General features: G+C 55.5%; 114 protein-coding genes, 2 tRNA genes and 1 other RNA gene (2 of these 117 cut by a window edge). 63 read left to right on the top strand and 54 right to left on the bottom strand.

Annotated features, from left to right (window positions below):
- On the top strand, positions 1 to 149 hold the 3' portion of the coding sequence (add, locus tag PYW49_RS01465; protein ID WP_320385417.1) for an adenosine deaminase. 853 nt of this gene lie to the left of the window's left edge; 149 of the gene's 1,002 nt are visible here — the last part of the coding sequence; its start codon lies off the left edge, out of view; its stop codon occupies positions 147 to 149.
- A gap of 53 nt (positions 150 to 202) precedes the next feature.
- Here add and PYW49_RS01460 read toward each other — a convergent pair whose 3' ends face one another.
- Positions 203 to 1,243, bottom strand: a complete 1,041-nt coding sequence (locus PYW49_RS01460) for an oxidoreductase (RefSeq protein WP_320385416.1) — start codon at positions 1,241 to 1,243, stop codon at positions 203 to 205.
- A 243-nt stretch (positions 1,244 to 1,486) separates the two neighbouring features.
- Between PYW49_RS01460 and blr the strand changes: the two genes are divergently transcribed.
- The 12 genes from blr to gstA all read left to right on the top strand — a co-directional run bounded on the left by blr (position 1,487) and on the right by gstA (position 11,548).
- The gene (gene blr / locus PYW49_RS01455; RefSeq protein WP_168112406.1) at positions 1,487 to 1,612 is read left to right on the top strand and encodes a division septum protein Blr; all 126 of its coding nucleotides are present in this window, start codon (positions 1,487 to 1,489) and stop codon (positions 1,610 to 1,612) included.
- A gap of 231 nt (positions 1,613 to 1,843) precedes the next feature.
- A complete protein-coding gene (gene ydgT, locus PYW49_RS01450) occupies positions 1,844 to 2,059 on the top strand; it encodes a transcription modulator YdgT (protein WP_013096896.1) in 216 nt (71 codons plus the stop codon).
- A gap of 86 nt (positions 2,060 to 2,145) precedes the next feature.
- A complete protein-coding gene (locus tag PYW49_RS01445; RefSeq protein WP_320385415.1) occupies positions 2,146 to 2,586 on the top strand; it encodes a DUF2569 domain-containing protein in 441 nt (146 codons plus the stop codon).
- 76 nt (positions 2,587 to 2,662) lie between these two features.
- The gene (gene rsxA / locus PYW49_RS01440; protein WP_008500564.1) at positions 2,663 to 3,244 is read left to right on the top strand and encodes an electron transport complex subunit RsxA; all 582 of its coding nucleotides are present in this window, start codon (positions 2,663 to 2,665) and stop codon (positions 3,242 to 3,244) included.
- Complete coding sequence (gene rsxB / locus PYW49_RS01435; RefSeq protein ID WP_008500565.1) at positions 3,244 to 3,822, top strand: electron transport complex subunit RsxB; 579 nt, start codon at positions 3,244 to 3,246, stop codon at positions 3,820 to 3,822. The genes rsxA and rsxB overlap by 1 nt, the downstream gene beginning before the upstream one ends.
- Positions 3,815 to 5,740 carry an electron transport complex subunit RsxC gene (gene rsxC / locus PYW49_RS01430; RefSeq protein ID WP_320385414.1) on the top strand — a complete coding sequence of 642 codons (1,926 nt, stop codon included), beginning with the start codon at positions 3,815 to 3,817 and terminating at the stop codon, positions 5,738 to 5,740. The genes rsxB and rsxC overlap by 8 nt, the downstream gene beginning before the upstream one ends.
- Positions 5,741 to 6,793, top strand: a complete 1,053-nt coding sequence (gene rsxD, locus PYW49_RS01425; RefSeq protein WP_320385413.1) for an electron transport complex subunit RsxD — start codon at positions 5,741 to 5,743, stop codon at positions 6,791 to 6,793.
- Positions 6,794 to 6,803: 10 nt separating this feature from the next.
- Positions 6,804 to 7,424 carry an electron transport complex subunit RsxG gene (rsxG, locus tag PYW49_RS01420; RefSeq protein ID WP_320385412.1) on the top strand — a complete coding sequence of 207 codons (621 nt, stop codon included), beginning with the start codon at positions 6,804 to 6,806 and terminating at the stop codon, positions 7,422 to 7,424.
- Between the two features lie 2 nt (positions 7,425 to 7,426).
- Positions 7,427 to 8,113 (top strand): electron transport complex subunit E, encoded by a 687-nt coding sequence (locus PYW49_RS01415; protein WP_264438850.1) that lies wholly within the window; start codon positions 7,427 to 7,429, stop codon positions 8,111 to 8,113.
- A complete protein-coding gene (nth, locus tag PYW49_RS01410; RefSeq protein WP_320385411.1) occupies positions 8,110 to 8,745 on the top strand; it encodes an endonuclease III in 636 nt (211 codons plus the stop codon). Before PYW49_RS01415 ends, nth begins: the two co-directional genes overlap by 4 nt.
- 590 nt (positions 8,746 to 9,335) lie before the next feature.
- Positions 9,336 to 10,844, top strand: coding sequence for a dipeptide/tripeptide permease DtpA (dtpA, locus tag PYW49_RS01405; RefSeq protein ID WP_134350031.1), 1,509 nt, complete (start codon positions 9,336 to 9,338; stop codon positions 10,842 to 10,844).
- Positions 10,845 to 10,942: 98 nt separating this feature from the next.
- On the top strand, positions 10,943 to 11,548 hold the full coding sequence (gene gstA, locus PYW49_RS01400; protein ID WP_134350030.1) for a glutathione transferase GstA: 606 nt from the start codon (positions 10,943 to 10,945) through the stop codon (positions 11,546 to 11,548).
- 90 nt (positions 11,549 to 11,638) lie between these two features.
- On the opposite strand, the gene pdxY is transcribed toward gstA, so the two are convergent.
- The 5 genes from pdxY to anmK form a co-directional block, all read right to left on the bottom strand.
- Complete coding sequence (gene pdxY / locus PYW49_RS01395) at positions 11,639 to 12,499, bottom strand: pyridoxal kinase PdxY (RefSeq protein WP_320385410.1); 861 nt, start codon at positions 12,497 to 12,499, stop codon at positions 11,639 to 11,641.
- A gap of 67 nt (positions 12,500 to 12,566) precedes the next feature.
- Positions 12,567 to 13,841, bottom strand: coding sequence for a tyrosine--tRNA ligase (gene tyrS / locus PYW49_RS01390; RefSeq protein ID WP_134350028.1), 1,275 nt, complete (start codon positions 13,839 to 13,841; stop codon positions 12,567 to 12,569).
- A gap of 125 nt (positions 13,842 to 13,966) precedes the next feature.
- Positions 13,967 to 14,623 carry a pyridoxamine 5'-phosphate oxidase gene (gene pdxH / locus PYW49_RS01385; RefSeq protein WP_166790962.1) on the bottom strand — a complete coding sequence of 219 codons (657 nt, stop codon included), beginning with the start codon at positions 14,621 to 14,623 and terminating at the stop codon, positions 13,967 to 13,969.
- 57 nt (positions 14,624 to 14,680) lie between these two features.
- Entirely contained in the window at positions 14,681 to 15,004 is a 324-nt protein-coding gene (gene mliC, locus PYW49_RS01380) for a C-type lysozyme inhibitor (protein WP_134350026.1), read from the bottom strand.
- Positions 15,005 to 15,097: 93 nt separating this feature from the next.
- The gene (gene anmK / locus PYW49_RS01375) at positions 15,098 to 16,222 is read right to left on the bottom strand and encodes an anhydro-N-acetylmuramic acid kinase (RefSeq protein ID WP_320385409.1); all 1,125 of its coding nucleotides are present in this window, start codon (positions 16,220 to 16,222) and stop codon (positions 15,098 to 15,100) included.
- 255 nt (positions 16,223 to 16,477) lie between these two features.
- Between anmK and slyB the strand changes: the two genes are divergently transcribed.
- The gene (gene slyB / locus PYW49_RS01370; protein ID WP_047348789.1) at positions 16,478 to 16,945 is read left to right on the top strand and encodes an outer membrane lipoprotein SlyB; all 468 of its coding nucleotides are present in this window, start codon (positions 16,478 to 16,480) and stop codon (positions 16,943 to 16,945) included.
- Positions 16,946 to 17,144: 199 nt separating this feature from the next.
- Complete coding sequence (locus tag PYW49_RS01365; protein ID WP_320385408.1) at positions 17,145 to 18,506, top strand: GGDEF domain-containing protein; 1,362 nt, start codon at positions 17,145 to 17,147, stop codon at positions 18,504 to 18,506.
- Positions 18,507 to 18,540: 34 nt separating this feature from the next.
- On the opposite strand, the gene slyA is transcribed toward PYW49_RS01365, so the two are convergent.
- Positions 18,541 to 18,981, bottom strand: a complete 441-nt coding sequence (slyA, locus tag PYW49_RS01360) for a transcriptional regulator SlyA (RefSeq protein ID WP_024909359.1) — start codon at positions 18,979 to 18,981, stop codon at positions 18,541 to 18,543.
- A 186-nt stretch (positions 18,982 to 19,167) separates the two neighbouring features.
- Here slyA and PYW49_RS01355 point away from each other — a divergent pair, with 186 nt between their 5' ends.
- Genes PYW49_RS01355 through PYW49_RS01345 form a run of 3 tightly spaced genes read left to right on the top strand, consistent with a single transcriptional unit; the run spans position 19,168 to position 22,300 of the window.
- The gene (locus PYW49_RS01355; RefSeq protein ID WP_320385407.1) at positions 19,168 to 19,404 is read left to right on the top strand and encodes a DUF1656 domain-containing protein; all 237 of its coding nucleotides are present in this window, start codon (positions 19,168 to 19,170) and stop codon (positions 19,402 to 19,404) included.
- Positions 19,405 to 19,406: 2 nt separating this feature from the next.
- On the top strand, positions 19,407 to 20,267 hold the full coding sequence (locus PYW49_RS01350) for an HlyD family secretion protein (protein WP_320385406.1): 861 nt from the start codon (positions 19,407 to 19,409) through the stop codon (positions 20,265 to 20,267).
- Positions 20,267 to 22,300 carry an FUSC family protein gene (locus PYW49_RS01345; protein WP_320385405.1) on the top strand — a complete coding sequence of 678 codons (2,034 nt, stop codon included), beginning with the start codon at positions 20,267 to 20,269 and terminating at the stop codon, positions 22,298 to 22,300. Before PYW49_RS01350 ends, PYW49_RS01345 begins: the two co-directional genes overlap by 1 nt.
- Here PYW49_RS01345 and sodC read toward each other — a convergent pair.
- From sodC to PYW49_RS01330, 3 genes are all read right to left on the bottom strand, one after another.
- Entirely contained in the window at positions 22,279 to 22,797 is a 519-nt protein-coding gene (sodC, locus tag PYW49_RS01340) for a superoxide dismutase [Cu-Zn] SodC (protein WP_094917650.1), read from the bottom strand. The two genes, PYW49_RS01345 and sodC, sit on opposite strands and share 22 nt — an antisense overlap.
- Positions 22,798 to 22,877: 80 nt before the next feature.
- A complete protein-coding gene (locus tag PYW49_RS01335; protein ID WP_134350021.1) occupies positions 22,878 to 23,774 on the bottom strand; it encodes an aldo/keto reductase in 897 nt (298 codons plus the stop codon).
- Between the two features lie 48 nt (positions 23,775 to 23,822).
- The gene (locus PYW49_RS01330) at positions 23,823 to 24,062 is read right to left on the bottom strand and encodes a DUF1289 domain-containing protein (protein ID WP_134350020.1); all 240 of its coding nucleotides are present in this window, start codon (positions 24,060 to 24,062) and stop codon (positions 23,823 to 23,825) included.
- Positions 24,063 to 24,211: 149 nt separating this feature from the next.
- Here PYW49_RS01330 and eptA point away from each other — a divergent pair, with 149 nt between their 5' ends.
- The 5 genes from eptA to rnt all read left to right on the top strand — a co-directional run bounded on the left by eptA (position 24,212) and on the right by rnt (position 28,885).
- Positions 24,212 to 25,837 (top strand): phosphoethanolamine transferase EptA, encoded by a 1,626-nt coding sequence (eptA, locus tag PYW49_RS01325; protein ID WP_320385404.1) that lies wholly within the window; start codon positions 24,212 to 24,214, stop codon positions 25,835 to 25,837.
- A gap of 41 nt (positions 25,838 to 25,878) precedes the next feature.
- Positions 25,879 to 26,478 (top strand): TetR/AcrR family transcriptional regulator, encoded by a 600-nt coding sequence (locus tag PYW49_RS01320; RefSeq protein WP_320385403.1) that lies wholly within the window; start codon positions 25,879 to 25,881, stop codon positions 26,476 to 26,478.
- A 52-nt stretch (positions 26,479 to 26,530) separates the two neighbouring features.
- Positions 26,531 to 27,628: an alkene reductase gene (gene nemA, locus PYW49_RS01315; protein WP_134350017.1), complete on the top strand. Its 1,098-nt coding sequence runs from the start codon at positions 26,531 to 26,533 to the stop codon at positions 27,626 to 27,628.
- A gap of 103 nt (positions 27,629 to 27,731) precedes the next feature.
- On the top strand, positions 27,732 to 28,139 hold the full coding sequence (gene gloA / locus PYW49_RS01310) for a lactoylglutathione lyase (protein ID WP_013096923.1): 408 nt from the start codon (positions 27,732 to 27,734) through the stop codon (positions 28,137 to 28,139).
- A gap of 95 nt (positions 28,140 to 28,234) precedes the next feature.
- Positions 28,235 to 28,885, top strand: a complete 651-nt coding sequence (gene rnt / locus PYW49_RS01305; protein WP_134350016.1) for a ribonuclease T — start codon at positions 28,235 to 28,237, stop codon at positions 28,883 to 28,885.
- A gap of 44 nt (positions 28,886 to 28,929) precedes the next feature.
- Here the strand turns inward: rnt and grxD are convergent, their stop codons facing one another.
- The gene (grxD, locus tag PYW49_RS01300) at positions 28,930 to 29,277 is read right to left on the bottom strand and encodes a monothiol glutaredoxin 4 (RefSeq protein ID WP_003832760.1); all 348 of its coding nucleotides are present in this window, start codon (positions 29,275 to 29,277) and stop codon (positions 28,930 to 28,932) included.
- Between the two features lie 338 nt (positions 29,278 to 29,615).
- On the opposite strand from grxD, the gene PYW49_RS01295 reads away from it, so the two are divergent.
- A complete protein-coding gene (locus PYW49_RS01295; RefSeq protein ID WP_134350015.1) occupies positions 29,616 to 30,389 on the top strand; it encodes a C40 family peptidase in 774 nt (257 codons plus the stop codon).
- Positions 30,390 to 30,511: 122 nt separating this feature from the next.
- Positions 30,512 to 31,093: a superoxide dismutase [Fe] gene (gene sodB, locus PYW49_RS01290; RefSeq protein ID WP_023311353.1), complete on the top strand. Its 582-nt coding sequence runs from the start codon at positions 30,512 to 30,514 to the stop codon at positions 31,091 to 31,093.
- Positions 31,094 to 31,131: 38 nt separating this feature from the next.
- Here the strand turns inward: sodB and PYW49_RS01285 are convergent, their stop codons facing one another.
- Both PYW49_RS01285 and cydH read right to left on the bottom strand, forming a co-directional pair.
- Positions 31,132 to 32,298, bottom strand: a complete 1,167-nt coding sequence (locus tag PYW49_RS01285) for an MFS transporter (RefSeq protein WP_320385402.1) — start codon at positions 32,296 to 32,298, stop codon at positions 31,132 to 31,134.
- Positions 32,299 to 32,461: 163 nt separating this feature from the next.
- The gene (cydH, locus tag PYW49_RS01280; protein ID WP_014831618.1) at positions 32,462 to 32,551 is read right to left on the bottom strand and encodes a cytochrome bd-I oxidase subunit CydH; all 90 of its coding nucleotides are present in this window, start codon (positions 32,549 to 32,551) and stop codon (positions 32,462 to 32,464) included.
- 297 nt (positions 32,552 to 32,848) lie between these two features.
- On the opposite strand from cydH, the gene purR reads away from it, so the two are divergent.
- Positions 32,849 to 33,874, top strand: a complete 1,026-nt coding sequence (gene purR / locus PYW49_RS01275) for an HTH-type transcriptional repressor PurR (protein ID WP_047348803.1) — start codon at positions 32,849 to 32,851, stop codon at positions 33,872 to 33,874.
- Positions 33,875 to 33,891: 17 nt separating this feature from the next.
- Here the strand turns inward: purR and punR are convergent, their stop codons facing one another.
- The gene (gene punR / locus PYW49_RS01270) at positions 33,892 to 34,803 is read right to left on the bottom strand and encodes a DNA-binding transcriptional activator PunR (protein ID WP_320385401.1); all 912 of its coding nucleotides are present in this window, start codon (positions 34,801 to 34,803) and stop codon (positions 33,892 to 33,894) included.
- Positions 34,804 to 34,918: 115 nt separating this feature from the next.
- Between punR and punC the strand changes: the two genes are divergently transcribed.
- A complete protein-coding gene (punC, locus tag PYW49_RS01265; RefSeq protein ID WP_320385400.1) occupies positions 34,919 to 36,118 on the top strand; it encodes a purine nucleoside transporter PunC in 1,200 nt (399 codons plus the stop codon).
- A 298-nt stretch (positions 36,119 to 36,416) separates the two neighbouring features.
- Positions 36,417 to 37,565, top strand: a complete 1,149-nt coding sequence (cfa, locus tag PYW49_RS01260) for a cyclopropane fatty acyl phospholipid synthase (RefSeq protein WP_059312064.1) — start codon at positions 36,417 to 36,419, stop codon at positions 37,563 to 37,565.
- Between the two features lie 30 nt (positions 37,566 to 37,595).
- Here cfa and PYW49_RS01255 read toward each other — a convergent pair whose 3' ends face one another.
- Positions 37,596 to 38,237 (bottom strand): riboflavin synthase, encoded by a 642-nt coding sequence (locus PYW49_RS01255; RefSeq protein WP_047348807.1) that lies wholly within the window; start codon positions 38,235 to 38,237, stop codon positions 37,596 to 37,598.
- Between the two features lie 225 nt (positions 38,238 to 38,462).
- Here PYW49_RS01255 and mdtK point away from each other — a divergent pair, with 225 nt between their 5' ends.
- The 4 genes from mdtK to PYW49_RS01235 all read left to right on the top strand — a co-directional run bounded on the left by mdtK (position 38,463) and on the right by PYW49_RS01235 (position 41,861).
- Positions 38,463 to 39,836 (top strand): MdtK family multidrug efflux MATE transporter, encoded by a 1,374-nt coding sequence (gene mdtK / locus PYW49_RS01250; protein WP_320385399.1) that lies wholly within the window; start codon positions 38,463 to 38,465, stop codon positions 39,834 to 39,836.
- Between the two features lie 153 nt (positions 39,837 to 39,989).
- Positions 39,990 to 40,066 (top strand) — tRNA-Val (locus tag PYW49_RS01245).
- A 4-nt stretch (positions 40,067 to 40,070) separates the two neighbouring features.
- Positions 40,071 to 40,147, top strand: a tRNA-Val gene (locus PYW49_RS01240).
- 118 nt (positions 40,148 to 40,265) lie between these two features.
- Positions 40,266 to 41,861: an FAD-NAD(P)-binding protein gene (locus PYW49_RS01235; protein ID WP_320385398.1), complete on the top strand. Its 1,596-nt coding sequence runs from the start codon at positions 40,266 to 40,268 to the stop codon at positions 41,859 to 41,861.
- Positions 41,862 to 41,889: 28 nt separating this feature from the next.
- Here PYW49_RS01235 and PYW49_RS01230 read toward each other — a convergent pair whose 3' ends face one another.
- Together PYW49_RS01230 and PYW49_RS01225 are read right to left on the bottom strand one after the other, a co-directional pair.
- Positions 41,890 to 42,525, bottom strand: coding sequence for a carbonic anhydrase (locus PYW49_RS01230; protein ID WP_047348810.1), 636 nt, complete (start codon positions 42,523 to 42,525; stop codon positions 41,890 to 41,892).
- Positions 42,526 to 42,597: 72 nt separating this feature from the next.
- Positions 42,598 to 43,380 (bottom strand): MBL fold metallo-hydrolase, encoded by a 783-nt coding sequence (locus PYW49_RS01225; RefSeq protein ID WP_320385397.1) that lies wholly within the window; start codon positions 43,378 to 43,380, stop codon positions 42,598 to 42,600.
- 125 nt (positions 43,381 to 43,505) lie between these two features.
- Here PYW49_RS01225 and PYW49_RS01220 point away from each other — a divergent pair, with 125 nt between their 5' ends.
- Entirely contained in the window at positions 43,506 to 43,646 is a 141-nt protein-coding gene (locus PYW49_RS01220; protein ID WP_003857665.1) for a hypothetical protein, read from the top strand.
- 36 nt (positions 43,647 to 43,682) lie between these two features.
- On the opposite strand, the gene PYW49_RS01215 is transcribed toward PYW49_RS01220, so the two are convergent.
- The 4 genes from PYW49_RS01215 to PYW49_RS01200 form a co-directional block, all read right to left on the bottom strand.
- Entirely contained in the window at positions 43,683 to 44,162 is a 480-nt protein-coding gene (locus PYW49_RS01215) for a GlcG/HbpS family heme-binding protein (RefSeq protein ID WP_320385396.1), read from the bottom strand.
- A 90-nt stretch (positions 44,163 to 44,252) separates the two neighbouring features.
- On the bottom strand, positions 44,253 to 44,864 hold the full coding sequence (locus PYW49_RS01210) for a response regulator transcription factor (RefSeq protein ID WP_134350008.1): 612 nt from the start codon (positions 44,862 to 44,864) through the stop codon (positions 44,253 to 44,255).
- Positions 44,857 to 46,182, bottom strand: a complete 1,326-nt coding sequence (locus tag PYW49_RS01205) for a sensor histidine kinase (protein WP_320385395.1) — start codon at positions 46,180 to 46,182, stop codon at positions 44,857 to 44,859. Before PYW49_RS01205 ends, PYW49_RS01210 begins: the two co-directional genes overlap by 8 nt.
- A gap of 107 nt (positions 46,183 to 46,289) precedes the next feature.
- Positions 46,290 to 46,457 carry a hypothetical protein gene (locus PYW49_RS01200; protein ID WP_165383588.1) on the bottom strand — a complete coding sequence of 56 codons (168 nt, stop codon included), beginning with the start codon at positions 46,455 to 46,457 and terminating at the stop codon, positions 46,290 to 46,292.
- Between the two features lie 245 nt (positions 46,458 to 46,702).
- On the opposite strand from PYW49_RS01200, the gene PYW49_RS01195 reads away from it, so the two are divergent.
- Genes PYW49_RS01195 through PYW49_RS01180 form a run of 4 tightly spaced genes read left to right on the top strand, consistent with a single transcriptional unit; the run spans position 46,703 to position 49,796 of the window.
- On the top strand, positions 46,703 to 47,533 hold the full coding sequence (locus PYW49_RS01195; RefSeq protein ID WP_166790978.1) for an ABC transporter substrate-binding protein: 831 nt from the start codon (positions 46,703 to 46,705) through the stop codon (positions 47,531 to 47,533).
- Between the two features lies 1 nt (position 47,534).
- A complete protein-coding gene (locus tag PYW49_RS01190; RefSeq protein WP_320385394.1) occupies positions 47,535 to 48,350 on the top strand; it encodes an amino acid ABC transporter ATP-binding protein in 816 nt (271 codons plus the stop codon).
- Positions 48,350 to 49,126, top strand: coding sequence for an amino acid ABC transporter permease (locus PYW49_RS01185; RefSeq protein WP_320385393.1), 777 nt, complete (start codon positions 48,350 to 48,352; stop codon positions 49,124 to 49,126). Before PYW49_RS01190 ends, PYW49_RS01185 begins: the two co-directional genes overlap by 1 nt.
- Positions 49,110 to 49,796 (top strand): amino acid ABC transporter permease, encoded by a 687-nt coding sequence (locus tag PYW49_RS01180; protein ID WP_320385392.1) that lies wholly within the window; start codon positions 49,110 to 49,112, stop codon positions 49,794 to 49,796. The genes PYW49_RS01185 and PYW49_RS01180 overlap by 17 nt, the downstream gene beginning before the upstream one ends.
- Here the strand turns inward: PYW49_RS01180 and fumD are convergent.
- The 4 genes from fumD to PYW49_RS01160 all read right to left on the bottom strand — a co-directional run bounded on the left by fumD (position 49,777) and on the right by PYW49_RS01160 (position 52,616).
- On the bottom strand, positions 49,777 to 49,986 hold the full coding sequence (gene fumD / locus PYW49_RS01175; RefSeq protein ID WP_134350003.1) for a fumarate hydratase FumD: 210 nt from the start codon (positions 49,984 to 49,986) through the stop codon (positions 49,777 to 49,779). The two genes, PYW49_RS01180 and fumD, sit on opposite strands and share 20 nt — an antisense overlap.
- 110 nt (positions 49,987 to 50,096) lie before the next feature.
- On the bottom strand, positions 50,097 to 50,909 hold the full coding sequence (locus tag PYW49_RS01170; protein ID WP_134350002.1) for a MetQ/NlpA family ABC transporter substrate-binding protein: 813 nt from the start codon (positions 50,907 to 50,909) through the stop codon (positions 50,097 to 50,099).
- 23 nt (positions 50,910 to 50,932) lie between these two features.
- Positions 50,933 to 51,601 (bottom strand): methionine ABC transporter permease, encoded by a 669-nt coding sequence (locus tag PYW49_RS01165; RefSeq protein WP_047348818.1) that lies wholly within the window; start codon positions 51,599 to 51,601, stop codon positions 50,933 to 50,935.
- Positions 51,594 to 52,616, bottom strand: a complete 1,023-nt coding sequence (locus tag PYW49_RS01160; RefSeq protein ID WP_320385391.1) for a methionine ABC transporter ATP-binding protein — start codon at positions 52,614 to 52,616, stop codon at positions 51,594 to 51,596. The genes PYW49_RS01165 and PYW49_RS01160 overlap by 8 nt, the downstream gene beginning before the upstream one ends.
- Positions 52,617 to 53,016: 400 nt before the next feature.
- On the opposite strand from PYW49_RS01160, the gene PYW49_RS01155 reads away from it, so the two are divergent.
- The 5 genes from PYW49_RS01155 (at position 53,017) to lpp (ending at position 57,889) form a co-directional block, all read left to right on the top strand.
- Entirely contained in the window at positions 53,017 to 54,387 is a 1,371-nt protein-coding gene (locus PYW49_RS01155) for a cystathionine beta-synthase (RefSeq protein ID WP_320385390.1), read from the top strand.
- A gap of 11 nt (positions 54,388 to 54,398) precedes the next feature.
- Entirely contained in the window at positions 54,399 to 55,544 is a 1,146-nt protein-coding gene (locus PYW49_RS01150; protein WP_320385835.1) for a trans-sulfuration enzyme family protein, read from the top strand.
- Positions 55,545 to 55,617: 73 nt separating this feature from the next.
- Positions 55,618 to 55,914: a protein YnhH gene (gene ynhH / locus PYW49_RS23415; RefSeq protein ID WP_455350752.1), complete on the top strand. Its 297-nt coding sequence runs from the start codon at positions 55,618 to 55,620 to the stop codon at positions 55,912 to 55,914.
- Between the two features lie 7 nt (positions 55,915 to 55,921).
- The gene (gene pykF / locus PYW49_RS01145) at positions 55,922 to 57,343 is read left to right on the top strand and encodes a pyruvate kinase PykF (RefSeq protein ID WP_047348822.1); all 1,422 of its coding nucleotides are present in this window, start codon (positions 55,922 to 55,924) and stop codon (positions 57,341 to 57,343) included.
- 309 nt (positions 57,344 to 57,652) lie between these two features.
- Complete coding sequence (gene lpp, locus PYW49_RS01140) at positions 57,653 to 57,889, top strand: murein lipoprotein Lpp (protein WP_001082307.1); 237 nt, start codon at positions 57,653 to 57,655, stop codon at positions 57,887 to 57,889.
- Between the two features lie 60 nt (positions 57,890 to 57,949).
- Here the strand turns inward: lpp and ldtE are convergent, their stop codons facing one another.
- From ldtE to PYW49_RS01095, 9 genes are all read right to left on the bottom strand, one after another.
- Positions 57,950 to 58,963, bottom strand: coding sequence for a L,D-transpeptidase LdtE (gene ldtE, locus PYW49_RS01135; RefSeq protein ID WP_320385389.1), 1,014 nt, complete (start codon positions 58,961 to 58,963; stop codon positions 57,950 to 57,952).
- A 97-nt stretch (positions 58,964 to 59,060) separates the two neighbouring features.
- Entirely contained in the window at positions 59,061 to 59,477 is a 417-nt protein-coding gene (gene sufE / locus PYW49_RS01130) for a cysteine desulfuration protein SufE (RefSeq protein WP_320385388.1), read from the bottom strand.
- A gap of 14 nt (positions 59,478 to 59,491) precedes the next feature.
- The gene (sufS, locus tag PYW49_RS01125) at positions 59,492 to 60,712 is read right to left on the bottom strand and encodes a cysteine desulfurase SufS (protein ID WP_320385387.1); all 1,221 of its coding nucleotides are present in this window, start codon (positions 60,710 to 60,712) and stop codon (positions 59,492 to 59,494) included.
- Entirely contained in the window at positions 60,709 to 61,980 is a 1,272-nt protein-coding gene (sufD, locus tag PYW49_RS01120) for a Fe-S cluster assembly protein SufD (protein ID WP_320385386.1), read from the bottom strand. Before sufD ends, sufS begins: the two co-directional genes overlap by 4 nt.
- On the bottom strand, positions 61,955 to 62,701 hold the full coding sequence (gene sufC / locus PYW49_RS01115; RefSeq protein ID WP_014831592.1) for a Fe-S cluster assembly ATPase SufC: 747 nt from the start codon (positions 62,699 to 62,701) through the stop codon (positions 61,955 to 61,957). Before sufC ends, sufD begins: the two co-directional genes overlap by 26 nt.
- Before the next feature lie 9 nt (positions 62,702 to 62,710).
- The gene (gene sufB / locus PYW49_RS01110) at positions 62,711 to 64,201 is read right to left on the bottom strand and encodes a Fe-S cluster assembly protein SufB (RefSeq protein WP_032657798.1); all 1,491 of its coding nucleotides are present in this window, start codon (positions 64,199 to 64,201) and stop codon (positions 62,711 to 62,713) included.
- 8 nt (positions 64,202 to 64,209) lie between these two features.
- A complete protein-coding gene (gene sufA, locus PYW49_RS01105; RefSeq protein ID WP_008500631.1) occupies positions 64,210 to 64,578 on the bottom strand; it encodes a Fe-S cluster assembly scaffold SufA in 369 nt (122 codons plus the stop codon).
- A 307-nt stretch (positions 64,579 to 64,885) separates the two neighbouring features.
- Complete coding sequence (locus tag PYW49_RS01100) at positions 64,886 to 65,620, bottom strand: MerR family transcriptional regulator (protein WP_320385385.1); 735 nt, start codon at positions 65,618 to 65,620, stop codon at positions 64,886 to 64,888.
- A 188-nt stretch (positions 65,621 to 65,808) separates the two neighbouring features.
- Positions 65,809 to 67,029, bottom strand: a complete 1,221-nt coding sequence (locus PYW49_RS01095; RefSeq protein ID WP_320385384.1) for a diguanylate phosphodiesterase — start codon at positions 67,027 to 67,029, stop codon at positions 65,809 to 65,811.
- 338 nt (positions 67,030 to 67,367) lie between these two features.
- Here PYW49_RS01095 and ycgZ point away from each other — a divergent pair, with 338 nt between their 5' ends.
- The 4 genes from ycgZ to fdhF all read left to right on the top strand — a co-directional run bounded on the left by ycgZ (position 67,368) and on the right by fdhF (position 70,581).
- Positions 67,368 to 67,607 (top strand): regulatory protein YcgZ, encoded by a 240-nt coding sequence (gene ycgZ, locus PYW49_RS01090; protein WP_029739771.1) that lies wholly within the window; start codon positions 67,368 to 67,370, stop codon positions 67,605 to 67,607.
- A 4-nt stretch (positions 67,608 to 67,611) separates the two neighbouring features.
- A complete protein-coding gene (locus PYW49_RS01085; protein WP_134349991.1) occupies positions 67,612 to 67,932 on the top strand; it encodes a hypothetical protein in 321 nt (106 codons plus the stop codon).
- A 29-nt stretch (positions 67,933 to 67,961) separates the two neighbouring features.
- A complete protein-coding gene (locus PYW49_RS01080) occupies positions 67,962 to 68,240 on the top strand; it encodes a biofilm development regulator YmgB/AriR family protein (RefSeq protein WP_134349990.1) in 279 nt (92 codons plus the stop codon).
- 190 nt (positions 68,241 to 68,430) lie between these two features.
- Entirely contained in the window at positions 68,431 to 70,581 is a 2,151-nt protein-coding gene (gene fdhF / locus PYW49_RS01075; RefSeq protein WP_320385383.1) for a formate dehydrogenase subunit alpha, read from the top strand.
- Positions 70,582 to 70,625: 44 nt separating this feature from the next.
- Here the strand turns inward: fdhF and fliB are convergent, their stop codons facing one another.
- The 7 genes from fliB to PYW49_RS01040 form a co-directional block, all read right to left on the bottom strand.
- Positions 70,626 to 71,843 carry a flagellin lysine-N-methylase gene (gene fliB / locus PYW49_RS01070; RefSeq protein ID WP_320385382.1) on the bottom strand — a complete coding sequence of 406 codons (1,218 nt, stop codon included), beginning with the start codon at positions 71,841 to 71,843 and terminating at the stop codon, positions 70,626 to 70,628.
- Positions 71,844 to 71,952: 109 nt separating this feature from the next.
- Positions 71,953 to 72,594 (bottom strand): helix-turn-helix transcriptional regulator, encoded by a 642-nt coding sequence (locus PYW49_RS01065; protein WP_320385381.1) that lies wholly within the window; start codon positions 72,592 to 72,594, stop codon positions 71,953 to 71,955.
- A gap of 176 nt (positions 72,595 to 72,770) precedes the next feature.
- Positions 72,771 to 73,283, bottom strand: a complete 513-nt coding sequence (locus PYW49_RS01060) for a fimbrial protein (protein WP_320385380.1) — start codon at positions 73,281 to 73,283, stop codon at positions 72,771 to 72,773.
- 11 nt (positions 73,284 to 73,294) lie between these two features.
- The gene (locus PYW49_RS01055) at positions 73,295 to 74,242 is read right to left on the bottom strand and encodes a fimbrial protein (protein ID WP_320385379.1); all 948 of its coding nucleotides are present in this window, start codon (positions 74,240 to 74,242) and stop codon (positions 73,295 to 73,297) included.
- Between the two features lies 1 nt (position 74,243).
- Positions 74,244 to 76,787, bottom strand: coding sequence for a fimbria/pilus outer membrane usher protein (locus PYW49_RS01050; RefSeq protein WP_320385378.1), 2,544 nt, complete (start codon positions 76,785 to 76,787; stop codon positions 74,244 to 74,246).
- Between the two features lie 44 nt (positions 76,788 to 76,831).
- Complete coding sequence (locus PYW49_RS01045) at positions 76,832 to 77,509, bottom strand: fimbrial biogenesis chaperone (RefSeq protein WP_320385377.1); 678 nt, start codon at positions 77,507 to 77,509, stop codon at positions 76,832 to 76,834.
- A gap of 57 nt (positions 77,510 to 77,566) precedes the next feature.
- A complete protein-coding gene (locus PYW49_RS01040) occupies positions 77,567 to 78,097 on the bottom strand; it encodes a fimbrial protein (protein WP_320385376.1) in 531 nt (176 codons plus the stop codon).
- Positions 78,098 to 78,545: 448 nt separating this feature from the next.
- Between PYW49_RS01040 and PYW49_RS01035 the strand changes: the two genes are divergently transcribed.
- Together PYW49_RS01035 and PYW49_RS01030 are read left to right on the top strand one after the other, a co-directional pair.
- Positions 78,546 to 79,205 (top strand): winged helix-turn-helix transcriptional regulator, encoded by a 660-nt coding sequence (locus tag PYW49_RS01035; RefSeq protein ID WP_134349981.1) that lies wholly within the window; start codon positions 78,546 to 78,548, stop codon positions 79,203 to 79,205.
- Positions 79,206 to 79,274: 69 nt separating this feature from the next.
- Complete coding sequence (locus PYW49_RS01030) at positions 79,275 to 79,904, top strand: helix-turn-helix domain-containing protein (RefSeq protein WP_134349980.1); 630 nt, start codon at positions 79,275 to 79,277, stop codon at positions 79,902 to 79,904.
- A 44-nt stretch (positions 79,905 to 79,948) separates the two neighbouring features.
- Here the strand turns inward: PYW49_RS01030 and PYW49_RS01025 are convergent, their stop codons facing one another.
- From PYW49_RS01025 to ydiJ, 3 genes are all read right to left on the bottom strand, one after another.
- Positions 79,949 to 80,143 carry a YdiH family protein gene (locus tag PYW49_RS01025; protein ID WP_003857766.1) on the bottom strand — a complete coding sequence of 65 codons (195 nt, stop codon included), beginning with the start codon at positions 80,141 to 80,143 and terminating at the stop codon, positions 79,949 to 79,951.
- 85 nt (positions 80,144 to 80,228) lie between these two features.
- Positions 80,229 to 80,639, bottom strand: coding sequence for a 1,4-dihydroxy-2-naphthoyl-CoA hydrolase (gene menI, locus PYW49_RS01020; RefSeq protein ID WP_320385375.1), 411 nt, complete (start codon positions 80,637 to 80,639; stop codon positions 80,229 to 80,231).
- On the bottom strand, positions 80,636 to 83,692 hold the full coding sequence (ydiJ, locus tag PYW49_RS01015; protein WP_320385374.1) for a D-2-hydroxyglutarate dehydrogenase YdiJ: 3,057 nt from the start codon (positions 83,690 to 83,692) through the stop codon (positions 80,636 to 80,638). The genes menI and ydiJ overlap by 4 nt, the downstream gene beginning before the upstream one ends.
- Positions 83,693 to 83,890: 198 nt before the next feature.
- Here ydiJ and ydiK point away from each other — a divergent pair, with 198 nt between their 5' ends.
- Positions 83,891 to 85,006 carry an AI-2E family transporter YdiK gene (gene ydiK / locus PYW49_RS01010; protein WP_033145295.1) on the top strand — a complete coding sequence of 372 codons (1,116 nt, stop codon included), beginning with the start codon at positions 83,891 to 83,893 and terminating at the stop codon, positions 85,004 to 85,006.
- Positions 85,007 to 85,215: 209 nt separating this feature from the next.
- Positions 85,216 to 85,323, top strand: an RNA gene (rprA, locus tag PYW49_RS01005) — antisense sRNA RprA.
- Between the two features lie 5 nt (positions 85,324 to 85,328).
- Here rprA and PYW49_RS01000 read toward each other — a convergent pair.
- The 3 genes from PYW49_RS01000 to ppsA all read right to left on the bottom strand — a co-directional run bounded on the left by PYW49_RS01000 (position 85,329) and on the right by ppsA (position 91,720).
- Positions 85,329 to 87,704, bottom strand: coding sequence for a glycoside hydrolase family 3 N-terminal domain-containing protein (locus PYW49_RS01000; protein ID WP_320385373.1), 2,376 nt, complete (start codon positions 87,702 to 87,704; stop codon positions 85,329 to 85,331).
- 3 nt (positions 87,705 to 87,707) lie between these two features.
- Complete coding sequence (locus tag PYW49_RS00995; RefSeq protein ID WP_320385372.1) at positions 87,708 to 89,108, bottom strand: MFS transporter; 1,401 nt, start codon at positions 89,106 to 89,108, stop codon at positions 87,708 to 87,710.
- Positions 89,109 to 89,341: 233 nt separating this feature from the next.
- Complete coding sequence (ppsA, locus tag PYW49_RS00990; RefSeq protein WP_320385371.1) at positions 89,342 to 91,720, bottom strand: phosphoenolpyruvate synthase; 2,379 nt, start codon at positions 91,718 to 91,720, stop codon at positions 89,342 to 89,344.
- Between the two features lie 335 nt (positions 91,721 to 92,055).
- Here ppsA and ppsR point away from each other — a divergent pair, with 335 nt between their 5' ends.
- The 8 genes from ppsR to PYW49_RS00950 all read left to right on the top strand — a co-directional run bounded on the left by ppsR (position 92,056) and on the right by PYW49_RS00950 (position 100,167).
- A complete protein-coding gene (gene ppsR / locus PYW49_RS00985; protein ID WP_134349975.1) occupies positions 92,056 to 92,889 on the top strand; it encodes a posphoenolpyruvate synthetase regulatory kinase/phosphorylase PpsR in 834 nt (277 codons plus the stop codon).
- Between the two features lie 152 nt (positions 92,890 to 93,041).
- Entirely contained in the window at positions 93,042 to 94,088 is a 1,047-nt protein-coding gene (aroH, locus tag PYW49_RS00980; protein WP_134349974.1) for a 3-deoxy-7-phosphoheptulonate synthase AroH, read from the top strand.
- 196 nt (positions 94,089 to 94,284) lie between these two features.
- Positions 94,285 to 94,467, top strand: a complete 183-nt coding sequence (hemP, locus tag PYW49_RS00975) for a hemin uptake protein HemP (RefSeq protein WP_059312296.1) — start codon at positions 94,285 to 94,287, stop codon at positions 94,465 to 94,467.
- A gap of 72 nt (positions 94,468 to 94,539) precedes the next feature.
- Positions 94,540 to 96,522 (top strand): TonB-dependent hemoglobin/transferrin/lactoferrin family receptor, encoded by a 1,983-nt coding sequence (locus tag PYW49_RS00970; RefSeq protein WP_320385370.1) that lies wholly within the window; start codon positions 94,540 to 94,542, stop codon positions 96,520 to 96,522.
- 34 nt (positions 96,523 to 96,556) lie between these two features.
- On the top strand, positions 96,557 to 97,585 hold the full coding sequence (gene chuS / locus PYW49_RS00965; RefSeq protein ID WP_320385369.1) for a hematinate-forming heme oxygenase ChuS: 1,029 nt from the start codon (positions 96,557 to 96,559) through the stop codon (positions 97,583 to 97,585).
- Entirely contained in the window at positions 97,582 to 98,403 is an 822-nt protein-coding gene (locus tag PYW49_RS00960) for a heme/hemin ABC transporter substrate-binding protein (RefSeq protein ID WP_320385368.1), read from the top strand. The genes chuS and PYW49_RS00960 overlap by 4 nt, the downstream gene beginning before the upstream one ends.
- Positions 98,403 to 99,395: a FecCD family ABC transporter permease gene (locus PYW49_RS00955; RefSeq protein WP_320385367.1), complete on the top strand. Its 993-nt coding sequence runs from the start codon at positions 98,403 to 98,405 to the stop codon at positions 99,393 to 99,395. The genes PYW49_RS00960 and PYW49_RS00955 overlap by 1 nt, the downstream gene beginning before the upstream one ends.
- On the top strand, positions 99,388 to 100,167 hold the full coding sequence (locus PYW49_RS00950) for a heme ABC transporter ATP-binding protein (protein ID WP_320385366.1): 780 nt from the start codon (positions 99,388 to 99,390) through the stop codon (positions 100,165 to 100,167). The genes PYW49_RS00955 and PYW49_RS00950 overlap by 8 nt, the downstream gene beginning before the upstream one ends.
- Here PYW49_RS00950 and PYW49_RS00945 read toward each other — a convergent pair.
- The gene (locus PYW49_RS00945; protein WP_320385365.1) at positions 100,134 to 101,057 is read right to left on the bottom strand and encodes a LysR family transcriptional regulator; all 924 of its coding nucleotides are present in this window, start codon (positions 101,055 to 101,057) and stop codon (positions 100,134 to 100,136) included. The two genes, PYW49_RS00950 and PYW49_RS00945, sit on opposite strands and share 34 nt — an antisense overlap.
- A 140-nt stretch (positions 101,058 to 101,197) precedes the next feature.
- Between PYW49_RS00945 and PYW49_RS00940 the strand changes: the two genes are divergently transcribed.
- The 5 genes from PYW49_RS00940 to PYW49_RS00920 are packed head-to-tail and all read left to right on the top strand — an operon-like array spanning position 101,198 to position 105,971.
- Entirely contained in the window at positions 101,198 to 101,905 is a 708-nt protein-coding gene (locus PYW49_RS00940; RefSeq protein ID WP_320385364.1) for a CoA transferase subunit A, read from the top strand.
- A gap of 2 nt (positions 101,906 to 101,907) precedes the next feature.
- Positions 101,908 to 102,564, top strand: a complete 657-nt coding sequence (locus PYW49_RS00935) for a 3-oxoacid CoA-transferase subunit B (RefSeq protein ID WP_320385363.1) — start codon at positions 101,908 to 101,910, stop codon at positions 102,562 to 102,564.
- 9 nt (positions 102,565 to 102,573) lie between these two features.
- A complete protein-coding gene (locus PYW49_RS00930; RefSeq protein ID WP_320385362.1) occupies positions 102,574 to 103,755 on the top strand; it encodes an acetyl-CoA C-acetyltransferase in 1,182 nt (393 codons plus the stop codon).
- A 43-nt stretch (positions 103,756 to 103,798) separates the two neighbouring features.
- On the top strand, positions 103,799 to 105,190 hold the full coding sequence (locus PYW49_RS00925; protein ID WP_320385361.1) for a GntP family permease: 1,392 nt from the start codon (positions 103,799 to 103,801) through the stop codon (positions 105,188 to 105,190).
- Positions 105,191 to 105,200: 10 nt separating this feature from the next.
- Positions 105,201 to 105,971, top strand: coding sequence for a 3-hydroxybutyrate dehydrogenase (locus tag PYW49_RS00920; RefSeq protein WP_320385360.1), 771 nt, complete (start codon positions 105,201 to 105,203; stop codon positions 105,969 to 105,971).
- Positions 105,972 to 106,012: 41 nt separating this feature from the next.
- On the opposite strand, the gene selO is transcribed toward PYW49_RS00920, so the two are convergent.
- The 6 genes from selO to btuC form a co-directional block, all read right to left on the bottom strand.
- Positions 106,013 to 107,455, bottom strand: coding sequence for a protein adenylyltransferase SelO (gene selO, locus PYW49_RS00915; protein ID WP_320385359.1), 1,443 nt, complete (start codon positions 107,453 to 107,455; stop codon positions 106,013 to 106,015).
- Between the two features lie 61 nt (positions 107,456 to 107,516).
- On the bottom strand, positions 107,517 to 108,233 hold the full coding sequence (locus PYW49_RS00910) for an EAL domain-containing protein (RefSeq protein WP_134349967.1): 717 nt from the start codon (positions 108,231 to 108,233) through the stop codon (positions 107,517 to 107,519).
- Positions 108,234 to 108,526: 293 nt separating this feature from the next.
- Entirely contained in the window at positions 108,527 to 108,991 is a 465-nt protein-coding gene (locus PYW49_RS00905) for an NlpC/P60 family protein (protein WP_008500650.1), read from the bottom strand.
- Positions 108,992 to 109,064: 73 nt separating this feature from the next.
- Positions 109,065 to 109,820, bottom strand: a complete 756-nt coding sequence (btuD, locus tag PYW49_RS00900) for a vitamin B12 ABC transporter ATP-binding protein BtuD (protein ID WP_320385358.1) — start codon at positions 109,818 to 109,820, stop codon at positions 109,065 to 109,067.
- Positions 109,820 to 110,371, bottom strand: a complete 552-nt coding sequence (locus PYW49_RS00895; protein ID WP_320385357.1) for a glutathione peroxidase — start codon at positions 110,369 to 110,371, stop codon at positions 109,820 to 109,822. The genes btuD and PYW49_RS00895 overlap by 1 nt, the downstream gene beginning before the upstream one ends.
- A gap of 35 nt (positions 110,372 to 110,406) precedes the next feature.
- Positions 110,407 to 111,252 carry the 3' portion of a vitamin B12 ABC transporter permease BtuC gene (gene btuC / locus PYW49_RS00890; protein ID WP_320385356.1) on the bottom strand. The gene runs 135 nt beyond the window's last position, so only the last 846 of its 981 coding nucleotides appear in the window; its start codon lies off the right edge, out of view — the gene reads right to left on this strand; it ends in the stop codon at positions 110,407 to 110,409.

Raw genomic sequence — 111,252 nt, 5'->3', positions numbered from 1 at the left:
TAGATATTATCCACGAGTACACCATCGCCGCACCGCAGGCGGGTTTGAGCCGCGATCAGATCCGCCAGGCGCAAATCAACGGGCTGGAGATCGCCTTCCTGACGCCTGAAGAGAAGCAGGCGCTGAAAGATAAAGTGGCTCGCGGTTGAGCATTTGCCGGGTAGCGGCTACGCCTTACCCGGCCTACAAAATTAGTTAAAACTTATGCCAGACAGAGCGTGGCGCGATGTTTGGCAGATTCGATGCCCAGCTCAATCAGCTCCATGATCTGAATCGCCTGGCTGGCCGGAACCGGATTCTCCCCCGTGCCGTTCAGCGCATCGCGGACGGTCGCATAATACGCCGGATAATTACCCGGGATCGTCAGCAACGTTTCCTCGACCAGCTCTTCACCTTCCACCCGCGTTACAACGCCGTCGCGCATGTCATAGCCCCAGTCTTCCTGCGGCAAACGTTCGCCGTTTTTCAGGCGGTCTTCCTGCGGATCGAGACCAAACTTCACGTAGCTCCCGCGCGTGCCGTGAATAATGTACCGGGCAGACTCTGCGGCTGCGACCATCGTACCGTGCAGCACAACCCGTCGCTGCGGGTAACTTAAAACAGCGTGGAAGTAATCGGTTGTCTGCGCCCCGGGCCTGAGCTGGGCCAGATCGACCGTCATGCTCACCGGCAGACCAAAAAGATTTACGGCCTGATCCAGCAGATGCGGGGCTAAATCGTACCAGATACCGCTGCCCGGACCGGCCTGCTCGCGCCAGCGGTTACGTACCTGCGGGCGGAAACGGTCAAAGTGCGATTCAAAAAAGGTAATCTCCCCTAACGTTCCTTCGCTGAGCAATGCTTTTACGGTCAGAAAGTCGCTGTCCCAGCGGCGGTTATGGAAAACCGACAGCAGCCTGCCCAGACCCTTTGCCAGCGCGTCCAGCTCACGCGCCTGTGACAGCGTGACGGTAAAGGGCTTATCGACAACCACGTGTTTACCTGCCTCCAGCGCGGCCTTTGCCAGCGGGAAGTGAGTATCGTTCGGCGTGGGGATAACGATTAAATCAATATTCGGATCGTTGAACAGATGTTTAGGCTCAGAGACAACCGGCACGGAAGGCCAGTCGGCATGGACTTTAGCGGCATCGCTGCTGGATACCGCCGAAAGCGCCATTCCCGGCGTTCCGGCTATCAGAGGCGCATGAAACGTTTTGCTCGCGTAGCCGTATCCAATTAGCCCGACGCGGATATTATCACTCATAGTGCCATCCTCTTTTATGACGTTCTTATTTCACACTGGCTAGCCTGGCTTTACCACAGATTAATAATGAGTCATATGACGTAAAATAGCAGGTTGTACCGGTTGTTTTTGTTACATAGTATTAACCTGCTGATTTTGTTTAAGGGAACCGTTCCCGAAGCGCTTGCCGTCGGGAAGCGCTCGCTGTAACATTTGCACCCAGTATTTATGGATAAAGTACAATTACGAATCATGACGTCAATTATTAATCGAATCATTGAATTAGCGGGATGGATTGTTCTTGGGGTATCGGTCATTTTGCTCGGCGTTGCCAGCCATATCGATAACTACCAGCCGCCGGAGCCTGTCACCGTCGCCCAACCTAAGTAACCGGTTACTGCAATAAAGAGTGACATAATATGTCAGTTACGTATTGCCAGCCCTGGTGAACACGGTTAACCTTCTCTTCCAGGCATCGTCTGATGCCTGAATTTCAGCAAAGAAAACTCCTAATTTCGTCGCGTTACCTGAGTGGGCTGTTTACGTCTTTATTAATCCGTTTATTATTCGAACGAATTACCTTAACTGGTATTACTCACTTTTATATGGAAACTTATTAATATGACAGTTCAGGACTATTTATTAAAATTTCGCAAGATCAATTCGCTTGAGAGCCTGGAAAAACTGTTTGACCATCTGAACTACACCCTGTCGGATAATCAGGACATCATTAATATGTATCGCGCCGCCGATCATCGCCGTGCGGAGCTGGTCTCCGGCGGTCGTTTGTTCAACGTGGGCGAAGTGCCTAAATCCGTATGGCGTTACGTTTTATAAGAAAGTAGCCATCCGCGCGAAATGTTATATACTCTCCGCCCTGCAAACTGGCTGTACAACATTTCGCGCAGATTATGGGAGAGTTCATGACCGCAACGCCTGGAGAACGCATTGGAGGCTGGTTAATCGCCCCACTGGCATGGCTGCTGGTTGCTTTATTAAGCGCATCACTTGCGCTGCTGCTTTATACTACCGCGCTGATTACCCCTCATGCTATCCAGACCCTGATGTCGCAAAGCGTGCTTAATATTGCGCTGTGGTTTGTGTCGTTCGTTTTCGCGATAGGGATGTGGTACTACACGCTATGGCTGACGATCGCCTTCTTTAAGCGCCGTAAGAGCGTGCCTAAACACTACATTATCTGGCTGCTGATTTCGGTCCTGCTGGCGGTGAAGGCGTTTGCTTTTTCGCCCGTATCAGACGCTCTGGCCGTCCGTCAGCTGCTTTTCCCGTTGCTGGCTACGGCGCTGCTGGTGCCCTACTTCAAGCGTTCGACGCGGGTGAAAAACACCTTCGTGAACCCGTAATAACCTTACAGATAACCTGTTGTCGCCTGCGTGGGTTTGTCCGATAATAGGCGGCTTTTTTATTTCAGGCTAAATAATGACCGATTACTTACTGCTCTTTGTCGGCACTGTGCTGGTTAACAACTTCGTTCTGGTGAAGTTCCTTGGCCTGTGTCCGTTTATGGGCGTTTCCAAAAAGCTGGAAACGGCTATGGGGATGGGGCTGGCGACGACCTTCGTCATGACGCTGGCATCTATCTGCGCGTGGTGGATTGATACCTGGATCCTCATCCCGCTGGGGTTAACCTATCTCCGTACGCTGGCCTTTATTCTGGTTATCGCGGTGGTGGTGCAATTTACCGAAATGGTGGTGCGCAAAACCAGCCCGGCGCTCTATCGCCTGCTGGGTATCTTCCTGCCGCTGATCACCACCAACTGTGCCGTACTGGGCGTGGCGTTGCTGAACATCAACCTTGGCCATAACTTTATGCAATCGGCGCTGTATGGTTTTTCTGCGGCGGTCGGTTTCTCGCTGGTCATGGTGCTGTTCGCCTCTATTCGCGAGCGCCTGGCGGCAGCGGATATTCCTGCGCCCTTCCGCGGTAACGCGATTGCGCTGGTGACCGCAGGTTTAATGTCTCTGGCCTTTATGGGCTTTAGTGGTCTGGTGAAGTTGTAATGAATGCTATCTGGATTGCCATCGCCTCTATCAGCGTCCTGGGATTGGTGTTTGGCCTTATCCTGGGTTACGCCTCCCGCCGTTTCGCGGTAGAGGACGATCCTGTTGTTGAGAAAATTGATGAGCTTTTGCCACAAAGCCAGTGCGGGCAGTGTGGCTACCCCGGCTGTCGCCCCTATGCCGAAGCGGTAGGGATTCAGGGTGAAAAAATTAACCGCTGTGCGCCCGGCGGCGAAGCGGTGATGCTGAAAATAGCGGCCCTCCTTAACGTTGATCCGCAGCCTGTTGACGGCGATGCGGACGTGCAGGAGCCGGTACGCGCCCTGGCCGTGATCGACGAAGCGAACTGCATCGGCTGCACCAAATGTATTCAGGCCTGCCCTGTTGACGCCATTGTTGGCGCAACCCGCGCCATGCACACCGTGGTGGCGGATCTGTGCACCGGCTGTAACCTCTGCGTGGCCCCCTGCCCGACGCAATGTATCGAGTTGCGCCCGGTTGAAACGACTACCGAAAGCTGGAAGTGGGATCTTCAAACCATTCCGGTTCGCAATATTCCTGTGGAACAACATGCTTAAGTTATTTTCTGCTTTCAGAAAAGAGAAGATTTGGGACTTTGACGGCGGTATTCATCCACCGGAGATGAAAACCCAGTCCAACGGCACCCCGCTGCGTCAAATTCCGCTGGCGACGCGCTACGTCATGCCGCTCAAGCAGCACATCGGTGCCGAGGGTGAACTGTGCGTGAAAGAAGGCGATACCGTCCTTCGCGGCCAGCCGCTGACCTTTGGTCGCGGACGTATGCTGCCGGTACACGCCCCAACCTCCGGTAAAGTGGTGGCCATCGCTCCTCATACGGTGGCTCATCCGTCAGCGCTCTCCGAACTGAGCGTGATTATTGAACCCGACGGCGAAGATCGCTGGATCGATCGTGACGGCTGGAGCGACTACCGCTCCCACAGCCGCGAAGCGCTTATCGAGCGAATTCATCAGTTCGGCGTTGCCGGTCTGGGAGGCGCGGGCTTCCCTACTGGCGTCAAACTGCGCGGCGGCGGCGATAACATTCAGACGCTGATTATCAACGCCGCCGAATGCGAACCGTATATCACCGCCGACGACCGTCTGATGCAGGATTGTGCTGCCCAGGTGGTGGAAGGTATCCGCATCCTTGCGCACATTCTGCAGCCGCGGGAAGTGCTGATTGGTATCGAAGACAATAAACCGCAGGCTATCTCTATGCTGCGCGCCGTGCTGGCCGGTAGCCATGATATTGCCCTGCGCGTCATTCCGACCAAATACCCCTCTGGCGGCGCAAAACAGCTGACGCAAATTCTCACCGGCAAGCAGGTTCCGCACGGCGGACGCTCTTCGGATATCGGCGTGCTGATGCAGAACGTTGGTACCGCTTACGCCGTGAAACGTGCGGTGATGGACGGCGAGCCGTTAACCGAGCGCGTCGTGACGCTGACCGGGGAATCGGTCTCTCGCCCGGGCAACGTCTGGGCGCGTCTGGGTACGCCGGTGCGTCACCTGCTGGAGCAGGCTGACTTCTGCCCGGGCAGCGACCAGATGGTGATCATGGGTGGCCCCCTGATGGGCTTTACCCTGCCATGGCTCGATGTCCCGGTGGTTAAAATTACCAACTGTCTGCTCGCACCTTCACCGACCGAGATGGGTGAAGAGCAGGAAGAGAAAGGCTGCATCCGCTGTAGCGCCTGCGCCGATGCCTGCCCCGCGGATCTGCTCCCGCAGCAGCTGTACTGGTACAGCAAAGGCCAGCTGCACGATAAAGCGAAGGCCCATAATCTGGCTGACTGCATCGAATGCGGCGCCTGCGCCTGGGTCTGCCCAAGCAACATTCCGCTGGTGCAATATTTCCGCCAGGAGAAGGCTGAAATTTATGCCATCTCGATGGAAGAAAAACGCGCAGCGGAAGCTAAAGCGCGCTTTGAAGCACGTCAGGCGCGACTCGAACGCGAAAAAATCGCCCGTCAGGAGCGCCATAAGCAGGCTGCCGTTCAACCTGGCGAGAAAGATCAGGATGCCATCAACGCCGCGCTGGCGCGCGTTCGCGAGAAAAAAGCCACCGCGGCGCAGACTGTTATCATTCCGGCGGGCGAGAAACCTGACAACAGCGAAGCGATCGCCGCACGTGAAGCACGTAAGGCCGCAGCGCGCGCCCGTCAGGCTGAAAAAGCGCAAACGGCCGAGGCAAATGCTGAAGTCGATCCACGTAAAGCCGCCGTTGAAGCGGCGATTGCCCGCGCCAAAGCCCGCAAAGCCGGAGAGCAGCAGGTAGTGGTTGAACAGGAAGCGGTGGATCCGCGTAAAGCCGCCGTCGAAGCGGCAATTGCCCGCGCCAAAGCCCGTAAGGCAGCGCAGCAGGAAGAGCAACCGCAGGCCGCCAACGATGACCCACGCAAGGCCGCCGTTGCCGCCGCCATCGCGCGCGTTCAGGCGAAGAAAGCCGCACAGAAAGCAGTTAACGAGGATTAAATGGTTTTCAGAATCGCAAGCTCCCCTTACACCCACAATCAGCGCCAGACGTCGCGCATTATGATGCTGGTCTGCCTGGCGGCGCTGCCGGGCATTGCCGTTCAGTGCTGGTTTTTCGGCTGGGGAACCCTGTTCCAGATAATCCTGGGCTGTGCCAGCGCCTTAGCAGCGGAAGCCCTTGTGCTTAAGCTACGCAAGGTGGCTGTGGCCCGCATTCTTGCCGACAACTCGGCGCTGCTGACCGGCCTGCTGCTGGCCATCAGTATCCCGCCGTTTGCACCGTGGTGGATGGTGGTCCTCGGGACCGTTTTTGCCGTGATTATTGCCAAGCAGCTGTATGGTGGCCTGGGCCATAACCCGTTTAACCCGGCGATGATTGGCTACGTGGTGCTGCTGATCTCCTTCCCTGTGCAGATGACCAGCTGGCTGCCACCGCACGAGATTGCGGCCACGGTTCCGGGCTTTATGGATGCCCTGCACGTTATCTTCACCGGCCATACGGCGCTCGGCGCGGACATGAACGCTTTGCGTATGGGCGTGGACGGCATTAGTCAGGCGACGCCTCTCGATACGTTTAAAACCTCCCTGCATGCCGGGCACAGCGTTGAGCAGATTATGAAATCCGCCATCTACAGCGGCATGCTGGCGGGTGCCGGCTGGCAGTGGGTCAACCTGGCGTATCTGCTGGGAGGCCTGTTCCTGCTGCAGCAAAAAGCGATTCGCTGGCATATCCCGGTCAGCTTCCTCGTGACGCTGGCGGTCTGCGCCACGCTGGGCTGGGTATTCTCTCCTGAATCACTGGCCAGCCCGCAGATGCACTTGCTCTCCGGTGCGACCATGTTAGGGGCCTTCTTTATCCTGACGGACCCCGTTACGGCGTCAACGACTAACCGCGGGCGCCTGATTTTCGGCGCGCTGGCAGGCTTGCTGGTATGGCTCATCCGCAGTTTTGGTGGATACCCGGACGGCGTGGCCTTTGCTGTCCTGCTCGCCAACATTACCGTTCCGCTCATCGACTACTACACGCGTCCGCGCGTGTACGGCCACCGCTAAGGGTTTCGCCATGTTAAAAACGATGCAAAAACACGGCGTCACACTGGCTGTCTTCGCCGCGGTCCTGACAGGCCTGACGGCCCTGGTCAATGCGTTGACCAAAACCACGATAGAAGAGCAGGCTACGAAGCAGCAAAAAGCGCTGTTCGATCAGGTGATCCCGTCCGATTTCTACAATAATGACCTGCAAAAAAGCTGCTTTGTGGTAGACGCGCCGCAGCTTGGGAAAGGTACGCATCGCCTCTTTATCGCCCGCAAAGGGGATAAACCGGTAGGCGCGGTGATGGAAGCGACGGCACCCGACGGTTATTCCGGTGCCATTCAGCTGCTCGTTGGCAGCGATTTCTCGGGCACGATACTGGGCACCCGCGTCACGGAGCATCATGAAACGCCGGGTCTTGGCGATAAAATTGAAACCCGACTGAGCGACTGGATTTTGCACTTCGCCGGTAAAGTTATTCATGGCGAAGGGGATACCGCGTTTGCGGTGAAGAAAGATGGCGGCGAGTTCGACCAGTTCACCGGCGCGACCATCACGCCGCGCGCGGTGGTGAACGCCGTAAAACGAGCCGGGCTGTATGCTGAAACGCTGCCCGCGCAAATCAACAATCTTCCGGCCTGTGAGGAGTAATCATGAGCCAGGTTAAAGAGGTTATCGTCCAGGGATTGTGGAAGAACAACTCCGCGCTGGTACAGCTTCTGGGGATGTGTCCGCTGCTGGCGGTGACATCCACCGCCACCAACGCGCTCGGTCTGGGTCTGGCGACCACGCTGGTGCTGACCCTGACCAACCTCTCCATCTCTGCCCTGCGCCGCTGGACGCCGTCGGAAATCCGTATTCCGATTTACGTCATGATCATTGCGTCGGTGGTCAGTATCGTCCAGATGCTGATTAACGCCTACGCATTTGGTCTTTACCAGTCGCTTGGGATCTTTATTCCCCTGATCGTCACCAACTGTATCGTGGTCGGGCGTGCGGAAGCCTTCGCGGTGAAAAACAGCCCGGCCATGTCGGCGCTGGATGGTTTTTCCATTGGCATGGGCGCCACGTGCGCCATGTTCGTGCTGGGCTCGCTGCGCGAGATCCTCGGGAACGGTACGCTGTTTGACGGCGCAGACGCGCTGCTCGGCGGCTGGGCCAAAGCGCTGCGCATTGAAGTGTTCCACACCGATACGCCATTCCTGCTGGCTATGCTGCCGCCTGGCGCGTTTATTGGCCTTGGCATGATGCTGGCGATAAAATACCTGATTGATGAAAAACGTAAGCGCCGCGCGGCAGAGCGCAGCGTCCAGGAAGGGATACCCGAGAAGGCCTCATGAATAAAGAAAAGCGCATTGCGATCCTGACCCGTCTGCGCGACGAGAACCCGCACCCGACGACGGAGCTGAATTTTAACTCCCCGTTTGAGCTGCTGATCGCCGTGTTGCTCTCTGCGCAGGCAACCGACGTGAGCGTCAATAAAGCTACCGCCCTGCTCTATCCGGTCGCCAATACGCCGAAGGCCATGCTGGAACTGGGCGTTGAGGGCGTGAAGTCCTATATCAAAACCATTGGCCTGTTTAACAGTAAAGCCGAGAACGTCATAAAGACCTGTCGGATCCTGCTGGAACAGCACGGGGGCGAAGTGCCGGAGGACCGCGCTGCGCTGGAAGCCTTACCGGGCGTGGGGCGTAAGACGGCGAACGTGGTGCTCAATACCGCGTTTGGTTGGCCTACTATCGCTGTGGATACGCATATTTTTCGCGTGTCTAACCGGACAAACTTTGCGCCGGGGAAAAATGTCGAGCAGGTCGAAGAGAAGCTGTTAAAAGTGGTTCCCGCCGAATTTAAGGTTGACTGCCATCACTGGCTGATTCTACACGGTCGTTATACCTGCATTGCCCGTAAGCCTCGCTGCGGCTCATGCATTATTGAAGATCTCTGCGAATACAAAGAAAAAGTCGATATCTGATTATCAAATCCCTTACCAAAAGAAGTGTAATCACACGCTCTTCTTTTGGCCGTTATTTGTTCGCCATTCCTTTCCATTAACCTGTCACTTGTTCGGTTGTTTAACGCTCCAACAGGTTAATACTTTTTTCATAGCCAAAAATTTCTATACATCTGTGATCGCGATCACCCTGATAACTTCATGTTGTATTTTTGTTATCAAAATCTGCCTAAACCCTTTGCGGCACAAGATATCTCTCCCTCAAAGCCGCATATCCAACCAGTGATTTTTCAGATTATGGGCTATATGACTGCCTCAAACGACAAATAGCAGAACATATCGCCAAAAGCCGGTCGGGGAGGGTAATTGCCAGTCGAAAAAACTACCTTTACTCATCGAATGAAATTTAACGCTGAATAACATTTGTATGAACCGACGATTATACCACTCAAGATATATGTAACAGAGTATTACAAACGTATTGCCAGATGGGGCAGGATAGTGAACATTACCCGCCGTTTCTCCTCCCAATATAACTATAAGGCGTATGGACTACGGCCATCACGCTATGAACACCCCCGTTAATATGGGATGTAAAAAAAGAGGTATATGTGTCTACTGCAAACAATAAACCAACAGATGAAAGCGTGAGTCTTAACGCTTTTAAACAACCTAAAGCGTTCTATCTCATCTTCTCTATCGAGTTATGGGAGCGTTTTGGTTATTACGGCCTGCAAGGGATCATGGCGGTTTACCTGGTAAAACAGCTGGGTATGTCCGAAGCCGATTCCATCACGCTGTTCTCTTCCTTCAGTGCTCTGGTGTACGGCCTGGTCGCTATCGGCGGCTGGCTGGGTGATAAAGTCCTCGGGACTAAACGTGTCATCATGCTGGGTGCCATTGTCCTGGCGATTGGCTATGGCCTGGTTGCATGGTCAGGACACGATGCGGCTGTTGTATACATGGGTATGGCGACGATTGCCGTCGGTAACGGTCTGTTCAAAGCGAACCCGTCCTCCCTGCTCTCTACTTGCTATAACAAAGACGATCCGCGTCTGGACGGTGCATTTACCATGTACTACATGTCCATTAACATCGGTTCGTTCTTCTCGATGCTGGCGACTCCATGGCTTGCAGCGAAATTCGGCTGGAGTGTGGCGTTCGCGCTGAGCTTCGTCGGTATGCTGATCACCGTGGTGAACTTCCTGTTCTGCCGCAGCTGGGTTAAAGATTACGGTTCAAAACCGGACTTCGAGCCTGTGCACATGGGCAAACTGCTGGCGACCATCGTGGGCGTGGTGATCCTTGCCGCGATCGCTACCTGGCTGCTGCACAATCAGGGTATCGCACGTGCGGTTCTGGCCGTGGTTGCGTTGGGTATCGTGATTATCTTTGCGAAAGAAGCATTCGCCATGCAGGGGGCTGCCCGTCGTAAGATGATTGTGGCGTTCATTCTGATGCTGGAAGCGATTATCTTCTTCGTTCTGTACAGCCAGATGCCAACCTCTCTGAACTTCTTCGCGATTCGTAACGTTGAGCACTCTATTCTGGGCATCGCGTTCGAACCGGAGCAGTATCAGGCTCTGAACCCGTTCTGGATCATGATTGGTAGCCCGATTCTGGCCGCGATCTATAACAAGATGGGTGACCGTCTGCCAATGCCGCATAAATTCGCTATCGGCATGGTGCTGTGCTCCGGCGCGTTCCTGGTGCTGCCGCTGGGCACCAAATTCGCCACCGACGCGGGTATCGTTTCCGTTAACTGGCTGATCCTGAGCTACGCTCTGCAGTCTATCGGCGAACTGATGATCTCCGGTCTGGGTCTGGCGATGGTGGCACAGCTGGTTCCGCAGCGTCTGATGGGCTTCATTATGGGTAGCTGGTTCCTGACCACTGCCGGTGCGGCAATTATTGCGGGTAAGATTGCGAACCTGATGGCTGTGCCGGAAAACGTCACCGATCCACTGGTCTCTCTGAACGTCTACGGTACCGTATTCATGCAGATTGGTATCGCTACGGCAGTTATTGCAGTTCTGATGCTGCTGACCGCTCCGAAACTGAATCGTATGACTCAGGACGACGACAAGACGGCGAAAGCGACCAAAACCGCAACCGCGTAATGTTATTGAGAAACGACGAGCCGCTAATGCATTAGCGGCTTTTTTTTTATCCGTGCGCGCACTAACATAGCTGAAACCTCAGCCAAAAGGAGTTACCGATGAAACTGTTCTATAAACCAGGCGCCTGCTCTCTTGCTTCCCATATTACCCTGCGCGAGAGCGGCAAAGATTTCACGCTGGATGGCGTTGATCTGATGAAAAAACGCCTGGAAAATGGCGATGATTATCTTGCCATTAACCCGAAGGGACAAGTTCCGGCGCTCTTGCTGGATGACGGTACTCTGCTGACCGAAGGTGTCGCGATTATGCAGTTCCTGGCCGATAGCGTGCCCGATCGCCAACTGCTGGCACCGGTCAGCACAATTTCGCGCTATAAGACGCTGGAATGGCTGAACTACATTGCGACCGAACTGCACAAAGGCTTTACGCCGCTGTTCCGCCCGGATACGCCGGAAGAGTTTAAGCCGACCCTGCGTGCCCTGCTGGAGAAAAAGCTGCAGTACGTCAACGCGTCGTTGAAGGACGATCAGTGGATTAGCGGGTCGCGCTTCACGGTTGCCGATGCGTATCTCTTCACCGTGCTGCGCTGGGCGCGCGCGGTTAAGCTGAACCTGGAAGGGTTAGACCATATCGCATCGTATATGAAACGCGTGGCGGAGCGCCCTGCAGTGGCTGCGGCGCTGAAAGCGGAAGGTTTGAATTAACCGAGCGGCCTGTGTTGCCGGGTGGCGCTGACGCTTACCCGGCCTACAAATTCCGTAGGTCCATGCAAGCGCAGCGCCGTCGGGCGGCGTCTAAAGCTGAGTTGCGCTGAAATAGTGCTCCGGCTTCGCGATACGATCCTGTGCCGCAACCACCTGCAGTTCATACTCCTGCATCTCTTTCGTCGCAATCATGATTTCGTACACCGCCGCCGTGGCATGCTCCAGCGCATCGCGCAGCGTCGCCCCCTGCAGCAATTTCACCAGCAGCAGACCGCTGGTGACATCGCCAACCCCCACTGGCTGTCGCAGGCCAAAATCCACCAGCGGACGGCTGATATGCCAGGCGTCGTCTTTCGTCACCAGCAGCATCTCAAAACGGTCCTGACTCAGCCCTGCGCGCGCAAGGTGTTTTACCAGCACAACCTCAGGCCCCTGGGCTATCAGCTCACGAGAGGCGCTTACCGCCTCTTCTACGCTGTTCACCGGACGCTCGCAGAGAATTTCCAGCTCGACCAGATTTGGCGCAATGATATCGCTGGCGGGCAGCGCATGGCGGACGTGAAACTCTGCGACGCCTGGCGCCACGATACAGCCTTTCTCCGGATGTCCCATGACGGGGTCGCAGAAGTATTTTGCCGACGGGTTTGCTGCTTTCACCTGGCGTACGATGCCGAGGATATGCTCCCCCTGCTCCGCTGAGCCGAGGTAACCGCTCAGTATGGCGTCACAGCGTTTGAGCTGGTCGATATCGGCAATCCCCTGCACAACCTCTGTGAGGTGCGAAGGCGGCATCACACAGCCGGTCCATTTACCGTACTGCGTGTGGTTGGAGAACTGGACGGTATTGAGGGGCCAGACGTTGACGCCGAGGCGGCGCATCGGGAATTCCGCTGCGCTATTGCCAGCATGTCCAAAAACAACGTGGGACTGAATGGCGAGGATGTTCTTCATTTTTGCTTACCAAACCCTGAAAAAAACAAAAAGGGGCGTGGTTTCCCACGCCCCTCGAGACCGTTAATTATTTCCAGCAGACAAGGCAGTAATTTTTCTTACCGCGACGCAGCAGCGTGTAGCGGCCATACAGGCGGTCGCCGTCAACGAAGGTGTATTCCGGGTCGGCCTGTTTCTCACCGTTGATGGTGATCGCGTTAGACGCGATGGTCTTACGCGCCTGACCACGGGAAGGCTGCAGCTCAGAGTCCACCAGCGCCTGCATCAGGTCAGCCCCTTTTTCCATCTCAACCATTGGCACGCCGTCCTGCGCCAGCTGCTCGAAGTCCGCTTCGCTCAGATCGCTCAGGGTACCGTTGAACAGGCTCGCCGTAATGCGTTTTGCCGCGGCCAGACCTTCTTCACCGTGGACCAGTTTGGTCACTTCATCTGCCAGCACGTACTGAGCACGTGGCGCTTTACCGCTGTTCTTGTCTTCTTCTTCCAGCGCATTGATTTCTTCAATGTCCATAAAGGTGAAGAACTTCAGGAAGCGGTAAACATCGGCGTCCGCCGTGTTGATCCAGAACTGGTAGAATTTATACGGGCTGGTTTTCTTCGGATCAAGCCATACCGCGCCGCCTTCAGTCTTACCGAATTTGGTGCCGTCTGCTTTGGTGATCAGCGGAACGGTCAGACCAAAGACCTGGTTCTGGTGCAGGCGACGGGTCAGATCGATACCGGAGGTAATGTTACCCCACTGGTCAGAACCGCCAATCTGCAGGGAAACGCCGTGCAGTTTGTTCAGGCAGGCAAAGTCATACCCTTGCAGCAGGTTGTAAGAGAACTCGGTAAAGGAGATACCCTGGTCGTCACGGTTCAGACGCTGCTTCACGGCTTCTTTGTTAATCATCTGGTTAACGGAGAAGTGCTTGCCGATGTCACGCAGGAAGGTCAGCACGTTCATGCTACCAAACCAGTCGTAGTTGTTCGCGGCAATCGCGGCGTTATCACCACAGTCGAAGTCGAGGAACGGTGCAACCTGTTTGCGGATCTTATCCACCCACTCCTGCACGGTATCTTCGGTATTCAGTTTACGCTCAGCGGCTTTGAAGCTTGGGTCGCCAATCAGACCGGTCGCGCCGCCCACCAGGGCAACAGGCTTGTGGCCTGCCATCTGGAAGCGTTTCAGGCATAACAATGGAACAAGATGCCCCAAATGCAAGCTGTCAGCGGTGGGATCGAAGCCGCAATAGAGCGCGATCGGGCCTTGCGCCAGTCGCTCTGCTAACGCTTCCTCGTCCGTCACCTGGGCCACGAGGCCCCGCTCTTGCAATTGTTTAATCAAGTTACTGCTTGCCATCAAATTCTCCATGTATAAACGACTGCACCTTTGCCGGTACACGACTTTTCGCCTGATGCGAAAGGACCATAGAATAAAGCGCAAGCGCGGTGTGCGCTAGCGCTTAAATCAACAAATTTCGGGGATTACGGTGCCAGTCTGTCGATTTTCCAGCCGCCATTCTCGCGCTGGTATAAAAAGCGGTCGTGCAGGCGATGTTCCCCCCCCTGCCAGAACTCCATCTGCTCAATCGGAATACGGAAGCCGCCCCAGAAACTCGGCAGCGGGATTTCACCCTGCTGGAACTTCTGCTTTAGCTCGAGGAATTTACTTTCCAGCACGCCGCGGGCAGAAATGCGGCTGGACTGTTTTGATACCCAGGCGCCAATCTGGCTGTCACGCGGACGGCTGTGGAAATACTTCACCACTTCCAGCGTCGAGAGACGCTCGGCTTTGCCTGTCACCATCACCTGACGTTCCAGCATGTGCCATGGAAACAGGAGACTGATACGCGGATTTTTTTCTAAATGATGCGCTTTGCGGCTGCCCAGGTTGGTATAGAACACCAGTCCTTTCTCGTCATAATGCTTGAGCAATACGATGCGCTGATACGGTTGGCCGTTTTCATCTACCGTCGCGACAACCATTGCCGTTGGGTCGGCAAGTTTCGCTTCGCAGGCCTGTTTCAGCCAGCGTTCAAAAAGCACGAGGGGTTCAGCGGGAAGGTCCTGGCGGCGCAGGCCGCCTTTGGTGTATTCACGGCGCAGATGCGCGATTTGCTGCAGTTCGTCGTTATCTGACATGGCGTTAGCTGACATTGAGATTGGGTGGCGCTATTGTGCGCCGCCCCTGTGAAAATCTCAACGCTTCGGATTTTCGAGCTGGCAATTGTTCAGCACAATGCGGTCGCGTTTGTAGACCGTGGCACTGTCGCCTTTTGACCAGAACACATAGATACCGTCGGTATAACGTGCACCTGAGGCCGACATGCCCTGCTTCAGCGTCAACAGTTTATTGTCGTAAACAAAGCTGGCTTCCTGGCGCGGATTATTCAGCTTCACGGTCAGCGGTTTTTCGTCGCAGCGATACTCCAGCGTATCGGTCTGCATGCGCTCAAGGAGCTGGTTATAGACGCTGCATCCTGACAGCAACAAAGGGGCGACAATAAGAAGAAGTTTTTTCATGGGCGTATTCCGAAGACTTTCCTGGTCCTGGAGGGCATGCCTGCCCTCCTGTTTCATTCCATTCTAACGATGCCGCGCCGCGCTGAATTTCAGTTAACTCTGATTATGACGCGGATTGGCCGGGAAAATCGCCCCGAGAACGCTCGCCTCGCGCGCACCGGTTACCGACGGCAAATTCCCCGGGAGTCCTGCAATGGTTCGCCAGGCAAGCCAGGCAAATGCCAGCGCTTCCATGTCATCGCCACTGATGCCGGCCTCATCGGTCGTCGTCACTTCGGTACCCGGCAGTAGCCCTGCAAGACGCGCCATCACCAGCGGGTTGCGGCTTCCACCACCGCATACCAGCAGGCGTTCACACCCGCCGCTGAGAAGCACCTGCTCGGAGATCGACACGGCCGTAAGCTCGGCAAGTGTCGTCTGGACATCCTGCGGCGCGAGCGCCGGGAATGGCGCCAGTTGGCGCTCAAGCCAGCCTAAGTTGAAGTATTCACGTCCCGTGCTTTTAGGTGCCGGCAAGGCAAAATAAGGATCGCTCAGCATGGACTGCAACAGCGGGATAATCACTTTACCCTCGCTCGCCCACTCCGCGTTTTTATCATACGGTTGGCCACACTGACGCCAGATCCAGGCATCCATCAGCATATTGCCGGGGCCGGTATCATAACCGCGGACCGGCTGGCCCGGGATAAGCATCGACAGATTGGCAATCCCACCAATGTTGAGCACCATCCGCCGCTCTGCTGGGTGTGCCAGCAACGCCTGATGGAATGCCGGTACCAGCGGCGCCCCCTGACCGCCAAGCGCAATATCGCGACGACGAAAATCGCCGACCACCGTGACGCCCGTTTTCGCCACAATCTGGTTATTATCGCCAATTTGCAGCGTGTGCGGGGCATCGCCGACGGGCTCGTGCCAGACCGTTTGTCCGTGACACCCGATGGCTACCACATCCTGCGGACGAAGATGTTCTTTTTGCATTAAAGCCTGCACCGCATCCGCAAACAGCGCCCCCAGGCGGACATCAAGTTGTCCAAGCTGGGAGAGGGTCAGCTGCTGCCCCTGACAGATACTCAGAATATCCTCTTTCAGTGAAATGGGAATTGGCCAGGTCAGGCTCGCCTGCTGCGCCACCATATTTTCGTCAATGGCGGCCAGAACGACATCTACCCCATCCAGACTGGTGCCTGACATCACACCAATGTAGCGACCCGATTTCATGCGCTTTCCTTACGTTGCGAGGGCTAAGGATATCCACTCAACCATAAACGACGCCGCTTTGCCATCCGGCGATAATATTTTTTAACAATCTCAGACGGGTAACGCGGGCAGATCCTGTTTATGTCTCGTTAAGTCAAATTCAAGTACAATTTTCCTATTGTTAGTGCAAAGATATGAACTATGGCCCCTTATGCCATATAATTTAGCCATAACGGATGCCCCCGATGGGGCGTTTTTGGTGAACAGGAGATTCAAATGATTTTACGTGTACTGGGCGTTTCGCTGATTGGTTTAACTCTGGCTGGCTGTGTGAACGACAGTTCACTCTCTGGCGACGTTTACAGCGCTTCTGAAGCGAAACAGGTTCAGAACGTGACTTACGGTACCGTTGTTAACGCACGCCCTGTACAGATTCAGGGTGGCGATGAAAACAACGTGATGGGCGCAATCGGCGGTGCCGTTCTGGGTGGTTTCCTCGGTAACACCGTTGGCGGCGGTACTGGCCGCTCTCTGGCAACGGCCGCAGGTGCCGTTGCGGGTGGTGTAGCAGGCCAGGGCGTTCAGGGTGCGATGAACAAAACTCAGGGCGTAGAGCTGGAAATTCGTAAAGACGACGGCAGCACTATCATGGTTGTACAGAAACAAGGCAATACCCGCTTCTCTGCAGGCCAGCGCGTTGTTCTGGCAAGCAACGGTAGCCAGGTGACCGTTTCCCCACGTTAATTAAAGGTAGATGTGGCCGTTGGGCCACATCTATTTACAATATATATCACCCTCGCAAATATATTTACAAAATACATTCGCCACATCCATTATTAATCACGCCGTATATTGTTTCTGCGCAAAGTATTTATTGTGCTAATTGATTAGACTCTTCGCAATTACCTTCTCTTCATACATTATAATTTTGTCAAAAACCTATATGCTTGCGAATCGTCGTTCTCTAAAGAGTCGTTATATCGCGTTCTGCCTCGGTTGCATTGTTGTCATCGGGATATTACAAACGCTATTTTTAAAACTCGTTGAATGGGTTCCTTCCTTTTCACCGCTTTTATTCCCTACGCTCACCATTTTCTTGCTGGTGTTTCACCTGTTTATTGCCTGTTTTATGGCGATGAAATACTGGTGTGACAGAAGGCGCTTGTATCTGATTGCGATCGCTTTCGCCTTTGCCGGTTCGGCATTGCTGATGGTCGGAACGCTGTCCAGCTTCCCTGCCTGGCTGGATCTCTATCAGTTCAACGTCGTGAACTACAACGATGCAATGATCTACTATATGTTCCGCCACCTCTTAATGGCGGTGCTGATACTGATTGCGGCAGTACTCTATACCACGCGCGATTATCCCGTTTCCCGGCTGGCGCATATCTCAATAGTGAGCGGCACGTTTCTCTTTACCGCCTGCGCAGTGGGGCTGGCCTGGCTCTATTCCAGCCATTCACCATTGTTATCCATTGACCTGGTTGATAATGAAACCCGTCAGTTTATGGTTCTCTGGAGCCAGTTCATTAATATTTCTTTAATTGTCCTCTGGATAGTGACATTAGCAACGCTGATGTTTGTTACGCGCGTGCGCAATTTATTCTGGGTGGGCGGTAATTTTCTCTGCGTCTGCTATATCGTCACGCTATCAATGCTGTTAGCGGGTGGACATGCCGAAGATATATCCTGGTATCGCGCCCGGTTATTTGAAACGGTCGCCACACTGCTGATTATTTTTGTTCTGCTCTACGATGTCTTCAGGCTGTATCGCGACTCGCACGTAAAATATCAGCAGTCCTATCAGAACTCGATTCGCGACCCGCTCACGCGCCTTTATAACCGCAGTTATTTCTATGAATCGTTAAATCAGGCGCTGGATATCGCTAAAGCTAACCGCCCTGTTTCCGTCATCGTCAGCGACCTCGATCGCTTCAAGCGTATCAACGACACCTATGGGCATCTGCAGGGCGACAAAGTCCTGCAGTTTGTCGCCAACCTGCTGATGGATTCCGTGCGCCCGCAGGACATCGCAGCCCGCATCGGGGGGGAAGAGTTTGTTCTGATGCTGACCAACACCTCACCAGAGGCGGCATTTCAGGTGGCTGAACGCATACGGTTGAATCTGAGCAGCTTTGATAGCACCAGCAGCGGGGGGCAGTTACCGGAGCCGATCACCATCAGCATGGGGGTGTTTACGGCTACGTCACCGGCGATAACCGCGGAAACGTGCGTGGAGAATGCCGATAAGGCGATGTATGAAGCGAAAGAGACAGGTCGTAACCGTGTGGTCGTGTTTAAGTAAAAAAGGCCTTGCTGCTGCAAGGCCTTATTGTTTGTCAGTCTCGCGACTGCAGCTCATGGATGTTTTGCTCGAGGCGTCCAATGAGGCTGATGAGCATTTCCAGCTCCGCCGGTGAAACACCTGACAGGATTTCACCGCGCGTTTTGGTAATCACAGCTTCCATTTCAGTGATGATAGGGGCTGCTTTCTCGGTAAGCTTAATCCGCTTAGCACGACGATCGCTGGCGCAGGTTTGCCGGGAAATCAACCCCTTCTCTTCCAACTGGTCAAGCGTACGTACCAGCGACGGCTGCTCAATCCCTATCGCTTTTGCCAGCTGAATTTGCGACTGATCGGGCGGCAGCTGATGAATGTTGTGCAGCGTGACCCAATGCGTCTGTGTGAGTTCCAGAGGTTTCAGGCGATGGTCAATCAGAGCACGCCAGACGCGTACCAACCTTGCCAGATCAGAACCTAATGGCGATTCCAATTTCATCTCCTTATAATTAGCTTGCTAAGTTATTATACTGATTTTAGAATAGTGTGCAGCATTTGTATTGCCAAAACAAATGCAATACTGCATTCATCGAACTTAAAAGTATGACTTACACTGAATTGTGATGCTTCACCCTACTAAGACAAGCCAACGCGGCATTCTGTTCACTGCAAAGGATTTCTGCCTGTGACGTTTTTTCATCACTCAGAGGGGTTACCCCTTCAGGACCTGATCTTCGGTGCGTCAGTCTACTTTCCTCCCCTGTTTAAAGCCGTTCTGGTGGGCTTTATTCTCTGGCTCATCGCACATCGTCTGCTTCGCGACTGGATGTACTCCGGCGAAATCTGGCATCCCATGTTGATGGATCTTTCCCTGTTTGCCCTCTCCGTCTGTGTGGGCCTTGCCGTTTTGACTGTGTGGTGAATATGTCTCTGAAAACGCTAAAGTACTTTTCCACCTTGTTTGTTCTTGCCCTCGCGCTGGTTGCGGGCTGGTGGATGTGGAATTTTTATATGCAGTCGCCCTGGACACGTGACGGTAAAATTCGCGCTGAACAGGTCAGTATTACCCCTCAGGTGTCGGGAAGTATCACGACGCTGCTCGTTAAGGATAACCAGTACGTTAAAAAGGGTGAGATTTTATTCCGTATCGACGATACCCCGTACCACATCGCGATCCTGAATGCCGAGGCGCAGCTGGCGAAAGCCCAGTCTGACCTGGCGAAAGCCAACAACGAAGCCAACCGCCGCCGGCATTTATCGCAAAACTACATTTCAGCGGAAGATTTAGACACCGCGAATATCAACGTGAAGGCCATGCAGGCGAGCGTCAACGTTGCCGAAGCCTCGCTAAAACAGGCTCAGTGGGAACTGACGCAAACGGTCATCACCGCCCCGGTCGATGGATGGGTAACCAACCTTTCCGCCCGCGTGGGAAACTATGCCACCACTGGCCAACCTGTTTTTGCTCTCGTCGACAGCCACTCCTTCTATGTCGTGGGCTATTTTGAAGAGACCAAACTTCGTCATATCCGCGAAGGGTCACCCGCCGCGATAACGCTTTACAGCGGCTCGCAAAAGTTACAGGGTCACGTATCCAGTATCGGCCGGGCTATTTACGACCAAAGCGTTGAAACGGATTCGGGGCTGGTGCCGGACATTAAGCCGAACGTTCCCTGGGTGCGTCTGGCCCAGCGCGTTCCGGTTCGCGTGGAGTTTGACCGTTTACCGCAGGACATCACTCTGGTATCCGGCACCACCTGCACCGTCGCCATCGGAACCCGTTAATGAAGTTGCCGGTTTTCTCCTGGCAAAACACGCCGTGGCTGAAAGCGACGCGTCCCCAGTGGCGCTACGCGCTGCGCAATGGCATTGCCATGTGTCTTGCGCTGACCGTCGCCTATTACCTGAACCTGGATGAACCCTACTGGGCGATGACGTCTGCAGCGGTGGTGAGTTTTCCCACGGTCGGCGGAGTGATCAGTAAAAGCCTTGGCCGTATCGCAGGCAGCCTGCTGGGCGCTACCGCCGCGTTGATTATCGCCGGCCATACGCTAAACGATCCGTGGCTGTTCCTGCTGAGCATGGCGACATGGCTGGGATGCTGTACCTGGGCCTGCGCCCATTTTACCAATAACGTCGCCTACGCTTTCCAGCTGGCCGGCTATACCGCCGCCATTATTGCCTTTCCGGTGGTTAACGTGCTCGACACCACCGAGCTGTGGGATATCGCTCAGGCGCGCGTCTGCGAAGTGATTGTCGGGATCCTCAGCGGCGGTTTTATGATGATGATCCTGCCCAGCACTTCCGACGGCACTACGCTCATCACCGCGCTGAAAACAATGCATGCCCGATTGCTGGAGCATGCGAGCCTGCTGTGGCAACCCGATACCAGCGATGACATCCGTCTCGCGCATGAAAAGGTTATCGGGCAGATCCTGACGATGAATCTGCTGCGTATTCAGGCCTTCTGGAGCCACTACCGCTTTCGCCGTCAGAACACCCTGCTTAATTATTTACTGCACCAGCAGCTGCGCATGACCAGCGCTATCTCCAGCCTGCGCCGGATGCTGCTCAACTGGCCAACGCCACCTGAAAGCACCCGAGCCGTGATTGAAACGCTACTCGCGGCCCTTGCGCGCCCGGATGCGGATATCTACACGGTCGCGCGCATTATTGCCCCGCTCGCTCCGGTTGATGACTACGACTACCGCCATCGCGCCTTCTGGCAGCGTCTGAACTACTTTTGCCGGCTGTACCTGCGCAGCAGTCGCTGGATTAATGCGGTTGAGAATGCAACCCCTCTGACAGAATTCAACGTCCCCGGCAGCCCCGCTCTTGCACGGCATACCGACTATCTGGAAGCACTGTGGAGCGGTTTTCGCACCTTCTGTGCGCTGATGCTGGTGGGCGCGTGGAGCATCACCACGCAGTGGGAATCCGGTACGGCAGCCCTGACGCTTGCCGCCATCAGCTGCGTGCTTTACTCCGTCGCGGCCTCGCCGTTCAACTCCCTGACGCTTCTGCTGCGCACGCTGGTGCTGCTGTCGCTGTTCAGCTTTGTGGTGAAGTTTGGCCTGATGGTGCAGATAAGCGATCTGTGGCAGTTCCTGCTGTTCCTGTTTCCCCTGTTAACCACTATGCAGCTTCTGAAGCTGCAAATGCCGAAGTTGGCCGGTCTCTGGGGACAGCTGATTGTCTTTATGGGCTCGTTTATCTCCGTGACGAATCCGCCAGTTTATGATTACGCCGATTTTCTCAATGACAACCTGGCGAAGATCCTGGGCGTGGGGCTGGCGTGGCTCGCTTTCGCGGTGTTACGTCCCGGTTCCGATGCGCGCAAGAGCCGCAGGCATATCCGGGAGTTACGGCGGGGATTTGTCGACCAGCTCAGCCGTAAACCGCATCTGCGTGAAAGCGAATATGAATCGCTGGTTTATCACCACGTCAGCCAGCTGAATAACAGCCAGGACGCGCTTTCACGGCGCTGGCTGTTGCGCTGGGGCGTCGTGCTGTTGAACTGTTCGCACGTGGTCTGGCAGCTTCGCGCGTGGGAAACGCGTTCCGACCCGCTGTCGCAGGTGCGTGATGTGTGTATCTCCCTGCTGCGCGATGTGATGAGTGAACGCGGCGTCCAGCAGCGACCGCTGGAAGCCACGCTGAATGAACTGCAGCGGAGCTGCGATACCCTCGCACGGCATCATCTGCCCGCAGCCCGCGATTTGGCGTCGATAATCTGGCGCCTGCACTGCTCGCTGTCGCAGCTGGAACAGGCGCCGCCACCGGGAACAATTGGGGATCAGATCACGCCGCAGGCATAACGTGCCCCGCCGCCGCCGAGTGGTTTAGGCTGATCGGACATATTGTCGCCGCCGACGTGGATCATCAGTGCCTTACCTTTCACCTCATCCAGCTTTTTTAGGCGCGGAGCAACAACGGGCTCTGTGGCTTTACCGTCGTTATTCACCACCAGCACGGGCAAATCACCCAGATGCCCCATACCTTCCGGCCCCTCATGCTTTCCGGAGTGTTGTGGATCAAGGTGCCCCCCTGCTGCTTCCGCCGCAGACGGTTTACCCTCTTTTAATGCGGGCTGACAGCTGCCTTTGGCATGAACATGGAAACCATGTTCGCCGGGAGGGAGTGCTTTGAGGTTCGGGGCGAACTCCAGTCCTTTATCGGTTTCAGTGATTTTCACCGTTCCGATGGACTGGCCCACACCCTGAGAGGTGACGAGATTCATTTCCACTTCGTCGCTGGCTGCCTGCGCCCCTGCGCAAACAACCAGCGTGACCAGTGCCAGAGCAAAACGCTTCATATGACCTCCGCTGGTTATTTTTTGCCCCTTAAGTGTATACCAGGGGCAAAGATTTCACCGGAAAGTCACCTTCTGGCGGTTTATGGCACGTCGTAACCCAGGGCGGCCTTGCGGATGCGGAACCACTGCTGGCGGGTCATCTGCAGCTCTTCTGCGGCCAGCGCAGAACGCACGCGTTCTATTTTGCCGGAACCGATAATTGGCAGCGGCTTTGACGGCAGACGCAGGATCCACGCGTAAACCACCTGTTCGATGCTCTCAGCGTTCAGTTCGCGGGCAATAGTTTCAAGCTCGTTGCGCAGCGGCTGGAATTCATCATCATTGAACAGGCGTCCGCCCCCCAGACACGACCAGGCCATCGGGCGAATGCGCAGCTGCTGCAGCTGATCGAGCGTACCATCCAGCAGCAGCGGCTGGTGTACCGGGGAGATCTCAACCTGGTTAGTGGCCAGGGTGAACGGCAGACGAGACTGAAGCAGTGCAAACTGCGCCGGGGTAAAGTTTGAAACGCCGAAGTGACGCACTTTCCCACTCTGATGCAGATTCAGGAAGGCTTCCGCCACCTCATCGGCATCCATGAGCGGGTCCGGACGGTGAATTAACAGCAGGTCGATACGATCGGTCGCCAGATTGACCAGCGACTGCTCGGCACTCTTGATGATATGCGCGCTGTCGGTGATGTAATGACCGAGGGCGTGTTCTGGTTTTGCCGTGGTGGCAATCCCACACTTCGTGACGATCTCCATGCGATCGCGGAGTGCCGGAACCAGCTTGAGGGCTTCGCCAAACGCGGCTTCACACAGGTAGCCACCGTAAATATCCGCATGATCGACAGTAGTGATACCTAAATCGATATGCTCTTCAATAAAGCTCGCCAGCTGGAGGGGGGACATATTCCAGTCCATCAGGCGCCAGTAGCCCATCACAAAACGGGAGAATTCTGGCCCCTGGGGGGCAAGGGTAATTCGCTGAACCATAACATTTTCCTCAAGGACGTAATGTCATGAGTATACGCAATTACCGTGTTAAAAAAGTGAAGGCTGCTGGGGTTCTTCGGTCTCACCGGCTTTGTTTGCGCGTATTTTGCGCTGAAGTCGCTGTCGACAAAGGCGAAGCACCTCTTGTTTTTGCGTGTCGCTAAAGTTTTGCCAGTTAAAACGCTCATCACGGGTACGCATGCACCCGCGGCAATAGCCGCGTTCATCCACCTGACAAATACCCCGGCACGGGCTCTGGATGGGGAAAAACTCCAGCTGCTCTGCCACACTCACCTCCAGATAACCGCTCTCACCTACAGTGAAGACGTTAAACGCGCCACGTGCAAGGGCTTTACCACAGATTTATGGCATTAAGGTTTCACTAATCTTCCCTCTCTATACTCGGCCCATCATTACAATGACAGGTTTCTCGTTCGATGTGGTTAATCAAAAAGTTACAATGTAACGACATTAAATTTACTCTGGGCTGTGCACTCTTCTTTACGTTGATTAATGGGCTGTTTATCCAGCGCAGCTGGGCGATTATCGCCCCTGAACATCTGCACGACGTCCTCTTTGCCGCGTCCGTACCGCTGGTACTTTTTTGCGGCTGGGTGATTGTCTTTAGCCTACTCAATATCCCGTATATCCGTAAACCGCTGCTGATTGTTTTAACCATCGGTTGCGCCGCGGCGACCTATTTTATGTACACCTACGGCGCGGTGATCGATCAGAACATGATTGTGAACGTGTTCGAAACCAACTCTCAGGAAGCGACCGCCCTGGTCACTCCGCAAATGATTCTGTGGATTGCCCTTGCCGGTCTCGTTCCCTCCGTGGTGCTGGCGTTGACTCGCATCCGTACCGGAAAATGGTGGTATGCCCTGCTGACGCGCGTTGCCGCAATGCTCGGTGCCCTGCTGGTGATTATCCTGATTGCGGCGCTGTTTTATAAAGATTACGCGTCGCTGTTTCGCAATAACAAAAGCATCGTCAAAATGGTGACCCCGGCGAACTATGTCAGCGCCGTGGTGAAGTACAGCAAAATGCGCTGGTTTGCAGGCGATCAAACGCTGGTGCGGATTGGTGAAGATGCCCATAAAGGACCATTAATTTCCGGTCAACAAAAGAAAACCGTTCTGGTGCTTGTCATCGGCGAAGCGTCTCGCGCGGCGAACTACTCTCTGAATGGTTACGGGCGTGAAACCAACCCGGAGCTGAAAAAGCAGGATGTGATTAACTTCCCGCAGGCCTCCTCGTGCGGGACTGAAACCGCCGTTTCTGTTCCCTGCATGTTCTCCGGCATGACCCGGAACAAATACGATGCCGATCTCGCTCACCATCAGGAAGGACTGCTCGACGTGCTCAACCATGCGGGCGTCAACCTGCTTTGGCGCGACAACGACGGCGGCTGTAAAGGTGCCTGCGATCGCGTACCCCATACCGACATGACGCAGTGGAAGCTGGACCAGTTCTGCAAAGATAAATCCTGCATTGACGATGTGAATTTCTACCGACTGGACAACGTGCTGGATGGTCTGAAGCAGGACACGGTGCTGGTTATCCACCTGATGGGGAGCCACGGCCCGGCGTACTATCGCCGTTACCCGGATAATTTCCGTAAGTTCACGCCAACCTGCGATACCAACGAAATTCAGGATTGCGATCATCAGGCGCTGATTAACACCTATGACAACACCATCCTGTATACCGACAGCATGGTCAGTAAAACCATCGATACGCTGAAAGCGCGCCAGGCAAGCATGAACACCGCGCTGATTTATCTCTCGGATCACGGTGAGTCACTGGGCGAAAGCGGTATTTACCTGCACGGTACGCCGTACATGCTGGCGCCGGAGCAGCAAACCCACATTCCGTTTATGTTCTGGCTGTCCCCGGACTATGCGAAAAACTTTGGCATCAGCGAACAGTGTTTACGTGAACACGCTGCAAAAAATGCGGTTTCCCAGGACAATTTGTTCTCGACCGTACTGGGTATGATGGACGTGAAATCAAAGGTTTATCAACAGCAGCTGGATATTCTGAGCGCATGCCGTCAGTAAACTCGCTTGCATTAGACCGAACGGTCTATTAGAGTGCGGCCATGAGCAGAAATACTGAACACGATACCCGCGAACATTTACTGGCTACCGGCGAGCGGCTTTGCATGCATCGCGGGTTTACCGGTATGGGGTTGAGCGAACTGTTAAAAACCGCCGAAGTACCGAAGGGGTCGTTTTATCACTACTTCCGGTCCAAAGAGGCTTTTGGCGTGGCAATGCTGGAACGTCATTACGCTGGCTATCACCAGCGTCTGGCGACCCACTTTGCCTCGGGTGAAGGTAACTATCGCGATCGTGTTCTGAATTACTATCAGGAAACGCTGAACCAGTTCTGCCAGCAGGGCATTATCAGCGGATGCCTGACGGTCAAACTGTCTGCCGAAGTGTGCGATCTTTCAGAAGATATGCGTACAGCGATGGATAAAGGTGCCAGCGGTGTTATCGCCCTGCTGGCCCAGGCGCTGGAGAAAGGCCGCGATGAAAAAACGCTGGCCTTTTCCGGCGAGCCGTTAACCCAGGCGCAGGTGTTATATGCGCTCTGGTTAGGCGCTAACCTGCAGGCAAAAATTTCGCGCAGTGCCGTGCCGCTGGAAAGCGCACTGACACATGTGAAAAACATCATTACTGCGCCTGGCGTATAGCAGGCGTTTTTTTTAACTCATTACTAGTCGACTGGTCTACTCAGGAGTCTTTATGTCAGCTGAAAAACTCTTTACCCCCTTGAAAGTGGGTGCCGTCACGGCGCCAAACCGCGTGTTCATGGCTCCGCTTACCCGTCTGCGCAGCATTGAGCCGGGTGATATCCCAACCCCACTGATGGGTGAATACTATCGTCAGCGCGCCAGCTCTGGCCTGATCATCACCGAAGCCACGCAGATTTCTGCACAGGCTAAGGGTTACGCAGGTGCACCGGGTCTTCATAGCCCGGAACAGATTGCTGCATGGCAGAAAATCACCGCGGGCGTCCACGCTGAAGAGGGTCGTATTGCGGTCCAGCTGTGGCATACCGGTCGTATCTCTCACAACAGCATTCAGCCAGGCGGTCAGGCTCCGGTTTCCGCTTCAGCCCTGAGTGCAAATACCCGTACTTCTCTGCGTGATGAAAACGGTAATGCGATCCGCGTGGATACCTCTATGCCACGTGCACTGGAGTTGGATGAAATACCGGGTATCGTTAACGATTTCCGCCAGGCCGTGGCTAACGCACGCGAAGCCGGTTTTGACCTGGTTGAGCTGCACTCCGCTCATGGCTATCTGCTGCACCAGTTCCTGTCGCCGTCGTCTAACCACCGCACAGACCAGTACGGCGGCAGCGTCGAAAACCGTGCCCGCCTGGTGCTGGAAGTGGTTGACGCCGTTTGCCAGGAGTGGAGCCCGGACCGTATCGGCATTCGCGTTTCCCCAATCGGTTCTTTCCAGAATGTTGACAATGGTCCAAATGAAGAAGCCGACGCGCTCTATCTGATTGAAGAGCTGGCGAAACGCGGTATCGCGTATCTGCACATGTCCGAGCCGGACTGGGCCGGCGGTAAGCCTTACACTGAAGCTTTCCGTCAGAAAGTGCGCGAACGTTTCCACGGCGTGATCATCGGTGCGGGGGCCTATACCCCAGAGAAAGCCGACGATCTGATTAATAAAGGGCTGATCGATGCCGTCGCGTTTGGTCGCGACTACATTGCCAACCCGGATTTGGTTGCCCGTCTGCAGCAGAAAGCGGCGCTAAACCCGCAGCGTCCGGAAAGCTTCTACGGCGGCGGCGCAGAAGGCTACACCGACTACCCTTCTCTGTAATCTCGCCATTGTTCATTGATAGCGGCGACACTTCGCCGCTATACTAAAACATCGTTTCTGTTCAAAAAAAAAACAGTCTGTTCCACAGGTTAATGAGGAAATTATGCGCCTACTTCACACCATGCTGCGCGTTGGCGATCTGCAACGTTCGATTGATTTCTACACTAACGTACTGGGTATGAAACTGCTGCGCACCAGCGAAAACCCGGAATACAAATACTCGCTGGCGTTCGTGGGTTACGGCCCGGAAACGGACGAAGCGGTTATCGAGCTGACCTACAACTGGGGCGTTGACAGCTATGAGCTGGGCACGGCATACGGTCACATCGCGCTGGAAGTGGACAACGCGGCTGAAGCGTGTGAACGCATTCGCAGCAACGGCGGTAACGTCACACGCGAAGCAGGCCCGGTAAAAGGTGGCACCACCGTGATTGCGTTCGTGGAAGATCCGGACGGTTACAAAATCGAGCTGATTGAAGCCAAAGATGCCGGTCGCGGTCTGGGCAACTGATCCCTCAGGGCGCAACGTGCGCCCGTAGTTTTACTGCATCACCCTGCAAAATTTGCCATAATGCGCTCTGCTTTTTCCCCATGTAAGAGACCCTGATGTCCGATAACGCTCAATTTAGCGGTCTGTGCGACCGTTTTCGTGGTTTTTATCCCGTTGTCATTGATGTAGAAACAGCCGGATTTAACGCTAAAACCGATGCGCTGCTCGAAATTGCCGCCATCACGCTGAAGATGGATGAACAGGGCTGGCTTACACCGGACACCACGCTGCATTTCCACGTTGAACCTTTCGAAGGGGCAAACTTACAGCCGGAAGCACTGGCGTTTAACGGTATCGATCCGCATAACCCGCTGCGTGGTGCGGTCAGTGAATATGATGCGCTGCACGCCATTTTTAAAATGGTGCGTAAAGGTATGAAAGACAGCAACTGCAGCCGCGCCATCATGGTGGCCCACAACGCCACCTTCGATCACAGCTTCACCATGGCCGCCGCGGAGCGCGCTTCGCTCAAGCGAAACCCGTTCCACCCTTTTGTGACCTTCGATACCGCCGCACTGAGCGGCCTGGCGTTGGGACAAACGGTGCTATCAAAAGCCTGTATCACGGCAGGGATTGAGTTTGACGGCACGCAGGCGCACTCCGCTCTGTACGACACGGAGCGCACCGCAGAGCTGTTCTGTGAGATCGTCAACCGCTGGAAGCGTCTGGGCGGCTGGCCGCTGCCGATGGGCGACAGCGAAGAATAAAAAAAAGCGACCTTATCAGGTCGCTTTTTTATTTCCGCCGAAAATTACTCTGCGTCCGGCTCTTCAGTTTTGTACTTAGCCGCCGTTTCTTTGATCAGCTGCTGCAGTTCGCCGCGCTGATACATTTCAATCAGGATATCGCAACCGCCAACCAGTTCGCCGTCTACCCACAGCTGTGGGAAAGTCGGCCAGTTAGCGTATTTAGGCAGCTCAGCGCGGATATCCGGGTTCTGCAGGATATCAACGTAAGCAAAACGCTCACCACAGGCGGACAGCGCCTGAACTGCTTGTGCGGAGAAGCCGCAGCTTGGCAGCTTCGGAGAACCTTTCATATACAGCAGAATCGGGTTTTCAGCGATCTGTCGCTGGATTTTTTCAATAGTGGTGCTCATGTCTTGCTTCCTTTAACTTCTGTTACGGCATTCGTCTGATATTGTAGCGGTTCAGACTGGCATCGGAAAATAACATTTTTGTCACGTTTATACATTCTACCCCGAGTCACGAAAAGTTGCATTGCAAATGGTGTTTACCCCTGCGGCAGTCAGGGTTTTGCTTAGGGAGTGGGCAAATGTGCGACAGAACGATGGATTTTTTTGCACTTGCTTACGAAACACGATTGTAGATTGAAAAATGCTATTAACTTTCTGGGTTTTTATGGATTAGAATCGACGGGCTTTGTAAATCACACGCGGGTATTATTGATGACCTGCATTTATCAGGGGACTGCCCAGTGGCGCGGATAAATAAAATCTCGATCACGCTCTGTGCTTTACTGTTTACATCACTCACTTTCACGCCAGTGGCAAACGCCTCTCAGCAGGCGCGGCATTCTGCTGTACAAAAAAACCATCTGGTGAAAGCCACAGAACGTAAGAAAAAAACCACCGCTAAGAACGACAAGAAAAAAACACCCACACAGACTAAACAGACAGCTTCCAGCAAGACGAAAACCAAATCTTCCCGCACTGCCCACACCGCTAAAAATAAAACTTCGTTAACCGCCGCTAACCTCGTTACTGAAAAATGCATCACGCGTAAAGGCCACAAAGCGAAGTGCACAAAAGTCACGAAAATTGCGGAAGTGCATAAAGTGCGCGTACAGAAAGCGCAAAAAACCGCGATGAACAAACTGATGGGGCAGATTGGCAAACCTTATCACTGGGGTGGCAGTTCGCCGCGTACCGGTTTTGACTGCAGCGGCCTCGTCTATTACGCCTATAAAGATCTGGTCAAGTTCCGCATTCCTCGCACCGCCAATGAGATGTACCATCTGCGCGATGCTTCCCCGGTTGACCGTGGTGAGCTGGAAAACGGCGATCTGGTGTTCTTCCGTACTCAGGGCCGCGGTACAGCTGACCACGTTGGCGTTTATGTCGGCAACGGGAAATTCATCCAGTCACCGCGTAGCGGCCAGGATATTCAGATCACTTCACTTAGCGAAGACTACTGGGTACGTCATTACGTCGGCGCGCGTCGCGTGATGACGCCAAAAACCATTCGCTAACCCCTGCCCTGCCGCGCTCGTGGCAGGGTAAGTTCCTCTTTTGCATACCCTTTCAATTTGCTATCCTGTCCCTGTTGTCTGTGTGGTTATTGGCAACGCAAAATACAATAAGGAGAGAAGCAATGTCGTTCGAATTACCTGCACTACCGTATGCAAAAGACGCCCTGGCACCGCACATTTCTGCGGAAACCCTGGAATATCATTACGGCAAGCATCACCAGACGTACGTCACCAACCTGAACAACCTGATCAAGGGCACCGATTTTGAAGGCAAAACGCTGGAAGAGATCGTCCGCAGCTCAGAGGGTGGCGTATTTAACAACGCGGCTCAGGTGTGGAACCACACCTTCTACTGGCACTGCCTGGCACCGAATGCCGGTGGCGAACCTGCCGGTGAACTGGCTACCGCCATTAACGCCGCATTTGGCAGCTTCGCAGATTTCAAAGCGAAGTTCACCGATGCCGCTATCAAGAACTTCGGCTCTGGCTGGACGTGGCTGGTAAAAGAGGCTGATGGCAAACTGGCTATCGTTTCCACTTCTAACGCGGGTACCCCGCTGACCACCAGCGCTAAGCCGCTGATGACCGTGGACGTTTGGGAACACGCTTACTACATTGATTACCGTAACGCGCGCCCGAACTACCTGGAGCACTTCTGGGCGCTGGTTAACTGGGACTTTGTGGCGAAAAACTTCGCCGCGTAAGAGACACGCAGAAGGGTTCGCCCTTCTGCGTTTTTGGTTTATTCAGCAGCGCAGGCTGCTTCTGGCTGTTTACGACCCGACATCATCACCAGCAGCAGGCCGAGCGTGGCAATGATTGCCCCCATCACCGGCACAAAGCTGTACCCCAGTCCCCCTGAAATCACGGCCCCACCGGCCGCGGCACCGAGCGCATTACCCAGGTTGAAGGCACCAATATTGACCGAAGAAGAGAGGCCAGGCGCCTCATGCGCGACGCGCATTACGCGCATCTGCAGCGGCGGAACCACAGCAAAGGTAGCGGCACCCCATACGACCATCGCAACGGCGGCCCCATACTCATTACGTGCCAGCCATGGAATGGCGATCATGATGACAATCAGCAGAGTTAAGAAACCCTTCAGCGTCCCGCTCACGGAACGGTCGGCAAATTTCCCACCGAGATAGTTGCCAATCGAGAAGCCCACGCCAATCAGCACCAGCATTGCGGTGACAAAAAGAGGCGTCGCGTGGGTGATGTCATGCAATACCGGCGAAATATAGGTGTAAAGGGTGAACATCGCCCCAGCCCCCAGCACGGTGGTGAGCAGCGCGGAGAGCACCTGTGGGCGCATCAGCACCGACAGTTCCCGGCGCACGTCAGGACGTTCCCCCGCGCTGCCTTTCGGCAAGGAGAAGAACAGTGCCACCATCGCGAGCACGCCCAGCCCGGCCGTCGCCAGGAAGGACATACGCCAGCCAATCACTTCTCCCAGCCAGGTTGCCGCCGGCACCCCGCCAATGTTGGCAATCGTCAGGCCCATAAACATAGTCGCCACGGCGCTCGCCTGCTTGTGCTTTGGTACCACGCTTGCCGCCACAACCGACCCCAGCCCAAAGAACGCGCCGTGGTTAAGGCTTGTCAGAATGCGTGACAGCATCAGTGTGGTGTAGTCCGGCGAAATGGCGGAAAGCACGTTGCCCAGGGTGAAAATCGCCATCAGGAAAATCAGCGCATTGCGACGCGCGCGGTGCGAAAGCAGAAGCGTCATCAGCGGCGCCCCTACCATTACGCCAATAGCGTAGGCGCTGATTAACATGCCTGCAGCAGGGATCGAAACGTCCACACCCCGGGCAATAACAGGCAGTAACCCCATCGGGGAGAATTCAGTGGTGCCAATCCCAAAAGCGCCAATCGCCAGGGCCAGCAGGGGAAAATTGATTTTCATGCGTCAACTCCGGATGCCGTGTCATGTGGTGACACAGAACAAAGAAGCAGAAAGCATGACATCAATCACAAAAAATGAGAAGTTAACAAAATGGCAAAAGATTTTTGCATGAGAAGTAACAATCGGGGCGATCGGGAGGGAGAACGCTCTCCCTCCGCGTAAATCAGTGCAGCGCAGCCGTCAGACCAGCAGCGACAATCAGAGCCAGCACAATAATGGTGGTGAACAGCGAAAACTTCAGATCGGAACTCATCAATTTTTCTCCTTTTAATCCCCCCACGAAAAGTGAGCCTGCTCATTTTTGCACAGTTTACGTCAAAAATCTTCCTGGATTTAAACTGATAACCACTTTACCTCTTCCCCTTTTCATCAAGATAGGACAAAATTCCACGCTAAATTTATTAGCGTACCGGCCATTGACCCCCTCCTGACGTCCCGTGTCGTTTTCCCGGCGTGCCGCAACTCAACATTGCGAAATAAGGGTGAGAGAAGGCAAACGTTTACCTTCAAGTTTTTCAGGAGCTTAGGATATGGTCTGGAGTGACATTTAATGGCAACAATTAAAGACGTAGCAAAACGCGCAAACGTTTCCACTACAACCGTATCACATGTTATTAACAAAACCCGCTTCGTAGCGGAAGAGACGCGCAATGCCGTCTGGGCAGCGATCAAAGAGCTGCACTATTCGCCAAGTGCCGTTGCGCGTAGCCTGAAGGTTAATCACACCAAGTCCATTGGATTGCTGGCAACCAGCAGTGAAGCGGCCTATTTTGCCGAAATCATTGAAGCGGTAGAGAAAAACTGCTTCCAGAAAGGCTATACCCTGATTCTGGGCAACGCGTGGAACAGCATTGAAAAACAGCGCGCCTACCTGTCGATGATGGCGCAAAAGCGCGTTGATGGTCTGCTGGTGATGTGTTCCGAGTATCCGGAATCCGTGCTGTCGATGCTGGAAGAGTATCGCCATATTCCGATGGTGGTGATGGACTGGGGCGAAGCGCGCGCGGACTTCACCGATTCCGTCATCGATAACGCCTTTGAAGGCGGCTATATGGCCGGTCGTTACCTGATCGAACGCGGTCACCGCGAGATTGGCGTGATCCCGGGTCCGCTGGAGCGCAACACCGGCGCGGGCCGTCTGGCCGGTTTCATGAAAGCGATGGAAGAAGCGCTGATCAACGTGCCGGAAAACTGGATCGTGCAGGGTGACTTTGAGCCGGAATCGGGCTACCGCGCAATGCAGCAGATCGTCTCCCAGCAGCACCGTCCGACCGCCGTTTTCTGCGGAGGTGACATCATGGCCATGGGCGCGCTCTGCGCAGCCGATGAACTGGGTCTGCGCGTACCGCAGGATATTTCCGTGATCGGGTATGACAACGTGCGTAACGCGCGTTACTTCACGCCAGCGTTGACCACCATTCACCAGCCGAAAGATTCGCTGGGCGAAACGGCCTTCAATATGCTGATGGACAGGATCGTCAACAAACGTGAAGAGTCGCAGTCCATTGAAGTTCACCCGCGCCTTATCGAACGCCGTTCCGTAGCGGATGGTCCGTTCCGCGACTACCGTCGTTAATCGCTCTACGGGGCCAGCTACGCTGGCTCCCGTAACCATTCCCGGTTAAGCGTTTCGCTGTCTCCCAGATAATCCAGAAGCCACGCCATGGCGGGCGAGACGTCACTTTGCTGCCAGGTGAGGCAGCAGGCCGCATCCGGGAATGGATTCTCCAACGTCAGTTCAACCCATTCTCCGGTATCGATTCTGGGGCGCGCAAAATGAACGGGCACCATCGCGACGCACAGTCCGGCACTGAGGCACGTTGCCGACGATTCCCAGTCAGGTGCCACCACCCTCCGCTGGTTATCCAGCAGCCAGGTGATACGCTTGGGCAATGAACGCGAGGTATCCTCCAGCACCAGAGACGGCCAGTTGCGTAATGTATCGTCGCTCAACGGCCCTTCCATCGCCGCCAATGGATGATCGCTTGCCACCACGCACTTCCAGCTCAGCATGCCCATATCTCGGAAGGCGTACCGCCCCCCGACCGGGATCGCCTGCGTGGCGCCAATCGCCATCTCTGCCCTGCCGTCCGCCAGCGCATCCCAGACGCCGTTGAACACCTCCTGCGAGACCCGCAGCTCGACATCAGAGAAATGACGATAGAAATCGACGAGCATTTGCCGGGTGCGATCCGGCTTAACGATGTTATCCACCGCGATGGAAAGATGTCCTCGCCAGCCGTTAGCGATCTGCTGACACTGTTCACGGGTGATCTGCATTTTTTTGATAACAGAACGCCCTTCCTTTAAAAACCACGCGCCTGCGGGCGTTAATTCCACATCACGATGTCGCCGTTCAAACAGCGGAACCGCCAGCCATTCCTCAAGCTGACGCACGGTGTAGCTGATAGCCGAAGGGACGCGGTGCAACTCCTGCGCCGCACCGCTAAAGCTGCCGTTACGCGCGACAGCATCGACTACTTCAAGAGAATAATCTGACCACATTTTCTGCCTGCAAAATTTTTGAATGCACCCGCCAAATATTAGCGTTTCACAAGCGGCTTTGCACTCCCTACACTCAGCGCCAACGTACACCTGCCTCCTTAAGGAGAATAAAATAATGCAACCCAGGAAAGGTTTTTTAGTCTGGCTCGGCGGCTTAAGCGTGCTGGGCTTTTTGGCCACCGATATGTACCTGCCGGCTTTCGCCGCTATGCAGGAAGATTTGCAAACGCCTGCCGCGGCCATCAGCGCCAGCCTGAGTTTGTTCCTAGCCGGTTTTGCTTTCGCACAGCTGCTCTGGGGACCACTCTCGGATCGCTTTGGTCGTAAACCAGTATTACTGCTGGGTCTGGCCATTTTTGCCGTTGGCTGCCTGGGGATGTTATGGGTACGCGACGCCACCTGGCTGCTGGTGCTGCGCTTTATTCAGGCTGTGGGCGTCTGTGCCGCGGCCGTGACCTGGCAGGCGCTGGTCACCGACTACTACCCGGCTAACCGCACAAACCGTATTTTCGCCACCATAATGCCGCTCGTGGGTCTCTCACCTGCCCTTGCTCCGCTGCTGGGTAGCTGGATCCTCGCACATTTTGACTGGCAGGCCATTTTTGCCACGCTGTTTGCCATCACGCTGGTACTGATGCTGCCCGCGTTTGCCCTCAAACCCGCGCATAAAAAAGAGGCGGATGCTGACGCAAACCCGATTACCTTCACCTCCCTGCTGAGCACCAAAGCGTATCGCGGCAATGTCCTGATCTATGCCGCCTGCTCGGCGAGCTTCTTCGCGTGGCTCACCGGCTCGCCATTCATTCTGCACGATATGGGATACAGCCCGGCGGCCATCGGTCTAAGCTATGTTCCGCAAACCATCGCGTTCCTGGTGGGTGGGTACGGCTGTCGCGCGGCACTGCAAAAATGGGAAGGTCAGCAGATGCTGCCATGGCTGTTGGTGCTCTATGCGTTAAGCGTCATCGGGACCTGGGCCGTTGGCTTTATTCCGGGCGCCGGTCTGGCTGAAATTTTGATTCCATTCTGCGTAATGGCCGTCGCGAACGGGGCGATTTACCCGATTGTGGTGGCACAGGCACTCCGTCCATTCCCGCAGGCGACTGGCCGCGCCGCCGCGCTGCAAAACACCCTGCAGCTGGGATTGTGCTTCCTGGCAAGCCTGGTGGTCTCCGCGCTGATTGCCACGCCGCTCCTGACCACCACCAGCGTGATGCTGGTAACCGTTGCGCTGGCGGTGATGGGCTATCGTATGCAGGCCTCCGCGCAGCGTGAGCAGGATAACCGCGCTCAGGTTGAAACGTCACATGCATAATCGCGCCAGAAATCATGTTAATTTTCAGTGATTAGGTTGCTAAGAATTTTCTATTGAATCACCAAATTTTGAGGCCTATACTAAATTTGGTTCGATTAAATACGATAAATATTAAGTGTTAACGGGAGCCGGAGTGCTCCCGTTTTACCATGGAAGGCATTTCGGCAAGGGTTATCTCCCTTCCTCTGTTCTACGTCGGATACTAGCCTCGCGGTATTTACCGTGAGATTTCTCACAAACCAAAAAAAGCGTCTACGCTGTTTTAAGGTTCTGATCACAGTAGGGTGATGGAGAAGCTATGAGTTCATCGTGTATAGAAGAAGTCAGCGTTCCGGACGATAACTGGTCCCGGATCGTCAGTGAACTGTTGGGTCGCGCAGGCATCACTATCAACGGATCTTCGCCATCCGATCCCCAGGTCAAACATCCCGACTTTTTTAAACGCGTGTTGCGGGAGGGATCGTTAGGACTGGGAGAAAGCTATATGGACGGCTGGTGGGAATGCGAACGGCTGGATATCTTTTTCGCCAGCGTTTTGCGTGCCGGTCTGGAAAATCAACTCCCCCGCAATCTGAAAGACACCCTGCGTGTCGCCTCTGCCCGACTGTTTAATCTGCAAAGTAAAAAACGCGCATGGATCGTCGGCAAAGAACACTACGATCTTGGCAACGACCTGTTCAACCGTATGCTGGACCCTTTCATGCAGTACTCCTGCGCCTACTGGAAAGACGCATCGACGCTTGAAGAGGCTCAGCAGGCTAAGCTGCGTCTGATTAGCGAGAAACTGCAATTACAGCCCGGTATGCGTGTGCTGGATATTGGCTGCGGCTGGGGTGGGCTGGCGTATTTTATGGCGAAGCACTACGGCGTCAGCGTCGTCGGCGTCACGATTTCAGCGGAACAGCAAAAAATGGCGCGAGAGCGCTGCCAGGGTCTCGATGTAGATATCCGGCTGCAGGATTACCGCGACCTTAACGAACAGTTTGATCGTATCGTTTCCGTGGGCATGTTTGAGCACGTGGGGCCGAAAAACTACGACACTTACTTTGAGGTGGTGGACCGTAATTTAAAACCGGACGGTATCTTCCTGCTGCATACCATCGGCTCTAAGCGGACCGACAATAACGTTGACCCGTGGATCAACAAATACATCTTTCCGAATGGCTGTTTACCGTCCGTTCGCCAGATTGCCAACGCCAGTGAATCCCATTTCGTTATGGAAGACTGGCATAACTTTGGCGCCGATTACGACACCACATTGATGGCATGGCATGCCCGTTTTCAGGAGGCCTGGCCAGAGATTGCGGACAACTATTCTGAACGATTCAAACGGATGTTTAGCTATTACCTGAATGCCTGCGCGGGGGCGTTTCGCGCGCGGGATATTCAGCTCTGGCAGGTGGTATTCAGCCGTGGGATTGAACACGGGCTGCGCGTAGCACGCTAAAAAAATAACCCCGGATATCCGGGGTTATTTTTATTCTTCTTCGACGGTCTTTATTATTGCGGCTTCTTTTGCGGCCAGCACGCGTTCAACCGTATCGACCACCGCCTGGGTTTGCGGATCGATTTCAATATTTACGCGATGTCCCAGCTTTTTCGCGCCCAGCGTAGTGCGCTGCAGCGTTTCAGGAATTAAATGTACGCAAAAACGCGTTGGCGTCACTTCCCCCACCGTCAGGCTAATCCCGTCAATGCCAATAAATCCTTTGTAGAGGATGTATTTCATTAATGAAGGATCCTGCATTTTAAACCAGATTTGACGGTTATTTTCCGAGGTCACGATTTTCGCCACTTCAGCGGTGGTCATGATGTGCCCCGACATCAGATGGCCGCCAATCTCGTCGCTGAACTTCGCCGCTCGCTCAACGTTGACGGTATCCCCCACCACCAGCTCGCCCAGGTTGGTGATGCGCAGCGTCTCTTTCATTAAATCAAAGCTAATCTGGTTGCCGTTAATTTCGGTTACGGTCAGGCAGCAGCCGTTATGGGCAATAGACGCGCCGGTTTCAATACCCTCAAGCATATATTCCGGCAGCTCAACAACATGAGTACGGAAATTAGGTTTTTCATCAATGGACACCACTTTGGCGGTGCCCTGCACAATACCAGTAAACATGCTTACAACTCCTGTTTTTTCCGGGCGGTGATGACACCGTTTAATCCCACCACAATAACAGTTGGAAAAACAGGTTGCCAGCGGGGCGCATTTTCTGGCGATTTTTTCACTAGATAAATAGCTAAAGCCCGCTACAATAGCTGGCACCCCCCTGCATTTTCTTCTTGCTGCCCGTTTCGGCGGCTTTTTTAGTCTCTCAAATAACTACAAAATAAAGGTGTTCACGTGCAGAAGTACATGAATGAAGCGCGCCAGTTATTGGCACTGGCTATACCAGTGATCATCGCGCAAGTGGCCCAGACCGCAATGGGATTTGTGGATACGGTAATGGCAGGTGGCTACAGCGCCACCGATATGGCGGCCGTGGCTATCGGCACGTCAATCTGGCTTCCGGCCATCCTGTTCGGCCACGGTCTGCTGCTCGCGCTCACGCCTGTTATCGCTCAGCTCAATGGCTCGGGTCGTCGCGAGCGCATTGCCCATCAGGTCCGTCAGGGGTTCTGGCTGGCAGGGTTTGTCTCTGTGCTGATCATGGTCGTGCTCTGGAACGCGGGCCATATCATACGCGCTATGCATAATATTGACCCGGCACTGGCTGATAAAGCCGTGGGCTATCTGCGCGCCCTGCTTTGGGGGGCGCCTGGCTACCTCTTTTTCCAGGTGGCACGTAACCAGTGTGAAGGCCTGGCGAAAACCAAGCCCGGGATGGTGATGGGCTTTATTGGTTTGCTGGTCAATATTCCGGTTAACTATATCTTTATTTACGGCCATTTCGGGATGCCTGAGCTGGGCGGCGTCGGCTGCGGCGTGGCGACAGCAGCCGTTTACTGGGTGATGTTTTTCTCGATGATCACCTTTGTAAAACGCGCCCGTTCAATGCGCGATATTCGTAACGAGAACCGCTTTAGCACCCCGGACTGGAACATCATGACGCGTCTGGTGCAGTTAGGGTTGCCAATTGCCCTGGCGCTGTTCTTTGAGGTAACCCTGTTTGCCGTGGTCGCCCTGCTGGTCTCCCCGCTGGGCATTGTGAACGTGGCCGGGCACCAGATTGCGCTGAACTTCAGTTCCCTGATGTTCGTCCTGCCGATGTCGCTGGCCGCGGCAGTGACCATTCGAGTGGGCTTCCGCCTGGGGCAAGGCTCTACGCTGGATGCGCAAACGGCCGCCCGGACCGGGCTGGGCGTCGGCGTCTGCATGGCCATCTGCACGGCGCTTTTTACCGTTGCGCTGCGCGAGCAGATTGCCCTGCTCTATAACGACAGTCCGGAAGTGGTCGCGCTGGCCTCGCATCTGATGCTGCTGGCCGCTATATACCAGATCTCGGACTCCATCCAGGTAATTGGCAGCGGCGTGCTGCGCGGATATAAAGACACGCGATCCATCTTCTTTATCACCTTCATCGCCTACTGGGTGCTAGGTCTACCGACTGGCTACATCCTGGCACTTACCGATCTGGTGGTGGATCGCATGGGTCCGGCAGGGTTCTGGATGGGCTTTATCATCGGCCTGACGTCGGCGGCGATTATGATGATGATGCGAATGCGCTTCCTGCAGCGCCAGCCATCAACGGTCATTTTGCAACGCGCTGCACGTTAAATACGCAGTAGCCGCCAGCCGGCGGCTACTTTCTCTTCACTTTGCGCGGTAATAAAGCAATCGCGTGAAATCAGAGAGAAAAATGCATTTTCCCTCTTGCCTCATTGGGGCTGTGCCGCTAATATTCGTCCCCGTTGTCACCGACAACACGTTGCGTTCATAGCTCAGTTGGTTAGAGCACCACCTTGACATGGTGGGGGTCGTTGGTTCGAGTCCAATTGAACGCACCATTCTGCGTCCGTAGCTCAGTTGGTTAGAGCACCACCTTGACATGGTGGGGGTCGGTGGTTCGAGTCCACTCGGACGCACCATTTCAGTCCTGAAATGGTGCAAATCCTCTTCTGATATCCTGAATTTTCCTAATCCCTTATTTTCATCACTGTTCTCCTGCTACGCTTTTCTCATGGAAAAAAGAGAGGAAAACCGTCGATGAAGAAAATCGCCATTATCGGTTCCGGCCCTACAGGGATTTACACCTTTTACGCGCTTCTTAAAAACCCTCAGCCGCTTTCGGTCTCCGTCTTTGAACAGGCTGATGAAGCTGGCGTGGGCATGCCCTATAACGACGACGATAACTCTCGTCTGATGCTGGCAAACATCGCGAGCATTGAAATCCCGCCGCTGTTTATGACTTACCTCGACTGGCTTAAGGGCCAGAGTGACGCCCATCTGGCGCGCTTTAAGGTGGATAAAGCCCGTTTGCATGACCGGCAGTTCCTGCCCCGGATCCTGCTGGGTGAGTATTTTCGCGACAGCTTTCGCTCAATCATTGAAGAGGCTAAAAAGCGGGGGTTTCAGGTTGATATCCATGAATCCGCCTGCGTAACCGACATCATCCCCTCGGAGGCTGGCATCACGCTTTCAGTCGACGATAGCGACTTTCCTGAGCGCTTTGACCTTGCGGTTATCGCCACCGGTCACGTCTGGCCAGACGAGGACAAAGCCACCCGCGCGTTCTTTCCAAGCCCCTGGTCCGGTCTGATGGACGCGAGCATTCCTCCCTGCCGCGTTGGTATTATGGGGACATCGTTAAGCGGTCTCGACGCCGCCATGGCGGTGGTGATGCAGCATGGTGCGTTTCGCGACGATAAATTCGTCCTGGATGACGGCAGCGAAGCGTTAAATATTCTCCTGATGTCCCGGACGGGCATTCTGCCAGAAGCCGATTTTTACTGCCCTATTCCTTATGAGCCGCTGTCGGTCTTAACCGAATGCGTGGTTGAAACTGAGATCGGCAAAGGGCCGGATGGCCTGCTTGACCGCATCTTTGCCCTGATGGTGAAAGAACTTCAACTCGCTGACCCGGCGTGGTGTAAGAAAGTGTCTCTGCATCAGCAAAACGCGGACAGTATTCGCGAGGCCTGGTTTGAGGATCGTAAACGGCACGGCCCCTTTACCTGGGCGGAAGAGAATCTCAACGAGGTTGAGCGGAACAAACGCGAACGGCGCACCGTGGCATGGCGCTATACCGTGCTTCGGCTGCATGAAGTGGTTCAGGAGATCGTTCCCCATCTTAACGAACAGGACAGAAAACGCTTCAAACAGGGGCTCGCCCGGGTATTTATCGACAACTATGCAGCCATTCCTCCGCAGTCAATCCGCCGGCTTCTCGCACTTCGCGAAGCCGGTATCATTAGCGTGGCAGCGCTCGGTGACGATTACACGCTTGATGTTGGTAGCGACCGGACGGTGATAACTACAAAAGAGACCGTTTATCGTTTCGACGTGTTTATTGACGCACGTGGGCAAAAGCCGCTCAAAACGAAGGATCTGCCCTTCCCGACGCTGCGCAAACAGCTGGAAACAACGGGCGAAGAGATACCCGACATCGGTGAGGATTACACCCTAAAAGCGCCTGAAACCGTTCGCGGACGCATTGCCTTCGGTGCGATACCGTGGCTGATGCACGATCGTCCCTTTGTTCAGGGGTTGGCGGAGTGTGCAGAGATTGCAGAGGCAATGGCGAAAGCGGCTGAAAAACCCGCGACGGGATTACGGCGGAGATTACCGTACAGTGAGGACTGACAGGGCTTCCATGCCCTGCTGTTGCTGATTACTCGAAGTAGACTTCCGGGTTTTCAGACAGTGAGACGAAAGTTTTCGTCGCTTTATCCAGCGCAAGGATTTTGCCGCTTTCAATGTCGTACACCCAGCCGTGCAGTCGGATGGAGTTATTACGCAGGCCCACCGCAACGGACGGATGGGTCTTAATGTTGCTCAGTTGCGCAAACACGTTCTCCTGCACCATCGCATTGACTTTATCGATCGGCTTATCCCAGGTTTTTTTCTCCACCACGGCTTTTGCCGCGTCGGAATAGCGCAGCCAGTGTGACACCGCCGGCATTGGCTCCAGATTCGCGTTATCCGCAATCGCCTTCATCGCCCCACAGTTGGAGTGGCCACAGATAACGATATCCGTTACGCCCAGCGCCACAACGGCGTATTCGATAGTGGCAGACACGCCGCCAGGCTCTGGTCCGAAAGGCGGCACGATGTTGCCAGCATTACGAATGACAAAGAGTTGTCCCGGCTCTTGCTGGGTGACCAGCTCTGGGACCAGACGGCTGTCGGAGCAAGAGATGAACAGCGCTTTGGGATTCTGGCTGGACGCTAAACTGCGGAAGAGTTCTTTACGTTGCGGGAAAATCTCTTTTTGAAAGCTGAGAAAACCTTCAATGATATGTTGCATAGCAATGTCTCTTTTATCTGTTTTAGTTTAGGTATGATCGAGATCACACTCGTAAAGTTTACCCATCGTGGTTTACTTCAGACAAGCAATATATTTCTGGCCCGACCGCTGCACAATCTCGTCCGCGTTGGCCTGGATATTCTGCCCTTCGAACGCGCCGTACAGGCGTGCAAACGTTCTTCCTTCCAGATGACTGACAACCGACGCCACGGTGCGGGCCGGTAGCGGGAGATAGTTAGGATAGCTCCACATAAACGAGACGGCATCTTTCCCGGGCGTGACCTGCAGAATATCGCCCACCAGCAATACCCCTTCCCCCTCCTGCCAGTGCAGTACCGTTCCGCCGGCAAAATGCCCGCCCAGACGCAGCAGGGTGACCGACGGGAAAACCTCCAGCACATCCCCCTGCCAGAAATGAATGGCCGGGCTGTCGCGCATGACCCACTCTCTGTCGCTGGCGTGCAGATACACCGGTGCATCAAACGCCGCGGCCCACTCCTGCATCGTGGTGTAATAGTGCGGATGCGAAATCGCAATCGCGCTGATGCCGCCGAGAGCGGTGATGATCGTTTTGGTGGCGGGGTCGAGGTTGGCAATGCAGTCCCAGAGGATATTGCCGTGGGGCGTTTGCAGGAGCAGCGCCCGCTGGTTGATAGCAAACGCGGGAACCGTTTTAATACCGAACAACCGCGGCTCCAGCTGCTGCCATTTATTGCTATGCGTAGCGGTTACGGTGTCGAAATCTGTCCATGTTTGTCCCGTAGCAGGCACATACTGGCGTTCATCCTCGCAAATCGGACACCTGTCCGGCTGTGCGTCATAGGCGGTTCCACAGGTTTTACAGAGTGTAATCATGGGCTCTCCTCAGCAATAAAGCACTGAGTATGGCAGGGATTATCGTTATGTGCTGCGAGGTACATTGCTGGCTTTTTTTGCCCTATACTGTGCCAGAATCACATACTGAACAGAGCAGGTGCCACATGGAAATTGATCTCGATAACTTAGTCTTTAACGGTCTGGATGAAGCCGAAGAGCGTAATGCGGAACGTCTGGACGATGCAGACAAAAAAGCGCAGGCGATTGTCGCCGACGACGACTGCGGCGATGCCTGCAAGATCTGATAAAAAAGCACCGGGAAACCGGTGCTTTTTTTTGTGTTACTTTTTGAGCCCGTCAATGGCTGCCTGAGCGCAGGCTTCATCAAGCTGACCGCCCGGCGCACCGCCGATACCAATCGCCCCGATCGTCTCATCGCCCTCTTTCACCGGCAGGCCACCCGCCAGCAGCAGGAAGCCCGGGATGTCACGCATGTTTTGCGCACCGGCGTTGCTCTGCGCCGCTTCCATCACTTTGCCTGACGCATTCTTGGCGCTGAGCGCCGTCCAGGCTTTCATTTCACTGGCTTTAACCGTGTGCGGGCCGGCATTATCCGTACGCTGTACCGCTTTTACCACGCCAGCACGGTCAACCACGGTGACCGTCACCTGATAATTTTTTGCCGTACACGCCTGAATAGCGGACGTTGCCAGCGCGTTCGCCTGGGCCAGTGAGAGATTCTTTTGGCTCAACGTATCGGCCTGCGCCGCCAGGCTCAGGCTACCCGCGGCCAGTGCCGCAACCATCATTAATTTTTTCATCGCGCATCCTCGCGTGTTGGGAGACAAAGCAGAGGTTACTCAGCCGCGCGATAAAACGGTATTCGGTTGATTACGCACTCAACCTGGTAGTTATACGGATTGCAATTTATCGTATTCCCGGATTGCCTGGACCAGGCTACTGACGCCAAGCTTGGTAAATGCCGCCGCGCGGTGCGCTTCCACCGTTCGCGGCGAGAGGTTCAGCCGTGCAGCCGCCTCCTTGTTGCTGAGTCCTTCCATCAGTTTGCCCAGCACTTCATGTTCCCGCGCGGTCAGCTGTGCGAAACGCGCCTTAACCCGGGACGTTTCCTGCCAGTCGGCAAAGCGGCGCTGACTTTCCTCGAAGGCCTGACCCACCGTTTCGATAAGTTTGTCAGCATCCAGCGGCTTGGTGAAAAACTCAAAGACGCCGTTATGAAATGCCCGACGGCAAGCGTCAACGGTTCCGTGGCCGGTCATGATAATCACCGGCAACAATGGCCAGGGCCACTTGCCCTCTTCCAACCAGGCGAGTCCGCCTTTGCCTGGCATACGCATATCCAGCAGCATACACCCCACCAGCGCCGTATCCCGTGCATGGGCAGCGATAAAGGCGTCGACGCTTTCAAACGTCTTTACCGGCCAGCCCATCCCCGAAAGCAAAAACGCCATCGACTCTCTGATAGACTCATCATCATCAATCAGCCAGATTGTTTTATTCATCCTTCGCCTCCTTTCCATGCGCCAGCTGGAGTCGGATCTGCGCCCCGCCCTGCGGCGCGTTACCCAGCGTAATCGAGCCATTCATACGCGTCATTAATGATTCCGTTAAGGTCATCCCCAGACCAATACCCACTGCTCTGCCGCTGTAAAACGGCATGAAGGCATTCTGCAACGCCTCAGGGCTAAAGCCTGGACCGCCGTCTGTGATGGTGATCAGCACGCCGCTCTCGTTTTTCTGACTCTCAATTTTAACCCAACCGGCAGTATCCGGCTGCTGGGCCTGAATCGCATTGCTGAGCAGGTTATGCAGCACCTGTTCCAGCCACAGACGGTCTGCCAGCACCGTCGTTGCTCCCGGGGCAAATGCATGGCTGACCGTAATATGTTCGGCCCTGCGTTCGTGCTCAAGCAGGTTCACTACCTGCAGCCAGCAGTGCACCAGATCGGTTTCACGCAGGATCACCTTCTCCTGTACAACGTGTTCGCGAAAACGGGTCAGCAAGGCGCTAATACGCTGCATTTGCGTCAGTGCGGCCGCCAGCGCCTGCGACACTGCCTGCCCGTTGTCCTGCTGCAGCTGGCGCTGTGCGCCCTGGATCCATGTCTGCGCGGCGGTAAGCGGCTGGTTTATCTCATGCACAATTCCAGCGGTGATTTCCCCCAGAGTATTGAGTCTGGCGTGCTGATAATAGAGCGCCCTTTGCTCGGCATCTTTACGCGCTCTACGCTGCCAGAACACCACGCACGCCAGCGCAATCACTATCCCCCATCCGATAAAAAGTAAGGGATAAATAGACCCGTTGACGCCGAACCAGGCCGGCTGTGAATCGGCCTCCAGCGTGAAAGGTTGAGTATGCTGCGGGAAGGTACGTTGCCAGTGCCAGAAGGCGTCAGACGCCTGCTCGTCACCGTTCGGCGTAAAACGGATCCCGAGATGGGTAAAAGGATGATGGGCATTCAGGATCGGGCCGAGATCTACCAGCACGCGGATTTGACGCCAGGGGTTGTAAAGCCAGTACCGCATCTCGTGGGCAGGCTCAACCCTTGGCGCATCAAGCGCGCGTCCGGTAGTCTTTTCCAGAACAAGAAGCTGAGGGAATTTTTTGCGCAGGGCGGCAATATCTTCATCGCCGTTCAGAAGCGGCAGTACAGATTCATTTTGCGTTAATACCGCGCTTAATTCAGAGAAGAGTGCCGCGAACTCGCGATCGCGCTCCCAGAACTGGCGGCGAATTTGTTCGGCATAGAGCAACACGCCGCTGATGAGGCAGACTATCGTCCAGACAATAATGCCGCGCTTGAAAAAAGGGTTCTTCATTCCGTTAACTGAGCAGACTCAACCATCTGTCGACATTAACAGCTATCCGGCATCAGAACAAAATTCAGCACAGCTCATTCCAGTACATTTCGCGCGTGCGGCGCAATTCAGCGTGACGTTTTATCATGGAACCACTCCGGGTCAATGTTGGCAACGTCTATGCCATACAGGCTGGCGACAGGCAGTATTGACTCAAGAACACGTTGCGCGCTGTTCTCCGCATTCACTGGTCGGGTCGCAAAAAACCGCCGTAACGTGCTGATCCATTTTTTCATCGTCTCAACCTCTCTCGCTTAACCTGTTCTCAGTTAAACACCCAATTTCCGCGCAGGGGAAATACCAAAATCCACTGTCGATGTGCAGGATTTGCAAATAGCATCCTGTTCTTTTCACGCTTCATTAACACCTTGTTCACTAATGCTTTTTTGCTCATAGCAAAGAACGATTTCTTATTTGGCGATAGCTTTCGCTTATGGGAGCGTAGCGAGGTAAAACAAAAACAACGGGATGGCGTATGACTATGGCAGCAAATATGAAAGGGTTTACAAAACGGACACTGGTTTTGGGATTGTTGGCGGCCGGGAGCCTGCTTTCAGCACAGGCGCAGGCCGATAAGCTGGCCGATATTAAGGCCGCAGGGGTGGTGAAAGTGGCCACCTTTGACGCCAATCCGCCGTTTGGCTCTGTTGATGCAAAAACGCATGAGATCGTGGGTTACGACGTGGACTTCGCCAAAGCGCTGGCAAAATCGCTTGGCGTGAAACTTGAACTGGTCGCCACCAATCCGGCCAACCGTATTCCGCTGCTGCAGTCCGGAAAAGCAGACCTGATCGTGGCGGATATCACCATCACCCCGGAACGCGCGCAGGTGATTGATTTCTCGACGCCTTATTTTGTCACCGGCCAGCAATTCCTGGTCCCGGCAAAATCTCCGGATAAGCTCGAAGACTACAGCCGGGCACGCATTGGCGCGGTAAAAGGCACAACGGGTGAACAGGCGCTGCACCAGCGTTTCCCGCAGTCCCGCGTGCTCTCTTATGACGATATTCCGCTGGCGTTGACGGCACTGCGCAACGGCAACGTGCAGGCCATTACCCAGGACAGCACCATTCTGGCGGGTCTGCTGGCGCAGGCACCGGACAAAGCGAACTTCAAAATCCTGCCCGACCTGCTGAGCAAAGAAGAGATTGGCGTTGGGGTGAAAAAAGGTGAAGCGGCGCTGCTGAAAGCCGTCAACGATGAACTGGTCAATCTTGAGAAGAACGGCCAGGCGGCAAAAATCTACGATGTCTGGTTCGGTCCAGACACCCCTGCTCCACAGCCTCGCGCTTTTAAAATAGAAGCCAGATAATATGCTCTCAGGTTTATTCTCACACTCCGCGGCCGGTGCCGCGGATTTTTCACATCTGGAACAGGCCAGCGTCGAGTTTCGTCATGTGGACAAACGCTACGGTGACCATCAGGTTTTAAACGACATTAACCTCACCATCACGCCCGGTGAAGTGGTTGCCATCCTCGGCCCTTCGGGCTCCGGTAAATCCACCCTGATTCGTCTTATCAACCAGCTTGAAACCCTGAGCGGCGGAGAGATTCTGGTCGACAATAAGCCTACCGGAAAGCTTTCCGGTTCCGGACTGCGCCAGCTGCGAAGCCGCGTGGGGTTTGTGTTCCAGCAGTTCAATCTGTATGCCCATCTCACCGCCAGCCAGAATATCACCCTGGCACTGGAGCACGTTCACGGCTGGAAACCGCTGCCTGCCCAGGAGCGCGCGCTGGCCCTGCTGGAGAAAGTCGGGATGCTGGAAAAGGCCCACCATTTCCCCGCAGAGCTTTCCGGTGGACAGCAGCAGCGCGTGGCGATTGCCCGCGCCCTGGCCTCTTCACCGCAGATAATCCTGTTCGATGAACCTACCTCCGCGCTGGATCCAGAGATGATTGGCGAAGTGCTGTTTGTGATGAAAGCCCTTGCCCACAGTGGGATCACGATGATTGTGGTGACCCATGAGATGCAGTTCGCCCGGGAAATTGCCGATCGGGTGGTCTTTATCGACGGGGGGCAAATTCTGGAAATTGCCCCCCCGGCGCAATTTTTCAGCCAGCCCTCGCATCCGCGCGCGCAGCGGTTCCTGCAAAAGGTGCTTAACCCGCTGCATCAGGAGCATCTGTAATGCCCGCGCTCGACTGGCAGGGGGTACTGACCGGACAGCCTCTGCAGTGGATCCTCTCCGGATTTCTCACCACCCTGTGGGTGACCCTTGCGGGAGTCATGCTGGCCAGCCTGCTTGCACTGCTCTTTATGCTCCTGCGCCTTTCCGGCGGGCGCGTCGGGAATGCGGTCGTCAGCAGCTGGGTATCGCTGTTTCGCAATACGCCGCTGCTGGTCCAGCTGCTGTTCTGGTATTTTGCCGCCTGGAACGGGCTACCGCAGGCGTTTCGCGACGTGGTAAACGCGGATCACAGCTGGTCAATTCTGCCCGGCGACGTCTGGTGGTTTACGCCCGAGTTTCTCTGTTCCGCCTGGGGGTTAGGTGTTTTTACCTCGGCGTTTTTAATCGAAGAAGTGGAATCTGGATTGCGTTCTGTTCCGGCCGGGCAGCGGGAGGCAGCGCTTGCACAGGGATTCTCCGCGTGGCGCCTGTTTCGTTACATCCTTCTGCCGCAGGGGCTGGCCAACGCCTGGCAACCGGTTGTGGGGCAGTATCTTAATCTGATGAAGCTCTCCTCGCTCGCCAGCGGGATTGGCTTTGCCGAGCTGACCTATCAGGTCAGGCAGATTGAGAGCTATAACGCGCACGCGCTGGAGGCATTTACCCTCGGTACCGCACTCTATCTCCTGACCGGTCTGGCGATGGGGATGGTGCTGGTTCGCATCGGACCTCAAGCGAAACGTAAAAGCCCGATCGTCGTCACCTCAGGGAGTGAAAAACATGATTGCCGGACTTAATGTCATTGCCGATAACCTTGACTATCTGCTGTGGGGGCGTGCGGCAACCGGTGAACCGGGTGGCGTATTGCTCTCGTTAATGATGGCGATTGGTGCTGCGGTCATCGCCCTGCCCGGTGGAGTTGCGCTCGCGTGTCTGGCCTGGCGCTTTACCGGGCTCGTGCGTAACGCCCTCTTTTTGTGGGCTGAGCTGATTCGTGGTATCCCGCTTATCTTCGTGATTTTCTGGATGTGGTATCTCCTGCCGCTCATCACCGGGGGTGACCTGCCGGGGGCGCTGACCGTCACGCTGGCCCTGGCCTGGTTTACGGCGGCAACCGTAATGCACTCGGTGCTGGCCGGGCTTAACGCGCTACCGTCAGGGCAGTACGAAGCCGCGCTGTCTCAGGGGTTTAGCACCCAGCAAACGCTGTGGCGCGTGCTGCTGCCGCAGGCGCTGAGAAATATTCTGCCGTCACTAGTGGGTATCTTTATCAGCCTGCTGAAGGATACGTCGCTGGCGTTTATCGTGAACGTACCAGAACTGACCACGGTGGCAGGACAGGTCAACAACCGGGTGCAAATCTACCCGGCGGCCATTTTTATCTTTACGGGCGTGGTCTACTACCTGCTCTGCTGCTCGCTTGAGCAGTTTGCGAAGCGCTGGCGCATTACCCGGCCAGCGCTTTAACTACCGTTTCCATCGCCTGCGTGGTTAACGCGCTACGCTGTACGCGCTGGTTCGCCAGCGCCGTACGCAGCACCCCGGCAATGACAATATGCTTTGGCTCCTGCCCTAAATCACGCATCTCCAGAACGACCTTTCCGACCACCCGGCACATCTCCTGGTACAGCGCTTCATCTTTGGTCACGTTACCCATCGTCATCACTCCATTGCCTTTTAAACGTTGAGCTTAAATGATTCTCCTGCCGGATACAAAAAAGAAGCCCGGCGAGAGACTCACCGGGCTTCATCTGTAAAATCAGCTAATTAGTTGTTTACTGGAATGACCGCGCCTTTGTACTTAGTGCGGATCCAGTCCTGAATCTCTTTCGAGTGCAGCACGTTCACCAGCGCGACGATATCTTTCTTCTTCTCGTCACCGCGATGAACGGTAATGATGTTGGCGTACGGGTTATTTTCACCGCTCTCAACGGCAATCGGGTCATGAACCGGATCCAGACCAGCGTCAATCGCGTAGTTGGCGTTAATCACCACCGCATCGCCTTCGTTGTTGTTGTACATCTGCGGCAGCAGGGACGCTTCCACGTTAGGCGTGAACTTCAGTTTTTTCGGGTTCTCCACGATGTCGCTGATGCGCGCGGTCACTTTGTCGATGCCCGGCTTGAGCTTGATCACGCCCTCTTTCTCGAAGATAGAGAGAATGCGGCCCTCTTCAGAAACGGCGTCGCGCATGATGATCTTGCCGCCTTCCGGCAGGTCCTTCAGCGACTTGTATTTTTTGGAGTAGATGCCGATGGGCTCAATGTGGATCGCGCCCGCGCTGACAAAATCGTAATCCTTATCGCCCGCGTGATCTTTCAGCACGCTGTTCAGGTATGGAATGTGCTGGAAATAGTTGGCGTCAATGTCACGCCCGGCCAGCGCGGTGTTGGGCAGAATGTAGTCCTGGAAAGGTTTGATCTCCAGGTCGATACCCTGCTTCGCCAGAATCGGCTTTGCCTGCTCCAGAATTTCGGCGTGCGGCGTGTTGGATGCCCCCACGGTCAGGGTATCAGCCCAGGAGGCGAAGCTCAGGGCGCTCAGGGTTGCTGCGGCGATCAGTGTCAGTGTCTTTTTCATGATGTGGTTCCTGTGTGTATTTATTAGCGTTTATCTAACAGAGAAGTAATGGCGTCGCCGCAGAACTGGATAATGAAAACGATGATCAGAATGGTCACCGTTGCCACCAGCGTGACGTCACCATGGTTGCGCTGGAATCCTTCCAGATAAGCCAGATTTCCCAAACCACCGGCGCCAATCACCCCCGCCATTGCGCTGTAGCTCACCAGCGCAATCAGCGTTACCGTAATTCCTGATACCAGTGCAGGTGATGATTCCGGCAGTAAAACCCGAAACACTAACGTGCTCAGTCGCGCGCCCATCGAGCGCGTCGCTTCTATCACGCCTTTATCCACTTCACGCAGGGCAATCTCCACCAGGCGTGCGTAGAACGGTGCGGCGCCCACAATCAGCGCTGGCAGTGCCGCGTTGGCGCCAAGAATGGTGCCCACGACGGTCTTGGTGAACGGGATCAGCAGGACAATCAGAATGATGAACGGAATCGAGCGGAACACGTTCACCACAATCGAAATGACGCTATAGACCGTGCGGTTGTGGAACAATCCGCCGCGCGCGGTTAAAAACAACGCCAGGCCCAGCACGATCCCCAGTACAAAGGTCGCCACCCCGGACAGTGCGGTCATGTACAGCGTTTCCAGCGTCGCCGCCCAGAGTTGATCCCACTTGAGATGCGGAAAGAGATCCTCAGCCATGTTTAACGACCTCGCCTTCAATATCGCTGTGCTTTAGGTCGGCGAGGATATTGTTCAGTTGTTCATCGGATGCCATGACGTGCACCCAGAGCTGACCAAACACGCCGTGGGCGGTTTGCGTCATTTTTCCGTGCAGAATGTTAAACGTCAGGCCGTAGCGCAGGGTCAGTTCACCCACAACCGGCTTATGCGTGCTGTGGCCGGTAAAGGTCAGCCTGATGACCGTGCCTTCCAGATCGTTTGCCAGTTCAGTATTGAAGGTTTCGTCCTCGGCATACTGACTCACCTGGCGGACAAACTGCCGGGTGATCGGCTGCTGTGGATGGGTAAAGACGCTCAGCACGTCCCCCTCTTCCACCACTTTACCGTTCTCCATCACCGCCACGCGGTCGCAGATTTTGCGCACCACATGCATTTCGTGCGTGATCAGCACGATGGTCAGTTTAAAACGACGGTTAATGTCCAGCAGCAGATCGAGGATCTGATCGGTGGTCTGTGGGTCGAGTGCGGACGTGGCTTCATCACAGAGCAGCACATCGGGACTATTGGCCAGCGCGCGCGCAATACCCACGCGCTGCTTTTGCCCGCCGCTAAGCTGTGACGGGTACGCATGCTCGCGGCCTTTCAAACCGACAAGTTCGATAAGCTCGGCCACGCGGGCCTTAATGTCAGCTTTAGGTACCCCGGCGATTTGCATGGAGAAAGCGATATTCTCACTCACCGTACGCGACCACAGCAGGTTGAAATGCTGGAACACCATGCTGATCTTCAGACGCGCCTGGCGTAAGGCTTCACCTTTAGCGGCAGAAATGTTCTGCCCGTTGATGGTTACGCTGCCGGTGCTGGGTTTTTCCAGACCGTTCAGCAGGCGAATCAGCGTGCTTTTCCCTGCCCCGCTGTAACCGATAATCCCGTATATCTGCCCCTGCGCTATCGTCAAATTGACGTTATCAACGGCCGTGAGTGCCACCTTTCCGTTGTCAAAAACCTTCGAAATATTGCTCAGTACAATCATTCTTATTCGTTATCCGTGCCGCCCGTGGCGGTTTAGCAGTATGGATGTCCAAACGATAGTAAACAGGCGTTATCAGCTTTTAAATGAACAAAAAAGAATGTGTTATAACTTTCGGAAATAAACAGCGGATTTACCGGGTGGGCAGCATTTAGACCAATTTCAGCAATGAATATCTGCCAGATGCATATCTTCTGGCTCACGCCCGCAAAAAACGGTCATTTTTGCAGCATTTTATGCCAGTATAGCCATCCTCACATCCAGACAACTTTACGTCTTGCTGTCCTGACATCCAAAAACGTCATTTATATTCCTTTCCGTTCTAAAAGGCAGTGAATGGTTCTTTATTGCGAAAATTTCACCGCCCTATCATCCCGTCATGACATCCAGAAAGGAAAACATCATGACGATTTACCACTCCGTCACCGAACTGATTGGCCGTACTCCGCTTATCCAGCTGCACAAGCTTGATACCGGTCCCTGCTCGCTGTTTCTGAAGCTGGAAAACCAGAATCCGGGCGGCTCTATTAAAGATCGCGTGGCGTTGTCGATGATTAACGAAGCGGAGCGTACCGGCCAGCTGCAGCCGGGCGGCACGATCGTTGAGGCAACGGCGGGCAATACCGGTCTCGGCCTGGCCCTGATCGCCGCCCAGAAAGGCTACTCGCTGATCCTGGTGGTGCCGGACAAAATGAGCCGCGAGAAGATTTTCCACCTGCGCGCGCTGGGGGCTCAGGTGGTGCTGACCCGCTCCGACGTCAATAAGGGCCATCCCGCCTATTACCAGGATTACGCCCAGCGTCTGGCCAATGAGCTGCCTGGCGCGTTTTACATTGACCAGTTCAATAACGAAGCCAACCCGCTGGCACACCGCACCACCACGGCACCGGAACTGTATGAGCAGCTTGACGGCAAGATCGACGCCATCGTGGTGGGCGTCGGTTCTGGCGGTACGCTGGGCGGCCTGCAGGCGTGGTTCGCCGAGCATTCTCCACACACGGAGTTTATCCTCGCGGACCCGGCCGGATCCGTGCTGGCCGACCAGGTAGAAACCGGACGTTACCACGATGCAGGCTCATGGCTGGTTGAGGGGATCGGTGAAGACTTTATTCCTCCATTGGCCCACATCGAAGGCGTGAATCGCGCCTGGCGCATCACCGACCGCGAAGCGTTCACCACCGCGCGCGATCTACTGAAAACGGAAGGCATTCTTGCGGGCTCCTCCAGCGGCACGCTGCTGGCGGCCGCGCTGAAGTATTGCCAGGCGCAGACCACGCCGAAACGCGTGGTGACCTTCGCCTGCGACAGCGGCAACAAATATCTCTCGAAGATGTTCAACGATGACTGGATGCGTCAGCAAGGGCTGATCGCACGCCCGCAGGCAGGCGATCTCTCCGACTACATCGCCCTGCGTCACGATGAAGGCGCCACCGTTACCGCCGCTCCGGATGACACGCTTTCTACCGTACTGGCGCGCATGCGTCTGTATGACATTTCCCAGCTGCCGGTGCTGGAGAACGGCAAGGTGGTGGGCATTATCGACGAATGGGATCTTCTGCGGCATATCGGCGGCGACGGCGATCGCTTCGCGCTTCCGGTGACGGCGGCCATGACGCGTCAGGTGGAGTTCCTTGATAAACACGCCCCGGAAAGCGCCCTGAACGCCATCTTCGACCGCGGTCTGGTGGCCGTGATTAATGACAATGACCGCTTTCTGGGTCTGATTACGCGCAGCGACGTGCTGACCGCATGGCGCAACCGCCTACAGCAATAAAGGAATAGATGATGAAAAACCTGGCAACCCTGAGCGTCCACAGCGGCGAGTTCAACGATCAGCACGGCGCGGTGATGCCGCCGATTTACGCCACCTCGACGTTTGCGCAACCCTCTCCCGGAGAACATACCGGCTATGAATATTCCCGCAGCGGCAACCCGACTCGCCACGCGCTGGAGACCGCCATCGCCGAACTGGAAGGCGGCACGCGCGGCTACGCGTTTGCTTCCGGTCTGGCGGCTATTTCCACGGTGCTCGAACTGCTGGATAAAGACAGCCACATTGTCGCCATTGATGATGTTTACGGCGGGACGTATCGCCTGATCGAGAACGTGCGCAAGCGCAGCACCGGCCTGCAGGTCAGCTGGGTTAAACCGGACGACCTGGCCGGGCTTGAGGCCGCCATTCGTCCGGAAACCCGCATGGTGTGGGTCGAAACGCCAACCAACCCGCTGCTAAAGCTGGCGGATCTGGCGGCCATTGCGCAAATTGCCCGTCGTCATAACGTCATCAGCGTGGCGGATAACACCTTCGCGTCGCCGGTGATCCACCGTCCGCTAGAGTCGGGTTTCGATATTGTGGTGCACTCCGCCACCAAATACCTTAACGGCCACTCCGACGTCGTCGCCGGGCTGGCGGTGGTGGGAGATAACAAGACGCTGGCTGAAAAGCTCGGCTATCTGCAAAACGCGGTGGGCGGCGTTCTGGATCCGTTCAGCAGTTTCCTGACGCTGCGCGGTATCCGCACGCTTGCGCTGAGGGTCGAAAAGCACAGCACCAACGCGCTGGCGATTGCGCAATGGCTCGAGCAACATCCTCTGGTCGAAAAAGTATTCTATCCCGGCCTGGAATCGCACCCGCAATATCAGCTTGCCCGCACGCAGATGGCGCTACCCGGTGGGATGATTTCCGTCGTGGTAAAAGGCGATGCGCAACGCGCCACCGAGGTGATTCGCAACCTGAAGTTGTTCACCCTCGCGGAAAGCCTCGGCGGCGTAGAAAGTCTTGTGAGCCAGCCTTACAGCATGACGCACGCCTCCATTCCGCTTGAGCAACGGCTGGCAAACGGCATTGTGCCGCAGCTGATCCGCCTGTCGGTGGGGATTGAAGATCCGAAAGACCTGATTGCCGACCTCAGCCAGGCGCTGCAAAAATAAGCAAAACGCGGCAGGTCAATCACCTGCCGCCATAAGTTGTCATCATGGCTTAACGCCTTGATAACAATATTATGTGAAACTGCACAGATTAATTCTGAAACACCGTTTCCATTTTCCTTTTATCTTAAAACCAGCGTATAATGCGCGCCTAATCCCTGGTGAATGGTTTCAGCGCTTGGAATACAAAAAACAACGTACAACTTCTCCTCTCCTTCGTTGGGCTGTCACTCAGGCACACTTTCTTCTGCACGCTCATTTGATGTCTCCTATCCTTAGTGCGTGTCATATACTCTTTTGCAACACAGGTTTGACTCCGCGGCGGTGCGCCCCCGGAGCGAGATTTCCATATCCTTCCCAACTTAAAGACTAAGACTGTCATGAAAAAGACGAAAATTGTTTGTACTATCGGCCCGAAAACCGAATCTGAAGAGATGCTGACCAAAATGCTGGACGCCGGCATGAACGTGATGCGTCTGAACTTCTCCCACGGTGACTACGCAGAACACGGTCAGCGTATCCAGAACTTGCGCAACGTGATGAGCAAGACCGGTAAAAAAGCCGCCATCCTGCTGGACACCAAAGGTCCAGAAATCCGTACCATCAAACTGGAAGGCGGTAACGACGTTTCTCTGAAAGCGGGCCAGACCTTCACCTTCACCACGGACAAATCCGTGGTCGGCAACAATGAAATCGTTGCAGTGACCTATGAAGGCTTCACCAGCGACCTGTCCGTTGGTAACACCGTGCTGGTAGACGATGGTCTGATCGGTATGGAAGTCACCGCTATCGAAGGTAACAAGGTTATCTGTAAAGTGCTGAACAACGGCGACCTGGGCGAGAACAAAGGCGTTAACCTGCCGGGCGTTTCCATCGCGCTGCCAGCGCTGGCTGAAAAAGACAAACAAGACCTGATCTTCGGTTGCGAGCAAGGCGTTGACTTCGTTGCTGCTTCCTTCATCCGTAAACGTTCCGACGTGGTTGAAATCCGTGAGCACCTGAAAGCGCACGGCGGCGAGAAGATCCAGATCATCTCCAAAATTGAAAACCAGGAAGGCCTGAACAACTTCGACGAAATCCTCGAAGCGTCTGACGGCATCATGGTTGCCCGTGGCGACCTGGGCGTTGAAATCCCGGTTGAAGAAGTGATCTTCGCGCAGAAGATGATGATCGAGAAATGCGTTCGCGCGCGTAAAGTGGTTATCACCGCAACGCAGATGCTGGACTCCATGATCAAAAACCCACGCCCAACCCGCGCTGAAGCAGGCGACGTGGCTAACGCCATCCTCGATGGTACGGATGCCGTTATGCTGTCCGGCGAATCCGCGAAAGGTAAATATCCGCTGGAAGCAGTGTCCATCATGGCCACCATCTGCGAACGTACCGACCGCGTAATGAAGAGCCGTCTGGACTACAACAACGACAGCCGCAAGCTGCGCATCACCGAAGCGGTGTGCCGCGGTGCAGTAGAAACCGCTGAGAAACTGGAAGCGCCACTGATCGTGGTTGCCACCCAGGGCGGTAAATCTGCTCGTGCCGTGCGTAAATACTTCCCGGATGCGACTATCCTGGCGCTGACCACCAACGAAACCACTGCCCGTCAGCTGGTACTGAGCAAAGGCGTGATCCCTCACCTGGTGAAAGAGATCGCTTCTACCGATGATTTCTACCGTCTGGGTAAAGAAGTGGCGCTGGAGCTGGTTGATCGTGGTCTGGCACAAAAAGGGGACGTTGTGGTCATGGTTTCTGGTGCGCTGGTACCAAGCGGAACGACCAATACCGCATCTGTTCACGTGCTGTAATAATTCCCGAACGAATTAATTTTGATTAAAAGCGCCCTCCGGGCGCTTTTTTTATTCCTCGCATTAGCCAAAGTCATTCAAAAAGCAAATCGGGTTTTTCTATTTAATTGCGAATTATCTAAGATGAATCCGATGATAAATGCCTTTTTTTCCTTAGATTTTTGCCCGAAAAGGGCTGATTCGATGCTTCTTTGAGCGAACGATCAAAAATAGGTGTATTCCCATCAAAAAAATATTCTCAACCCAAAAAACTTTGTGTAATACTTGTAACGCTACATGGAGATTAACTCAATCTAGAGGGTATTAATAATGAATCGTACTAAACTGGTACTGGGCGCGGTAATCCTGGGTTCTACTCTGCTGGCTGGTTGCTCCAGCAACGCTAAAATCGATCAGCTGTCTTCTGACGTTCAGACTCTGAACGCTAAAGTTGACCAGCTGAGCAACGACGTGAACGCAATGCGTTCCGACGTTCAGGCTGCTAAAGACGACGCAGCTCGCGCTAACCAGCGTCTGGACAACCAGGCTACTAAATACCGTAAGTAATAGTACCTGTTAATAAAATGGCGCACATTGTGCGCCATTTTTTTTGCCTGCGTCAAACCCCTACTGCGTCACCTTCTCCCCTTCATTTTCCGCTACCGCTGCAGGCACCCGACTGTTCTGCACAGACAACACGTTATTACTGGCTGACGGGCCGCTACCCGACGACACGACAACCGGGATCCCGGCACGGCGTGACAGGGCTTTATTAATAAGCGCCTTATCGCTTCCAGACTGAGAAACAAAGCTCGCAAAGTCTGCGGAATGGGTAATTGGCGAGACCTGCGGGTTTTCTCCCTCTGCCTGCGCCAGCGGACGGTGGACTTCAATATAGCGTTTGCCATCCGGCTCAACGGAGAACTTCACCGGTTCATTGATAATCTGTACGCGTGTGCCCACCCGTACCTGTTCGAACAGGGCTTTAATATCCGGGGCATTCATCCGCATACAGCCGGAACTGACCCGCAGACCGACGCTGTCCGGCGCGCTGGTGCCGTGGATCAGATATTCCCCATTGCCCACACCTAAACGCAGTGCGAAGCGTCCCAGAGGGTTATTTGGCCCGGCAGGTACTACCGGAGGCAATTTAATTCCCTGCTCCAGAGAGCGTGCTCTGATGCCCGGTGTGGGTGTCCAGGTGGGATTAGGGATTTTCTGGCTCACGCGCGTGGTCGTGACCGGTGTTTCAAGCCCCAGCTGTCCGATGCCGAGCGGGAAAACCTGAACAATGTTTTCTCCAGGGGGGAAGTAGTAGAGCCGAAGCTCGGCGAGGTTAACCACAATACCCTCGCGCGGCGTGTCCGGCAGCAGCATCTGCGACGGGATGGTAATGACGGTTCCCGGCGCAGGGTTAACCGGCGCAATAGTATTGTTCGTTTCCAGGATCACCTGCGCCGCGGTATTAAACCGGCGGGCGATGGTCTGCAGCTTATTATCCCCTTCCTGTATCGTGTAGGTTTGATTTTGCCCAATCAGACGACTGCCTGCGGGCGGCAACGGATAGTCCATCGCACGGGCCGAATTAAGTGCACCGAGCGAACTGAGGAGTAATAGAGTTATTAGAGACGCGCGCTTCATGCTGAGATTCCTTATTCACTGGCAGAATGCCAGAAAGCTGAAAAACCAGCGAGGCGGGAACCACCTCGCGAAACAGAATGAATGCTGTTCTGTTAGTCTAGCTAAGGATTGCAGCTTTGGCGCGGATGGCGCGAATCATCGCTTCCAGTCCCTGAGAACGGGACGGGGTGAGGTGTTGGGTCAGGGCCATTGTTTCAAACCACGGGCGGACGTCGAACGCGACAATATCCTGCGCCGACATCCGGTGATAAAGAATAAAGACGACCGCAATAAGCCCTTTTACAATTGCCGCATCGCTGTCGCCGTGTAATTCGACAGTGCCGTCATCCGACTGCGTCATGACAATCCACACCTGGCTCTGACAGCCCTGAATACTATTCTCCGGGCTATGCGCCTCTTCGCCGAGCGGCGCTAAGCGCTGTCCCAGCTCAATGATATAGAGATACTTCTCTTCCCAGTTTGCGCAACGCGAGAAGTTACGCAGTAATTTATCTTTGTCAGGCAGCTCTGCCATCTTTCGCTTCTCCGTTAGCCCAGCAGCTGGTGAATGCGTTTTAGCCCCGCCACCAGCCTGTCGACCTCTTCCGTTGTGTTGTACATCACCAGCGACGCGCGGCACATTGCCGGTACCTGGTAAAACGCCATCAGCGGCATGGCGCAATGATGCCCGGTACGGACTGCTACGCCGTAGTTATCGAGGAAACTGCCCACGTCGTAGGCGTGGTGTTTCCCAAGATTAAACGCGATCACCCCTTGCCGGTCAGCAGGTCCGTAGAGGGTCAGATCCGGCACGCTGGCAAGCTCCGCAAGCGCATAGTGCATCAGCAGCTGTTCGTACTCCTGAATGCTATCAAGGCCGATTGCGGAGACATAAGAAACCGCCGCCCCCAAACCGATAATCCCACCGGTGTTGGGCGTACCCGCCTCAAAACGCCACGGCGCGCGGGCATAGGTGGTGCCTTCCGTCAGGCTTACGGTGGCGATCATCGACCCGCCCCCTTCCCACGGCGGCATCGCCTGCAGGATGTCTTCTTTCACATACAGCACGCCAATCCCGGTCGGCCCATAGAGCTTGTGACCCGAAAAGACGTAGAAATCGCAGTCCAGCGCCTGGACGTCAACCGCGTGGTGCATCACCGCCTGGGCACCGTCAATCAGCACCTTCGCGCCCGCCTGATGGGCTTTTTCTACAATCTCTGCCACCGGGTTTTCAGTCCCCAGCACGTTGGAGACCTGGGTGACCGCCACCAGCCGCGTGCGGTCATCCAGCAAGGCGTCAAGCTGCTCAAGCTGCAGCGTCCCGTCGACGTTGAGCGGGATTACCCTCAACTGCGCGCCAACGCGCTCGCAGAGCATCTGCCACGGTACGATATTGGCGTGGTGCTCCATCTGGGTGATGATAATGTTATCCCCCGCGTGGACCTGCGCGTTGCCCCAGCTGTTGGCGACAAGGTTGATCCCCTCCGTCGTGCCGCGCACAAACACCAGCTCTTCGGGTGAACGTGCATTGAGGAAGGCGGCAATCTGCGTGCGCACGTTCTCCATGCGCTGGGTGGCTTCTGCGCTGAGCGTATGGATCCCCCGGTGTACGGCGGCGTAACCGTGGCGATAAAACTCGGCCTCTGCGTCCACCACCTGATTCGGCTTCTGCGCGCTGGCCGCGCTGTCCAGATAGGCCAGAGGAAGACCGTTTACTTCACGGGTCAGAACCGGGAAATCTGCCCGCACTTTCTCGACGGGAAAACTCATGCTTCGCCTCCAGGCAAACGCTGGCCAATACGCGCCAGCACCTGCTGTTTTAACTGACCATCGTGCAGCGCTTCCGTCAGTTCGGCGGCAAACGCATAGATAATCATTTTCTGCGCCGCCTGCTGGTCGATACCGCGGGAACGCAGGTAGAACATCTGTTCGTCGTCGATCCGCCCGACCGTCGCGCCGTGGCTGCATTTCACGTCGTCGGCGTAGATCTCCAGCTGCGGTTTGGTGTCCACTTCCGCCAGACGACCTAACAGCAGATTGTTGTTGGTCATTTGCCCGTCGGTTTTAATGGCGTGCTGAGCCACGTTAATCAGGCCGTTAAACACCGCGCGCCCTTTATCACTGACGATGGTTTTGTGCAGCTGACGGCTGTTGCAGTAACCTTTGTTGTGCTCCAGCCAGGTACGCGTGTCGCATACTTCTGATTTAACCGGCATCGCCAGGCTGTTGATGCGCAGCGTGGTGTTTTCACCGTTAAGCTGCGTGCTGGTGTTGTGGCGCAGCACCGCCCCGCCAAGCAGGAAGCTATGGCTGTACGCCGCGGCATCCTGACCCAGCACAATGTCGTTATGGGCAAAGTGATGGCTCTGCGGGTTCTCAAACGCCAGCTTGATATGGTGAAGCTGGGCGTTGGCGGCGACGTTCATCGTCAGGCGCGACCCGGTAAAGTGGCGGGGGTCGTTGAGGCTGACGTAATGTTCGATTACCGTGGCCTCCGCCCCCTCCGCCAGCTCAAGATGGTGGCGATAGTGCGCAGTGTTAATTTCATCGCCGTCCAGACCCTGGGTGATATGCATCAGCAGCAGCGGTTTTGCCGGACGATGATTACGCTTCACGCGGATATGCGTCACGCCGCGGGCCAGGCTCTCAGTCAGGTGCAGGAAGACTTCAGGCTGAACCGGAGCACTCAGGCGCTGGCGATCGTCGTTAATCTCAACCTCAAATCCGCTCTCCTTGAGCGTGTCGCTCAGCTCGGGGCGGAACTGACCATCGACAAACACCAGACGCAGGGCATCAACATTCAGCGCCAGCGCGTCGCGCTGCGCCGGGGTAATATCCGCCAGGCGAGTCACAAACTCGGCGTTCAGCAGGCCATCAAGCGGGGTGTATTTCCAGTTCTCATGCTTACGCGTCGGCAGGCCGAGCCGCAGCATCTGCTGCAGATGCTGCTGCGCCTGTTCAGAGCGCGTGCCGCCCTGGGCTTCAAACAGCCGGTGCCACTGCTGGAGCGCATTACTGCTGTTCGGTAAGCCAGCCATAGCCCTGCTCCTCCAGTTGTTTAACCAGCGTGAAATCACCGGATTTCACAATACGTCCCTGGTAAAGCACGTGAACGTAATCCGGTTTGATGTAGTCCAGAATGCGCTGGTAGTGGGTGACGATAATGAATGAACGCTTGCCGTCGCGCAGGGAGTTCACCCCGTCAGCGACAATCTTCAGGGCGTCGATATCCAGACCGGAGTCGGTCTCATCCAGAATGCACAGCTCGGGCTCCAGAACCGCCATCTGCAGGATGTCGTTACGCTTTTTCTCGCCGCCGGAAAAGCCAACGTTCACCGAACGCGTCAGCAGATCTTCCGGCATTTTCAGCAGCTTGATCTTCTCTTCCATCAGGTCCTGGAAGTCGAAGCGGTCCAGCGCCTCCAGGCCGCGATACTTGCGCACCGCATTCAGCGCCGTCTGGAGGAAGAACTGGTTGCTGACGCCCGGAATTTCTACCGGATACTGGAAGGCCATAAAGATGCCCTCTCCCGCGCGATCTTCCGGGGACATTTCCAGCAGATCTTTGCCGTTAAACTCGACCGAGCCGTGGGTCACTTCATAATCTTCGCGTCCCGCCAGCGTCGCAGAAAGCGTACTTTTCCCGGAACCGTTCGGTCCCATGATGGCGTGAACTTCACCCGGCTTAACGTCAAAATTGAGGCCACGCAGGATGGCTTTGTCTTCTACGCTAACCTGTAAATCTTTAATGCTTAACATGTGCTTTCCTTAACCGACGCTGTGTTCAAGACTAATGGCGAGGAGTTTCTGGGCTTCAACGGCAAATTCCAGCGGCAGTTCAGAGAACACGTCCTTACAGAAGCCGTTTACGATCATTGAGATGGCATCTTCTTCGCTGATCCCGCGCTGCAGGCAGTAGAAGAGCTGATCTTCCCCAATCCGTGACGTCGTCGCCTCATGCTCAAGCTGGGCGGTGTTATTTCGACACTCAACGTACGGGAAGGTGTGCGCGCCGCAGTCTGCGCCAATCAGCATTGAGTCACATTGAGTAAAGTTTCGCGCATTGGTGGCCGTCGGCATGATTTTCACCAGCCCGCGATAGCTGTTCTGGCTGTGCCCGGCAGAGATACCTTTCGAGATGATGGTCGATTTGGTGTTTTTACCAATGTGGATCATCTTGGTGCCGGTATCCGCCTGCTGATGGCCGCTGGTGAGCGCCACCGAGTAAAACTCACCGATGGAGTTATCCCCGCGCAGGATGCAGCTCGGGTATTTCCAGGTGATGGCAGAGCCGGTTTCTGACTGGGTCCATGACATCTTGCTGTTTTCACCTTCGCACAGCGCGCGCTTGGTGACGAAGTTCAGGATGCCGCCGGTATTGCCGTCGCCGGGGAACCAGTTTTGCACCGTCGAGTATTTCACCTCGGCGTCTTTATGGATGATGACCTCTACCACCGCCGCGTGCAGCTGGTAACTGTCGCGGACCGGGGCGGAGCACCCTTCGATGTAGCTAACGTAGCTGCCTTCGTCTGCCACCAGAATCGTGCGTTCGAACTGACCGGTTTTTTCGGCGTTGATGCGGAAATAGGTCGAGAGCTCCATCGGGCAACGTACCCCTTTCGGCACGTAGATAAAGGTGCCGTCGGAGGCGACCGCTGCGTTGAGCGCCGCAAAGAAGTTGTCGTTAGAGGGCACCACGGTCCCGATGTACTTTTTCACCAGTTCCGGATGATCGTGAATGGCTTCGCCGAAGGAGCAAAAGATAATCCCCTGCTCAGCCAGCTTCTCGCGGTAGGTGGTCGCCACCGAGACGGAGTCAAAAATGGCGTCCACCGCCACCTCTTTCCCCTCACGAACCGGCACGCCCAGCTGGTTAAAGGCCTCTTCTACCTCTTTGCTAAGGAAGCTGTTCTCCGCGCCGGTTTGCTGCACCGCGCCGGGCTGCGAGGCGCAGGTGTCATCACAGCTGCCGCAGGAGGGCGCGGAGTAGTAGCTGTAGTCCTGATAGTTCAGCTTGTCATAATGCGCTTTCAGCCAGTGCGGCTCTTCCATCTCCAGCCATGCCCGAAAAGCGCTCAGGCGAAATTCCAGCATCCACTCGGGTTCATTACGTTTCGCCGAGATCGCCCGAACGACATCTTCATTAATGCCTTTCGCCAGTTCATCCGTCTGCAGCTGGGTGAAGAACCCTTCTTTATAATTCAGGTGTCCGCCGCTCCAGGTGTTCACATCACTCGTTGCTTCAGTATTACGAGACATAGTACCGCCTATACCCCAAAGCTTTCGCCGCAGCCGCATTCGTTCTGGGCTTTCGGGTTATGAAATTTGAATAACTGGTTTAAGCCTTCGCGGACGTAGTCCACTTCGGTGCCGTCGATAAACGGCATGGCCTGCAGCGCGACGTACAATTTTGCGCCGTCCGTTTCGAATACCAGGTCATCTTTCTCGGGTTCGGTAACGGTGTCGAGCACGTAACCGAAGCCTGCGCACCCGGTCTGTTTGACACCTAAACGCACGCCGAGGATCTCGGGCTTTTTCGCCACCAGCTCGTGAATATGTGCCGCCGCCGCCGGTGTGAGCGTTAAACCGCGCCAGGCAAAATCGGCAGGATTAAAGGTTTCTGAATGCAGTTCCATAGGTCCACCTCATCTGATAAGCCATCAGGGTATAACACCATGTTAGTGATAACGATTATCACTTCAACCCTCTGTCAGCAGGGGCATTCATCTAAACCGCCCTTTTTGGCTACTTTTATTAAGCATAGACCCTGTGGAAGGATGCAGTCAGGATGGATTTATTTGTTCAATGCATTGATTAATAATGCATTTCGTCACGGCATTTATAGCAGAGAGGAGAAAAGTAAAATATGCATCGGAAATGCCTATTTTTGAGATAGCTTTGGTGAGGAAAGGGACAAAAACAAAAAAAGGCCCTTAAGGCCTCTCAGGATCCGTGATGAAATGAGACAGCAAACCCCTGCTCACGCCAGTGATCTAGCTGTTCCTGCTGGCGAGGCGTTGGCGATTTCCCCGTCCAGACGAAGATTTTTTGCCCGGGGAAAAGCTCGGGACGCGGTGAGTCAATCGGTTCTGCCAGCACGTCTATGTGCCAGCCCTTCTGCGATAAGCGCGCAGCTTCCAGCCACAGAGGGGTGCGGTCATCGCATTCCCATCCAATAAGGAGAGCGTCTTTTCCGGCTTTCTTGCGGGACTCCGCCAGACTTGCGATCGCGAATTCGATCAGTACGCCATCAAACAGGCTCGCCATGTGACGTACGGTGTTTTGGTCTTGGTTCATTCGCTGACGGACGGGAGAGATAATATTGTCAATCAACGCATCCATCGCGTGATCGCGGCGGAACTCACCTATTTTGGCGCGCAGCTTTGCCGGGCTGGCGTAACGCAGAACGGTCATCATCTCTTCCTGGAAAGAGACCCAGTTGCCCTGCGTCAACACTTCCTTGTTTTCCAGCAAGGCTTTTACTTTTCCGACCGAAACGCCGGTTTTCATCAGGCGTTTGATCTCTTCAATGCGCAGGATATCTTCATCGTCAAACTGACGATGACCCCCTTCGCTTCGCTGCGGCTTCAACAATCCATAACGGCGCTGCCAGGCACGCAGCGTAACGGGGTTGATACCGCATCGTTCGGCCACTTCGCCGATACTGTAATAGGCCATTAACTCCCTCACGCTCAGAACTTCCATACCTAACTGCACCAACCTTATCAGATTGTACACACCATTTGTATAACTAAGGCCGCATTTTGACCAGGTGAATGGGGTGCTCTTCCCTTCACCTGTCAATACATTGTTGTATAAAATTTGCCAGTCGTACAGTTAACTCTGCCCGATTGTGTACAGCTTTGTCAGAACTCGAATTTTTTCTCTGGCCACGCAATAGCCGGAATACCGCCGTGCCGGGGGCTGGCAAAAAGATGTCCCTGGAACTGGGAAATTCCCGCGGACTCCAGCCACATCCACTCTTCCGCCTTCTCCACACCCACCGCGCAGAACTGGATCTCAAGCGAGGAACAGCATTTGATAATCGCCTGAATAATGGCCTGTCGGGGACCGCTTTTATGCACGTTCGCGACCAGATCGCGATTAATCTTAATTCTGTCCGGCTGGAACTGAGCCAGAAGCTGTAGCCCCGCAAAACCGGCGCCAAAGTGATCGATCGCCACGCTGAGGCCCGCACTTTTGAGCTGCCTGACCGAATCCGCGAATTCATCAAAACGGGAAATAGCCTCGCTTTCGGTAAACTCCACCACAATTTGCTCGGGCACAAATCCATTTGCTTCAATCGCGGTGAGCAGGAAATCCACGGCATTGGGAATGTTAACCAGCGTCATGGGCAGCAGGTTAAGAGATAACGTCTGGTCCTGTAACCCCAGCGCGCTGGCCATGGAAAGCGCCACCTGCTTGCTCTGCAAATCAGATGCATACACTTCGTCACGCGGGCGGTTGGCGAAATAGACGCCAGGCGAGCCGCCATCAGGGGAGCGGAGTAGTGCCTCCCAGGAGACGACCTGCTGCATAAACGGATCGACAATCGGCTGGAATGCAAAGCTGCAATCTGCCCCTTTCGCGACCACCTCGGGCTGCGCGGACAGGCGCGTCTCTTCGGGAACGAAATCCCATGAATCCGCCGGTGGTAGTTCAAAGTAGTTGGCTTTTTCCGTAGCTTCGACAAACGTGCGGAAAAACTGCAGAGGGCGGTCGTTATACGTCAGCTTGTAACGCGTCGTCCCTTTGTTGAGCACCTGCTGTAACACCTCATCCCTGTCGAACTGGCGCAAATCAAAAAGCTCCATTCCCACGTTACCAAAACGCCGGACAGGCCCGTGATCGCGCATCAGCTCCACCACGTTATGGTGGCGCGGGTCATTACAGATCTGCTCATAGATGGCAGAAACATGCTCCACTGGCCCTTCAAGCAGCTGGAAAAAATGTGTGCCGTTAAACAGCAGGATCCCCGTGACATTGGATTGCCGGTTTTTACTATTGGCAGCAGCGACCATTGCTTCCAGCGCTTTCACTGGAACGTCCGCGCAGATATGACTGCGGTAAATGATGGTTGTGAGCATGCTATTCCTGGGGGTTAGGGTTTTGACCACAAAAAAGGTGGATGAGGATCATGTATAGCATATTAATTGCCTGACAAATAATTTACATCTCAACCATTTACAGGAGTTAATGCTACATTTTTCCGCCCTGTACAACTTACCCGCACCTGACCTTTTTGTACAATATATCCTGTAACGTTACCGCTTCGTAACAATCAAATAACACCATGAAAATAAAGTATTTTATAAAATATATCATAAAAATATAAAAAATCTGTACATTTTTAATGTACAGATTTAGGAATTATGTATACCTTAAATGTAACGTTAGTGATTACAAAATTTTACAGGAGCGAAACATGCAGCAGAAAGGTTACGCCACAGATTCCGCAGCAGCGATCGCACAGTACTTCGAAAAGGCCGCGCTTCCTACCCAACAGGAGACGCTTGGCCAGGTGGTTGTCGAAATTCTCAGCGACGGGCGAAACCTTAACCGCAAATCGCTCTGTACCAAACTGCTCAGCCGCCTCGAAAGAGCCGATGGGCCGGAAGAGGAAGAGCATTACCACATGCTGCTTGGTCTGCTCTTCGAACGGTAACGTGATGAATAGCAGTAACGCAGACAGACTGATCGACCAGCTTATCGGTGAAGCCGTTCTCTCTCTTCTGAAAGAGCGGGGGCCAGTGACAACCGAAGGATTGCTGCAGCGTCTGCGGAGCATGAAAGAACATGAAAAGGATCCCCGGCGGCGGGAGACTCTTGCGGTGGTGATTGCCGAGATCGGCTCAAACAGCATCGCATTTACGCGTCGCAGAACCGCGCAAGGACGAACGAATAGAGAGGGACCTCTCAACGATAACAGAGACAATGTTGTGCCGTTATTTGGAAGTGGAAAACCGTCCGATCCCAAAAAAATACATTGACTGCAATTTAACAGCTACGGTGAGAACAAATGAGACAAAATATTCAGCTTCAACCCGAATACCATTCTGCTTTTTTAGACAGTGCGCTGTCGGAATACTTCCGTCACGCAGGCGATCGTTTTGCTGAAGAGTCCGCTATTTTTTCTACTGCAGTACGCTGTGTTTTGGCCTCCGAGGGGCATTTGTCAAATAAAGCGATCATCCTCTGGCTCATTCAGACCCTGGAAGCCACAAATGATGTGGTTCAGGCGGATGTGATTCGTAAGACCCTGGAAATCGTGGTGGGCTACACGATGGACGACCTCTAAGTTCCTGCACTCAACGCACCTAACGTGTCATCGTCAAAACTGACGATCGGCCTGACGATGACACGCGCTCTCCCCGCATAACACCCTGTAAAACCAGCAAAGTCATCCTGGCACGGATCCTGCTACCCTCCGTTTACGGGACTGGGTATTCCAGTCAACTTTGCTTCATTTCTTAACAGGTCTGTTATTGATGAAAAAGATCGCCAGCGTCTGCCCGTACTGTGGTGCAGGCTGTAAATTAAACCTTGTCGTTGAAAATAACCGTATCATCCGTGCCGAAGCGGCCGAGGGGGTAACAAACCAGGGCACCTTGTGTCTGAAAGGATTTTACGGCTGGGACTTCCTCAACGATACCCGTCTGCTCACCCCGCGCCTGACTCAGCCGATGATCCGTTATCACAAAGGCGAGGCATTCACCCCCGTTACCTGGGAAGAGGCTATCCGCTACACCGCCCACAAGCTCAGCAGCATTAAAGCGCAGCACGGTCCGCGGTCGATCATGACCACCGGTTCCTCCCGCGGAACCGGCAATGAAACAAACTATGTGATGCAAAAATTTGCCCGCGCGGTGCTGAACACCAACAACGTGGACTGCTGCGCGCGCGTCTGTCACGGTCCTTCCGTGGCCGGGCTACAGGAGACGCTCGGCAATGGCGCAATGAGCAATTCAATCAACGATATTGAAAACTCAAAATGCCTGCTGGTATTTGGCTACAACTGCGCGGACTCCCACCCTATCGTCGCCCGGCGCGTGCTGAAAGCGCGTGAAAACGGCGCAAAAATTATCGTCTGCGATCCGCGGCGCATTGAAACGGCGCGTATTGCCGACCAACATCTGCAGCTGAAAAACGGCAGCAACATGGCGCTGGTTAACGCCTTTGGCTACGTGCTGCTGGAAGAGGATCTGTACGACAAAAGCTACGTGGCGCGTTTTACGGAAGGGCTTGAGGCCTACCGGCAGACGGTGAAAGACTATGCGCCGGAGAAGGTCGAACATCTCACCGGTATTCCCGCCCGTGACGTTCGCCAGGCGATGCGCACCTTCGCGGCGGCCCCTTCCGCTACCGTGATGTGGGGAATGGGCGTGACCCAGTTTGGTCAGGCCGTCGATGTGGTCAAAGGGCTTTCAAGCCTGGCGCTGCTGACCGGTAATCTTGGACGACCTGCCGTCGGCGTCGGGCCCGTGCGCGGTCAAAATAACGTACAGGGTGCCTGTGACATGGGCGTTCTGCCGAATATGTTTCCAGGCTATCAGGATGTTACCGATCCGGCGGTCAGGCAGAAGTTCGCCGATGCCTGGGGGATTGACGTCAACAGGATGGACGATCGGGTCGGAACGCGCATTACCGAAGTGCCTCACCTTGCGCTGGAGGGCAAGGTCAAAGCCTATTACATCATGGGGGAAGACCCGCTTCAGACTGAGGCCGATCTCGGCCTGGTGCGCAGCGGTTTTGAAGCGCTCGATTTTGTCGTGGTTCAGGACATCTTTATGACCAAAACGGCAGAGGTGGCTGACGTTCTCCTCCCTGCCACCTCCTGGGGTGAACACGGTGGCGTCTTTACCTGCGCTGACCGTGGGTTCCAGCGTTTTGGCAAAGCCATTGAGGCCAGCGGCAACGTGAAGCGCGACTGGGAAATCATCAGCCTGCTCGCCACCGAGATGGGCTACCCGATGCATTATGACTCCAACCAGCAGATCTGGGATGAGATGCGCGAGCTGTGCCCGCTCTTCTACGGCGTAACGTATGAAAAAATGGGCGAAATGGGCCATGTGCAGTGGCCGTGCCCGACGCTGGATCATCCGGGCACGCCGTACCTGTACAAAGACAATCAGTTTGACACCCCGAGCGGTAAGGGGCAGCTCTTTGCCGCACCGTGGCGCGCGCCGGCGGAAACGCCTGATGACGACTATCCGCTGGTGCTCTGTACGGTACGTGAAGTGGGACACTACTCTTGCCGCTCCATGACCGGGAACTGCGCCGCGCTGCAAAGTCTGGCCGACGAGCCGGGCCGGGTGCAAATGAACCCTGCCGATGCGGACAAACTGGGTATTACCGACGGACAGCTGGTGTGGGTGCGTTCGCGTCGCGGCAAAGTGATTACCCGCGCCAGCATCAGCGAGCGTATCAACGCCGGGGCCGTCTATATGACCTATCAGTGGTGGATTGGCGCCTGCAATGAGCTGACCCAGGATAACCTCGACCCTATCTCCAAAACGCCGGAAACGAAGTATTGCGCGGTGCAGCTGGAGGCGATTGAGGATCAGCGCTGGGCGGAGGACTTTGCGGCGTCTGCGTATCAGTCCATGAAATCGCGGCTGATCGATGCGGTGAATGTCTGAGGAAAAAGCCGGGTAACGCTGTGCGTACCCGGCCTCTTGCGCGTTTATCCAATCAACAACAAGCAGGATAAATCATCGCCGCCGTTGATTTTATCAATCGCAAAGTCCATGCGCGCATCTATGGTGCTATTGTGCATGGTCTTTTCTGAAAGGCTGGCGATGGTTTTCATCACTACCTGCTGGTCGATTTCACCCTGCATCGATTTTACGCTGAGAATGAATTTGACATAGAAGAAGTCCAGTACCACACGATAAAACTGACGCATGACGGTTGCCGTATTTTTGCCGGGGAAATAGCTGCTGTAGAGTTTATACAGCAGATAATTGCGTAACACGTAAGGTTCTGACAAACAGGAATCCTCACACAATTTATGCCACTGCTGATTAATCTTGTCGAATTTCGCCTCCAGTTCAGCAGCGTCGTCTGAACCGGCAATATTCAGATACGCGGCAATTTGCTGATGCCCTTCAAGAATAAATCCGTCCCGGGCCGAATCTTTCGCCACGTTGGTCCCCATCACGGACAAAGCCAGATATTTCATCGCGTTTGAATTGGTCAGATTACCGGAATCGATCAGCGATTTTCCGCTCTGAAGTTCATTGAGTAACGCCCCGTAGAAATTTTCCACTTCAGAAAATTTATTATGCAAATCAAAATTAACGTGCTGAAGACAGAGAATAAACTGTGCCAGCGCCATTAAATTCTCTTCAATGTTACGGGAAGGCGACTGGATTAAATTCCAGGCAAAAAGATGGATCACCTGCTGCGTCTGCGAGACAGACTGACGCTGCCCAATCAGGTTTGTTTTGTAACGCGCTACTAACTCATCCTGCTCCTGAAGCAGCATGGCATCCGGGTCAAACAGCACGCGTCGCACCACTTCCGGACAGGAGAGCGTCATCGTATGCCGTGTCTCATCCTGATAGCGGGTTGAACTCCGGGGATAGGTGCTACAGGTATGCGAGAGCGCCTCTTCCCCTAAATCGCGGTGTACCATGCAGAGCTTGTTTTCATCGATAAAAGGACAGTCCCCTTTTTCGTTGAGCCTGACTCTGGAATAGTTGCTCTTGCCCTTTCGCTGAAGGATGAGATTCTCTTTGGCAATGGCGGCAATGCCTGCGTGTAAGGAGAGGACATATTTCTGGTGGGTTTTCTTATCAATATTGATCGTCCAGCCACGACAGCATGACATTAAGCACTCGGGCCCAACACACTGAAACTTACAGACAAAAATCGGCTTGATGGTTTTATGAATTTGCATAGCGAAGGCGTCATTATATAAAGCATAAAAAGTACCATGACGCACACGCTATTCTATAGGTGCATAACCGTGCACTATGTTTTGTAATTCACTGCATCAAAGGGGCACATTATCCATAATTATTGACCAGATAGTCACGCAACATGTTCGGGTGACTCTTCTTCTCCACCATTTTGCGAATCAGAGCCATCAGTTCGAAATCACTTCGCAGATTGAATTTTTGCATCATCATATACTTATGCGTAAAGACGGTTTTATCGCTCATCTTCAGCGCACGGGCAATCTGCACCACCGATAACCCCCTGTAAAAATTTACCATAATACGAATTTGCTGCGGCGATAATATTTTATACTGACACTCGGAACAGCTTATTTTCTTCCAGATATAACCGGGAGATTGCATGCGATACCAGGCGATAAACAATATCTGGCTTAGATGATCGAGCGAGGCACTGCGGGGAATAAAAATAATATCCTGAAAACAGGACGGCAATACAGAGAAACGCAGTGCATCCTCAACCAGCCCTATCACGATACCTTTTTGTCGCGCCTGTAATTCAGGAAGACAGGTGAGCGTCTCCCCATGGCATAACGTAATAACGATAATATCCGCCGTACTGACGTTATCGTAGCTTAGCTCATCACCAAAATGGATCTGTCGCTTAAAATTGCGCCAAAAGAACTCCATAAAGAAACGCTGCAGTCCATGGTGAAAAAATCGATCTGTTTCTTGAATCAGGATATTCAACATAGCGAGCACCAATGTCTGTTAATCAATAAGGTTTATACCCTAAATAATTCGAGTTGCAGGAAGGCGGCAAGGGAGTGAATCCCCAGGAGCTTACATAAGTAAGTGACTGGGGTGAACGAGTGCAGCCAACGCACATGCAACTTGAAGTATGACGGGTATATCAACACGCTTGTGTCTTAGTTGTATTGCATCGTCATCACAACGACTGCACTGATACTCCCCGGCGTCGCACCACCGCTAACCGATTTGACCGCAGCCTGCATAGCCATCGTGGCGGTTCTGTCTGCCGCAATATTTTGCGTGATGCTGGAACCCGTTCCCTTTAGCGTCCCCGTTGCGGCCTCACGCATGGCAACCGCCACATTTGTCGCCGAGCCGCTGTTCATGTAGTAGTCCGCGCCGGCCACGGGATCGGGGGTGCCGGTAAACGACACCCTCACGCTGCGCGTCCCTACCGGACATTGCGTAAACGACAGAGTGAACGGTACCGGGTCGGATGAGGAGCCGGGCGTCGCCATATTGGTCGCCTCTATATTGCCGAGATTAATATCCAGCTGCGTATTCCCGCCATTAAATATGCAGGGAGAGGCCACGATATTTCCCGTCACACCGACACTGACGCTATCGGCGGATAACACCTCCCAGCTCAGCAACATAAGCATGAGTATTTTCTTGTGCCGTATATTCATCCTGTTACCTGTTACTGGTAGGTTATATTAAGCGTGGCAGATGCATTGGCCGAGCCTGATTCGACGGCGGTTAATGTCTGGTAATAACGCGCCGTTAACGGGAGCGTCTCCTGCCCGCCCGCAGACTGTTTTAATAAAAGACGGCTGTTCAATACCAGCGGCGTACCGTTATATAAAAGCTGCACGCCGACACCTTTAGCCGTACCGGCACTCCCCTGCCCCGTTAATGCCATTACGCTGTTATTGGCGCTGTCGGGGTTTTGTATTCCGCTGAGCGAGACCGAAATATTGGTACCGGCGCTGCAGTTTAATCCCAGATTTTGCGTATTCTGTACGCCCGCAGGCGTGGTTCCCACACCGCCTGTGAACGCTGAAGCCGGAATATCGCCAAAGGCAAACGTTAGCTGAGGCGTGTTAATACTGCATGCGAGGACGCTAATGGTTCCTGAGGTGAGCTGCGTGGGAAGGCCGTCACGGTAAACGCCGTCGCTTCCCTGAATGGTCACGACGCCGATAATGCCCGGCGCTAAATCACCCGATTCTACCGGCCCCGTCACCACCAGTTCGACTTTTCCACCAAACCAGTTCACATAGGAGGTTTGCGCGCTATAAGAGAACGTATTGCTCGGGTTATCAAAGGTATTGCCGGACGAAAAACGAATGCCAATACCGCTGAGATTCGTATTGTAAACGTGATTACCGTAGCTGCTCAGCGTGGCATTGTTGTACCGCATGCTAAACCCCAGCATGAACGGGTTGCTGCACCCGGTAAGATACGCCCCCGTCGCTGTCGCCGCACCGGAGAAGATGACCGTCCCAACCGGCGCATCACGCTGAACGTTAATGGTTCCCACCGCCAGCGTAGACAGCTGCGGAACGATGGTGGTGCAGGTGCCGGCACGGGCTATATTCCAGCCGGAGAGTAAGCACACGAATAAAATTATCTTTATGTCTTTCATATTACTGTTCCTGGCGACAGCTGGCGCTGGTGTCAGCAATGCCGCCGTTTGATGTGTGTTTCGGCAGGCTGAAATCGGCGCGACACCGCTGGCTGGCCTGATTGCCCCATGTCGCAACGACCGTTCCCCGCTCGGGCATACCGGTTAAATAAACCTGACCGCGATCGCCCACGATAAAGCTGCCGTTGGCATTACCCTCAAGGGTGACCACCGCCCCAAACGGCACGGCGCGGTTACTGTCCGATAAGGTCATCAGCACCTTGCGGCCAACGCTGGAGATATACTCGGCCTTCACCACCGCGCCACGCGTCGGCGTCACCGTGCGCGTATTGATCTCCAGCTCCACGTCATCAGGCATATTTTCCGGCGCGAGGGCGAGATCGTTTTTCCGGTACACGGAAAGATTGCTGACCACCGTATAGCCCCGGTAATCCGTACGTACTCCGGCCTGATTGCGGATACCCACGCCGTGGGCGCCGGGCGCTTTAATCAACGCATTGGTTTCACCCAGCGGCTGAGAAAACGTCATGCCATCCGCGTGGGCAAGCACACCCCCCTGCACGCCATAATTCAGTCGCTCACTGTTTCTGTCATAGCCGTATCCCACCGAGACGTCACCGTATGTGCCTTTGTAATCGCCGTTCATATTGCCGCTATAGCCCACGCCCTGGGTGCCGTATCCCTGCTGCACGTTCCAGCTCAGGGCTCTGTTTTCAAGGGCTACGCCATTCATACCGACAGTGTGCGTTGCGCCGTTATTCCTGCTGGCGTTCATGCCGTAGTTCACCCACGTCTGGGGGAGAAATGCGTCCAGCGGCACGCTGACGTTAATCGCCAGAAGCCGGTCGCTGTCATAGGTTTTGCCGCTCTCGCTCCCGGATGAGGCTGAACGACCATTTTTGCTGTATGTCCAGGTCACGCCATAGCTGATGTTGTGCCAGTAGTTGTTGTAGCCGGCGCTCCAGGAGACCATCGAGGTACCGGAATTCCAGTAGTCTTCCCGCGCTGCGCTGAGCGTCATCGCCCCCAGACTGCCCCCCAGCGACTGGCTCATCGTCAGCTCTGCCCGGTTTCGCCGTCTGTCCTGCAATGCGCTGCCGTCTCCCCAGGAGTCCAGCACTTCCTGCATCCCGTAATAGCCGCGGGTGGAATAGCGGTATCCCGCAATTGAAACGTTCGTGCCGGTATTCACCATGTTCTTGCTGTAGCGCACGCGCCAGGATTGCCCCTGAGTTTTGGCGGCGTTATCCGGCGTTGACCAGCTCTGCGTAACGTCTGCGGAAAGCGCGCCCGCCTCCCCCCTATTTGTCCCCAGGCCTAAGGCTAGCGACTGGTATTTACTGGAACCCTGCAACCCGCCGTAGATCGTCATACCGTGCCGCAGACCGTAAATTCCGGTCAATTGCCCGAACGGCGTTTTCTCCACGCTGGGGTTATAGGCGCGATAATTTCCCCCGGTGAGGGCATACTTCAGCCGCCCTTCCCGCTGCAGCACCGGCAGCGAGGCATAAGGTTGCGTGAAATGTTGCTCGCTACCGTCAGCCTCTTTTATGGTCACATCGAGATCGCCCGCGCCCCCGGTGGGATACATATCCGCAATCTCAAACGCGCCCGGCGCCACGTAGCTTTGATAGATCTGGTAGCCGTTCTGCCGCACCACGACCTGCGCATTGGTGCGCGCAATCCCGCGCACCACGGGAGCGTAGCCCTTCAGGGAGTCGGGCAGCATGTCATCGTCCGAGGCCAGTTGACCGCCGCGAAACGGGATACCGTCAAACACATCCGCAGGTGTGGAGCTGTCGCCAAGCGTGAGCTGGGCCTTAAGCGGGATCACGGCGCGCTGTGCGTAGGTGTACACGCTGTCCCATTTATCCTGCCCGGTGGCCTCCCGTGACCAGGTGGTATAATTGCGAAAACGCCACGGCCCGATATTGACCCCCGGACGCAGGTTCGCGTACTGGCTGGCGCTGCTGGCACCCTGCCCTGTTTTCGCCCGGCTGTTTGCTGCGCTCAGGCTGTAATTCAGCATAGCCGCCGTTATTCCTTCGTCCCACATTTGTGGCGACACATAGCCCCTCGCTGGCAGATCGACTGCCGCCTGAGGAATGCTTATCACCAGACGCTGAGCGCCAAACTGAAAATCGGTGCTGGCCTGCGGAATAGCCTGCAGATCCGCACATCCCAGCTTGCCTGAAGCGAGCTGAGGAAATAGCGCGGTTCTGACGCCCCACTGTTTTAATTGATCGATGCTCAGGCAAGGCTGCAATACCTCATTACCGCTGTCGGTTTTCAGCGCAGTAAAGGTTATATCAAGGGTATCCATTAACTGGTCGTCGAGAATAACGTCAACGCGATACGTTCCCGCTGCCTGAGAGCCAGATTCAAAGGCCGATAAATCAGCTTTGCCCATACCGGGATTATCCAGCTCAACCAGTTCTGTATTAAATGTTTCACTGGCATATAGCGTCGGTGAGTGACCTGCAAGCGCTAAGGCGATAAGCATCGCCAGGCGCGCAGGCTGCCTCTTTGTATTTAACGTTGTCATTACGAGTAACCTAATTAATGCTCACGTGCCCGTCAGTAACACAATCACAAACGGGCCTGGTGCGTGCTCCCTGGGCTGCCATAGTCGTTAATAATTTTAAACGTGAGCGTATTGCCGCTGCTCCCCGGCGGTAATGTGAACCGCGCGAAAGTGCCTGGTAAAACATACGTCACATCATCAAGTTTTTTACCTCCTACGGTAATCTCATTAAAATTAATTACGTAGGGCGTGCTATTAGTTACCTGAAGCTGATTACCTGTTCGTTGCCAGGTTAATTTATCCGCCTGTTCCTCTGGTGTTGACGCACGCAGGCCATCCGGTCGGTAAATCAGTTTAATACGCGTTTTTACCGCAATTTGCAGAGCGTTCATCTGTTTCGTTGCGGACGGAATGGCTTTGATATTCAGCCAGAATAAGCTCTCCTGCCCCTGAGGCAGTGCTCCCGTCATGACAATACGCTCAAGGTTTTTTTGCCCACCGTCCAGACGATAGAGCGGTGGGGTAATAATAAATGGCGTCTTACCAGAACTCCCGTCCTGCATTTCTACCCATGACTGAATTAACCAGGGCGTCGGGTCAGGATTATTAATATTGATTGATGCTTCTTTTTTTGCACCATCAAATATAATTCGGGTGCCGCCAATAATTACCCCGGCACTGGCGGTCGTTATCATTAGCGATAACAGTGCCACAGCCAATCCGGCGGTTTTGATAAAACGCATTTTATACCTCATAAAACAAAGGGGCCGGGTGGCCCCCTACTGATTACTGCAAAAGACTTAGTTATAAACCACAGAGAAGTTTGCCACCGAGTTAGCCGGCCCCATGGTCACGGTTGCCGCGGTTGAAATATACTGTGCGTAGAAGTTCAACGTATTGTCGGCGGTGCTGCTCAGCGCATAAGTATGGCTATTGCTGCCGTGCAGCGGTAAGTCTGCCTTATCCGCCGTCATCAGGTTAATCGCCACGCCCGTTGCCGCCCCCGGAACGGATGAATCGATAGCCAGCAGGCTGGCATTGGTGGCATCCGGCGTACCGTCAAAACGTACTTTGGCGTTAGTCACCGTCACCGGGCAGTTTTTCAAGACAATATTGAATTGAGTTGCCGCTGTTCTTGCTCCCGTCGAGGGGAATTCCGTCTTATAATAATCGCCCAGCACAACCACCTGGTTCTGAGAGGCGATATCAACATCGCAGGCAGAATCAAGAATATTCCCGTTAAAATTAACCGTTCCTGCCGCAGCGAAAACCGGACTTAGCGGCAGCACGGCGCTTATTGCCAGCATTACCATCATTATATTCTTTTTCATCACATCACACTCTGTATCGATTTATTCATTACTGGAATTGGGCGATGGCGCTGATATGTTCCAGCACCATACTGCATCTGGCCCTTTATATACTGCCTGTCATTCATTAAATAAAAACCACTTGCGGCTTGTGTAGTACAATCCGGATCAGCCCTGCTGACGAGTCAAAATTTATACAACTCTTTTTCCGCGCACAATCTCTTTTAAGGTCTAGCTGTAGACTCATCCTTAACAAAAATAAAACATACCTATTGGGGAATACCTTATTTACGTCTTCCCGGGTCTATTTTTGGACCAAAGATGCAATTTCTTATAATTCATAAAATTAGGCCACAACCGTCTTCTGGTCTATTATTAGACCCGCTGAAATCATTCCCTGACATGCTGTTTTTTAAGATAATTCTCTATGCCGATCAAAAAATGATCGAATCAGTGAATGAGGTATCTGATGAACACGCGAATGGCACCTGAATTAACCAAAGAACACTCCACCGTGTTGGGTGTTAAACCTTTTGAGCATATTGAAAAAATAATTGATAACATCCTTCCCTCTGCAGAAAGACGGATTGTGTCAAAAGGTGATATCGTCCATTATTATCAAAACGATATTCGTCAGTGTTTTTTACTTACCCAGGGCTGCGTGGCCTTACACCGCCGTGGCGACGGCATTGTGCTAAATTCTGAATCATCACCCTTTATTCTCGGCGTGAGCAGTCAGTTTTCCTCTGAGCATCTTTATGTCAGGGCACTGGAAACATCAGAAATTGCAGCCGTTTCGCTGGAACGTTTTAATCATGTGGTGGCACAGCAAAACTTATGGGAGCATTTTTCGAAGCTGCTGATTTATACCGCTTCGCGGGTATATGAGCACTGTGCCCAAATTTCGCAAATGTCGGCCTACGACATCATTCGCTTTCAGCTTGTTGAACTCATGCAGGAACCGGATGCAATACGGCAAAATATTACCGCGGCAGCGTATATCAAAAGCCGGACCTATCTTTCACGAAGTGGGATCATGCGAATACTGGCGGAATTACGCACCGGGAAGTACATCACCATGGAGCGTGGTGTGCTGCTTGACGTTCACCATCTGCCGCGAAAATATTGATAGCCAGCGTGCCTGCTCACAGGAGAAGCGCTATAATTAGCCAGGTTATTTTTAAGGTTGTCGGCTACCATGTCCCTTCCAGAACAGTCTCAACGGGGTTCCCCCTACGCGCAAGAGCTTATTTCTTACCTGTTGCCTGATTGCACAACGCGACGTACTGCTCGCGGTGAACGGCTGGATTTGCAAATCAACGGTCAGGGCATGTGCTATTTAATTCTTGAGGGAACGATCGCCATCTACAGAAGAAGCGATGACATGATGCTGTCTACGGCCCGTAGCCCCGGCCTGTTCGGCCTCGCTAACCTCACCGATATCTATTTTAATGATTATATTAAGACCGTTAGCCCTTGTCTGATAGGGACGCTCACCACCGAACGGGTGAATGAAATTATCAAAGAAAAGGCGCTATGGGGGCTGCTCTCTAAACAGCTCATGTTTGTTTATAGTCGTCTTTATAACAACGTGATGCCGCAGGGCGCTCCGACGGCGTATGAGATGATTCGCCAGCAGCTTGTGAAGCTGATGGAGGAGGAAGAGAGCTATCGACTGGGCGTGACGGCGGAAAGGTATATCAGGGAGAAAACCCAGCTTTCCCGCAGCGGTGTGATGCGCATTCTGGCAGATTTAAAAACCGGTGGATTTATCGAAATGGAAGACGGCAGGCTTATTAGAATCAACAAACTTCCCGCTAAATACTGAATTCCGGACACAAAAAAGGCCGCAATCGCGGCCTTTTTATTCTCTCAATGGACGTGAACGCCCAACCGCCAGGCAAAGTAGATCTCTTCTTTCAGTTCATTCGAAGAGAGCGCCAGCAAATCTGTAAATTCCAGCTCAAGCTGTTTCAGCTTTTTCAGGTACTGTGCCGGAGACAGGTTGCTTTTATCACGACGTAAATATTCAATTGCCAGCTGTGTTGGGGTTATTTCAGTATCCATGATGTCCTCGCTTATGTACAAAACCTGACCAGTATATCACAAGCCGCTGGCTAGTTTTTGACCAAAGGCAAAACATCTGAAAACTTTACACAACCGCCGTCGTCAGTCGCGACGAGCAGCACAGGCGATCCTGCTCATCGAGAACATCTATCTGCCACACCTGATGGCGGCTACCGGCGTGCAGGGCGCGGCAAATGCCGCGCACGCGCCCGCTGCGCACCGAGCGAATATGGTTAGCATTCACCTCAAGCCCGACAACCTTCTGCTCCCCTTCAGTGCAGAGATACCCCGCCACCGAGCCCAGCGTTTCGGCCAGCACGACGGATGCCCCGCCGTGCAATAAACCAAACGGCTGGTGAGTGCGACTATCGACGGGCATGGTGGCCTCAATCTCATCGTCGCCAATGCGGATGAACTGGATATCCAGCAGACCCACCATATTCCCCTCGCCCATGGCGTTCAGCGCCTGCAGCGTGACGGCACGTTTCCAGATCATCCAATTATCTCCAGTAAAGCCTGTAATGGGTGACGTACACCGTTACCTTCGACCCGTTTGACCTGGCTACGGCAGGAGTAGCCGGTCGCCAGGCAGCGGTTTCGCGGTAAACGCTGCATCGCCTGATGCCAGGAAAGCTCGTAGATACCGAGCGAATTAGCGTGGTTTTTCACTTCGTGTCCGTAGGTGCCGGCCATCCCGCAGCAGCCCACGTTGACACTCTCCAGCTTCGCGCCGAACCGGGCAAAGACAGACGCCCACTGCGCGGGTGCGCCCGGCAGCGCGGTCACTTCCGTGCAGTGACCGAACAGATACCACGGTTCACCGCTGACATCCTGAACCGCTTTGTCGTCCAGGGCCATCGGCAGCCACTCGTGCACCAGCATCACGTTGAAATCGCCGCGCTTATCGCCCAGCGTCTGCCTGTATTCATCGCGATAGCAGAGCACCAGCGCAGGATCGACGCCGACCATCGGTATCCCCAGCTGCGCCACGCGATTTAAGAATTCAGCCGTTTTCTGCGCGGTCTTCGCAAAGCGCGTCAGGAAACCTTTAATGTGCTGCGCCTTGCCGTTGGGTGAGAACGGCAGAACCACCGGCTGATAGCCCAGCTTTTCCGACAGGCGGATGAAGTCAGCAACCACCTGCGCATCGTAGTAGCTGGTAAACGGATCCTGCACCACCAGCACCACGTTCGCTTTCTGCTCAGGCGTAAGCGCCTCCAGCTGCTCCAGGGTCATGTTCGCCGAGCGATGCCCGACGAGCTGGCGCTGCAGAGACGGCACCGACAGCAGCGGGAGATCGACCATACCGATGTGTTTTTCAGAGAGCTTGCGCACCAGCGGCTGGTTGATAAAGAAGTTAAAGGTCTTTGGCGCACGCGCCATCAGCGGCGCGTAGCTTTCAACCGTCGCCACCAGATGGTCACGCACCGGACGCAGATAGCGCGTGTGGTAAAGCTGCAGGAAGCGCGAGCGGAATTCCGGCACGTCGATTTTAATCGGGCATTGGGTGGAGCAGGCTTTACAGGCCAGACAGCCGGACATCGCCTCTTTCACCTCGTGGGAGAAATCGTACTCGCCCTTGTTGGCATGCCAGCTGTTGCGGGTGCGCTCAATCAGCGAGCGCAGGCTGGCCCGTTTTTCCGGTAGCTCCTGCTCCAGCTTGAGCGGATCAACCCCGCGGTCGGCCAGCAGACGCAGCCATTCACGCACCAGCGTCGCCCGGCCTTTCGGAGAGTGGATACGGTTGCTGGTGATTTTCATCGACGGACACATCGGGCTTTTCACATCAAAGTTAAAGCACAGGCCGTTGCCGTTGCACTCCATCGCGCCGCGCCAGGAGGAGCGCACCGCAATCGGGATCTGTCTGTCGTACGTGCCGCGCTTGACTGCGTCCACCTGCAGCATTGGCGCATCGACACCTTCAGGCGGGCAGATTTTACCCGGGTTAAGGCGGTTATCCGGGTCGAACGCTGCCTTCACCTTGCGCAGCTCCGCGTAGAGCTGTTCGCCAAAAAATGCCGGGCTGTATTCCGCGCGGAACCCTTTCCCGTGCTCGCCCCACAGCAAACCGCCGTATTTGGCGGTTAAGGCCACCACATCGTCGGAGATCTGTTTCATCAGGATCTCCTGTTGCGGATCGCACATGTCCAGCGCCGGACGCACATGCAGCACCCCGGCATCAACGTGGCCGAACATACCGTAGCTCAGACCGTGGCTGTCCAGCAGGGCGCGAAACTCAACGATATAATCCGCCAGATGCTCAGGCGGAACGCAGGTATCTTCGGCAAACGGAATCGGCTTCGCCGCCCCTTTCGCATTGCCGAGCAGGCCCACGGCTTTTTTACGCATCGCATAGATACGCTCGATACCGGCCAGTTCGTTACAGAGCTGCCAGCCGATTACGCCGCCTTCGCCCTGCGCAATCAGCTCATCCAGCCGCTGGCAGAGCGTGGTGACCTGGCTCTCAATCAGCTCCGCATCATCGCCGGCAAATTCCACGATATTGAGGCCCAGCATCTCTTTATCCGGCACGTCGGTAATCAGCTCGCTTACGGAGTGCCAGACAATGTCTTCCCGGGCCAGATTGAGCACTTTAGAGTCGACGGTTTCCACCGACAGCGCCTGCGCTTCCACCATAAACGGCGCATTGCGCAGCGCGGAGTCGAAGGAGTCATATTTGACGTTCACCAGGCGACGCACCTTCGGTAACCGGGTGATATCCAGCCGCGCCTCGGTGATAAACGCCAGCGTCCCTTCGGAGCCGGTCAGCACGCGGGTTAAATCAAACTGGGTCAGGTCGTCGTTAAAGACGTGACGCAGATCGTACCCGGTCAGGAAGCGGTTCAGTTTGGGGAATTTGTCGAGGATCAGCTGACGGTTGTCGCGACAGCGCTCCAGCACGGTACGGTAAATACGCCCGCTGGCGGTGTTATCTTTACCCAGCGTTTCCGCCAGTTCGACCGGCATCGGCTGAGTGTCGAGGATATCGCCGCCCAGCAGCACCGCTCGCACGCCCAGCACGTGATCGGAAGTTTTCCCGTAGACCAGCGACCCCTGGCCGGAGGCATCCGTGTTGATCATCCCGCCTAAGGTCGCGCGGTTGCTGGTGGAGAGTTCGGGCGCGAAGAAGTAGCCGTAAGGCTTGAGATACTGATTAAGCTGATCTTTGATCACGCCCGCTTCGACCCGCACCCACCCCTCTTCAGGGTTGATCTCAATAATGCGGTTCATATAGCGCGACATATCAATAATGATGCCCTGGTTCAGCGCCTGACCATTGGTCCCGGTGCCGCCGCCGCGCGGCGTAAAGACCAGAGAGGCGAAGCGCTCTTGCGTGGCCAGCCGGGCAATCAGCGCCACGTCGGCCGTTGAGCGAGGGAAAACGACGGCATCGGGAAGAAGCTGGTAGATACTGTTATCGGTCGCCATCGTCAGCCTGTCGGCATAGTTCGTGGCGGTATCACCTGTAAAACCCTGTTGCTCCAGTGCCTGCAAAAAATTAAGCACCAGCTGAACGACGCCAGGTGCCTGAGAAATCTGTGGGATCATTACTGTCGACCCTAATTAGAGTTGTGGGAATCGTTTGCGTGTATCTTAAAAGTTTTATCACATTTTTTTCTTATAATCTCTGCTGAATTACAGGCAAAATCCGCCTGTCAAAAACCGCTGAGATCATTAATGATTAGAGAGACGCGGTTTTCCGTTCCCGCCAGCATGGCTGGTGTTCTTTTAAGGAAAGTTTCATTTATGGTCAATCTTCGCCAGCCCAGGGATGTTGCGCAAATTTTGCTGTCGGTGCTGTTCCTGGCCCTCATGATTATTGCGTGTCTGTGGATTGTTCAACCCTTCATTCTCGGCTTTGCCTGGGCTGCGACCGTTGTCGTTGCCACCTGGCCTTTGCTGCTGCGTTTGCAGAAGCTGCTCTTCGGCCGCCGCGGGTTAGCCGTGCTGGTCATGACGCTCCTGTTGTTCCTGCTGTTTATTATTCCTATTGCCCTGCTGGTGAATAGCCTGGTGGACTCCAGTGGCCCCGTTATTCGCGCCATTAGCAGCGGTGACCTGACCCTGCCGGATCTCGCCTGGCTGAACAGCATTCCGCTGGTGGGTGCCAAACTCTACAGCGGCTGGCATAGCCTGCTGGAGATGGGCGGCAGTGCGTTGATGGCAAAAGTTCGCCCGTATATTGGCACCACCACTACCTGGTTTGTGGGTCAGGCGGCGCATATCGGCCGCTTTATGATGCACTGTACCCTGATGCTGCTCTTCAGCGCTCTGCTCTACTGGCGCGGCGAGCAGGTGGCTTTAGGGGTTCGTCACTTTGCCACCCGTCTGGCGGGTAAACGCGGTGATGCCGCCGTTCTGCTGGCTGCACAGGCCGTACGCGCGGTTGCGCTGGGCGTGGTGGTCACCGCGCTGGTGCAGGCAGTGCTGGGCGGTATCGGTCTGGCAATTTCCGGCGTACCGTACGCCACCGTGTTCACCGTTGTAATGCTGATGACCTGTCTTGCGCAACTCGGGCCGTTGCTGGTCCTGGTCCCCAGCATTATCTGGCTTTACTGGACGGGGGACACCACGTGGGGAACGGTTTTACTGGTCTGGAGCTGCGTGGTCGGCACCATGGATAACGTCATTCGTCCGATCCTCATCCGCATGGGGGCAGACCTGCCGCTGATCCTGATCCTCTCCGGGGTGATTGGCGGACTGATTGCCTTTGGTATGATCGGCCTGTTTATTGGTCCGGTGCTGCTCGCCGTCACCTGGCGTCTGTTCTCCGCCTGGGTGCATGAGATTCCGCCGCCGGGAACTGACCCGGACGTGATTTTGAGTGAACTGGAAGAGCTGGAAGAGAAAAACACGCATTAAGCTTTTTTGCCGGGTGGCGCTAACGCTTACCCGGCCTACATTCCCCCTCACAATACTTTAATACTGCTAAAGTATTTATTCGTTACTCACTGGTCAGACCCGCCATTTCAGCAGTAAGTCAGCTATTAACCTCAAGAAATCTTTACGTCTCTTTAACTATTGAGACGAATCCGATCGACGCTAAATAACACAATGCCTACTATTAGCACACGGTTATAAATCAACACCTTGATTTATAAGCATGGAAATCCCCTGAGTGAAACAACGAATTGCTGTGTGTAGTCTTTGCCCATCTCCCACGATGGGCTTTTTTTTATCCTGACTATGCGCGCTTAACCTCACAGGTACTGAGCATCCGCCACTCAGCTGACAGCACCCGCGTTTCCCCGGTCACATTCACCGTTACCACTTCGCGGATATCCGCCGACGATGCACCTACCTGCAGCTCAAATTCCCCCGGCTCAACGATGCGTTTCCCGTCCCGACGGGTGAAGTTGAACATCTCAATCGGTAGCGTAAAGGTGAGCGTCGCGGTTTCACCCGGAGAGAGCGTAACGCGCTGGAAGGCCTTCAGCTCCTGAAGCGGACGCACCTGCGTGGCAACCTTATCCCTGACGTAAACCTGCACCACCTCGCTGCCGCTGCGCTCCCCGGTATTGGTGATATCTACGCTCAGCGTCACCTCACCGTCGACCGGCACGCTGCGTTCAGCTACGCGGGCAGCGCCCCAGCTAAATGTCGTCCAGCCGAGGCCGAGGCCAAACGGGTAACGTGAACCGAAATGGAACGCAAACGGCGTACCGCCGCTTTTGAGCTTGTGATTGTAGTAATACGGCATCGCGCCGGCGCTTTTCGGCACGCTCACGACCAGGCGACCCTGAGGCTCTGCACGCCCCGTTAGCACGTCCGCAATGGCCCAGCCCCCTTCCTGCCCCGGCGCCCACGCCATTATCAGCGCCGCGACCTTATCCTCCAGCCCCTGAAGGTTGTACGGACGCCCGCCGGTCATCACGACAATCACCGGTTTGCCCGTGGCGACCAGCGCATTCAGCAGCTGTTGCTGCACGCCCGGCAGATTCAGGGAATCGGTATCGGAACCTTCCCCCACGGTACCGCTCTGGAACAGCCCGGCGAGATCGCCCACGCAGGCCACTACCACATCACTCTCCTGCGCAGCCTTCACGGCCTCGGGGATCAGGGCGGTACTTTGCGATACCGGCGACTGCTGCATCGGTTTGCCGCCGCTGTCACCCGGGAAGACCGGCGCACCCGCCATTCGTTTTTCGATGATGTGACACCCTTTGGCATAGCGGACGTTCGATGCACCCAGATAGTGTTCCAGCGCCGCGCGCGGGGTCGTGACCTGCGAGGTCTCTTCCACCATATCGCTGATGATCAAATGCACCGGGAAGCTGTAGCCGCTGAGCAACGCCAGCGGGTCGTCCGCCGTCGGCCCCACCACCGCCACGCGGGGTTTGCCGCCGAGTGGCAAAATGCCGTTATTCTCAAGCAGCGTCAGCGAGCGTGTCGCCACGTCCCGCGCGGTCTGGCGGGTCATCTCATTTTGCAGATCGATACCGTTTTCATCGGCATACGGCTTTTCAAACAGCCCCAGGCGGAATTTTTCGGTCAGCACGCGGCTTACAATTTCGTCCACTTTCGCCATGGAAATCAGCCCACGCTCGACGGCCTCGGCCAGGTGGCGCGCGCAGTCATCCTTCGGCAGTTCGACGTCCAGCCCGGCGTTGAACGCCAGCGCGGCAGATTCGGCCGCATCGTGTGATACGCCATGGTGCTGGTGCAGGAGGCTGACGCCGCCGTAATCGGCGACAACGATCCCATCGAATCCCCACTGTTCGCGCAGAACGGTGGTCAGCAGGAAGCTGTCGCTGTGCCCCGGCTGATTATCGATATCGTGGTAGGCCGGCATCACCGAACCGGCATCGGCCAGCTTCACCGCCATTTCAAACGGCAGCAGGAAGGTGTCGTTAAGCTCGCTAAAGCCCAGGTGAACCGGGGCATGGTTGCGCGCACCTTCACTGAAGGAGTGACCCACGTAATGTTTGAGGGTCGCCAGCAGGTCGCGTTTATCGCCCTGCAGTCCTTTTACGTAGGCCGTGGCCATCACGCCAACCAGCCAGGGATCTTCCCCGAAGGTCTCTTCGGTTCGCCCCCAGCGCACGTCGCGTGAAACGTCCAGCACTGGCGCCAGCCCCTGCTGGCAGCCAACGGAGCGCGCCTCTTTGCCAATCTGTTCTGCCGCCCGCTGCACAAGCGCCGGGTCCCAGGTTGAACCGTAGTTCAGCGACGACGGGAACAGCGTGGCCTCTTTGCACAATAGCCCCACCAGACACTCTTCATGGAACAGCGCCGGTATGCCGAGACGCGTCTCTTCCATCATCATCCGCTGCAGGCGGTTCGCGGCGCGCACGCCGTTTATTGCATCAACGATATGGGTGCCCAGCGGACGCGTGATCTGCCCGACCCCCAGCTTTAGCCGTTCGCTGAGTGCAGCCTGCTCGCTCACGCCGGCGAATTCGTCACTCAGATCGCTTCGCTCACGGTGATTGCCGTTTTCATCGAGGATCAGCCAGTACGCATGCATCTGAGCGAACTTCTCTTCCGGGGTCATGCGCGCCAGCAAGTCGGCGACGCGCTCGTGCACGGGACGTCCCGCGTCCTTATAGATAGCTGTCATGTTTTACTCCTGTATTGCGGAAGGGGTTGTCGGGCTGAGCTGCCCCGCTTCGGGTCTTACCTCACGTTTGCCGGCCAGCTCCCGGGCAATGGAATCCACTAGCCGGCTGTTGAGTTTGTAGATGGCAAGCAGCGCGACCATGCAGAGGAACAGCGCGCAAGGGATGAGGGTGAATAGTGCGTTTATGGTCGAGAGAACGTTCGGTGCCTGGGTTGCCTGGCTCGGGGCGTAATCCACCATGCCAAGCACCCAGCCGACGACCGCCCCGCCCAGCGCCAGGCCAAATTTTATGGCAAACAGCGCAGTAGAAAAGACCAGCCCATCCAGACGACGGCCGCTGCGGTGCTCTTCGTAGTCGACCACATCGGAGAACATGGTCCACTGGAGCGGTGTGGTGAGGTTTTGCACAAAGCTAAAGACAACGTTGAGGCCAAAGATGAGCCAGACCTGCGAAGGCGGCAGGAAGAAAATCAGTGCGCCGAAAATGACGAAGGAAATAATGGTCCACTGATAGGCACGGACGCGGTCAAATTTTCCCAGCAGCCGTTCAGATAATAATGCGCCGCTTAAGGAGGCCACCATTCCGGAAACAATAAAGGCAAAAACCAGATCCGGGCGCAACAGCACGTAGTTGACGTAATACATCGTGGCGGAACCGCGCGTCACCACCGCCGTTAACAACAAAATATTAAACAGGAACACAATACGCCACTGGCTGTTTCCGGCCAGCAGTTTTAAATCGGTGAGCATGGAGCCGGACGTATCATTGCGCGGAGAATAACGCTCGCGGGTCATCAGGAAACAGCAGAAGAACAGCACAATCCCGAGTAGCCCCATCAGGCTCATGGCATAGAAATAACCTTTCTGCACGTTGCCCTGACCTAACAATGAAACCAGCGGCAGGGCAATAACCGTCACAATCAACCCGCCGATAAACGACAGGCCAAAGCGCCACGACTGCAGAGAGTGGCGCTCGCGCGGATCCAGCGTCAGCGCGCCGGGCATGGCGCAGTAAGGCACGTTAATCGCGGAGTAAATCAGGCTTAAGATCGCGTAGGTCACGCAGGCATAAACGATTTTCCCCGTTGGCCCAGCGTCCGGGACATAGAAGGTAATCAGGCAGCTCACGCCAAACGGAATGGCGAACCACAGCAGCCAGGGACGGAAACGACCGTGACGCGTCCGGGTGCGGTCGACCAGCGCGCCAATGCACGGGTCGACAAACGCATCGACCACGCGCACCACTAAAAACATGGTGCCCATAATCGCGGCGGGCAACCCAAAAACGTCGGTATAGAAATAAGCGAGAAATAACGTTGCCGTTTGCCAGACCAGCGCGCTGGCCATATCACCTAAGCCATAACCTATTTTATCTTTGGTACGCAATACAGAGGAGAGTGTCATTGTTATTTGCCTTTTTATCAGGTTAAAACGTATTTCAACCAGTTGCGCATCATCGGTAGGGAAATGCGCAGTAAGGCTCAAGTATTAGCAACGCTTTGCGCACTAACAATTGTCTAAATTAACAGGCAAATTATGATATTTGGTTTTTTATTTTATTTGTGATGGGGAGCATATTCGGGCGGAAATAAAAAAGGCGAGGAGATATCTCCTCGCCTTTATCCGTTTTTAAGCGGTTACTTGTTCAGTTCCGCCAGGCTCAGCCAGGTTTGCACCACGGTGTCCGGGTTCAGGGACAGGCTATCAATCCCCTCTTCCATCAGCCATGCGGCAAAGTCTTCATGGTCGGATGGACCCTGACCACAAATCCCGACGTATTTACCCTGCTTCTTCGCCGCACGGATGGACATGGAGAGCAGCGCTTTCACCGCCTCGTTACGCTCATCGAACAGCTCAGAGACCACGCCGGAGTCACGGTCCAGACCCAGCGTCAGCTGCGTCATGTCGTTCGAGCCGATAGAGAAGCCGTCGAAGTGCTCGAGGAACTGCTCGGCCAGCAGGGCGTTGGACGGGATTTCACACATCATGATAATCTTCAGCCCGTTCTCGCCGCGCCTCAGCCCCTGACTCGCCAGCTCGTCCACAACGGCTTTCGCCTGGTCCACGGTACGCACGAACGGGATCATGATTTCGACGTTAGTCAGCCCCATGTCGTTGCGCACGCGTTTCACCGCCTCACACTCCAGCGCGAAGCAGTCGCGGAAGCTGTCGGCAACGTAGCGTCCGGCCCCGCGGAAGCCCAGCATCGGGTTCTCTTCTTCCGGCTCGTAGCGCTCACCGCCCACCAGGTTAGCGTATTCGTTAGATTTGAAGTCCGACAGGCGCACAATCACGCGTTTTGGATAGAAGGCCGCACCAAGCGTCGCGATCCCTTCGGTCAGACGGCCGACGTAAAACTCTTTCGGTGAGTCGTAGCCTTTCATCATCTCGCGAATTTCGTTCTGCAGTTTCGGATCCTGGTCGTCAAACTCCAGCAGCGCGCGCGGGTGAACGCCAATCATACGGTTGATGATAAATTCCAGACGCGCCAGGCCAACGCCTTCGTTTGGCAGGCAGGCGAAGTCAAACGCGCGGTCCGGGTTGCCGACGTTCATCATGATCTTCAGCGGCAGGTCCGGCATGGTATCTACGCTTGAGCTCTTCACGCTGAAGTCGAGGATGTCGGCGTAGACGTAGCCGGTATCGCCTTCGGCACAGGAGACGGTCACGTTCTGTCCGTCCTTCATGCGCTCGGTGGCATCACCGCAGCCGACAACCGCAGGAATACCCAGCTCGCGTGCGATGATCGCCGCGTGACAGGTACGACCGCCGCGGTTGGTGACGATAGCCGCCGCTTTCTTCATGATCGGTTCCCAGTCCGGGTCGGTCATGTCGGTCACCAGCACGTCGCCGGGTTCAATGCGGTTCATCTCGCTGATGTCGTGGATCACTTTTACCGGACCGGCACCGATGCGGTGACCGATAGCACGGCCTTCCGCCACGATTTTGCCCTGCGCGTGCAGCGTATAACGCTCCATCACCTGACCACGAGAACGGACGGTTTCCGGACGCGCCTGCACGATAAACAGCTTGCCGGTATTACCGTCTTTCGCCCATTCGATATCCATCGGACGGCCGTAGTGTTTTTCGATCTGCACCGCCTGCTTCGCCAGCTCTTCCACTTCGGCGTCAGTCAGGGAGAAGCGGTCGCGCTGCTCCTGCGGTACATCTTCAATTTTCACCTGCTTGCCATGCTCCTGGGTCGGGGCATAGATCATGCGGATTTTTTTCGAGCCCATGGTGCGACGCACCACCGCCGGGCGGTTAGCCGCAAGCGTAGGCTTGTGAACGTAGAATTCGTCAGGGTTAACCGCTCCCTGGACCACCATCTCACCCAGGCCCCACGCGGAGGTGATGAACACCACCTGGTCGAAGCCGGATTCGGTATCGATGGAGAACATCACGCCGGATGAGCCCACGTCCGAGCGCACCATACGCTGAACGCCAGCGGAAAGCGCTACGCCGCGATGGTCATAACCCTGATGCACGCGATAGGAGATGGCACGGTCGTTAAACAGGGACGCAAACACGTGCTTCACTGCTACCAGCACGGCATCGTAACCCTGGACGTTCAGGAAGGTTTCCTGCTGCCCGGCAAACGAGGCGTCCGGCATATCTTCTGCGGTTGCAGAAGAGCGCACGGCAAAGGAGGCCTGCGCATCGTCAGCAGAGAGCTGGTTGTACGCGTCGTGAATGGCTTTTTCCAGTTCCGGCTGGAAAGGTGTGTCGATGATCCACTGGCGGATCTGCGCCCCGGCTTTGGCAAGCTCGGTAACGTCATCAATATCCGTTTTATCCAGCAGGTCGTAAATGCGCTGGTTAACACCGCTCTGGTCTAAAAACAGGTTAAAGGCATCGGCGGTGGTGGCAAACCCGTTCGGTACGGAGACACCCATACCCGACAGATTTGTAATCATTTCACCCAGGGAGGCATTTTTGCCCCCAACTCTGTCTACATCATTCATGCCGAGTTGGTTATACCAAAGCACCAGCGGTGACGAGCCATTGTTGGACATCGAAACAATCCTTTTGTGATATTTGATCGGAGTAAGAAACACCTGACTACGTATTTATACTGGCATATTTATTTCCGCTAAAAAAACGGTGAATCGTGTAAGCAATTTAAATTTTCAACTTTTCGGATACTTTCCCACCAGCCAACAACCCGATGATTCCTATATATTCAGCCAGAAACCCCAAAAATAAAGTCGCTATTTGAAAAATGAAATCCACTTTTCAGGAAAATCAAAAACACCGTTTCATTTATAATTAAGATAAGTTCTTTGCTGTGAAATTTACTTTTTTAATTTATGCTTTCAGGCAATTAGGTCTGATATTCAGGGTGGATAAAATGGATAATGCTGTCGATCGCCACGTTTTTTATATTTCTGATGGTACGGCGATCACCGCCGAGGTGCTGGGCCACGCGGTGATGTCGCAATTTCCCGTTTCGATTAACAGCATCACGCTGCCGTTTGTCGAAAATGAGAGCCGCGCCAAAGCGGTGAAGGACCAGATTGACGCCATCTATCAGCAGACCGGTGTCCGCCCGCTGGTCTTCTACTCCATCGTTATCCCGGAAATTCGCAACATCATTCTACAAAGCGAAGGTTTTTGTCAGGACATTGTGCAGGCGCTGGTGGCCCCGCTGCAAAGCGAGCTTAAGCTCGACCCCACGCCCATTGCCCACCGTACCCACGGGCTCAATCCCGGTAACCTGATCAAGTACGATGCGCGTATTGCCGCTATTGATTACACCCTCGCGCACGATGATGGCATCTCCATGCGCAACCTTGACCAGGCGCAGGTTATTCTGCTTGGCGTGTCGCGCTGCGGCAAAACCCCGACCAGCCTCTATCTGGCGATGCAGTTTGGCATTCGCGCCGCAAACTACCCGTTTATTGCTGACGACATGGATAACCTGGTGCTGCCCGCCGCCCTGAAGCCGCTGCAGCACAAGCTGTTCGGCCTGACGATCAACCCGGAACGCCTCGCCGCCATCCGCGAAGAGCGCCGCGAGAACAGCCGTTACGCCTCCATGCGCCAGTGCCGAATGGAGGTCTCCGAAGTGGAAGCGCTGTACCGCAAAAACCAGATCCCGTGGCTGAACAGCACCAACTATTCGGTTGAAGAAATTGCCACCAAAATTCTCGACATCATGGGACTTAACCGCCGCATGTACTAATACGCTAGTACATTAACTCAGATTCAGTTATCATCATCGGCAACAACGGGGCGGTGTCGCCCCGAACTTGAAATCAGCAGGGATTGGTTTAAGGTGATGCCCATCACTTCCCGGTAGTCTGCCGATGAAGCAAAAATTTTCTGAGACATTCCATGAATAAAACCGATGAACTCCGCACTGCGCGCATTGACAGCCTGGTCACGCCGGCTGAACTGGCACAGCGGCATCCTGTTTCCGCCACCGTCGCGGAACATGTGACGGCCTCCCGCCGTCGTATTGAAAAAATCCTTAATGGTGAAGACAAGCGTCTTCTGGTGGTGATTGGGCCTTGCTCCATCCACGATCTGGATGCCGCGATGGATTATGCAAAACGGCTTCAGGGGCTGCGGGATAAGTACCAGCATCGCCTTGAGATTGTGATGCGCACCTACTTTGAAAAACCACGTACCGTGGTGGGCTGGAAAGGGCTGATTTCCGACCCTGACCTGAACGGCAGCTACCGCGTTAATCACGGTATTGAGCTGGCGCGGAAACTGCTTTTACAGGTCAACGAGCTGGGCGTTCCGACGGCGACCGAGTTTCTCGATATGGTGACCGGGCAGTTTATCGCCGACCTGATCAGCTGGGGCGCGATCGGCGCGCGTACCACCGAAAGCCAAATCCACCGCGAGATGGCCTCTGCCCTTTCCTGTCCGGTCGGCTTTAAAAACGGGACTGACGGCAACACCCGCATTGCGGTTGATGCGATCCGCGCTGCCCGTGCCAGCCACATGTTCCTGTCACCGGACAAGAGCGGTCACATGACCATCTACCAGACCAGCGGTAACCCGTACGGGCATATCATTATGCGCGGCGGCAAGAAACCCAATTACCATGCGGAAGATATTGCGGCGGCCTGTGAATCACTGGCCGAATTCGATCTGCCGGAACATCTGGTGGTGGACTTCAGCCACGGCAACTGTCAGAAGCAGCACCGCCGCCAGCTGGACGTCTGTGATGAGGTCTGCCAGCAGATCCGCAGCGGTTCAAGCGCCATCGCGGGCATTATGGCTGAGAGTTTCATCAAGGAAGGCACGCAGAAGATCGTTGCCGGACAGCAGATGGTTTACGGGCAGTCGATCACCGACCCGTGCCTGAGCTGGGAAGACAGCGAACTGCTGCTGGACAAACTGGCGTCTGCGGTAGATTCACGCTTCTAACCTCCCGCCGGGTGGCGCTGCGCTTACCCGACCTACGGTTTGTGCCGTTGTAGGCCCGGTAAGGCAAAGCCGCCACCGGGCTTTTCATTGCACAATATTGATCCTCTCACCCTTTTTTCACAAAAACGCTTGCCGTGAATTTACAGTTTATTGATAATGATTATCATTGTTATATTGATTGCTATTTATAAACATTATGTCACGTACGGATAACAGCGCGGCAACGCCAGCAAAAACACACACAGCACCAGCCCCCACCGAGCGTCGGATTGACAGCAAAGCCCTGCTCGGCGATGAGGGGCGGGTCATTATCGAGCATGACGGCCAACGCTATCTTCTGCGCCAGACCCATGCCGGAAAACTGATCCTCACGAAATAAACCAAAAAAATACGCCAGCCACCCAGGTGAACCCCAGGCAGCCAGCGCTTTCGATTCTTATGGAGAGTTGCTATGCCACACCTGCACACCGCATCTTTACGCCCGTCACTTCTGACGCTGGCGATTGTCAGCGCCCTGCCGGGCGTCGCGTTCGCCGCCACAGACGATATTACCGTGACCGCCACGGGCAACGCCCGCAGCGCCTTTGAAGCTCCCATGATGGTGAGCGTGATTGACGCCAGCGCACCGGAGAAACAAACCGCCAGCTCAGCGGCTGACCTGCTGCGTAACGTCCCCGGTCTGACGCTGGACGGCACCGGACGCACCAACGGGCAGGACGTGAACCTGCGCGGCTATGACCGTCGCGGCGTGCTGGTGCTGGTTGACGGCGTGCGCCAGGGAACCGATACCGGGCACCTGAACAGCACCTTCCTCGATCCAGCGCTGATTAAACGTATCGAAGTGGTTCGCGGACCGTCGGCCCTGCTGTACGGCAGCGGCGCGCTGGGCGGCGTGATTTCGTATGACACCGTCGATGCGAAAGACCTGCTGGAGCCGGGTAAAAACAGCGGTTACCGCGTATTTGGTACCGGCGCGACGGGCGATCGTAGCCTCGGGATGGGGGCCAGCGCCTACGGCCGCACCGATACGCTGGATGGCCTGGTCTCCTGGTCCAGCCGGGATCGCGGTGATATCCGCCAGAGCGACGGCGCATCCGCGCCTAACGACGAATCCATTAATAACATGCTGGCGAAAGGCAGCTGGAAAATCGATCCGGCCCAGACCCTGAGCGGCTCTCTGCGTTACTACAACAACGACGCTCAGGAGCCGAAAAACCCGCAAACCACCGGGGCGGACAGCAGTAACCCGATGACCGATCGCTCCACCATTCAGCGTGATGCGCAGCTGGGCTACAACATCGCCCCGGCCGGTAACGACTGGCTGAACGCTGATGCGAAAATTTACTGGTCCGAAGCGAGGATTAACGCCCAGAACATCGACGGCAGCGGTGAGTTTCGCAAGCAGACCACCAAAGGCGGCAAAGTGGAAAACCGCACCCGCCTGTTCACCGACACCTTTGCAGCACACCTTCTGACCTACGGCGGGGAATACTACCGTCAGGAACAACACCCTGGCGGCGCGACCACCGGCTTCCCGGAGGCGAAAATTGATTTCAGCTCAGGCTGGCTGCAGGATGAAATTACCCTGCGCGATCTTCCCGTCACCCTTCTTGGCGGCACGCGCTATGACAACTACCGCGGAAGCAGCGACGGCTACAACGACGTAGATGCCGATAAGTGGTCCTCCCGCGCCGGGTTGACCATCAGCCCGACCGACTGGCTGATGCTGTTTGGCTCTTACGCGCAGGCGTTCCGCGCCCCCACCATGGGCGAGATGTATAACGACGCCAAACACTTCTCCATCGGCCGCTTCTATACCAACTACTGGGTGCCAAACCCAAACCTGCGCCCGGAAACCAACGAAACGCAGGAGTTTGGTTTTGGCCTGCGCTTTGACGATCTGATGCTTGCCAACGATGCGCTGGAGTTCAAAGCCAGCTATTTCGATACCAAAGCCAAAGACTATATCTCCACCACCGTCAATTTTGCCGCCGCGACCACCATGTCTTATAACGTCCCGAACGCCAAAATCTGGGGCTGGGACGTGATGGCAAAATACTCTGCCGACCTCTTCAACCTCGACCTGGCCTATAACCGCACGCGCGGGAAAGACACCGATACGGGCGAGTATATCTCCAGCATCAACCCGGATACCGTCACCAGCAAGCTGGACATTCCGGTGGCGCAAAGCGGCTTTTCCGTCGGCTGGATTGGCACCTTTGTCGATCGCTCAACGCATATCAGCAGCAGCTACAGCAAGCAGCCGGGCTATGCGGTCAACGACTTCTACGTCAGCTATAAGGGCCAGGAGCAGCTGAAAGGCGTGACCACAACGCTGGTACTCGGCAACGCCTTTGACAAAGAATACTGGTCTCCGCAGGGCATTCCGCAGGACGGCCGTAACGGCAAGATTTTCGTAAGCTATCAGTGGTAATGCCCGTCGGGGCAACTATTAGAAGGATAAGACAATGAATCATTACACGCGCTGGCTTGAGCTAAAAGAAGACAATCCGGGTAAGTACGCGCGCGACATCGCCGGCCTAATGAACATCAGCGAAGCAGAGCTGACCTTTGCCCGCGTGGGTCACGACGCCTGGCGATTGCGCGGTGACATCCGCGAGATCCTGGGCGCGCTGGAAGCGGTGGGCGAAACCAAATGTATCTGCCGCAACGAATACGCCGTTCACGAACAGGTTGGGAGCTTCACCCACCAGCACCTGAACGGCCACGCCGGGCTGGTGCTGAACCCGCGCGCGCTGGATCTGCGCCTGTTCCTCAACCAGTGGGCAAGCGTGTTTCACATCAGTGAAACCACCGCCCGCGCCGAGCGGCAGAGCATTCAGTTCTTCGACCATCAGGGTGATGCCCTGCTGAAGGTCTACGCCACGGACAACACCGACGTTTCCGCCTGGGGCGACGTGCTGACCCGCTTTATCTTTGCCGATAATCCACCGCTGGCGCTGAAGGTGGCCGATGTCCCGGCTCACGCAGAAAACGCGCAAGCCGCGCTCGTGGACGCAGAGTGGCGCGCCATGACCGACGTGCACCATTTCTTCGGCCTGCTGAAGCGCCACAATCTCAGCCGCCAGCAGGCGTTTCGCCTCGTGGGTGACGATCTGGCCTGCAGGGTAGAGAACTCTGCGCTGGCGCAGCTGCTGGAGACGGCGCGCCGGGACGGAAACGAAATTATGGTCTTCGTCGGCAACCGCGGCTGCGTGCAGATTTTCACCGGCGCGGTGGAAAAGCTGGTGCCGATGAAAGGCTGGCTCAACATCTTTAACCCAACCTTCACCCTGCATCTGCTTGAAGATTCCATTGCGGAAACGTGGGTCACGCGCAAGCCGACGGCTGACGGGCATGTCACCAGCCTGGAGCTGTTTGCCGCCGACGGGACGCAAATCGCCCAGCTGTACGGCCAGCGTACCGAAGGCGAGCCGGAGCAGAGCCAGTGGCGTAGCCAGATTGACGCCTTAACGGCGAAAGGGCTGGCCGCATGAAACGGTGGCTTGCCCTGCTCAGCGCCCTGCCCCTGCTGGCATTTGCAGCGCCGCAGGAGAAAATCGTCACGCTCGGCGGCGACGTTACCGAGATTGTCTACGCCCTCGGCGCGGCACCTTCACTGGTGGCGCGCGACAGCACCAGCCAGTGGCCGCCGGCGGCGAACGCGCTGCCGGACGTGGGCTATCTGCGCCAGCTCAACGCGGAAGGGATCTTATCCATGCGCCCCACGCTGGTGCTGGCCAGCGCCCAGGCGCAGCCGTCTCTGGCGCTACAGCAGGTTGAGCAAAGCCACGTCAGGGTAATCGCGATTCCCGCCGGTAACGACCTGAGCGTCATTGACGAAAAGGTGCGGATCGTCGCTGAAGCGACGCACCGCGAGGCCGAGGGGGAAGTCCTGCGCAACACGCTGCGTCAGGCGCTGTCGGCGCTTCCCGCGTCACCGCTCAACAAGCGGGTGCTGTTTATTCTCAACCACGGCGGGATGACCGCGATGGCTGCCGGACAGCAGACCGGCGCGGATGCGGCCATCCGTGCGGCAGGCCTGCAGAACGCGATGCAGGGGTTCACCCGCTATCAGCCGCTGTCGCAGGAGGGCACAATCGCCAGCCAGCCCGATCTGGTGGTGATTTCGCAGGACGGGATCAACGCCCTGGGCGGTGAAACGAATCTGTGGAAGCTCCCCGGCCTGGCGCAAACCCCGGCAGGACGGAACAGGCAGGTGCTGGCGATTGACGATATGGCGCTGCTGGGCTTTAGCGTGCGAACGCCGGAAGCCATCCAGCAGCTGCGTGCAAAAGCGGAACAGCTGCCCTGATGTCCCGGCGGATAGCCTTATCGTTATGGATGCTGACCGCGATCCTGACCATCATGACGCTCGCCGCGACCGGGGTTGGGGCATTACGCCTGCCGGTCAGCCTGCTGTGGAACGGCAGCGACGAGGCGCTGCGTCAGGTCTGGCTGACGATCCGCCTGCCCCGCGTGCTGCTGGCGCTGGCGATCGGCGGTTCACTGGCGCTGGCGGGCTGCGTGATGCAGGGGCTGTTCCGCAACCCGCTGGCGGACCCGGGCCTGCTCGGCATCAGCAGCGGCGCGGCACTTGCCGTCGCGCTGTGGGTGGTGCTTCCGCTCTCGCTGCCTGCACTGGTAATGCTGTATGCCCCGATGCTGGCGGCGTTTGTCGGCGCGCTGGCCGCCACCCTCGTGATTTTCCTGCTCAGCCGGCAGCGTGACGGTTCCCTGTCGCGCCTGCTGCTGGTAGGCATTGCCATCAACGCCCTGTGCGGCGCGGCCGTCGGCGTGCTGTCATGGCTCAGCAATGATGCCCAGCTTCGCCAGCTTTCGCTCTGGGGAATGGGCAGCCTCGGTCAGGCGCAGTGGTCAACGCTGCTGGCCGTCGCGTCGCTGATGGTACCCACCGCGCTGGTTATCTGGCGTCTGGCAGGCGCCCTCAATTTGCTGCAATTAGGCGACGAAGAGGCGCACTACCTCGGCGTGGAGGTTGCTACCGTGCAGCGGATCCTGCTGCTGTGCAGCGCCCTGCTGGTGGCTGCCGCGGTTGCGGTCAGCGGCGTTATCGGCTTTGTCGGCCTGGTGGTGCCGCACCTGGTGCGCATGTGGCTGGGGGCCGACCACCGGGCCGTGCTCCCCGGCTCGGTGCTGGCCGGCGCGTTGCTCCTGCTGGTTGCCGATACGCTGGCGCGCAGTCTGGTCGCTCCGGCGGAAATGCCGGTCGGCTTATTGACCAGCCTTCTCGGCGCGCCGGGGTTCCTGTGGCTTATCTTTCGTCGCGGAGGTGCGCATGGCTGAACGCTATGGTGCAGAAAACCTTGTTTTTCGCGCCGGGCAACGGACGCTGATTAACGACGTGTCGCTGACCTTATCTCAGGGCGAGCTGGTGGCGTTAATTGGCCCCAACGGCGCCGGAAAATCGACGCTATTGCGGCTGCTTACCGGCTATCTTAAACCGGCTGCGGGACGGTGCAGTCTGGCGGGCACGCCGCTTGCGGCCTGGCAGCCGGACACGCTTTCCCGCTACCGGGCGGTGATGCGCCAGAATACGCAGCTCGGATTCGACTGGCCGGTTGAAGCGGTCGTCGGCATGGGGCGCGCGCCCTGGACCCGCACGCCTGAAGCATCGGTTATTGAGGAGGTGATGGCCGTCACCGGTTGTTTACCGCTGGCGGGCAGGCAGTTTGCGGCGCTTTCCGGCGGCGAACAGCAGCGTATCCAGCTCGCCCGCGCGCTGGCTCAACTCTGGTGCGACGGTGCGCCGCGCGGCTGGCTGTTCCTTGATGAACCCACGTCGGCGCTGGATCTCTATCATCAGCAGCATCTGCTGCGCCTGCTGAAATCCCTGACCCGTCGGGGACATCTGCACGTGTGCGCGGTGCTGCACGACCTCAATCTGGCGGCGCTGTGGGCGGATCGCATCCTGCTGTTGCACAGCGGCAGGATCGTGTCCCAGGGGAAACCAGAGACCGTTTTACAGGCCGATGCGCTGGCGCGCTGGTACGGCGCGCAGGTCCACATTGGCAGTCATCCGGCTCACGCCGCGCCGCAGGTATTTCTAGCCCCCTGACCGGGCTGGTAAAAATCCTTCAGCGTTTCCAGCAGGGCAAGCGCCGCTTTAGAGAGCTGCGTGTGCCCCGGATGGATCACCCCGATACATTTTTCAATGGGCGGGCTGTCCAGCGGAATACAAACCGCCCCCAGCGACGTCATCTGCGTCTCGCACAGCGCCGGCACGGCGCTGCCGCCCAGCCCACTCGCGACCATTCGCCCAACCGTCACCAGCTGATGGCTCTCCAGCGCGACGTCCAGCTTTCTGCCGCTTCGCGCCAGCTCCTCTTCCATCATCAGACGCACCGCTGAAGGGCGCTGCAGGGTAATGAAATCCAGCGTCAGCAGCTCTTCCCATGCCAGGCGCTTCTTGCCTGCAAGCGAGGAATCTTTTGGCACAATGGCAACAAACCTGTCGAGGCCCAGCGGGGTAAACAGCAGGTTGTGGGTTGGCGCAGGCTCAAACGCGATGCCCATCTCCACGCGCCCTTCCCGCACCATCTCGATGACCTGCTCGTTAATGACGTCATGCACGGTGACGTTGATCCCGGCGTGGCGGTCGCGAAACGCTTTTAGCACCTCGGGTAAGACATTCGCGGCAAACGACGGCATGGCCGCAACCGAGATTTTGCCGCGCTGCAGGGTAAAGCACTGGTGCATCGCCTCTTCGACATTATCCCAGTCAGCAAGCAGCTGCCGCGCCATGGGCAAAAAGGTCTCACCCTCCTGCGTCAGGGCGACCTTGCGCGTGCTGCGCTGCAGCAGCGGTCCGCCGAGCGCGTCCTCCAGCGCTTTAATCGTCAGGCTGAGGGCCGGCTGGGAAAGATTCAGCCGTTCGCTGGCGTGCGCGAAATTCAGAGTGTGAGCTACCGCTAAAAACGCGCGTAACTGTTTGACACTCATTCTCATTTTTCATCCTGTTAACTAATTGAAAAATTTTAGTTAACAGGAAATTAATAAAAAAACCAAATGAGTGGGTCACAAATTCAAAATTAACAAATGAGTCGCCACCCCTAATGATACCGGCACGGCTAACGGGAGGAGTGACTATGGCAGGACTGGATAAGCGCGTCGGCAGCTATGCGCAGGCGCTGGATGGGCTGACGGATGGGATGACCTTGCTGGCGGGCGGCTTCGGCCTGTGCGGAATTCCTGAGAACCTGATTGCCGAGGTCAGACGCCGTCAGGTGCAGGGTCTGACGGTGGTATCTAACAACTGCGGCGTGGATGGCTTCGGCCTCGGGCTCCTGCTTGAGACCCGGCAGGTCCGTAAGGTGGTGGCTTCTTACGTCGGCGAGAATGCGCTGTTCGAGCAACAGGTGCTGAGCGGCGAGCTGGAGGTTGAACTCACCCCGCAGGGGACGCTGGCCGAAAAGGTGCGCGCGGGCGGCGCCGGGATCCCCGCCTTTTACACCGCGACCGGCTACGGCACGCCCGTGGCCGCGGGCAAAGAGGTACGCCAGTTTGCGGGTAAACATTATGTTCTCGAAGAGGCCATTACGGGTGATTTTGCGCTCATCAAAGGCTGGAAGGCGGACTGGTACGGCAACGTTATCTACCGACATACCGCGCAAAACTTTAATCCGCTAATGGCAACGGCGGGCCGGATAACGGTTGTGGAAGTAGAAGAGATTGTTCCACCGGGTGAGCTGCCCCCGGCGGCCATTCATACCCCGGGAATTTACGTCGACAGACTGATTGTCGGCCAGTTTGAAAAACGCATTGAGCAGCGCACGCTGCGCGCGGAAGGAGTGTGACGATGCTAACCCGTGAACAGATGGCCATGCGCGTCGCCCGGGAGCTGCGCGACGGTTACTACGTCAACCTGGGGATCGGGATCCCTACCCTGGTGGCGAATTATATTCCGGCAGGGATGGACGTGATGCTCCAGTCGGAAAACGGTCTGCTGGGGATGGGGGCCTTTCCCGATGAGCAGAACCTTGATGCCGACATGATTAACGCCGGTAAACAGACCGTGACCGCGCGGACAGGCGCCGCCATTTTCGATTCGGCCCAGTCGTTTGCCATGATCCGCGGCGGTCATGTCGACCTGACCGTGCTGGGCGCGTTTGAAGTGGACGTCGAGGGCAGCATCGCCTCGTGGATGATCCCCGGAAAAATGGTGAAAGGAATGGGCGGCGCGATGGATCTCGTCGCCGGGGCGCAGAACATCATGGTGGTGATGACCCACGCCTCAAAAAGCGGTGACTCAAAGCTGCTGCCGCGCTGCACGCTGCCGCTCACGGGCGTGGGCTGCATCCGCCGGGTGTTAACCGACCTTGCACTGCTCGAGATCGAGGACGGCGCGTTCATCCTGCGGGAGTACGCCCCCGGCGTCAGCATTGACGACATCGTGGCGAAAACGGCCGGGAAAATCATTGTGGCGGACGACGTTCGCGAAATGCGCTTCAGCTGAGGGCTCTACATGAAACAGGTCATGATTGTCGGGGCAACGCGTACCCCTGTCGGCAGTTTTCGCGGATCGCTCGCGTCTCTCTCAGCGGTTGAGCTGGGTGCCGCAGCGGTTCGTCGCCTGCTTGAGAACAGCGGTCTTAGCGCAGAGAGGGTAGACGACGTGATTTTCGGTCAGGTGCTGACGGCGGGATGCGGGCAAAACCCTGCGCGTCAGACGGCCATCGCCGCCGGGTTACCCGTCACCACGCCGGCGACAACCGTTAATCTGGTGTGCGGCGCGGGCTTAAAAGCGGTGCAGCTCGCCGCACAGGCGATCCGCTGCGGCGACGCCGACGTGGTTATCGCAGGCGGTCAAGAGAGCATGAGCAACGCCCCGTATCTGCTGGCCGGGGCGCGGTCAGGATTACGTTTTGGCCATACGGGCCTGCAGGACAGCATGATTACGGATGGTCTGTGGGACGCGTTCAACGATTACCACATGGGCATCACCGCTGAAAACGTTGCCCGCCAGTACGGCATTTCCCGCGAGCAGCAGGATGCCTTCGCCGCCCGATCGCAGCAAAAAGCGGCCTCCGCCATCGAGTCCGGTCGGTTTGACGCCGAAATAGCACCAGTGACTGTGAAGCTGGGCAAAAAGCCGCCGCAGGTTGTCAGCAGTGATGAGCAGCCCCGGCCAGGAACCACCGCTGAGCAGCTTGCGCAGCTGCACCCCGCCTTTTTGCACGAGGATGGCACGGTCACGGCGGGCAACGCCTCGACGCTCAACGACGGTGCCGCTGCGGTGCTGCTGATGAGCGAGGAAACCGCGAGAGAGTGTGGGTTGCCGATCCTGGGTCGCATTGTGAGTTACGCCGTGACGGGCGTTGACCCGTCGGTGATGGGCATCGGTCCGGTCAGCGCCTGCCGGACGGCGCTGTCGTGGGCGGGCTGGACGCTGGATGACGTGGACCTCATTGAAGCCAATGAAGCCTTTGCCGCGCAGGCGCTGGCAGTGGGTCAGCAGCTCGGCTGGGATGAACGCAAGGTGAATGTCAACGGTGGCGCGATCGCCCTTGGTCATCCGATTGGCGCATCCGGCTGCCGTATCCTCGTGACGCTGCTACACGAAATGCAGCGCCGTGACGTCAAAAAAGGGCTCGTCACCCTGTGCATAGGCGGCGGGCAAGGCATCGCCCTGACCGTCGAGCGTTAAACATCTCGTTAGTACCCGAATATAACAAGAGTAAGGAGTCGTAATGAGTGTGTTAATTGCCCTGGCGGCGCTGGCATTGCTGATGCTGGCGGCCTATCGCGGATATAGCGTGATTTTGTTTGCGCCGATTGCGGCGCTCGGTGCCGTGCTGCTGACCGATCCGGGCGCCGTCGGCCCGACCTTCACCGGCCTGTTTATGGAAAAAATGGTGGGCTTCGTCAAGCTCTACTTCCCGGTATTCCTGCTGGGTGCGGTGTTTGGCAAGCTGATTGAACTCTCCGGTTTCTCGCGGGCCATCGTCGCCGCGGCGATTCAGATCCTCGGCCGTCGCCACGCGATCCCGGTGATTGTTCTGGTGTGCGCGTTGTTAACCTACGGCGGCGTGTCGCTGTTTGTGGTGGCGTTTGCGGTTTATCCGTTTGCCGCCGAACTGTTCCGCCAGAGCAGCATCCCTAAACGGCTGATCCCGGCCACCGTGGCGCTCGGAGCATTCTCGTTTACCATGGATGCCCTGCCCGGCACGCCGCAGATCCAGAACATTATCCCCACCAGCTTCTTCGGCACTAACGCCTGGGCCGCGCCGTGGCTGGGGCTGATTGGCTCTTTGTTTATTATCTGTTTTGGCCTGCTCTGGCTGGAGCGCCAGCGTCGTAAGGCGCTCAATAACAACGAGGGTTACGGCACGGATCTGAAAAATGAACCGGAAACTCCGGATAACATTAACCTCCCTCACCCGCTGATTGCCATCTCCCCGCTGCTGGTGGTGGGCATACTGAACCTGCTGTTTACCCGCTGGATCCCAGGCTGGTACGGCACAAGCCACGAGCTTACCCTGCCTGGGCTTGCAAAGCCGATTGTGACCGAGGTAAGCAAGATCACCGCCATCTGGGCCGTGGAAGCGGCGCTGATTTCCGGTATTGTGCTGGTGCTGATTTTTGGCTTTCGCAATATCCATGGACGCCTGGCAGAAGGCAGCCGCACGGCGGTCAGCGGCGCCATTCTGGCCGCGATGAATACCGCCTCGGAATACGGTTTCGGCGCGGTTATCGCCGCCCTGCCCGGTTTTCTGGTGTTATCCAAAGCGCTGGCGGCCATCCCGAATCCGTTACTCAATGAGGCCATCAGCGTGACCGTTCTCGCGGGGATCACCGGCTCGGCGTCCGGCGGGATGAGCATTGCCCTCGCGGCCATGGCCGACACGTTTGTCGCCGCCGGCCACGCGGCCAATATTCCTCTTGAGGTGCTGCACCGCGTGGCCTCCATGGCAAGCGGGGGGATGGATACCCTTCCCCATAACGGCGCGGTGATTACCCTGCTGGCGATCACCGGTCTGAGCCATCGTCAGGCCTACGGCGGCATTTTCGCTATCACGATCATTAAAAGTCTGGCAGTGCTTTTTGTCATTGCCGTGTTCTATCTGACCGGCATTGTGTAAGGAGAAAAAGATGAATCTGAACGGTAAAACCGCACTGGTGACCGGCTCAACAAGCGGTATTGGCCTCGGGATCGCCCGCGTGCTGGCGAAAGCCGGGGCACAGGTGATCCTTAACGGTTTCGGCGACAGTGAATCGGCAAGTGCTGAGATTGCGCAACTGGGCAAAAAGCCGGGCTATCACGATGCGGATCTGCGTGATGTCCTGCAAATTGAAGCCCTGATGCGCTACGCCGATAGCCAGTTCGGCGGCGTGGACATTCTTGTCAACAACGCAGGCATACAGCACGTGGCCCCGGTGGATGCATTTCCGGTGGAAAAATGGAACGACATTATCGCCATTAACCTTTCAGCGGTATTTCATACCAGCCGACTGGCGCTACCTGCCATGCGGGAGAAAAACTGGGGGCGCATCATTAACATCGCCTCGGTTCACGGGCTGGTGGCCTCAAAAGAGAAATCAGCCTACGTTGCCGCCAAGCATGGCGTGGTGGGCTTTACGAAGTCGCTGGCGCTGGAAACTGCCCGCACCGGTATTACCGCGAATGCGCTCTGCCCCGGCTGGGTACTCACCCCGCTGGTGCAACAGCAAATCGACAAACGTATTGCGGATGGCGTCGCGCCGGATCTGGCGCGCGACCAGCTTCTGGGAGAGAAACAGCCTTCCGGAGAATTTGTCACCCCGGAACAGCTGGGTGAACTGACGCTGTTTTTGTGCAGCGAGAGCGCCGTTAACGTACGCGGCGCCGCGTGGAATATGGACGGCGGATGGGTTGCGCAGTGATTTATCGGCCGGGTAAGCGAAGCCGCCACCCGGCAAACATGTTAGCTCGAGCAGCTTACCTCCAGCCGCTTGCCCCAGTCAGGCGGGCGGCTGACATAGTCATCATCCCGGTCGGCAAACGGCGTGCGCAACGCCACGTGCAGACGGTGTAACTCGTCGTACTCGCCCTGCTCTGCCTGCTCAATCGCCCGCTGCGCCAGCCAGTTGCGCAATACCATCGCCGGGTTCGTTGCGTTCATCTGCGTCTGGCGGGTGGCGTCATCCACCTGCTCCTGCTGCAGCCGCGTGCGGTACTGAGCAAACCAGTCGTCAAACGCCTGCCTGTCAATAAACTCGTCGCGCAGCGGCGAGGCCGCGCTGTGCTGCTCCGTCTGGCCCAGCATTCGGAAGGTCCGGGTATAATCGCTGCCCTCATGCGCCATCAGAGCAAACAGGCCATTGAGGATGTCGTTATCGCCCCTCTCCTGCGTCACCAGCCCCAGCTTGCTGCGCATCAGCGCGCCATATTCTCGCAGCAATATGTCCTGATAGCCGTCAAGCGCATCGTTCAGGGCATCCACATCGATAAACGGCGACAGGGTTTGCGCAAGACGCTGCAGGTTCCACAGGCCAACCGCAGGCTGATTGTCAAAGCTGTAACGTCCTTGATAGTCGGAATGGTTGCAGATATACCCAGGCTGATAATCATCCAGGAAACCAAACGGACCGTAATCAAAGGTCAGCCCGAGGATCGACATATTGTCCGTATTCATGACGCCATGGGCAAAGCCGACCGTTTGCCAGCGGGCAATCAGGGTGGCGGTGCGGACCACCACATCCCTGAACCAGAGAACGTATTTATCCGCCTCGTCCTGCAAATGTGCCCAGTGGTGACGAATGGCAAAGTCAGCCAGCTGGCGAACCTTGACCGGCTCGCGACGATAGTAAAAGTGCTCGAAATGGCCGAAGCGCAAATGGCTTTGCGCAATCCGCATCAGCATTGCCCCTTTTTCCATCGTTTCGCGTGCAACCGGTGTATCACTGGTGACAATCGACAGCGCACGGGTAGTCGGTATACCCAGCGCATGCATCGCTTCAGAGGCCAGACATTCGCGAATGGTTGAACGCAGTACCGCGCGCCCGTCGCCCATCCGCGAATAGGGGGTAAGCCCGGCGCCTTTCAGGTGCCAGTCAACCGTCTCCCCGTTGGGAAGCCGTTGTTCGCCGAGCAGGATCCCCCTGCCGTCGCCCAGTTGACCCGCCCAGACGCCAAACTGATGTCCGCTATAGACCTGCGCCAGAGGTTGCATACCGGCGAGCAACGTTTCGCCTCCCCAGACGCCAGCGCCCTCAGAACGCTGAAACAGCTCAGGCGGAATAGCCAGTTCATCGGCCAGCCGATCGTTATGCCAGATAAGACGTGAATTTTGTAATGGTGTTGGTTTGAGTGCGGTATAAAAGCCAGGCAACTCGTCATGCCAGTGAGCAGTAAAAGACAGGGTCATAAGTCCTCCTGCTTTTAGTGTAGAGGGTTTACCCGGACTTAAACACGGGCGAAAGCAAGGGTTATCGCTGCTGAACCAGCGTAGTGACGTGCTCTGCAGAGACGGCAGGCCAGAGCGCCCCCTGCATTGCGCCAAAATTGAAGGACAGGACGCGCTGCAACAGGCCGTGGTCGTCAATGCCCGAAACGATCACCGACTGGCAGTGCGGCGTAATTTGCCAGAGGATGGCGCGCATAAATGGCTCAAAAGAGAGCTCAGGAGCACGCTGCTGAATGAAACCCTTGTCGAGAATGACCCGTTTAAATAATCCATCATAGACCGCTTTGAGCGATGCAGCGCCTGCGCCAAAGTTTGCCAGAACCAACGGAAAATGGATCGCCATTCTCGCCAGTTGCAGATCATCCTTTCCGTTATTTAAACCTGGATAGTTCTCATTAACAGTAAACTCAAGAAACGGATAACGCTCAAGGATTGAAACAGCGTTCCCATTACTTAATAAAAATTCAACAATTACAGGTGTAATATTGATCCATGCAATTAACTGATGCTGAATAAAAAACAGTTTGCAGGTATCAAGCAATTGCAGTTTTTCGTTAAACAGTTCTAACTCTTCGGCTGCTGAAAGCCTTGGGATAACGAGTTCAGTGGGGATCCTCACATCGCTGCCGACGCCAGTAAAATTAACCAGAATTTCTAAACCTTTAAGCTCACCTGCACTATTACGGGCAGGCAAAAGCATCAGTTCAGACTGGTAAGCATTATCTAGCGTAATAATCATTGCACTCGCCCCGCATTAAAGATGAGAGAGGACATCCTGGAGCAATTGCCGACACAATTCCACTGTCTTGATTTTAATAAGATTAATTTCATTAGTTCCGTATTAATTTTCAGATTTATCCCTGAATCTAAAATAATCTTATCCTGGTTACAGAATAATAGCCAGTTTTAGATAAAACAGACACATGCGAGCTTACATAATTTTAGGCAAATTTAACTTTAATCATCTTATTTGAGAAAAACGGCATGGTTTATTAGTTACCATGCCGTCTTAAGAGATGCGTCCGACGAAGTCTATATACGTCGTGCCTGCCAGAAATTTTTACGCCAGTAAACATTATCAAGAGAAGAGCGCATCACGCCGCGACTGGTTGAGGCGTGAATAAACTGATTGTCTGTATCATATATCCCCACATGAAGACCGCTTTCACCCGATCCGGTTTTGAAGAAAACCAGGTCCCCAGGCAGAAGATCGTCTTTATCAATTTCAGTACCGATTTCAGCCTGTTTGCGCGTTTCACGCGGAAGCTGTAAATCAAACTTGTCGCGAAACGTCATCAGAACAAAGCCGGAGCAATCCACACCACCCCGGCTCATGCCGCCGTAGCGATAAGGGGTGCCGCGCCAGTTGCTCAGCTGATCGTTGAGGCTGGCGATGACGGTGATCGAATCTGAAAGCCGTGGGTTAGGCGGCGGGGCACGATGGCTACTGCATCCCGCAAGAAAGAGTGCGGCCATCAGGAGAAACCAGAATCGCATTTCAGACGAATCCTCTGCTTTTTTTATTCTTTTCGTAATTTAGCGTGCAATTGTGCTAACAGGCAAGAAACGGTTACTCCTGCCCGGTAGAAATCAGCATCTTATGTCCCTCTATATCCAGCCTGCGAAACGACATATTGTACGCGCGGGCAAGATTGGGTGGCGTAAGAACCTGATCCCGCGTACCGCTGGCGATCATCTTTCCACGCGACAGCAGCCACACCCGGTGGGCATGACGCAAGGTATGGTTGAGGTCGTGACTGCTCATCACCACGGCGATGCCTTTTCGGCTCAGGGCGCTTAACAGCGTATCCAGCGCCGCCTGCTGCGCCACATCCAGACCGCTCATGGGTTCATCGAGCAGCAGCATCCGCCCGTGAGGATTACCTGCCGGGTGGATCTGAACGATAACAGCCGCCAGACGCACCCGCTGCCATTCCCCCCCGGAAAGCTGGCTGGCATGCCGGGACAGTTTATCTTCCAGCCCCAGGGCTGCAGCCACGTCCGTCAGCAGTGCCGTATGTTGTTTGTCGTGCAAATGCAGCATCAGATAGTGCCAGACAGGCATGGCAAAGGGTGGCAGTTGCTGCTGAACGAGGTAACTGCGCCGATGCGCCAGCGAGACCGGCGACCAGTCGGCAAGCGTATGCTCCAGCAACGTTATCTGCCCTGCTCCGCCGGTCAGGCCTGCCATTCGCGCCAGCAGCGTGCTTTTCCCTGCGCCGTTCGGCCCAACAAGATGCAGGATTTCTCCCGCATTGAGGGTACCGGTTATCGGTTCCAGACGTCCCTTCTCGGCAACGTCCGTGAGCTGCATTAGCAAAGACATTATTTCGCCAGCGCCAGCTTGATAGATTCCATGACAATCGGATCTTCAGGCGTCATATCCGGTGAAAAACGCTGAACGACCTGGCCATCACGGCCAATCAGGAATTTTTCGAAGTTCCACAGAATGTCGTCCGGATAGAGCGGCGCGCGGCCTTTGCTGGCCATGCGTTCATAGAAACCGCTTCCTTCCGGCGCAACGGCTTTCGGTGCGGCAGCGATCAGCTTCGCATACAAAGGATGGCGATCTTCACCGTTGACGTCGATTTTGCTGAACAGTGGGAACGTCACGCCGTAGGTGGTGCTGCAAAACGTTTTGATTTCCTCTTCGCTGCCCGGCTCCTGTCCCAGGAACTGATTGCATGGGAAACCCAGCACGGTGAAACCGTCCTTCTCCCAGGCCTTCTGAATGTTTTCCAGCTGCTCGTACTGTGGCGTCAGGCCACATTTGGATGCCACGTTGACGATGAGCAACACGTTACCTTTGTAGCCTTCAAGCGTAGTGTTTTCGCCATCAATGGTGGTCACTTCAGTATTCAGGATATCTGACTGCATAGCATTCCCTCAGGTTGTCTTACGGGTATAGTGATTTAACGTCCAGCTTTTAATAGTAGCCAGATAAATACCGGCGCGCCCAGCGTGGCGGTCACCACGCCAATGGGTAGCTCTGCGGCTGTCAGGGCAAGCCGGGCGATGATATCGGCGACCAGCAGCGTGACGGCCCCGGCAACAGCCGAGGCCGGAAGTAAGGTTCGATGGTCCGTGAGGCCACATAGCCGCAGCATGTGCGGAATAACCAGACCGATAAAGCCAATCGCGCCCGCCAGGGCGACGCTAACGCCGACCAGCCAGCCAATGGCGATGACCAGCACATTACGCCAGAACCCTATTGGCATCCCGAGCTGGCGGGCGGAGGTTTCACCCAGCGCGAGCATATTTAGCGGCTGCGCCTGCAGGGCAGCCCACGCGATAACCGGTACCAGCAGCGCCATTAGCCAGCCCTGGTGCCAGTCAACGCCGCCAAAGCCGCCCATCATCCAGTACATCAGCTGGCGCAAGTCAAAGGATGTCGAGAAGTAGACCGCCCAGGTCATCAGCGCGCTGCAGATTATCCCCAGCGCCACGCCGGCAAGCAGCAGGCGGCTGGTGGATAAGTGCCGTCTGGCGAAGCGAAGAAGGATCGCGGTTATCAGCAATGCGCCGAGAATTGCGCTCAGGCTAATCCCCCATCCGGAGAGTTCTCCCCCGCCCAGCATCACCGCCGCAATCAGCCCCACGCCTGCGCCGTTCGACACGCCGAGCAGCCCGGGCTCCGCCAGCGGGTTATCAAACAACGCCTGCATAATGGTACCGCACAGCGCCAGCGAGGCACCTACCAGAATCACCGCGACGGTGCGCGGCAGACGTATTTGCCAGACGAAGAGCTGCCCGTCAGG

Origin of the sequence: Enterobacter chinensis (genome assembly GCF_034008295.1) — a bacterium.
GTDB classification, from domain to species: domain Bacteria; phylum Pseudomonadota; class Gammaproteobacteria; order Enterobacterales; family Enterobacteriaceae; genus Enterobacter; species Enterobacter chinensis.
This window is presented reverse-complemented; position numbering and strand designations above follow the sequence as displayed.

What these genes read in the sequence shown, in the direction of transcription:
- PYW49_RS01460 (WP_320385416.1), bottom strand. Translation starts at nt 1,243, where the DNA reads ATGAGTGATAATATCCGCGTCGGGCTAATTGGATACGGCTACGCGAGC.
- ydgT (WP_013096896.1), top strand. Translation starts at nt 1,844, where the DNA reads ATGACAGTTCAGGACTATTTATTAAAATTTCGCAAGATCAATTCGCTT.
- PYW49_RS01445 (WP_320385415.1), top strand. Translation starts at nt 2,146, where the DNA reads ATGACCGCAACGCCTGGAGAACGCATTGGAGGCTGGTTAATCGCCCCA.
- rsxA (WP_008500564.1), top strand. Translation starts at nt 2,663, where the DNA reads ATGACCGATTACTTACTGCTCTTTGTCGGCACTGTGCTGGTTAACAAC.
- rsxB (WP_008500565.1), top strand. Translation starts at nt 3,244, where the DNA reads ATGAATGCTATCTGGATTGCCATCGCCTCTATCAGCGTCCTGGGATTG.
- rsxC (WP_320385414.1), top strand. Translation starts at nt 3,815, where the DNA reads ATGCTTAAGTTATTTTCTGCTTTCAGAAAAGAGAAGATTTGGGACTTT.
- rsxD (WP_320385413.1), top strand. Translation starts at nt 5,741, where the DNA reads ATGGTTTTCAGAATCGCAAGCTCCCCTTACACCCACAATCAGCGCCAG.
- rsxG (WP_320385412.1), top strand. Translation starts at nt 6,804, where the DNA reads ATGTTAAAAACGATGCAAAAACACGGCGTCACACTGGCTGTCTTCGCC.
- PYW49_RS01415 (WP_264438850.1), top strand. Translation starts at nt 7,427, where the DNA reads ATGAGCCAGGTTAAAGAGGTTATCGTCCAGGGATTGTGGAAGAACAAC.
- nth (WP_320385411.1), top strand. Translation starts at nt 8,110, where the DNA reads ATGAATAAAGAAAAGCGCATTGCGATCCTGACCCGTCTGCGCGACGAG.
- gstA (WP_134350030.1), top strand. Translation starts at nt 10,943, where the DNA reads ATGAAACTGTTCTATAAACCAGGCGCCTGCTCTCTTGCTTCCCATATT.
- pdxY (WP_320385410.1), bottom strand. Translation starts at nt 12,499, where the DNA reads ATGAAGAACATCCTCGCCATTCAGTCCCACGTTGTTTTTGGACATGCT.
- tyrS (WP_134350028.1), bottom strand. Translation starts at nt 13,841, where the DNA reads ATGGCAAGCAGTAACTTGATTAAACAATTGCAAGAGCGGGGCCTCGTG.
- pdxH (WP_166790962.1), bottom strand. Translation starts at nt 14,623, where the DNA reads ATGTCAGATAACGACGAACTGCAGCAAATCGCGCATCTGCGCCGTGAA.
- mliC (WP_134350026.1), bottom strand. Translation starts at nt 15,004, where the DNA reads ATGAAAAAACTTCTTCTTATTGTCGCCCCTTTGTTGCTGTCAGGATGC.
- anmK (WP_320385409.1), bottom strand. Translation starts at nt 16,222, where the DNA reads ATGAAATCGGGTCGCTACATTGGTGTGATGTCAGGCACCAGTCTGGAT.
- slyB (WP_047348789.1), top strand. Translation starts at nt 16,478, where the DNA reads ATGATTTTACGTGTACTGGGCGTTTCGCTGATTGGTTTAACTCTGGCT.
- PYW49_RS01365 (WP_320385408.1), top strand. Translation starts at nt 17,145, where the DNA reads ATGCTTGCGAATCGTCGTTCTCTAAAGAGTCGTTATATCGCGTTCTGC.
- slyA (WP_024909359.1), bottom strand. Translation starts at nt 18,981, where the DNA reads ATGAAATTGGAATCGCCATTAGGTTCTGATCTGGCAAGGTTGGTACGC.
- PYW49_RS01350 (WP_320385406.1), top strand. Translation starts at nt 19,407, where the DNA reads ATGTCTCTGAAAACGCTAAAGTACTTTTCCACCTTGTTTGTTCTTGCC.
- PYW49_RS01345 (WP_320385405.1), top strand. Translation starts at nt 20,267, where the DNA reads ATGAAGTTGCCGGTTTTCTCCTGGCAAAACACGCCGTGGCTGAAAGCG.
- sodC (WP_094917650.1), bottom strand. Translation starts at nt 22,797, where the DNA reads ATGAAGCGTTTTGCTCTGGCACTGGTCACGCTGGTTGTTTGCGCAGGG.
- PYW49_RS01335 (WP_134350021.1), bottom strand. Translation starts at nt 23,774, where the DNA reads ATGGTTCAGCGAATTACCCTTGCCCCCCAGGGGCCAGAATTCTCCCGT.
- eptA (WP_320385404.1), top strand. Translation starts at nt 24,212, where the DNA reads ATGTGGTTAATCAAAAAGTTACAATGTAACGACATTAAATTTACTCTG.
- PYW49_RS01320 (WP_320385403.1), top strand. Translation starts at nt 25,879, where the DNA reads ATGAGCAGAAATACTGAACACGATACCCGCGAACATTTACTGGCTACC.
- nemA (WP_134350017.1), top strand. Translation starts at nt 26,531, where the DNA reads ATGTCAGCTGAAAAACTCTTTACCCCCTTGAAAGTGGGTGCCGTCACG.
- gloA (WP_013096923.1), top strand. Translation starts at nt 27,732, where the DNA reads ATGCGCCTACTTCACACCATGCTGCGCGTTGGCGATCTGCAACGTTCG.
- rnt (WP_134350016.1), top strand. Translation starts at nt 28,235, where the DNA reads ATGTCCGATAACGCTCAATTTAGCGGTCTGTGCGACCGTTTTCGTGGT.
- grxD (WP_003832760.1), bottom strand. Translation starts at nt 29,277, where the DNA reads ATGAGCACCACTATTGAAAAAATCCAGCGACAGATCGCTGAAAACCCG.
- sodB (WP_023311353.1), top strand. Translation starts at nt 30,512, where the DNA reads ATGTCGTTCGAATTACCTGCACTACCGTATGCAAAAGACGCCCTGGCA.
- PYW49_RS01285 (WP_320385402.1), bottom strand. Translation starts at nt 32,298, where the DNA reads ATGAAAATCAATTTTCCCCTGCTGGCCCTGGCGATTGGCGCTTTTGGG.
- cydH (WP_014831618.1), bottom strand. Translation starts at nt 32,551, where the DNA reads ATGAGTTCCGATCTGAAGTTTTCGCTGTTCACCACCATTATTGTGCTG.
- purR (WP_047348803.1), top strand. Translation starts at nt 32,849, where the DNA reads ATGGCAACAATTAAAGACGTAGCAAAACGCGCAAACGTTTCCACTACA.
- punR (WP_320385401.1), bottom strand. Translation starts at nt 34,803, where the DNA reads ATGTGGTCAGATTATTCTCTTGAAGTAGTCGATGCTGTCGCGCGTAAC.
- punC (WP_320385400.1), top strand. Translation starts at nt 34,919, where the DNA reads ATGCAACCCAGGAAAGGTTTTTTAGTCTGGCTCGGCGGCTTAAGCGTG.
- cfa (WP_059312064.1), top strand. Translation starts at nt 36,417, where the DNA reads ATGAGTTCATCGTGTATAGAAGAAGTCAGCGTTCCGGACGATAACTGG.
- PYW49_RS01255 (WP_047348807.1), bottom strand. Translation starts at nt 38,237, where the DNA reads ATGTTTACTGGTATTGTGCAGGGCACCGCCAAAGTGGTGTCCATTGAT.
- PYW49_RS01235 (WP_320385398.1), top strand. Translation starts at nt 40,266, where the DNA reads ATGAAGAAAATCGCCATTATCGGTTCCGGCCCTACAGGGATTTACACC.
- PYW49_RS01230 (WP_047348810.1), bottom strand. Translation starts at nt 42,525, where the DNA reads ATGCAACATATCATTGAAGGTTTTCTCAGCTTTCAAAAAGAGATTTTC.
- PYW49_RS01225 (WP_320385397.1), bottom strand. Translation starts at nt 43,380, where the DNA reads ATGATTACACTCTGTAAAACCTGTGGAACCGCCTATGACGCACAGCCG.
- PYW49_RS01220 (WP_003857665.1), top strand. Translation starts at nt 43,506, where the DNA reads ATGGAAATTGATCTCGATAACTTAGTCTTTAACGGTCTGGATGAAGCC.
- PYW49_RS01215 (WP_320385396.1), bottom strand. Translation starts at nt 44,162, where the DNA reads ATGAAAAAATTAATGATGGTTGCGGCACTGGCCGCGGGTAGCCTGAGC.
- PYW49_RS01210 (WP_134350008.1), bottom strand. Translation starts at nt 44,864, where the DNA reads ATGAATAAAACAATCTGGCTGATTGATGATGATGAGTCTATCAGAGAG.
- PYW49_RS01205 (WP_320385395.1), bottom strand. Translation starts at nt 46,182, where the DNA reads ATGAAGAACCCTTTTTTCAAGCGCGGCATTATTGTCTGGACGATAGTC.
- PYW49_RS01200 (WP_165383588.1), bottom strand. Translation starts at nt 46,457, where the DNA reads ATGAAAAAATGGATCAGCACGTTACGGCGGTTTTTTGCGACCCGACCA.
- PYW49_RS01195 (WP_166790978.1), top strand. Translation starts at nt 46,703, where the DNA reads ATGGCAGCAAATATGAAAGGGTTTACAAAACGGACACTGGTTTTGGGA.
- PYW49_RS01190 (WP_320385394.1), top strand. Translation starts at nt 47,535, where the DNA reads ATGCTCTCAGGTTTATTCTCACACTCCGCGGCCGGTGCCGCGGATTTT.
- PYW49_RS01185 (WP_320385393.1), top strand. Translation starts at nt 48,350, where the DNA reads ATGCCCGCGCTCGACTGGCAGGGGGTACTGACCGGACAGCCTCTGCAG.
- PYW49_RS01180 (WP_320385392.1), top strand. Translation starts at nt 49,110, where the DNA reads ATGATTGCCGGACTTAATGTCATTGCCGATAACCTTGACTATCTGCTG.
- fumD (WP_134350003.1), bottom strand. Translation starts at nt 49,986, where the DNA reads ATGGGTAACGTGACCAAAGATGAAGCGCTGTACCAGGAGATGTGCCGG.
- PYW49_RS01170 (WP_134350002.1), bottom strand. Translation starts at nt 50,909, where the DNA reads ATGAAAAAGACACTGACACTGATCGCCGCAGCAACCCTGAGCGCCCTG.
- PYW49_RS01165 (WP_047348818.1), bottom strand. Translation starts at nt 51,601, where the DNA reads ATGGCTGAGGATCTCTTTCCGCATCTCAAGTGGGATCAACTCTGGGCG.
- PYW49_RS01160 (WP_320385391.1), bottom strand. Translation starts at nt 52,616, where the DNA reads ATGATTGTACTGAGCAATATTTCGAAGGTTTTTGACAACGGAAAGGTG.
- PYW49_RS01155 (WP_320385390.1), top strand. Translation starts at nt 53,017, where the DNA reads ATGACGATTTACCACTCCGTCACCGAACTGATTGGCCGTACTCCGCTT.
- PYW49_RS01150 (WP_320385835.1), top strand. Translation starts at nt 54,399, where the DNA reads ATGAAAAACCTGGCAACCCTGAGCGTCCACAGCGGCGAGTTCAACGAT.
- pykF (WP_047348822.1), top strand. Translation starts at nt 55,922, where the DNA reads ATGAAAAAGACGAAAATTGTTTGTACTATCGGCCCGAAAACCGAATCT.
- lpp (WP_001082307.1), top strand. Translation starts at nt 57,653, where the DNA reads ATGAATCGTACTAAACTGGTACTGGGCGCGGTAATCCTGGGTTCTACT.
- ldtE (WP_320385389.1), bottom strand. Translation starts at nt 58,963, where the DNA reads ATGAAGCGCGCGTCTCTAATAACTCTATTACTCCTCAGTTCGCTCGGT.
- sufE (WP_320385388.1), bottom strand. Translation starts at nt 59,477, where the DNA reads ATGGCAGAGCTGCCTGACAAAGATAAATTACTGCGTAACTTCTCGCGT.
- sufS (WP_320385387.1), bottom strand. Translation starts at nt 60,712, where the DNA reads ATGAGTTTTCCCGTCGAGAAAGTGCGGGCAGATTTCCCGGTTCTGACC.
- sufD (WP_320385386.1), bottom strand. Translation starts at nt 61,980, where the DNA reads ATGGCTGGCTTACCGAACAGCAGTAATGCGCTCCAGCAGTGGCACCGG.
- sufC (WP_014831592.1), bottom strand. Translation starts at nt 62,701, where the DNA reads ATGTTAAGCATTAAAGATTTACAGGTTAGCGTAGAAGACAAAGCCATC.
- sufB (WP_032657798.1), bottom strand. Translation starts at nt 64,201, where the DNA reads ATGTCTCGTAATACTGAAGCAACGAGTGATGTGAACACCTGGAGCGGC.
- sufA (WP_008500631.1), bottom strand. Translation starts at nt 64,578, where the DNA reads ATGGAACTGCATTCAGAAACCTTTAATCCTGCCGATTTTGCCTGGCGC.
- PYW49_RS01100 (WP_320385385.1), bottom strand. Translation starts at nt 65,620, where the DNA reads ATGGCCTATTACAGTATCGGCGAAGTGGCCGAACGATGCGGTATCAAC.
- PYW49_RS01095 (WP_320385384.1), bottom strand. Translation starts at nt 67,029, where the DNA reads ATGCTCACAACCATCATTTACCGCAGTCATATCTGCGCGGACGTTCCA.
- ycgZ (WP_029739771.1), top strand. Translation starts at nt 67,368, where the DNA reads ATGCAGCAGAAAGGTTACGCCACAGATTCCGCAGCAGCGATCGCACAG.
- PYW49_RS01085 (WP_134349991.1), top strand. Translation starts at nt 67,612, where the DNA reads ATGAATAGCAGTAACGCAGACAGACTGATCGACCAGCTTATCGGTGAA.
- PYW49_RS01080 (WP_134349990.1), top strand. Translation starts at nt 67,962, where the DNA reads ATGAGACAAAATATTCAGCTTCAACCCGAATACCATTCTGCTTTTTTA.
- fdhF (WP_320385383.1), top strand. Translation starts at nt 68,431, where the DNA reads ATGAAAAAGATCGCCAGCGTCTGCCCGTACTGTGGTGCAGGCTGTAAA.
- fliB (WP_320385382.1), bottom strand. Translation starts at nt 71,843, where the DNA reads ATGCAAATTCATAAAACCATCAAGCCGATTTTTGTCTGTAAGTTTCAG.
- PYW49_RS01065 (WP_320385381.1), bottom strand. Translation starts at nt 72,594, where the DNA reads ATGTTGAATATCCTGATTCAAGAAACAGATCGATTTTTTCACCATGGA.
- PYW49_RS01060 (WP_320385380.1), bottom strand. Translation starts at nt 73,283, where the DNA reads ATGAATATACGGCACAAGAAAATACTCATGCTTATGTTGCTGAGCTGG.
- PYW49_RS01055 (WP_320385379.1), bottom strand. Translation starts at nt 74,242, where the DNA reads ATGAAAGACATAAAGATAATTTTATTCGTGTGCTTACTCTCCGGCTGG.
- PYW49_RS01050 (WP_320385378.1), bottom strand. Translation starts at nt 76,787, where the DNA reads ATGACAACGTTAAATACAAAGAGGCAGCCTGCGCGCCTGGCGATGCTT.
- PYW49_RS01045 (WP_320385377.1), bottom strand. Translation starts at nt 77,509, where the DNA reads ATGCGTTTTATCAAAACCGCCGGATTGGCTGTGGCACTGTTATCGCTA.
- PYW49_RS01040 (WP_320385376.1), bottom strand. Translation starts at nt 78,097, where the DNA reads ATGAAAAAGAATATAATGATGGTAATGCTGGCAATAAGCGCCGTGCTG.
- PYW49_RS01035 (WP_134349981.1), top strand. Translation starts at nt 78,546, where the DNA reads ATGAACACGCGAATGGCACCTGAATTAACCAAAGAACACTCCACCGTG.
- PYW49_RS01030 (WP_134349980.1), top strand. Translation starts at nt 79,275, where the DNA reads ATGTCCCTTCCAGAACAGTCTCAACGGGGTTCCCCCTACGCGCAAGAG.
- PYW49_RS01025 (WP_003857766.1), bottom strand. Translation starts at nt 80,143, where the DNA reads ATGGATACTGAAATAACCCCAACACAGCTGGCAATTGAATATTTACGT.
- menI (WP_320385375.1), bottom strand. Translation starts at nt 80,639, where the DNA reads ATGATCTGGAAACGTGCCGTCACGCTGCAGGCGCTGAACGCCATGGGC.
- ydiJ (WP_320385374.1), bottom strand. Translation starts at nt 83,692, where the DNA reads ATGATCCCACAGATTTCTCAGGCACCTGGCGTCGTTCAGCTGGTGCTT.
- ydiK (WP_033145295.1), top strand. Translation starts at nt 83,891, where the DNA reads ATGGTCAATCTTCGCCAGCCCAGGGATGTTGCGCAAATTTTGCTGTCG.
- PYW49_RS01000 (WP_320385373.1), bottom strand. Translation starts at nt 87,704, where the DNA reads ATGACAGCTATCTATAAGGACGCGGGACGTCCCGTGCACGAGCGCGTC.
- PYW49_RS00995 (WP_320385372.1), bottom strand. Translation starts at nt 89,108, where the DNA reads ATGACACTCTCCTCTGTATTGCGTACCAAAGATAAAATAGGTTATGGC.
- ppsA (WP_320385371.1), bottom strand. Translation starts at nt 91,720, where the DNA reads ATGTCCAACAATGGCTCGTCACCGCTGGTGCTTTGGTATAACCAACTC.
- ppsR (WP_134349975.1), top strand. Translation starts at nt 92,056, where the DNA reads ATGGATAATGCTGTCGATCGCCACGTTTTTTATATTTCTGATGGTACG.
- aroH (WP_134349974.1), top strand. Translation starts at nt 93,042, where the DNA reads ATGAATAAAACCGATGAACTCCGCACTGCGCGCATTGACAGCCTGGTC.
- hemP (WP_059312296.1), top strand. Translation starts at nt 94,285, where the DNA reads ATGTCACGTACGGATAACAGCGCGGCAACGCCAGCAAAAACACACACA.
- PYW49_RS00970 (WP_320385370.1), top strand. Translation starts at nt 94,540, where the DNA reads ATGCCACACCTGCACACCGCATCTTTACGCCCGTCACTTCTGACGCTG.
- chuS (WP_320385369.1), top strand. Translation starts at nt 96,557, where the DNA reads ATGAATCATTACACGCGCTGGCTTGAGCTAAAAGAAGACAATCCGGGT.
- PYW49_RS00960 (WP_320385368.1), top strand. Translation starts at nt 97,582, where the DNA reads ATGAAACGGTGGCTTGCCCTGCTCAGCGCCCTGCCCCTGCTGGCATTT.
- PYW49_RS00955 (WP_320385367.1), top strand. Translation starts at nt 98,403, where the DNA reads ATGTCCCGGCGGATAGCCTTATCGTTATGGATGCTGACCGCGATCCTG.
- PYW49_RS00950 (WP_320385366.1), top strand. Translation starts at nt 99,388, where the DNA reads ATGGCTGAACGCTATGGTGCAGAAAACCTTGTTTTTCGCGCCGGGCAA.
- PYW49_RS00945 (WP_320385365.1), bottom strand. Translation starts at nt 101,057, where the DNA reads ATGAGAATGAGTGTCAAACAGTTACGCGCGTTTTTAGCGGTAGCTCAC.
- PYW49_RS00940 (WP_320385364.1), top strand. Translation starts at nt 101,198, where the DNA reads ATGGCAGGACTGGATAAGCGCGTCGGCAGCTATGCGCAGGCGCTGGAT.
- PYW49_RS00935 (WP_320385363.1), top strand. Translation starts at nt 101,908, where the DNA reads ATGCTAACCCGTGAACAGATGGCCATGCGCGTCGCCCGGGAGCTGCGC.
- PYW49_RS00930 (WP_320385362.1), top strand. Translation starts at nt 102,574, where the DNA reads ATGAAACAGGTCATGATTGTCGGGGCAACGCGTACCCCTGTCGGCAGT.
- PYW49_RS00925 (WP_320385361.1), top strand. Translation starts at nt 103,799, where the DNA reads ATGAGTGTGTTAATTGCCCTGGCGGCGCTGGCATTGCTGATGCTGGCG.
- PYW49_RS00920 (WP_320385360.1), top strand. Translation starts at nt 105,201, where the DNA reads ATGAATCTGAACGGTAAAACCGCACTGGTGACCGGCTCAACAAGCGGT.
- selO (WP_320385359.1), bottom strand. Translation starts at nt 107,455, where the DNA reads ATGACCCTGTCTTTTACTGCTCACTGGCATGACGAGTTGCCTGGCTTT.
- PYW49_RS00910 (WP_134349967.1), bottom strand. Translation starts at nt 108,233, where the DNA reads ATGATTATTACGCTAGATAATGCTTACCAGTCTGAACTGATGCTTTTG.
- PYW49_RS00905 (WP_008500650.1), bottom strand. Translation starts at nt 108,991, where the DNA reads ATGCGATTCTGGTTTCTCCTGATGGCCGCACTCTTTCTTGCGGGATGC.
- btuD (WP_320385358.1), bottom strand. Translation starts at nt 109,820, where the DNA reads ATGTCTTTGCTAATGCAGCTCACGGACGTTGCCGAGAAGGGACGTCTG.
- PYW49_RS00895 (WP_320385357.1), bottom strand. Translation starts at nt 110,371, where the DNA reads ATGCAGTCAGATATCCTGAATACTGAAGTGACCACCATTGATGGCGAA.